This window comes from Moraxella sp. DOX410 (assembly GCF_032248735.1).
In the GTDB taxonomy this organism is placed as follows: Bacteria; Pseudomonadota; Gammaproteobacteria; order Pseudomonadales; family Moraxellaceae; genus Faucicola; species Faucicola tetraodonis.
Map to the genome: position 1 here is coordinate 631992 of NZ_CP135138.1, position 115343 is coordinate 747334.

Annotated in this window: 96 protein-coding genes, 2 tRNA genes and 3 rRNA genes (1 of these 101 only partly in view); 65 read left to right on the plus strand and 36 right to left on the minus strand. The window is 44.3% G+C overall.

Annotated features, from left to right (window positions below):
* Positions 1-23: 23 nt before the first annotated feature.
* Complete coding sequence (locus RNZ41_RS02920; RefSeq protein WP_314027535.1) at positions 24-1199, minus strand: acetate/propionate family kinase; 1176 nt, start codon at positions 1197-1199, stop codon at positions 24-26.
* A gap of 351 nt (positions 1200-1550) precedes the next feature.
* Here RNZ41_RS02920 and lptM point away from each other — a divergent pair, with 351 nt between their 5' ends.
* The 4 genes from lptM (at position 1551) to RNZ41_RS02940 (ending at position 5377) form a co-directional block, all read left to right on the plus strand.
* A complete protein-coding gene (lptM, locus tag RNZ41_RS02925; RefSeq protein WP_314027536.1) occupies positions 1551-1862 on the plus strand; it encodes an LPS translocon maturation chaperone LptM in 312 nt (103 codons plus the stop codon).
* Positions 1852-3159, plus strand: a complete 1308-nt coding sequence (gene lysA / locus RNZ41_RS02930) for a diaminopimelate decarboxylase (RefSeq protein ID WP_409950649.1) — start codon at positions 1852-1854, stop codon at positions 3157-3159. Before lptM ends, lysA begins: the two co-directional genes overlap by 11 nt.
* 226 nt (positions 3160-3385) lie before the next feature.
* Positions 3386-4318 (plus strand): diaminopimelate epimerase, encoded by a 933-nt coding sequence (gene dapF / locus RNZ41_RS02935; RefSeq protein WP_144918112.1) that lies wholly within the window; start codon positions 3386-3388, stop codon positions 4316-4318.
* A gap of 24 nt (positions 4319-4342) precedes the next feature.
* Positions 4343-5377: a tyrosine recombinase XerC gene (locus tag RNZ41_RS02940; protein WP_314027537.1), complete on the plus strand. Its 1035-nt coding sequence runs from the start codon at positions 4343-4345 to the stop codon at positions 5375-5377.
* 85 nt (positions 5378-5462) lie between these two features.
* Here the strand turns inward: RNZ41_RS02940 and RNZ41_RS02945 are convergent, their stop codons facing one another.
* Together RNZ41_RS02945 and RNZ41_RS02950 are read right to left on the minus strand one after the other, a co-directional pair.
* Entirely contained in the window at positions 5463-5921 is a 459-nt protein-coding gene (locus RNZ41_RS02945) for a cyclic nucleotide-binding domain-containing protein (RefSeq protein WP_095355929.1), read from the minus strand.
* A 17-nt stretch (positions 5922-5938) separates the two neighbouring features.
* A complete protein-coding gene (locus RNZ41_RS02950) occupies positions 5939-7000 on the minus strand; it encodes a nitrilase-related carbon-nitrogen hydrolase (protein WP_314027538.1) in 1062 nt (353 codons plus the stop codon).
* Between the two features lie 228 nt (positions 7001-7228).
* On the opposite strand from RNZ41_RS02950, the gene rpoN reads away from it, so the two are divergent.
* The gene (gene rpoN / locus RNZ41_RS02955) at positions 7229-9022 is read left to right on the plus strand and encodes an RNA polymerase factor sigma-54 (RefSeq protein WP_314027539.1); all 1794 of its coding nucleotides are present in this window, start codon (positions 7229-7231) and stop codon (positions 9020-9022) included.
* 283 nt (positions 9023-9305) lie between these two features.
* A complete protein-coding gene (locus RNZ41_RS02960) occupies positions 9306-10544 on the plus strand; it encodes a cation:proton antiporter (RefSeq protein ID WP_314027540.1) in 1239 nt (412 codons plus the stop codon).
* A gap of 56 nt (positions 10545-10600) precedes the next feature.
* On the opposite strand, the gene thiS is transcribed toward RNZ41_RS02960, so the two are convergent.
* From thiS to RNZ41_RS02980, 4 genes are all read right to left on the minus strand, one after another.
* Positions 10601-10801, minus strand: a complete 201-nt coding sequence (thiS, locus tag RNZ41_RS02965) for a sulfur carrier protein ThiS (protein WP_050324764.1) — start codon at positions 10799-10801, stop codon at positions 10601-10603.
* A gap of 47 nt (positions 10802-10848) precedes the next feature.
* A complete protein-coding gene (locus RNZ41_RS02970; RefSeq protein ID WP_314027541.1) occupies positions 10849-11217 on the minus strand; it encodes a DUF423 domain-containing protein in 369 nt (122 codons plus the stop codon).
* Between the two features lie 5 nt (positions 11218-11222).
* Positions 11223-12404: an RNA polymerase sigma factor RpoH gene (gene rpoH / locus RNZ41_RS02975; RefSeq protein WP_314027542.1), complete on the minus strand. Its 1182-nt coding sequence runs from the start codon at positions 12402-12404 to the stop codon at positions 11223-11225.
* Between the two features lie 74 nt (positions 12405-12478).
* The gene (locus RNZ41_RS02980) at positions 12479-12841 is read right to left on the minus strand and encodes a sulfurtransferase TusA family protein (protein WP_314027543.1); all 363 of its coding nucleotides are present in this window, start codon (positions 12839-12841) and stop codon (positions 12479-12481) included.
* A gap of 288 nt (positions 12842-13129) precedes the next feature.
* Here RNZ41_RS02980 and RNZ41_RS02985 point away from each other — a divergent pair, with 288 nt between their 5' ends.
* The gene (locus RNZ41_RS02985; protein WP_314027544.1) at positions 13130-14749 is read left to right on the plus strand and encodes a M48 family metalloprotease; all 1620 of its coding nucleotides are present in this window, start codon (positions 13130-13132) and stop codon (positions 14747-14749) included.
* A gap of 3 nt (positions 14750-14752) precedes the next feature.
* Here RNZ41_RS02985 and yihA read toward each other — a convergent pair whose 3' ends face one another.
* Complete coding sequence (yihA, locus tag RNZ41_RS02990; RefSeq protein WP_314027545.1) at positions 14753-15454, minus strand: ribosome biogenesis GTP-binding protein YihA/YsxC; 702 nt, start codon at positions 15452-15454, stop codon at positions 14753-14755.
* A 489-nt stretch (positions 15455-15943) separates the two neighbouring features.
* On the opposite strand from yihA, the gene RNZ41_RS02995 reads away from it, so the two are divergent.
* A complete protein-coding gene (locus RNZ41_RS02995) occupies positions 15944-16612 on the plus strand; it encodes a c-type cytochrome (RefSeq protein ID WP_314027546.1) in 669 nt (222 codons plus the stop codon).
* Between the two features lie 174 nt (positions 16613-16786).
* Here the strand turns inward: RNZ41_RS02995 and tuf are convergent, their stop codons facing one another.
* The 5 genes from tuf to RNZ41_RS03020 form a co-directional block, all read right to left on the minus strand.
* The gene (tuf, locus tag RNZ41_RS03000) at positions 16787-17977 is read right to left on the minus strand and encodes an elongation factor Tu (RefSeq protein WP_007117403.1); all 1191 of its coding nucleotides are present in this window, start codon (positions 17975-17977) and stop codon (positions 16787-16789) included.
* Positions 17978-18166: 189 nt separating this feature from the next.
* Positions 18167-20293: an elongation factor G gene (gene fusA / locus RNZ41_RS03005; RefSeq protein ID WP_096489219.1), complete on the minus strand. Its 2127-nt coding sequence runs from the start codon at positions 20291-20293 to the stop codon at positions 18167-18169.
* Between the two features lie 294 nt (positions 20294-20587).
* On the minus strand, positions 20588-21061 hold the full coding sequence (gene rpsG, locus RNZ41_RS03010; RefSeq protein ID WP_050325821.1) for a 30S ribosomal protein S7: 474 nt from the start codon (positions 21059-21061) through the stop codon (positions 20588-20590).
* A 133-nt stretch (positions 21062-21194) separates the two neighbouring features.
* On the minus strand, positions 21195-21569 hold the full coding sequence (rpsL, locus tag RNZ41_RS03015) for a 30S ribosomal protein S12 (RefSeq protein WP_007116468.1): 375 nt from the start codon (positions 21567-21569) through the stop codon (positions 21195-21197).
* A 755-nt stretch (positions 21570-22324) separates the two neighbouring features.
* On the minus strand, positions 22325-23242 hold the full coding sequence (locus RNZ41_RS03020) for an EcsC family protein (protein ID WP_312116551.1): 918 nt from the start codon (positions 23240-23242) through the stop codon (positions 22325-22327).
* Between the two features lie 302 nt (positions 23243-23544).
* Here RNZ41_RS03020 and RNZ41_RS03025 point away from each other — a divergent pair, with 302 nt between their 5' ends.
* Positions 23545-24771, plus strand: coding sequence for a beta-ketoacyl synthase N-terminal-like domain-containing protein (locus RNZ41_RS03025; RefSeq protein ID WP_314027547.1), 1227 nt, complete (start codon positions 23545-23547; stop codon positions 24769-24771).
* 105 nt (positions 24772-24876) lie between these two features.
* A complete protein-coding gene (locus RNZ41_RS03030; RefSeq protein WP_314027548.1) occupies positions 24877-26358 on the plus strand; it encodes an anthranilate synthase component I family protein in 1482 nt (493 codons plus the stop codon).
* A 2-nt stretch (positions 26359-26360) separates the two neighbouring features.
* On the opposite strand, the gene RNZ41_RS03035 is transcribed toward RNZ41_RS03030, so the two are convergent.
* A complete protein-coding gene (locus RNZ41_RS03035; protein WP_314027549.1) occupies positions 26361-26612 on the minus strand; it encodes a hypothetical protein in 252 nt (83 codons plus the stop codon).
* Between the two features lie 5 nt (positions 26613-26617).
* Complete coding sequence (hisC, locus tag RNZ41_RS03040) at positions 26618-27742, minus strand: histidinol-phosphate transaminase (RefSeq protein ID WP_314027550.1); 1125 nt, start codon at positions 27740-27742, stop codon at positions 26618-26620.
* Positions 27743-28093: 351 nt separating this feature from the next.
* Here hisC and RNZ41_RS03045 point away from each other — a divergent pair, with 351 nt between their 5' ends.
* The gene (locus RNZ41_RS03045) at positions 28094-29380 is read left to right on the plus strand and encodes an MFS transporter (RefSeq protein WP_314027551.1); all 1287 of its coding nucleotides are present in this window, start codon (positions 28094-28096) and stop codon (positions 29378-29380) included.
* A gap of 299 nt (positions 29381-29679) precedes the next feature.
* Positions 29680-30228, plus strand: coding sequence for a ferritin (locus RNZ41_RS03050; RefSeq protein ID WP_007116475.1), 549 nt, complete (start codon positions 29680-29682; stop codon positions 30226-30228).
* Between the two features lie 101 nt (positions 30229-30329).
* Here RNZ41_RS03050 and lon read toward each other — a convergent pair whose 3' ends face one another.
* The 3 genes from lon to RNZ41_RS03065 all read right to left on the minus strand — a co-directional run bounded on the left by lon (position 30330) and on the right by RNZ41_RS03065 (position 33969).
* Positions 30330-32810, minus strand: a complete 2481-nt coding sequence (gene lon, locus RNZ41_RS03055; protein WP_409950655.1) for an endopeptidase La — start codon at positions 32808-32810, stop codon at positions 30330-30332.
* Between the two features lie 291 nt (positions 32811-33101).
* Entirely contained in the window at positions 33102-33365 is a 264-nt protein-coding gene (locus tag RNZ41_RS03060) for a hypothetical protein (RefSeq protein WP_076774006.1), read from the minus strand.
* On the minus strand, positions 33352-33969 hold the full coding sequence (locus RNZ41_RS03065) for a 5-formyltetrahydrofolate cyclo-ligase (RefSeq protein ID WP_076774007.1): 618 nt from the start codon (positions 33967-33969) through the stop codon (positions 33352-33354). The genes RNZ41_RS03060 and RNZ41_RS03065 overlap by 14 nt, the downstream gene beginning before the upstream one ends.
* Before the next feature lie 472 nt (positions 33970-34441).
* Here RNZ41_RS03065 and RNZ41_RS03070 point away from each other — a divergent pair, with 472 nt between their 5' ends.
* The 29 genes from RNZ41_RS03070 to RNZ41_RS03210 all read left to right on the plus strand — a co-directional run bounded on the left by RNZ41_RS03070 (position 34442) and on the right by RNZ41_RS03210 (position 67452).
* The gene (locus RNZ41_RS03070) at positions 34442-35425 is read left to right on the plus strand and encodes an AraC family transcriptional regulator (protein ID WP_314027553.1); all 984 of its coding nucleotides are present in this window, start codon (positions 34442-34444) and stop codon (positions 35423-35425) included.
* A 218-nt stretch (positions 35426-35643) separates the two neighbouring features.
* On the plus strand, positions 35644-36540 hold the full coding sequence (locus RNZ41_RS03075) for a hypothetical protein (RefSeq protein WP_314027554.1): 897 nt from the start codon (positions 35644-35646) through the stop codon (positions 36538-36540).
* A 27-nt stretch (positions 36541-36567) separates the two neighbouring features.
* A complete protein-coding gene (gene gspF, locus RNZ41_RS03080) occupies positions 36568-37773 on the plus strand; it encodes a type II secretion system inner membrane protein GspF (RefSeq protein WP_314027555.1) in 1206 nt (401 codons plus the stop codon).
* Between the two features lie 126 nt (positions 37774-37899).
* The gene (gene gspG, locus RNZ41_RS03085; protein WP_060994583.1) at positions 37900-38349 is read left to right on the plus strand and encodes a type II secretion system major pseudopilin GspG; all 450 of its coding nucleotides are present in this window, start codon (positions 37900-37902) and stop codon (positions 38347-38349) included.
* A 165-nt stretch (positions 38350-38514) separates the two neighbouring features.
* Positions 38515-40701 (plus strand): cytochrome c biogenesis protein CcdA, encoded by a 2187-nt coding sequence (locus RNZ41_RS03090; protein ID WP_314027556.1) that lies wholly within the window; start codon positions 38515-38517, stop codon positions 40699-40701.
* A gap of 102 nt (positions 40702-40803) precedes the next feature.
* The gene (locus tag RNZ41_RS03095) at positions 40804-41397 is read left to right on the plus strand and encodes a DUF3465 domain-containing protein (RefSeq protein ID WP_314027557.1); all 594 of its coding nucleotides are present in this window, start codon (positions 40804-40806) and stop codon (positions 41395-41397) included.
* A 155-nt stretch (positions 41398-41552) separates the two neighbouring features.
* Complete coding sequence (locus RNZ41_RS03100; RefSeq protein WP_314027558.1) at positions 41553-42866, plus strand: phospholipase A; 1314 nt, start codon at positions 41553-41555, stop codon at positions 42864-42866.
* 8 nt (positions 42867-42874) lie between these two features.
* Complete coding sequence (locus RNZ41_RS03105; protein WP_314027559.1) at positions 42875-43618, plus strand: ComF family protein; 744 nt, start codon at positions 42875-42877, stop codon at positions 43616-43618.
* Positions 43619-43944: 326 nt separating this feature from the next.
* Entirely contained in the window at positions 43945-44490 is a 546-nt protein-coding gene (locus RNZ41_RS03110) for a pilus assembly FimT family protein (protein ID WP_314027560.1), read from the plus strand.
* Complete coding sequence (gene pilV, locus RNZ41_RS03115; protein ID WP_314027561.1) at positions 44487-45098, plus strand: type IV pilus modification protein PilV; 612 nt, start codon at positions 44487-44489, stop codon at positions 45096-45098. The genes RNZ41_RS03110 and pilV overlap by 4 nt, the downstream gene beginning before the upstream one ends.
* The gene (locus RNZ41_RS03120; RefSeq protein ID WP_314027562.1) at positions 45098-46012 is read left to right on the plus strand and encodes a PilW family protein; all 915 of its coding nucleotides are present in this window, start codon (positions 45098-45100) and stop codon (positions 46010-46012) included. The genes pilV and RNZ41_RS03120 overlap by 1 nt, the downstream gene beginning before the upstream one ends.
* A gap of 3 nt (positions 46013-46015) precedes the next feature.
* Complete coding sequence (locus tag RNZ41_RS03125; protein ID WP_314027563.1) at positions 46016-46894, plus strand: PilX N-terminal domain-containing pilus assembly protein; 879 nt, start codon at positions 46016-46018, stop codon at positions 46892-46894.
* A gap of 70 nt (positions 46895-46964) precedes the next feature.
* Positions 46965-50762: a pilus assembly protein gene (locus RNZ41_RS03130; protein WP_314027564.1), complete on the plus strand. Its 3798-nt coding sequence runs from the start codon at positions 46965-46967 to the stop codon at positions 50760-50762.
* An 11-nt stretch (positions 50763-50773) separates the two neighbouring features.
* Complete coding sequence (locus RNZ41_RS03135) at positions 50774-51325, plus strand: type IV pilin protein (RefSeq protein WP_314027565.1); 552 nt, start codon at positions 50774-50776, stop codon at positions 51323-51325.
* On the plus strand, positions 51325-51741 hold the full coding sequence (locus RNZ41_RS03140) for a type IV pilin protein (RefSeq protein WP_314027566.1): 417 nt from the start codon (positions 51325-51327) through the stop codon (positions 51739-51741). The genes RNZ41_RS03135 and RNZ41_RS03140 overlap by 1 nt, the downstream gene beginning before the upstream one ends.
* A gap of 377 nt (positions 51742-52118) precedes the next feature.
* On the plus strand, positions 52119-52568 hold the full coding sequence (locus RNZ41_RS03145) for a pilin (protein WP_314027567.1): 450 nt from the start codon (positions 52119-52121) through the stop codon (positions 52566-52568).
* Between the two features lie 77 nt (positions 52569-52645).
* Positions 52646-54016 carry an O-antigen ligase family protein gene (locus tag RNZ41_RS03150; protein ID WP_314027568.1) on the plus strand — a complete coding sequence of 457 codons (1371 nt, stop codon included), beginning with the start codon at positions 52646-52648 and terminating at the stop codon, positions 54014-54016.
* 129 nt (positions 54017-54145) lie between these two features.
* Positions 54146-54631, plus strand: a complete 486-nt coding sequence (locus tag RNZ41_RS03155; protein ID WP_314027569.1) for a pilin — start codon at positions 54146-54148, stop codon at positions 54629-54631.
* Positions 54632-54777: 146 nt separating this feature from the next.
* Complete coding sequence (locus RNZ41_RS03160) at positions 54778-56577, plus strand: PglL family O-oligosaccharyltransferase (protein WP_314027570.1); 1800 nt, start codon at positions 54778-54780, stop codon at positions 56575-56577.
* A complete protein-coding gene (locus RNZ41_RS03165) occupies positions 56577-57842 on the plus strand; it encodes an exopolysaccharide biosynthesis polyprenyl glycosylphosphotransferase (RefSeq protein WP_314027571.1) in 1266 nt (421 codons plus the stop codon). The genes RNZ41_RS03160 and RNZ41_RS03165 overlap by 1 nt, the downstream gene beginning before the upstream one ends.
* A 39-nt stretch (positions 57843-57881) precedes the next feature.
* Positions 57882-58880 (plus strand): UDP-N-acetylglucosamine 4,6-dehydratase (inverting), encoded by a 999-nt coding sequence (gene pseB, locus RNZ41_RS03170; protein WP_099808335.1) that lies wholly within the window; start codon positions 57882-57884, stop codon positions 58878-58880.
* An 85-nt stretch (positions 58881-58965) separates the two neighbouring features.
* The gene (gene pseC / locus RNZ41_RS03175; RefSeq protein WP_314027572.1) at positions 58966-60159 is read left to right on the plus strand and encodes a UDP-4-amino-4,6-dideoxy-N-acetyl-beta-L-altrosamine transaminase; all 1194 of its coding nucleotides are present in this window, start codon (positions 58966-58968) and stop codon (positions 60157-60159) included.
* Positions 60159-60833 carry a pseudaminic acid cytidylyltransferase gene (gene pseF / locus RNZ41_RS03180; protein ID WP_227522739.1) on the plus strand — a complete coding sequence of 225 codons (675 nt, stop codon included), beginning with the start codon at positions 60159-60161 and terminating at the stop codon, positions 60831-60833. Before pseC ends, pseF begins: the two co-directional genes overlap by 1 nt.
* Positions 60830-62512, plus strand: coding sequence for a UDP-2,4-diacetamido-2,4,6-trideoxy-beta-L-altropyranose hydrolase (gene pseG, locus RNZ41_RS03185; protein WP_099808333.1), 1683 nt, complete (start codon positions 60830-60832; stop codon positions 62510-62512). The genes pseF and pseG overlap by 4 nt, the downstream gene beginning before the upstream one ends.
* A gap of 10 nt (positions 62513-62522) precedes the next feature.
* Entirely contained in the window at positions 62523-63575 is a 1053-nt protein-coding gene (gene pseI, locus RNZ41_RS03190) for a pseudaminic acid synthase (protein ID WP_099808332.1), read from the plus strand.
* Positions 63575-64831 carry an oligosaccharide flippase family protein gene (locus tag RNZ41_RS03195; protein ID WP_099808331.1) on the plus strand — a complete coding sequence of 419 codons (1257 nt, stop codon included), beginning with the start codon at positions 63575-63577 and terminating at the stop codon, positions 64829-64831. Before pseI ends, RNZ41_RS03195 begins: the two co-directional genes overlap by 1 nt.
* Positions 64828-65817, plus strand: coding sequence for a glycosyltransferase family 52 (locus RNZ41_RS03200; protein ID WP_099808330.1), 990 nt, complete (start codon positions 64828-64830; stop codon positions 65815-65817). The genes RNZ41_RS03195 and RNZ41_RS03200 overlap by 4 nt, the downstream gene beginning before the upstream one ends.
* A gap of 4 nt (positions 65818-65821) precedes the next feature.
* Positions 65822-66646, plus strand: coding sequence for a beta-1,6-N-acetylglucosaminyltransferase (locus RNZ41_RS03205; RefSeq protein ID WP_099808329.1), 825 nt, complete (start codon positions 65822-65824; stop codon positions 66644-66646).
* Positions 66643-67452: a glycosyltransferase family 2 protein gene (locus RNZ41_RS03210; protein WP_099808328.1), complete on the plus strand. Its 810-nt coding sequence runs from the start codon at positions 66643-66645 to the stop codon at positions 67450-67452. Before RNZ41_RS03205 ends, RNZ41_RS03210 begins: the two co-directional genes overlap by 4 nt.
* A gap of 1 nt (position 67453) precedes the next feature.
* Here RNZ41_RS03210 and mnmC1 read toward each other — a convergent pair whose 3' ends face one another.
* Positions 67454-69553: an FAD-dependent 5-carboxymethylaminomethyl-2-thiouridine(34) oxidoreductase MnmC1 gene (mnmC1, locus tag RNZ41_RS03215; RefSeq protein ID WP_314027573.1), complete on the minus strand. Its 2100-nt coding sequence runs from the start codon at positions 69551-69553 to the stop codon at positions 67454-67456.
* Between the two features lie 146 nt (positions 69554-69699).
* Here mnmC1 and RNZ41_RS03220 point away from each other — a divergent pair, with 146 nt between their 5' ends.
* Positions 69700-71049 carry an APC family permease gene (locus RNZ41_RS03220; RefSeq protein ID WP_314027574.1) on the plus strand — a complete coding sequence of 450 codons (1350 nt, stop codon included), beginning with the start codon at positions 69700-69702 and terminating at the stop codon, positions 71047-71049.
* Positions 71050-71073: 24 nt separating this feature from the next.
* Here RNZ41_RS03220 and RNZ41_RS03225 read toward each other — a convergent pair whose 3' ends face one another.
* The 4 genes from RNZ41_RS03225 to RNZ41_RS03240 all read right to left on the minus strand — a co-directional run bounded on the left by RNZ41_RS03225 (position 71074) and on the right by RNZ41_RS03240 (position 73771).
* The gene (locus tag RNZ41_RS03225; RefSeq protein ID WP_314027575.1) at positions 71074-72354 is read right to left on the minus strand and encodes a TIGR03862 family flavoprotein; all 1281 of its coding nucleotides are present in this window, start codon (positions 72352-72354) and stop codon (positions 71074-71076) included.
* A gap of 44 nt (positions 72355-72398) precedes the next feature.
* Positions 72399-72827 carry an SH3 domain-containing protein gene (locus RNZ41_RS03230; protein ID WP_095356807.1) on the minus strand — a complete coding sequence of 143 codons (429 nt, stop codon included), beginning with the start codon at positions 72825-72827 and terminating at the stop codon, positions 72399-72401.
* A 65-nt stretch (positions 72828-72892) separates the two neighbouring features.
* A complete protein-coding gene (locus RNZ41_RS03235; RefSeq protein ID WP_036596952.1) occupies positions 72893-73195 on the minus strand; it encodes a YciI family protein in 303 nt (100 codons plus the stop codon).
* Between the two features lie 12 nt (positions 73196-73207).
* Complete coding sequence (locus tag RNZ41_RS03240; RefSeq protein ID WP_065253667.1) at positions 73208-73771, minus strand: inner membrane-spanning protein YciB; 564 nt, start codon at positions 73769-73771, stop codon at positions 73208-73210.
* Between the two features lie 191 nt (positions 73772-73962).
* Here RNZ41_RS03240 and RNZ41_RS03245 point away from each other — a divergent pair, with 191 nt between their 5' ends.
* On the plus strand, positions 73963-74886 hold the full coding sequence (locus RNZ41_RS03245) for a PHP domain-containing protein (RefSeq protein ID WP_060994608.1): 924 nt from the start codon (positions 73963-73965) through the stop codon (positions 74884-74886).
* 167 nt (positions 74887-75053) lie between these two features.
* On the opposite strand, the gene RNZ41_RS03250 is transcribed toward RNZ41_RS03245, so the two are convergent.
* Positions 75054-75620: a FixH family protein gene (locus RNZ41_RS03250; protein ID WP_040403153.1), complete on the minus strand. Its 567-nt coding sequence runs from the start codon at positions 75618-75620 to the stop codon at positions 75054-75056.
* A gap of 126 nt (positions 75621-75746) precedes the next feature.
* Positions 75747-77171, minus strand: a complete 1425-nt coding sequence (ccoG, locus tag RNZ41_RS03255; RefSeq protein ID WP_050325858.1) for a cytochrome c oxidase accessory protein CcoG — start codon at positions 77169-77171, stop codon at positions 75747-75749.
* A 586-nt stretch (positions 77172-77757) separates the two neighbouring features.
* Here ccoG and RNZ41_RS03260 point away from each other — a divergent pair.
* The 6 genes from RNZ41_RS03260 (at position 77758) to upp (ending at position 83827) form a co-directional block, all read left to right on the plus strand.
* Positions 77758-79289 (plus strand): 16S ribosomal RNA (locus RNZ41_RS03260).
* 136 nt (positions 79290-79425) lie between these two features.
* Positions 79426-79502: transfer RNA gene (locus RNZ41_RS03265), tRNA-Ile, on the plus strand.
* 85 nt (positions 79503-79587) lie between these two features.
* Positions 79588-79663: transfer RNA gene (locus RNZ41_RS03270), tRNA-Ala, on the plus strand.
* Positions 79664-79961: 298 nt separating this feature from the next.
* Positions 79962-82820: ribosomal RNA gene (locus RNZ41_RS03275) — 23S ribosomal RNA — on the plus strand.
* A gap of 98 nt (positions 82821-82918) precedes the next feature.
* A 5S ribosomal RNA gene (gene rrf / locus RNZ41_RS03280) occupies positions 82919-83032 on the plus strand.
* The 16S, 23S and 5S rRNA genes sit together here with 2 tRNA genes alongside, the layout of an rRNA operon.
* A 159-nt stretch (positions 83033-83191) precedes the next feature.
* The gene (gene upp / locus RNZ41_RS03285) at positions 83192-83827 is read left to right on the plus strand and encodes a uracil phosphoribosyltransferase (RefSeq protein WP_050325672.1); all 636 of its coding nucleotides are present in this window, start codon (positions 83192-83194) and stop codon (positions 83825-83827) included.
* Between the two features lie 72 nt (positions 83828-83899).
* Here upp and RNZ41_RS03290 read toward each other — a convergent pair whose 3' ends face one another.
* From RNZ41_RS03290 to RNZ41_RS03300, 3 genes are all read right to left on the minus strand, one after another.
* The gene (locus RNZ41_RS03290; RefSeq protein ID WP_060995223.1) at positions 83900-85564 is read right to left on the minus strand and encodes a vWA domain-containing protein; all 1665 of its coding nucleotides are present in this window, start codon (positions 85562-85564) and stop codon (positions 83900-83902) included.
* Positions 85565-85676: 112 nt separating this feature from the next.
* A complete protein-coding gene (locus RNZ41_RS03295; protein ID WP_065253015.1) occupies positions 85677-85889 on the minus strand; it encodes a DUF2905 family protein in 213 nt (70 codons plus the stop codon).
* 509 nt (positions 85890-86398) lie between these two features.
* Entirely contained in the window at positions 86399-88780 is a 2382-nt protein-coding gene (locus RNZ41_RS03300) for a YgiQ family radical SAM protein (RefSeq protein ID WP_065253014.1), read from the minus strand.
* Positions 88781-89052: 272 nt separating this feature from the next.
* Between RNZ41_RS03300 and RNZ41_RS03305 the strand changes: the two genes are divergently transcribed.
* The 3 genes from RNZ41_RS03305 to RNZ41_RS03315 all read left to right on the plus strand — a co-directional run bounded on the left by RNZ41_RS03305 (position 89053) and on the right by RNZ41_RS03315 (position 90966).
* A complete protein-coding gene (locus RNZ41_RS03305; RefSeq protein ID WP_314027576.1) occupies positions 89053-89490 on the plus strand; it encodes a GNAT family N-acetyltransferase in 438 nt (145 codons plus the stop codon).
* A 72-nt stretch (positions 89491-89562) separates the two neighbouring features.
* On the plus strand, positions 89563-90450 hold the full coding sequence (locus RNZ41_RS03310; protein WP_227715590.1) for a threonine/serine exporter family protein: 888 nt from the start codon (positions 89563-89565) through the stop codon (positions 90448-90450).
* A 9-nt stretch (positions 90451-90459) separates the two neighbouring features.
* Complete coding sequence (locus tag RNZ41_RS03315; protein WP_257619729.1) at positions 90460-90966, plus strand: threonine/serine exporter family protein; 507 nt, start codon at positions 90460-90462, stop codon at positions 90964-90966.
* Positions 90967-90995: 29 nt separating this feature from the next.
* Here the strand turns inward: RNZ41_RS03315 and RNZ41_RS03320 are convergent, their stop codons facing one another.
* A complete protein-coding gene (locus RNZ41_RS03320; RefSeq protein WP_062331430.1) occupies positions 90996-91463 on the minus strand; it encodes an Lrp/AsnC family transcriptional regulator in 468 nt (155 codons plus the stop codon).
* 174 nt (positions 91464-91637) lie between these two features.
* On the opposite strand from RNZ41_RS03320, the gene rarD reads away from it, so the two are divergent.
* Entirely contained in the window at positions 91638-92615 is a 978-nt protein-coding gene (rarD, locus tag RNZ41_RS03325; protein ID WP_314027577.1) for an EamA family transporter RarD, read from the plus strand.
* A gap of 100 nt (positions 92616-92715) precedes the next feature.
* Positions 92716-93294 (plus strand): BLUF domain-containing protein, encoded by a 579-nt coding sequence (locus RNZ41_RS03330; protein WP_265104047.1) that lies wholly within the window; start codon positions 92716-92718, stop codon positions 93292-93294.
* A 58-nt stretch (positions 93295-93352) separates the two neighbouring features.
* Here RNZ41_RS03330 and RNZ41_RS03335 read toward each other — a convergent pair whose 3' ends face one another.
* On the minus strand, positions 93353-93919 hold the full coding sequence (locus RNZ41_RS03335; protein WP_314027578.1) for a DNA-3-methyladenine glycosylase I: 567 nt from the start codon (positions 93917-93919) through the stop codon (positions 93353-93355).
* A gap of 89 nt (positions 93920-94008) precedes the next feature.
* Positions 94009-95358, minus strand: a complete 1350-nt coding sequence (locus tag RNZ41_RS03340) for an MFS transporter (RefSeq protein WP_409950722.1) — start codon at positions 95356-95358, stop codon at positions 94009-94011.
* A gap of 208 nt (positions 95359-95566) precedes the next feature.
* On the opposite strand from RNZ41_RS03340, the gene RNZ41_RS03345 reads away from it, so the two are divergent.
* From RNZ41_RS03345 to gorA, 4 genes are all read left to right on the plus strand, one after another.
* On the plus strand, positions 95567-95881 hold the full coding sequence (locus RNZ41_RS03345; RefSeq protein ID WP_314027579.1) for a rhodanese-like domain-containing protein: 315 nt from the start codon (positions 95567-95569) through the stop codon (positions 95879-95881).
* Entirely contained in the window at positions 95878-97170 is a 1293-nt protein-coding gene (locus RNZ41_RS03350; RefSeq protein ID WP_314027580.1) for an McrB family protein, read from the plus strand. Before RNZ41_RS03345 ends, RNZ41_RS03350 begins: the two co-directional genes overlap by 4 nt.
* On the plus strand, positions 97167-98405 hold the full coding sequence (locus tag RNZ41_RS03355; RefSeq protein ID WP_314027581.1) for a 5-methylcytosine restriction system specificity protein McrC: 1239 nt from the start codon (positions 97167-97169) through the stop codon (positions 98403-98405). The genes RNZ41_RS03350 and RNZ41_RS03355 overlap by 4 nt, the downstream gene beginning before the upstream one ends.
* Positions 98406-98538: 133 nt before the next feature.
* The gene (gene gorA, locus RNZ41_RS03360) at positions 98539-99909 is read left to right on the plus strand and encodes a glutathione-disulfide reductase (protein ID WP_314027582.1); all 1371 of its coding nucleotides are present in this window, start codon (positions 98539-98541) and stop codon (positions 99907-99909) included.
* An 80-nt stretch (positions 99910-99989) separates the two neighbouring features.
* Here the strand turns inward: gorA and RNZ41_RS03365 are convergent, their stop codons facing one another.
* The 4 genes from RNZ41_RS03365 to potA are packed head-to-tail and all read right to left on the minus strand — an operon-like array spanning position 99990 to position 104069.
* Positions 99990-101132 (minus strand): ABC transporter substrate-binding protein, encoded by a 1143-nt coding sequence (locus RNZ41_RS03365; protein WP_312539340.1) that lies wholly within the window; start codon positions 101130-101132, stop codon positions 99990-99992.
* A 10-nt stretch (positions 101133-101142) separates the two neighbouring features.
* On the minus strand, positions 101143-101946 hold the full coding sequence (gene potC / locus RNZ41_RS03370) for a spermidine/putrescine ABC transporter permease PotC (protein WP_314027583.1): 804 nt from the start codon (positions 101944-101946) through the stop codon (positions 101143-101145).
* A 10-nt stretch (positions 101947-101956) separates the two neighbouring features.
* Positions 101957-102826, minus strand: coding sequence for a spermidine/putrescine ABC transporter permease PotB (gene potB / locus RNZ41_RS03375; protein WP_065253127.1), 870 nt, complete (start codon positions 102824-102826; stop codon positions 101957-101959).
* 55 nt (positions 102827-102881) lie between these two features.
* Positions 102882-104069: a spermidine/putrescine ABC transporter ATP-binding protein PotA gene (gene potA / locus RNZ41_RS03380; protein WP_409950660.1), complete on the minus strand. Its 1188-nt coding sequence runs from the start codon at positions 104067-104069 to the stop codon at positions 102882-102884.
* Positions 104070-104419: 350 nt separating this feature from the next.
* On the opposite strand from potA, the gene RNZ41_RS03385 reads away from it, so the two are divergent.
* The 3 genes from RNZ41_RS03385 to gloA all read left to right on the plus strand — a co-directional run bounded on the left by RNZ41_RS03385 (position 104420) and on the right by gloA (position 107543).
* Entirely contained in the window at positions 104420-106051 is a 1632-nt protein-coding gene (locus tag RNZ41_RS03385) for a DUF2252 domain-containing protein (protein ID WP_314027584.1), read from the plus strand.
* Between the two features lie 120 nt (positions 106052-106171).
* Entirely contained in the window at positions 106172-106813 is a 642-nt protein-coding gene (locus RNZ41_RS03390; protein WP_062331404.1) for a carbonic anhydrase, read from the plus strand.
* A gap of 235 nt (positions 106814-107048) precedes the next feature.
* A complete protein-coding gene (gene gloA, locus RNZ41_RS03395) occupies positions 107049-107543 on the plus strand; it encodes a lactoylglutathione lyase (protein ID WP_007115888.1) in 495 nt (164 codons plus the stop codon).
* A 67-nt stretch (positions 107544-107610) separates the two neighbouring features.
* Here the strand turns inward: gloA and hemF are convergent, their stop codons facing one another.
* The gene (gene hemF, locus RNZ41_RS03400; RefSeq protein WP_239742855.1) at positions 107611-108612 is read right to left on the minus strand and encodes an oxygen-dependent coproporphyrinogen oxidase; all 1002 of its coding nucleotides are present in this window, start codon (positions 108610-108612) and stop codon (positions 107611-107613) included.
* 361 nt (positions 108613-108973) lie between these two features.
* Here hemF and RNZ41_RS03405 point away from each other — a divergent pair, with 361 nt between their 5' ends.
* The 4 genes from RNZ41_RS03405 to ligA all read left to right on the plus strand — a co-directional run.
* Positions 108974-109156, plus strand: a complete 183-nt coding sequence (locus RNZ41_RS03405) for a hypothetical protein (RefSeq protein WP_175405648.1) — start codon at positions 108974-108976, stop codon at positions 109154-109156.
* Positions 109157-109361: 205 nt separating this feature from the next.
* The gene (gene smc, locus RNZ41_RS03410; protein ID WP_314027585.1) at positions 109362-113009 is read left to right on the plus strand and encodes a chromosome segregation protein SMC; all 3648 of its coding nucleotides are present in this window, start codon (positions 109362-109364) and stop codon (positions 113007-113009) included.
* Between the two features lie 158 nt (positions 113010-113167).
* On the plus strand, positions 113168-114115 hold the full coding sequence (locus RNZ41_RS03415; protein WP_065253000.1) for a cell division protein ZipA C-terminal FtsZ-binding domain-containing protein: 948 nt from the start codon (positions 113168-113170) through the stop codon (positions 114113-114115).
* Positions 114116-114270: 155 nt separating this feature from the next.
* Positions 114271-115343, plus strand: partial view of an NAD-dependent DNA ligase LigA gene (gene ligA / locus RNZ41_RS03420; protein ID WP_314027586.1) — the 5' portion only. The gene runs 949 nt beyond the window's last position; the window shows 1073 of its 2022 coding nt (coding positions 1-1073); it begins with the start codon at positions 114271-114273; the stop codon falls past the right edge of the window.

Sequence of the window (115343 nt, forward strand, 5' to 3'; positions counted from 1 at the left end):
ATGAGGCATCAGGGTGAGAGGGTTTATAAACCTAAGACTTCTTTGGTTTCTTTGGCGATTTGGTATTCTTCATCGGTCGGAATCACCCACAATTGCAGTTGGCTGTCGGCTTGGTGGAAGCTACCTTCGGCGCCGCGCGAGAGTTCGGCATTTTTGTCAAGGTTCGCTTTGATGCCAAAATGCGGCAAGTTTTGTAAGATTTTTTGGCGAATTGAGGCGCTGTTTTCACCGATACCGCCGGTAAATACCAAGCCAGTGAAGGTCGGTAACGCACAGCTGAGTGAGGCGATATAACGAGCGGCTTTATAACAGAAAATTTCGATGGCGAGTTTGGCATCCTCGTTGCCTTCATTGGCGGCTTGCTCCACCGTGCGCATGTCGCTTGAGATACCTGAAATGCCCAGCAACCCGCTTTGTTTATTTAAAATCGTATCAATTTGGTCAAGGCTATAGCCCAAAATACGGTGTAAATGAATATGCAAACTTGGGTCAACATCACCACTGCGTGTACCCATGACCACGCCTTCCAGCGGGGTCAGACCCATGCTGGTGTCCAAGCTTTTGCCATCATACACGGCGGTTAACGAGCAACCATTACCCAAGTGCACGGTAATCCAACCATTGGCTTGGTGATGAGGGGCTAGGCTATCAGCGCGGTGGCTGACATAAGCGTGCGAGCTACCATGAAAACCATAGCGACGGATATAATGCTCATTGTACAAATCTTTTGGAATGGCATAGCGGTAGGCTTTGGCGGGCATGGTTTGGTGAAAGGCGGTATCAAACACGACCACTTGCGGCAAATCTGGGTAGATTTTTTCCACCGCCTCAATACCTAAGGCATGGGCAGGGTTGTGCAGGGGCGCCAATACTTTTAGCCGTTTGACTTCCGCCAAGACATGGTCGTTGACTTTTTCGGCATGAGAAAACTCACGTCCGCCATGCACCACACGGTGACCCACGGCAACGGGTTTGTAAGCGGCTAATAAACCTAATATTTTTTGCAGCGCCCATTGGTGATTAGCGCCTGCCAAAGAGATTTCGACTTTTTCTCCATTGAGGTCGGTGTGTTTGATACGTGCCGTATCTAAGCCCAAGTTTTCCGCAAGACCGGCAACGCGCTCGCTGCTGTCATTGCTTAATAACGCGTATTTGATTGACGAAGACCCACAATTAAGTACTAAGATCGGATTTTGCATGGCTGTTCCTTTAGACAAGATCTTGTGCATTCCTTGCATCAAGCGCCTTCCTAACTGGATTAAATTTTAAGCTATCCTTGTCTTAAGTAATTTATTGTAGATTAAAAAAATTGTATTGTGGTAATTTTTTGCCAAATTTTTGTTGTCATCATTATAGCAAAAAAGCATACCACAATAGTGATAGCGTTAACAAAAACGAAAAATTAACAAAAATCATCGATTTAACGCTCATCTTTAATAAGGTGAGAAATAAGGTGAGATAATTGCTTATAAAACGCAAAAACAGCTACAATAACCCCATCACAAATTTTATTTTTATACTTACTTTTATTCTTAAAATTAAGGGCATTCATGCAAATTTCAAAACTATCCCCAACAATCGCCGTGCTGATGGTGATGTTGGCAACCAATGTGCTGACAGGATGTGGGCAAAAAGGGGCATTGTACCTACCCAGCAGCCATAGCCAACAAGTAGTCGATGCGACCGCCAAACCCACTAGCACCACTGCGAATGCCTCTGATACCAAAGTCGATGTCAACACCCAAGACCCCAACGTCATGATTGATAATAATGCAGCCCCAGTGCCGCATTCAGCGCCTCACTCAGCGACTACGCCATCGGTGCCATCTGTGCCATCGGTTGGAGGTAAAAATGATTACTAATGATGCAGCCGCAAGTTTAGCAATCAATCCGACCGAACACGTCAAGTCAATCAATGGTCTGAGTTATGATGGCACTGCCTTGATGATGGATGGCGTCAGTCTTGCGGATATCGCAAAGACCTTCGGCACACCGACCTATGTATATAGTCAGCAGTCGATTTTGGCAGCCTATAAAGCTTATGATGATAGTTTTACTGAGATTGAGCATCAGATTTGTTATGCGGTAAAAGCCAATAGTAACCTTGCGGTATTAAACGAACTTGCCAAAGCAGGGGCAGGGTTTGATATTGTTACAGGGGGCGAGCTTGCGCGAGTTTTGGCTGCGGGCGGCGACCCCAAAAAAATCGTATTTTCAGGACTTGGCAAAACCGCTGAAGATATCCGCACTGCCCTTGAAGTAGGGATTGCTTGCTTTAATGTCGAGTCAGAAGCTGAGCTGTACCGTATCAATGCAGTGGCAGGCAAACTACAGCAGCAAGCGCCAATTTCGCTACGCGTCAATCCCAATGTCGACGCGCAAACCCATCCGTATATCTCCACAGGGCTCAAAGAAAATAAATTCGGCATTACCCATGAAGATGCGCCCCGTATCTACCAAATTGCCCATGACTTACCGCACTTAAAAGTCGTCGGTATTGATTGTCATATTGGCTCGCAGTTGACCCAAGTTCAGCCTTTTATGGATGCATTGGATAAAGTCATTGAGATGATTCACGCACTTGCCAAGCAAGGTATTGCGCTTGAGCATATTGATTTGGGGGGTGGCTTGGGTGTGCAGTATATTGACGAAGACGTTGCAAGTATTGAAGAATTTGCGCAGTTACTGTTACCAAAACTGAAAACTTTAGGCTTAACACTCTATTTAGAGCCAGGTCGTAGCATCGTTGCCAATGCAGGTGTATTGTTGACCCGCGTGGATATTTTAAAACCTACCGAACACAAAAATTTTGCCATTGTCGATGCCGCGATGAATGATTTAATTCGTCCGGCACTTTATCAGTCAGAGATGGCGGTCATCCCCACACAGTTGAACTCACCGGTTGAACCCAAAGTATGGGATATGGTCGGGGCGATTTGTGAGACGGGCGATTTTTTGGCAAAAAACCGTGTGTTAGCATTGGCTGACAATGATGTTCTAGCCATCACAGGCGCAGGGGCGTATGGGTTTGTCATGTCGAGCAATTACAATAGCCGCCCACGTGCTTGTGAAATCTTGGTCAAAGAGGGTCACGCCCATGTCATTCGCGAGCGTGAAACGGTTGAGAGCCTTTGGCAAAACGAAAAATTGGTAGATTAAATCTAAACTGTAAGGTTTGCTGGCAACGCTAAGTCTTATTTAAACCGCTGAGCCCAAAACCTTAGCCACTGAAACCAAAACCTTAGCAGCTGAACCCAAAACCTTAGCAACCGAGCCCAAATTTGCTTGACTTGCTAAGGTTTTTTTGTTCCCCAATTACCTTATAAAAAATCAGCTATCATGATAAGATAGCGTGCATAAATCAAAATAATTTTAAGGAATAACAATGTTAATTGAATTTACCAAAATGCATGGACTGGGGAATGACTTTATGGTCATTGACCTAGTCACACAGCGACTTCACTTGACCAAAGAGTTAGTAGCGTTGTTAGGGGATAGACACTTAGGCATTGGCTTTGACCAGTTGTTGATTGTTGAGCCGCCAAGCCGCCCTGATGTCGATTTTCGCTATCGTATTTTTAACAAAGATGGCAGTGAAGTGCAGCAATGCGGCAATGGCGCTAGATGTTTTGCCCGTTTTGTGCAGGCGCGCAAATTGTCATTTAAACAGCGTATTCGGGTAGAAACCGCCAGCGGTATTATTACCCTTAGCACCGATGATTATGGCTGGGTAAAAGTGGATATGGGTAAACCAAAATTTGAGCCCGATGAGATTCCTTTTACCCCCAAAACCATTACTAAAGTTCAAAACTCATACCGGCTAAATGTGGATGGTACGCCTGTGACACTCTATGTGGCAAATATGGGCAATCCCCATGCCATTATCAAAGTAGATGATGTATTGACCGCTGAGGTGGAAAAACTCGGTAAAGCGATTGAGAGCCACCCTGCATTTCCGGAGCGCGTCAATGTCGGGTTTATGCAGGTGATGAATAATCGCCATATCCGGCTACGCGTCTATGAGCGCGGCGTGGGCGAAACGCAAGCTTGTGGTACGGGCGCGTGTGCTGCGGTTGCGACTGGGGTGCGTGAAGGCTGGCTAGATGAAGGCGTGGATATTCGAGCCCAGTTGTATGGTGGCAGTTTGGCGATTCGTTGGCAAGAAGGCTATCCTGTGTATATGACCGGTCCTGCGACCTTTGTGTACGAAGGGGTGTTTAGTCCTGAGGGTTTGATGGCAGGTGCGGGGCTGAAATTTACGCCAGCACAATCAAGTGAGGAACATCGCTCAGATGAGGGACATCCTTACCATGAATAGCCCCCAACCTCGCTAACCGACACTATGCCAACTAGCCGTATCCTAAGTCAAGGCAAAAATAGTCAAGGGAAAAAGCGCAGCCGTGTAGGCAAATCAGCAAACGATGATTTGCCTACCCACTTAACGCCGCATGAGGCAGAAACTGTGCTCAATACCAATGACCAAGCTTTGGTAGATCGCTGGCTTGCTGAGCTAAGCAGTAAGCGTTATAGCGCAGCAACTATCAAAAGCTACCGCCAAGCGCTACAGCCTTTTTTGGCATATTGCTATGAGCAACATACCGCGCTTTGTCACATCACCCGTCAGCAGTTGTCAGATTTCCTAATTCGCCGATTGGATGTCGATAAAATATCCAAATCCAGTAGTCAATATGAATTAACCGTGTTGCGTCAACTTTACAAATGGTTGATTGCTCAGCAGCTGATGACATTAAATCCCACCACAACCATACGTCTTAAACGCGCCCCGAGACCCTTGCCCACGCTACTTGATATCGATGTATTATCACAGTTATTAGACCAAGCTGCGCCAGAAGATAGCCATGAAGCGCGGCTATGGATTCGCGATAAAGCCATGCTAGAATTACTGTATGGTAGTGGTTTACGCGTCGGCGAGCTAGTGGGACTTAATATGTCTGATATCGACAAATCACAGCGGCTGTTACGAGTACTGGGTAAAGGCGGAAAAACGCGCATCGTACCGATTGGCGAAAAAGCCTGGCAGGCACTCATCAACTATTTGCCGCATCGCTCGCTATGGGTGGAAGAGCAAGACCCTGCGGTATTTGTCAGTGAGCGTTATGGGACGCGTATCTCAACACGCACCGTGCAGCTACGTATCAAGCTACAGGCCAAACGTGCCGGTATCGCACAAGATTTATACCCGCATTTGCTAAGGCACTGTTTTGCCTCACATATTTTAAGTGATAGTGGTGATTTGCGTGGTGTTCAAGAACTGCTGGGACACAGTGATATCAGTACCACACAGATTTATACCCATTTGGATTTTGGGCATTTATCGCAAGTGTATGATAAAGCGCATCCCCGCTCACGACGATAGCGCACAATAATAGGCAGGTTAAGCAGTAATATTAGGCATGAAAAAAATATTAAACTTAAGTTTAGCGCCATCAGCCCTAGCCATCTTAAACATTAACCGCGCGGGTCAAATGCTCAGAAGTACGGCGAAGATTAAGGCTCAAGATAATCGCTAAGCCACGCAGCATCTCAACACCGATACGAGGATAATCTGACAAAAGTCGCTCAAAGTCAGCGCGGGACAAGGTGACAAGCGCACATAGGCTGGTGGCTTTAATGGTAGCGGAGCGAGTTAATAAATCTAACAGTGCCATTTCACCGGTACTTTCGCCCGCCCGAATTTCACCGACTTTAATTTCTGCCCCTGAAGGGCTGTATTTAATGACTGATAATTCACCAATCAGCAAAAACGCCATAAAATCGCCATGCTCGCCTTCCGTAAATAACACTTCTTGCGGACTCAACTGTTTAAAATGTAGTGAGTTTTCGACCACTTGAAACATATAAGGATCAAGACGGCTAAAGATTGGACTATTCTTTAAATATTCAAAAAGTGGATTATCCATTTTTCGCTTAAGGGTCGTTAGATATTATTTGCTATGATAGTCAATTTTTGACATTCGAGCAACGCAATATTCTGCCGAGTTATTTGCTGTGCATCCGCATCAAAGTCGGCAAAAATCACGCTCGGGGCTTGCTGTAATAGGGTTGTTTTATTGGTATTTTGCTCAGCATTTTTGTCAAGCTGTTGGTAACTATCTGACTTAGGCAGCCAGCTTGCTGCTTTGGCAGATAAAGGTAAATGCGCTAAATTGTTGGTGATATCAAAATCTCGGGTTACTGCATCGTTTGCTGCGTCGTTTGCTGCGTCGATTGCTGCGTCGATTGCTGCATTAATTTTTTGGGTCAAAACGCGCTCACCATCGCTGCTGATAAATTCGCTATGCCCCCAAGTGCTGCGTACTTTGCCAGGCGCTGAGGGATTGACGACATGGTCACCCGTCTGACCTGCGCCAATGACCATGCATTGGCTATCGAGCGCCCTTGCGGTGAGTAGCGCATGCCAATGTGCTTTCCCTGTTTGGTAGGTAAACGCCGAAGGCGCGGTGAGTATATCTGCACCTAGTTCGCGTAGTTTGACCGCAAGGGTGGGGAAACGAATATCAAAACATACCATCATGCCGACCTTGCCAAACTCGGTATCCGTCACAATGAGCTCATTACCGGCTTCGAAGGTTCTACCTTCATCATAATTGCCTGTGCTATCATTGACGGTGGCTTTGAACAAATGAATTTTGTCATAGCGCGCTAAGCAGTCGCCAGCAGGGTCAAATAATAGTGAGCTTTGCCGAAGTTTGCCGTCAGCCACAGGCGTACCGTCAGGTCGATACGGGCAGGGCAAGGTACCTGCCAGTAGATATACACCGTAGTGACGGGCAGCCTGTGCCGACCAATCTTTTAAGGCATCAAAATATTGACTGGCAAAGCCCTGTTTGCCAAAACAAAAAGCGTTTTCTGGCAAAATCACCATGCGGGTGCCGCGTTCACTGGCAATTTTAATGCCTACTTCAATAGATTGAAGATTTGCTAAGATATCGGTCTGGCTATTGAGTTCAACAATCGCAAATTTTGTCAGTTTTGTCATGGTTTGATTTCGTAAGCAAAAAATTTAGGAAAATTTGTGGGTGCTGCAGCTAAGTAAAGCTAAGCACAGTTAAGTTAAGTGCAGATAATTAATATACGGCTGAATGTCAAAAAATACTAGCATATCTTGTTGAAACAATACTAAACTAGCAACCTAGCAGAGCATAGACACACCATAGACACACCATCTAAACTAACCTCATTAGAGTAAGGCTTAAAAAAACGCGTTATGAAAATTGGTATTGGGGCAAAGCTAACGACCGGGATGACACTCACCCCGCAAATGCAGCAGGCAATTCGCTTGCTGCAATTATCGAGTCTTGAACTTGAACAAGAAGTGCAGCTTAAACTCGATAGCAACCCTATGCTTGAGCGTGAGGAAGAGTGGGAGACGTCTTATGACGACGCCGATAACCTACCCGATGGCGAAAACTATCCAGAACAAGACATGGATAAAGACTATGACTATGACTATGATGACTATCAAGTAGAAGGTGTTGAGTTGTCTGAAGTTGATTTGGATGACTATAACCGCCATGAAACTGAGGTGTTGGAAGATTATCTAGCGTCGGATGATTTTTATCCTGCTTCTGCTAGCCAAGATTATCCCCCGAACAGTGAACCCTCGGCAGTGCATGAGTATGCAAGTCATAGCCCAAGTGATAGTTACAGTGACAGTTATGGGGACAACAATAGTGACAGTTATGCAGACAGCGATTATCGCTATGATGAGGAATTTGGCTTAGACGGGATAGATAGTAGCGAGCATCTTAGCAGCCAGCAAATCGATATGCCGGTGGATGCACAGTGGGATGATATCTATAGCTATGAATCTGCGGCAGCCACTGGCATTGATAGCGAAGACAGTCAGGATGATTATAAGCTTGCCACGCAAGGAAATATTCAAGATTATGTGCGTTGGCAACTGAATTTAAGACGGCTCTCCACCATCGATATGCTGATGGCGGAGTATCTGATTGATAGCATGGACGAGCGCGGTTTTATCACGTTATCAAATGATGAGCTATTTCAAAGTTTTGATACCATGTTGTCATTTTATCAAGTTGAAAACGTGGACTTGGCGCTAGAAGACATTGAGCTTGTGGTTAAGCAAATACAAAACTGCGAGCCACTGGGCGTTGGTGCGAGAAATTTGGCAGAATGCTTGCTGATTCAGCTCAATAAATTGCCGAGTGATACCCCCTCTTGGCAAGCAGCCAAGCAAATTTTGATGCATTCAGAATTTTTTGCCAACAATAACATCAATGCCCTGCTTAAATCATCCAATCTTGACGTCTCTGAGATTCAGCCTGCGCTCGCCTTATTGCGCACATTAAACCCCAATCCTGCACTGTCTTATGAAAAATCACAACGTCAGCTAGATAATGGCATTGAAAGCTACGACATTCCTGATGTCATTGTGGTGCAGCGAGGGCAGCATTGGGAGGTCAGCTTAAATCCAGAAACCTTGCCAAAACTGCGTATTAACCAAGTGTATGCCAAACTTGTCAGTCGCAATGACAACAGCGAGCAAGGCGTCTATCTAAAAGAGCAGCTGTATGATGCGCGGCTGTTTATCCGTAGTATCGAAGAGCGTAATCAAAATCTCCTAAAAGTTGCAACCTGTATCGTCAAACGTCAGCAGGCTTTTTTTGAGCAAGGCGTCATGGCAATGCAGCCGATGGTACTTAAAGATGTGGCAGATGAAGTGGGCTTACATGAGTCAACCGTTTCTCGTATCACTACCAGCAAAACCATCGTTACCCCCAAAGGGCTATTTAGCCTGAAGTATTTCTTTTCCAGTCAAGTCAGTAGTGATGAGGGTGAGGGCGTTTCTTCGACCGCTATCAGCGCGATGATCAAGCAAATGATTGAGGCAGAAGACCCCAAAAAACCGCTATCTGATAGTAGTATTATGAAGCACCTGCAAGATAAAGGCATTGATATTGCCCGTCGTACCGTGACCAAATACCGAGAAGGTATGAACATCGGTTCTTCTACGCAGCGTAAAGTGCGGTTTTGACCGCAATGTTGTGATTAGAGGGTCAGTCAAAATCTTTTCTAGCTGAATTCTCAAATTTAACTAAGCCGTCAAATATAACTAAATTTTCAAATATAACTCAGCTTTTAAATTTAACTGAATTTTCAAATTTAACTCAACTCTTGAACTGTTAACAAATCTCTTGGTATTTTGCTAAACAGCAATGGTTGATGGCATGCCTACCTTTTTGCATAATGGATTCATAAGGGATAAACCTTTTACGCAGTAACATGGCTCTTTTAGCAACTTATCTTGGTACACAGGTATGCTTGAACACTATAATTTGATTTTACTTTTTTTAGGGTTGGCGTTTTTAATCGGGGCATTCTTTCCTATGCTACCGCGCAAGCTTTCGATATCCCTACCTATGATACAAATTACCTTTGGCGCACTGCTAGGGTATTTTTTTATGGGGCTGCCTAGAATTAATCCGCTTAATTATGGCGTTCCTATCGAGAAAGTTACAGAAGTGGTGGTGCTGATTTCGTTGGTTGGTTGTGGTATCAAACTCGATAGTCCGCTCAATTGGAAAACGTGGCAACCGACCTTAAGGCTGTTGGTGATTGTGATGCCAGTTGGTATCGCCGCGATGGCATTGATGGGACATTACATTTTTGGACTCAGTATGGCGGCGGCTATTTTGCTCGGTGCGGTGCTAGCGCCAACCGACCCTGTATTAGCGGCAAGCATCCAAGTCGGTCCACCCAATTCCGAACGACAAGAAGATGTGACCCGATTTACTCTCACCTCTGAGGCAGGTCTCAATGATGGACTGGCATTTCCGTTTGTCTATTTAGCGATAGCCATTGCTACCGCTGCGTCTCTCAATCAAGGTTTTGGTGCAGAAGATTGGCTGCATTGGTTGGGCTATGATGTGTTATGGCGAATCATTGCAGGGGTGGCGGCGGGTTACTGTGTCGGTAAGTTTTTGGCAAATTGGCTATTTACCAAGGCATACCCTGATAAAGTCGAGCAAAGTTATATGGTATTAGCTTTGATGTTACTGGCTTATAGCATCACAGAGTTTGTGCATGGTTATGGTTTTATTGCGGTATTTGTCGCCGCGTTAACCCTTCGGCGCTCAGAATGTGAACATGAATATCATGAAGGCTTGCATGATTTTGCTGAACAAATTGAAGGTTTGCTGATGTCGCTCGTGATGGTATTTTTGGGACTATTGGTGGGTCAAGCGTTAGCGAGTGATGTTACCCTTAGCTGGCAAGTGTATGTGGTATGTTTGGCGTTTATATTTTTGATACGTCCCATTGTGGGTTATTTTAGTCTAGGTAAACTGGGGATGAGTCGCAATGAACGCTGGGTAACGGCAGGACTAGGAATTCGCGGGATTGGTACATTGTATTATATTGCTTATGCGATGAATAAAGGCGTATTTACCAGTGATGAAGCGCTAAAAATTTGGGTGATTTGTGTGGTAATGATTGCGATGTCGGTTTTTTTACATGGGCTAACCGCCAACCGTTTATTAGCCATGACCAAAAATTAGTGCAACGCAAAAATAAAAAAGCGGGTAAGTTACCCGCTTTTTTTACGCTGATATGATTAGCCACCACCCACCGCTTGCACCACTTCGATGTTCATACCATCTTGCAAGGTGACATTTGCCAATTCGCTTTTTGGAATCAATTCACCATTGATTTCAACAGCAAAACGACCCTGGGTTTGCCCCATTTCATCCAATAGTAGTAAGAGATTTTGGTGTAACGTTTGTTTGATGTCACCATTTAAAGTCACTTGTGGCATTATTATGTTTCCTATTTTGTTACGCTTCCTGTTATGGTTAAATGTGGTTAAACTGATGAAGTGTGCTTAGCAACACTGATAGCAAGCCAAATCCATGCGATAATAAACAGCGTGCCGCCAATCGGGGTAATTGCCCCGAGCCAACGTGGCATCCCCAAAGCCATCAAATATAGTGAACCTGTAAAAAGCGCAATACCCAGTTGCATCACCCACGCGATAGTAGGCGATGTGAGGTTTATACGCAATAACATACCAACCATCAACAACCCAAGCGCGTGATAAAAAAAGTATTGTGTACCCGTCTGCCACCAAGCCATTTGCTCGGCTGACAAACGCGGTTTAAGACCATGTGCGGCAAACGCCCCACAGGCGACCGCCACTGCCATATTTATCGCACCAACACTTAACCAGTTCATGACGTTTAATCCAACTGCAAATGGGTATTGGCTAGCATGGCTTCTTTAATTTTATCCATGGCATTTTTTTCAATTTGGCGAACCCGTTCCGCTGATATATTGTACTCTGCCGCCAACTCGTGCAAGGTCGCTTTTTGCTCATTAAGCCAGCGCTGCTGTACGATATCCCGCGAACGATCGTCTAAGTCTTCCATCGCCTCCATCAAGGCTGAATTGTTATTTTCTTCCCAATCAGCATCTTCTACCATATCGGCTGGGTCAGCCGCATCTTCTAAAAAATACTGCGGTGCATAGCGACCTTCGTCTTCATCATCACTTTGTGCTTCAAACGATGCATCATACGAAGTCAGACGGCTTTCCATCTCTAACACTTGTTTGACGGTAACATTTAAGTCTTTGGCAATCGCTTCGGCTTCTTCGAGCGTTAACTGGTTGTTGGTTTTTTTCAGTGAGCGCAAGTTAAAAAACAGCTTGCGGTGCGCTTTGGTGGTCGCGACTTTGACGATACGCCAGTTGCGAATCACAAACTCATGGATTTCAGCTTTGATCCAATGTACGGCAAAAGACACCAAACGCACGCCTTTGTTTGGGTCAAAACGTTTCACCGCTTTCATCAAGCCGACATTGCCTTCTTGAATCAAGTCGCCTTGTGGCAAGCCATAGCCAGAGTAACTGCGCGCAATGTGAATCACAAATCGCAGATGCGACATAACCAGTAGCCGGGCTGCTTCTACATCCCCTTCGTCAGTATAGCGATGCGCAAGCTCCTGTTCTTGCTCTGCTGTCAAAATAGGAATTTGATGGACCGCGTTGATATACGCGCCTAAATTCACCCCAGGCGCAGATAACGCAGTCGGCATGGTAGGAATAAGGGCATTGGTCATGGCTTTCTTTTGACGGGGCCGCGATGCAGCTTTTCTTGGTTTTTCAGCAAACTCATCGTCATAGTCGTCATCAGCCTCGTCCACCAACTCGTCATAGTCATCATAACTATCAGGGATCTGGGCCAGGTCAATATCGTCGTCACCTAAGCTATCAAAGTCTGGCTCGTCAAATTCATCGCGTTCGTCATCGTCGATGTCATCAAAGGCAGCGTGTGGGTCGCCACCCAGCTTAGCGTCAAGCTTGGTCGATTTTTTTGCGTTGGCAGTCTTTTTTATTGTCGTTGTTTTGGTCTTTGTAGCCATGAAATAGCCTGTCAATTGTCCTTTAATTTCTGTTATTTAGTATGCCTTAAAGTCAGCTTTTTTGTAAGAGGCGTTTAGCAACTTTTGGTTATGATCGAGTGAAAGATTGTGTCTGTCGTATTTTCAGACGGTATGATTGATGTCTGCTGTACCAGTGTATATCCGGCATGCTGACAAAAAGCTGCGATGTCACGCTTGCTATTGGGGTCGGTTGCAGTCACATACACCGCATGACCCAACGCAGTCTTTTTTAGTGCCATTTTAAGTTTAAGTAGAGGCATCGGGCAGGCGAGTCCTTTGCCATCCACATAATGCTCAATTTGAGCATCGATGTTGGGATTGTTATGTGCGTCTGACTGAAACAATCCCCAATCTTGGCAAAAGGCGTCATCCGATAGTAAGGCAGGATTTAGCGTAATCTGAGAAGAATCCGTCATGGTAATAAAATTGCTACTCGAAAATTCAAAGTGTGTTAGATGGTTATTATAGGCTAAATTACAAGTGTAGACGATTGAGATAAATCAAAGTTAGCATTATATTTTTGAAAATTTAACCTTTATGCTGTACTTAGTAGTCGGTAGATTGCAGCAAGATATCATTACAAAATTTGGCTTTTTAAAGCTGCTGAAATTTGTATATTGAGCAGTATTATTTAGCATTTATCTTTTTTTAAACACCATTTTTTTAAACATCATTCTAAGCTAATTCGCTGTCAAAGGTCGCGCATGCCCATCAATCCACTTGCTAGTTATTTATCTGCTAGTTATTTATTTAGAAAAACGTCCGTAGTAGCTGTATTAAGTACCCTATCAGCGAGCGTGCTTGCTGTTGATAACTTTTCCTATCAAAGTGTGCCCGCTTTTAATCTAGTCATGATTGCAAGTGCTGAGCCTACCCAAGTCAATAGCCAATTAGCCTCTATGGACAATGGACAAGCGCTCATCGATACCGAGCAAAATCGTCAAGTCGGTGAGTGGGCGTTTCGACAAATCAACGGCAATGCAGCGCTGATAAAAGACCCTTGGTTGCAGCAATCGCTTGAACAAATTGTGTGGCAAATCAATGCGGTGGCAGGTCTCAACGCACCCATGGGGCTGGTGATTATCAATGACAAGCAAATCAATGCCTTTGCAGTACCGTCTGGGCTTATCGGCATCAATGTCGGTTTGTTGGATAAAGCTAAAAGTCTGGATGAAATAGTGAGCGTCGTCGCGCATGAGATTGCTCATGTCAGCCAGCGCCATTATCAACATCGCAATGATGAAAAAACCAAACAGCTACTGATGCAGGCAGGCGGTCTTTTGGCGGGCGTCGCAGCATCCAAAGTCGGGGATGGTGATGCCGCTGCCGCTGTCATGCTAGGCTCTCAGGCGATGTCTGCCAACGCTGCTGCTTCCTATAGCCGCGGTCAAGAGCGAGAAGCCGACCGTATTGGCATGCAAATCATGAACCAAGCGGGCTATGACGTCAATGCCATGCCCAGTTTCTTTGCCACCCTAGACCAACAAAACCCTGTCAAAAGTAACACCTTGATTCCCAGTTTTATTTTAAGCCATCCGCTCACCGCAGATAGAATCAGTGAAGCAAGGGCGCGAGTCGCAACTTACAAGCGTGATAGCCAAGCTAATATGGCATCAAACCGTTATCAATCTATTCAACAGCAGCGTGCGCAACTATTTGAACAAATCCAGTGGCGTGCTCGCTACTATGGCTATCTAGTCAACAAAGCCGATTTGGAACAAGGGGCGAAAACCAGTGAAGGTGCCAAGCTTGCGCTGATTAATTATTATCTTGATAACGGACAACCCAAAGCGGCACAAAGCTTAATGCAGGATTTTGACAAGGACATCAATACGCTCGCCAATCCGCTGGCAGTCGTGACATTTAGTCAGTTAGCGGCGCAGCAAGGCAATGTTGATGTGGCAATCGCTAAATTGCAGCAACTCGCCTCTGTGTATCCTGAGCGCACAGATGTGCCACGCTATCTGAGTGATATTTATTTAAAATATCGTCCTACTGCAGAAAGTGGTCAACAAGTATTAGCGCTGCTTCAACCCTTATCCAAGCAAAATCCCCGTGATGTCATGCTGTGGGATCGATTGCAGCAAGCCAGTCAACTACTTGCAAAACATCGTAGCGGCGATGAGCAACTGATTCATCGCATTAATACATTACGCTATCGCGCGTATGGCGAGTTATGGCGCAATGAGCTAAAAGACGCGGTGACATCACTCACCCAAGCCAAATCGTTAGCAAAGCAGCTACCTAGTAACCAATCTTTGCTGGCACTGCTGAATCAGCAAATCAACCAAGTACAAGACGCCAATCAGTTTAAACCATCTTAACAATTAGACGGCTAACGTAGGTTCATTATCCGTTGGCTCATCCTGCGCGGGTAGCGCCAACCAACTGGCAAGTTTCAGTGACAGTTCTTCGAGCCCAATTCTATCTTGGGCAGAAAATAATTGAATACTAAACGGCAATTTTAATTTATTAAGCTGATTGCGGGTTTGCTGTAGCGTGTTTTTGGCGGCACCATATTTGAGCTTATCGGCTTTGGTTAATAGCACATGAACCTCAAGCTCACCGTCTTTTGCCCAGTGTAGCATTTGCTCATCAAAGAATTTTAATGGATGGCGAATGTCGGTGAGCAGCACTAAACCGGCGAGACTTTTACGCGAAATTAGGTATTTTTCAAGCTCTGACTGCCATTCTTTTTTCATCGCCTCGGGCACGGCGGCATAGCCATACCCTGGCAAATCCACCAACCGCTGATCCAAATTGCCCATATTAAAAAAGTTAATCATTTGGGTGCGACCTGGGGTTTTGGAGGAGCGGGCTAACTGGCGCTGCTGGGTCAATGCATTAATGCAAGAGGACTTACCAGCATTTGAGCGGCCAGCAAAAGCAACTTCGCGACCCGTATCGGCAGGACACAGTTTGAAGGTAGGGGCAGACAGCATAAATTGGGTTTGATGCAACCAGCGTTTTGCCGCATCACTATCGTCAGTAATCGCAGTCGGCGCAAGGGTGTTAGTAAAATCCATCATCAGCACATAATCTTAATGTTAAAGCGCTATTGTATCAGCAAATACCCATAACCCAAAATTTTGAGCACTTGCTACCGCTGTTTTGTGAGATATTTTTTGTAGTGAAACCCGCTTGCCAACCTGCAAATGACTTTTACATGATTATCGAGTTATGGCATAATAATCAGCCATATCAATTATTCGATTATGGTTTTAATTATCACTATCACTGTAATCGACAAAACCCTCGGTGTTTTAAAATCATTTAGCTAACTTAAATGCCGTATTAGCCATATGATTAGCGTTCATTAATAGGGTAGCCTACAAATTTTGCAGACAAGCGCATGGTTGTCTTGCTATAATATTGTAACTTAGTAGATACATTCACCAGTGTTAAAGCAATAAATATATATGATGATAACTGGGTGTTGCTTTGATATTGTAAGTAATGCCTTTGTCGCTAGCTCATTGTGAGTCATAACCAACACGCTTTAGTAGGAATTGTTACCGATGAAAAAAATACTCACTGCCGCAAGCCTTTTAATTGCCAGCGTAAGCGGTTCTGCAGCTGTTACCGTACCAAAATATGACATAGCCAAAGGTAAGGTTATTGCTGAATCAGTTTGTGGTGCTTGTCATGGCGTCAATGGTGTTAGTAGTGTTCCTGCACAGCCTAACCTTGGCGGACAAAACGTTAAGTATCTCTATAAACAGCTAACCGAATTCAAATCAGGCGCGCGTGTCAATCCTATTATGTCAGCGCAAGTGGCAAAATTAAATGACCAAGACCTGGCGAATGTGGCAGGTTATTATGCAAGCCAACCACGTTGGGGGGTAGGTTATGCCAATCCTGCTTACGCTCCCGTGGCACAAAAATTGTATTATGGTGGTAATAGCACGCGCGGTGTGATTCCTTGTGCCGGCTGTCATGGTGGTAAAGCCAATGGTAACGATTTAGCCGCTTTCCCACGTATTGGGGGTCAGCATTCAGCCTATATCGCGACCCAATTAAAACTGTTCCGTGCGGCAGGTCGTGAAGACGATGTAACCGACCCATCACAAACGCGCATGAATGATGCAGCTAAAAAAGGCGATAAAGGCATGATGCAAATCGTGGCATCAAAATTATCAGATAATGATATTAAAGTATTATCTGACTATATCAGCGGTCTACACTAGTATTTAGCGGTATATCATTTAGCCAAGCTTAGCGCTTGGCTTTTTTATTGCCTAAAATGACCTAAAAGAATCGTAAATTCAAGTGGTAAATAAAATTTTGGCAAAAGGTCAGGCATAAAAAACAGGTATAAAAAAAGAGCCACCGAAGTGACTCTTTTGTATGCTTATTAACGATTAGTCGTTAACTTTAGCAACAACACCCGCACCTACAGTACGGCCACCTTCACGGATTGCAAAGCGTAAGCCTTGGTCCATTGCGATAGGGTGGATTAGCTCTACGTTCATTTCAACGTTATCGCCAGGCATTACCATTTCTGTACCTTCTGGTAATTGGATTGCGCCAGTTACGTCAGTGGTACGGAAGTAGAATTGTGGACGGTAACCATTTAGGAATGGGGTGTGACGACCACCTTCTTCTTTTGATAGTACGTATACTTCTGCGTCAAATTTGGTGTGTGGTTTGATTGAACCTGGTTTAGCCAATACTTGACCACGTTGTACGTCTTCACGTTTGGTACCACGTAGTAGTACACCACAGTTCTCGCCTGCACGACCTTCGTCTAGTAGTTTACGGAACATTTCAACGCCAGTACAGGTGGTTTTTGCGGTTGGTTTGATACCAACGATTTCAATTTCTTCACCAACTTTGATGACGCCTGATTCTACACGACCTGTTACGACTGTACCACGACCAGAGATTGAGAATACGTCTTCGATTGGCATCAAGAATGGTTTGTCAATCGCACGTTCTGGTTCTGGGATGTAGCTGTCTAGGGTGTCAAGTAGTTCTAGTACGGCTGGTTCACCGTATTTGCCTTCGCCGCCGTTTAGGGCTTCTAGGGCAGAACCTTTGATGATTGGGGTGTCATCACCAGGGAAGTCGTAGCTTGATAGTAGTTCACGTACTTCCATTTCTACGAGTTCTAGTAGTTCTTCGTCATCAACCATGTCACATTTGTTCATGAATACCATGATGTATGGTACACCTACTTGGCGTGATAGTAGGATGTGTTCACGTGTTTGTGGCATTGGACCGTCAGTGGCTGATACAACTAGGATAGCGCCGTCCATCTGTGCAGCACCGGTGATCATGTTTTTAACATAGTCAGCATGGCCAGGACAGTCTACGTGTGCGTAGTGACGTGCTTGGGTGTCATATTCAATGTGTGAGGTGTTGATGGTGATACCACGGGCTTTTTCTTCAGGGGCTGAGTCAATTGACGCGTAGTCTTTGGCTTCACCACCGTTGTGTTTTGCTGCTACGGTCGCAATCGCAGCTGTTAGGGTTGTTTTACCATGGTCAACGTGTCCAATGGTGCCTACGTTAACGTGTGGTTTAGTACGTTCAAACTTGGCCTTTGCCATAATTTAATCCTCTTTTGTTAATATTAACCTAATGCTATTAGGTCATTTACTTTATTATCAACGCTTATAGGTTATGAAAATTTGACCCATTAAATTTAACAGATCAAATTAGCTAACTTATAATTTTTTTTAGTGTCGAATAGGATAGAAGAATTTGACTGGTTTTAACAATCAAATTGCCCATCAAACTTATTCGTCATCATCTTTATGAGTGAATTTTTTGATGATTTCATCAGCAACGTTACGTGGTGTCTCAGCGTATTTTGCAAACTCCATTGAGTAGGTTGCACGACCTTGAGACATTGAACGTAATTGGGTTGCATAACCAAACATCTCAGCTAGTGGTACTTCAGCACGGATTTGTTTAACGCCGCCAAACATGTCATCCATACCTTGCACCATACCACGGCGACGGTTTAAGTCACCCATGATATCACCCATGTAGTCTTCAGGTGTTTCAACTTCTACTTTCATGACTGGCTCAAGTAGAACAGGGTTTGCATTCATAAAGCCTTTACGAAATGCCATAGAACCTGCCATTTTGAACGACAACTCATCTGAGTCAACGTCATGGTACGAACCATCATACAGTGTTGCTTTAATACCAACGACTGGATAACCTGCAAGAACACCATTTTTCATACGTTCTTGAATACCTTTGTCTACCGCACCAAAGTACTCTTTTGGTACCACACCACCAACCACTTCTTCAGCAAATTCATATTCTTTGCCGTCAGCAGTATCAAGTGGCTCAAGACGTAACCATACGTGACCGAATTTACCACGACCACCAGTTTGGCGTACGAATTTACCTTCTTGTTCAACGGTAGTGCGAATCGTTTCACGGTAAGCTACTTGTGGTGCACCCACGTTGGCTTCAACGCTAAACTCACGTTTCATACGGTCAACAAGAATTTCTAAGTGAAGCTCACCCATACCGCTGATGATAGTCTGACCAGATTCTTCATCGGTGTGAACACGGAATGAAGGGTCTTCTTTTGCCAAACGGTTAAGCGCGATTGACATTTTTTCTTGGTCAGCTTTGGTTTTTGGTTCCACTGCCAATGAAATAACAGGATCTGGGAATTCCATGCGCTCAAGCGTAATGATATTGTTTTCGTCACATAGGGTATCACCTGTGGTTACATCTTTTAGACCTACAAATGCAACGATGTCACCTGCGCGAACTTCATCCACTTCTTTTTGTGAGTTAGCGTGCATCTCAACGATACGGCCAATACGTTCACGTTTCATTTTCACTGGGTTATAAACAGAATCACCTTGTTTAGCAACACCTGAATAAACACGTACGAAAGTTAAGTTACCCACGTATTTGTCATTCATAATTTTGAACGCAAGACCAGCAAATGGTGCATCATCCGATGATTCACGAGTTGCTTCAGTTTCAGCTTTGTCATCTAACACACCTTTGATCGCATCAACGTCATTTGGTGCTGGTAAGAATTCGATAACCGCGTCAAGCATACGTTGTACGCCTTTGTTTTTAAACGCAGTACCACAAAGCATTGGTTGAATTTCGCCCGCTAAGGTACGTGCACGTAAACCTGCTACGATATCTTCACGTGATAAATCACCTTCTTCTAGGTATTTATCCATCAACTCTTCTGAAGATTCAGCAGCTGCCTCAACCATGTTGTTGCGCCATTCATCGACGATATCAACCAAGTTAGCAGGAATTTCTGCATATTCAAATTTCATACCTTGAGAAGCGACATCCCAAATGATGGCTTTCATCTCTAGAAGGTCAACAACCCCTTCAAAGGTATCTTCTGCACCGATTGGCACAACCACAGGTACTGGGTTACCACCAAGACGTTGTTTTACTTGGTCAACAACGCGGAAAAAGTTTGCCCCTGTACGGTCCATTTTGTTTACGAACGCAAGACGCGGTACTTTATATTTGTTTGCTTGACGCCATACTGTTTCTGACTGAGGCTGTACACCACCAACCGCACAGTAAACCATACATGCACCGTCAAGTACACGCATTGAACGTTCTACTTCAATGGTGAAGTCAACGTGACCGGGGGTGTCAATGATGTTAATGCGATGCTCTGGGAATTGATGACCCATACCAGACCAGAAACAAGTCGTTGCCGCTGAGGTAATAGTAATACCACGCTCTTGCTCTTGTTCCATCCAGTCCATGGTTGCAGCACCTTCATGCACTTCACCTAGCTTATGGTTTTTACCTGTATAAAACAAAATACGTTCAGTTGTTGTCGTTTTACCCGCATCAATATGTGCAGAGATACCGATATTACGGTAGCGATTCAAGGGTGTTGTACGTGCCATAGTTAATTCCTAAGGACTAAAGATTAAAATTATTCCATTATCAATAAACAGTTATGTCTTAAAATGAATAATAATTAGTTTTAACGTTTGATTGAAAGATCGACAACCAACTAGATAAAAGAAAGCCTTACTCTTGACATAAGTGCTGTATGATAAGAGCTTGCCATGACAAACGCATGACAAGCTTCTTTTTCAATATGCAATATTGGGCTGAATTTGCAAACTTCAAGTCACCCAATATTATCTATTTTATTATAAGCTAATTGCTACCTAGGTGATAGCAATCAGTATCAATTAGAAACGATAGTGTGAGAACGCTTTGTTTGCGTCAGCCATACGGTGAACTTCGTCACGTTTTTTCAGTGCATTACCTTTGCCATCAGCTGCGTCTAGCAATTCACCTGCTAAACGTAAAGCCATAGATTTTTCAGAACGTTTTGCAGCCGCATCAACTAACCAACGCATTGCTAATGCAGTACGACGGGAGGGACGTACTTCCATAGGAACTTGGTAGGTAGCACCACCCACACGGCGAGCTTTCACTTCCACCATTGGGCGAACTCTTTCTAACGTATCTTCAAAAAACTGCACAGGATCGATGCCCGAGTTTTTTTCTAAAACACGGTCTAATGCACCGTATACGATTGATTCTGCAACTGATTTTTTACCGTCAACCATCACATGGTTGATGAATTTAGCAAGTGTTTTGCTACCAAATTTAGGATCTGGTAGGATTTCACGGGCAGCGATGACACGACGTCTAGGCATGATAATTTCCTTGTGTATTCAGGGTAGTCTGGTAGCTAAGCGGTTGCTTTTCACCAGCCTTACTGCATAGTATTGTAAAACTATAATCAACTATGCAAACAATGTTAAAAAATGGGGTAAAAAACGGCTAAAATTATGCTTTAGGACGTTTTGCGCCGTATTTTGAGCGACCTTGTTTACGATCTTTTACGCCTGCACAGTCAAGTGCGCCACGAACTGTATGGTAACGAACACCTGGTAAGTCTTTTACACGACCACCACGGATAAGTACAACACTGTGCTCTTGTAGGTTGTGACCTTCACCACCGATGTAGCTTGATACTTCAAAACCTGACGTCAAACGTACACGGCATACTTTACGCATCGCTGAGTTTGGTTTTTTTGGTGTAGTAGTGTATACACGGGTACACACGCCACGGCGTTGTGGGCAAGCTTTTAATGCTGGCACTTTTGATTTTTCAGTAATGGTATTGCGACCTTTACGAATTAATTGATTTGTAGTTGCCATAAGGCACTCTCTCCCGTTTGTTGTCAAAAAATCTCTAAAAACCGCTAATAAGCTATTTTTAGGACAGCGTATTATAGAGATTTTTGTTGGTTTAATCAACTAAAAAATCACCTAAATGATGCAGGTGATGATTGTTAGAAAATTTGAGAAAACTAGGGGAAGGCAAATTATCAAAAGCCGTGCTTATCAAGCACAGGGTATCAAACACACTGTGAATCACATCACAACAGACTAAAATAAAAAAGACCAAAACTAAAAGAACCAATGCGCTAACTTTAAAAACCTTAAGAAACTTATCGGTTAAAAGTCAACGCATTGGTTCTAGCTCAGTTATTATTTATTGTTATTATTCAATGATTCCAAAAAATTCAAACTTTAATGACGGTAATTTTAAATAATTGTAATTTTACATTTCTTATTTTTTTTATAATTTTTTTAAATTAACAACGTGATGTACTGACATTTTACTTCTATTTATTGGGGTTATTATCGTTATTGGTTATTAAGCTTGTCATCCGTTGTTAAATCTATTTTGCCAAATTTAAGCGGGTTGGTCTTTTTAGATTTGGTGAATAACGTTGATATTGATGGCTAAAAATGTGACGTTGCTAAAGGGTTGTGTAAAAGTTTGTGTTACATGACTTAAATTAAAGAACCCTATAGTAACAAGCCTTAAATTAGTCAGCACTAGCTATAGCCAATAAAAAAGGCAAAAGCCAAACAGCTAGCTTTTACCTTGGTATATTAATGCAAAATTATTCTTCAGTCATATGGGTCAACTTTGGCGCGGGGGCAAATACCGACATCGCAATTTCAATCACTTCATTGATAATAATATTGTTGTAAGCCGTACCCAAGCCAACCGCAGTGAGTGGAATGACTTTATGTAAAAAACCGAAATTAAACTGCTCAATGTTGATATTAAACTGCGTCGATAGTTCTTCTAGTTTGGTTAATATCCCCATCGCTGATTGGCTGTCTTCTTCGGCAAGTACTGCCGCTCTATACTCTTCAATTGACTGGTCGGTCATCGCTTCAAATATACCCAAACCTGCGAGCAAAGTTTGCTTCTCTTGCAATTTATTGAGATCCACTTTAGCTAAAATTTCATAAGCGATGGCGATACCTTGTTGTCCCGTCAACGGACGGTTATAAATTGCACTGATTTGGAAAATCGTCCGCAAACACACCGCCAACAACCACATTGTATCTACCAAAATACCGGGTAAACCCGCCAAGTTACTAAGTCCACCCAAGGTAGCTAAAGCACGGTTTTGATCGCCAATACTACGGGCTAGGGCTTGTCGTTCACTAGCAACCAAAGTGTCTTTAAAACGCGCATCACGCGCCAAATCAAAATTCGCCCAATTTTGCGACAGTTTGCCGACTTGGGAAAAAACCGCATCCGTTGCTTTATCAAAACTTGTCTTGGGGATTAGTGAGGTGGCCATTTTGGTATAGCTGCCAAATGGGGTTTTACCAAGTAGTTTTTTTGATAGTTTGGGAATATGCTCATGAAACGCGTTTTTATCATTTGATAACGCTTGTTGAAGGCTGTCAAAATCAATATCCGCTAAGGGTTTGGTTTGTATCGTATCTTTTGCGCTCAGTTGTGCTAATTTGTGACCTAGCGCTTCAAAGACACGGCGGCTAATAGAAGTAGAGGCTGACATGAGAGTTATCCTTAAGATTATGCTTTTTTATTGGAAAATACTGTCGTAGTAAAACAGCGTAAAGAAAGTGACCGCACTTTTCAACTTTAATGCGTAAAGAGACGTTACACAATGATATCTTTTGTCGATTTAGTTGAATGTTGTGCGTGTAGCTATATTGGATTAAGACAACATAACTAACCATAGTCGTGGTCTAAGAAATATTTTGTAACATTTTTGGGGAAAAACTAGGCAGGTGAAATCCAGCGGGGTAGAATAGCGTGATATTTATCATCAATTGATTAAACCAAAAGGAATGGTATATGCAGCGCGTTGTAATCACAGGGGCAGGACTTATCTCGTGTATTGGTAATGACTTAGCCACAGTCAGCGAGTCGCTACAGCAAGGCAAATCGGGCTTGGTATTCAATCCGATTTATCAAGAAAAAGGCTTTAAAGCCTGTGTCTCAGGTAGTATTGATGACGATAACCTAGATACCTCACATATCGATCGCAAACTTAAACGCTTTTTGTCAAAAGCCAGTTTATACGCCTATCTGAGTGCGCTACAAGCAATCGAGCAAGCAGGATTGTCATTAGCAGATATTGCTCATAACACTAATATCGGCGTGGTAGCAGGTTCGGGTGGGGCATCGAGTGCCGATGTGGCGGCAGCGGTCGATGCAATGCGCGAAAAAGGCTTGCGCGGTGTCGGCGCCATGGCAGTGCCAAAAACCATGGCAAGTACGGTATCAGCGAGTGTTGCAACGGGGCTAAAGATTGGCGGGGTTAGCTACTCTATTGCATCAGCTTGTGCGACCTCAACGCATTGTGTGGGTCATGCCATGGAGCTGATTCAATTGGGTAAGCAAGCCATCGTGATTGCAGGGGGCGGCGAGCAAGAAGACTGGACACAATCTTGTATGTTTGATGGTATGGGTGCGATGAGCACACAGTACAATGACAAGCCGCAACTCGCCAGTCGCCCTTACGATGCAGATCGAGACGGCTTTGTGATTGCAGGCGGTGGTGGTATGGTCGTGGTTGAGAGCCTAGAATCTGCTAAACAACGCGGTGCGACTATTTTGGCAGAGATTGTTGGCTATGGCGCAAGCTCTGATGGTGCGGATATGGTGGCACCCAGTGGCGTAGGTGCTATCAATTGTATGAAGCAAGCGCTTAAACAAGCAGGCTTAACCACGGTTGACTATATCAACACCCATGGCACCAGTACACCGATTGGCGATATTACTGAGCTTGAAGCGATTCGCCAGGTGTTTGGAAGTGAGTTGCCACCGATTAGCTCGACCAAATCAATGACAGGTCATAGCTTGGGTGCGGTAGGGGTGCAAGAATTGATTTATTGTTTATTGATGCTCAATCAAGGCTTTATTGCGCCCAATATCAATATTGAAACCTTGGATGAGAAAGCCACAGATTTTGATATCGTCCGTGAAACGCGTCAAGTCAATTTAAACACTATAATGACCAATAGCTTTGGCTTTGGTGGTACCAATGCAAGTTTAATCATCAAAAAGTTTGTTGAATAAATACTGATGGACCGTCATAATTGATAAAAATAGGCGATGACAGTTACCCGATTGTCATCGCTTTTTTGACGCTAAATATAATCATAAAGGTAAAGCATGTACCCAATGCCAAGTTTACAACATCTTGCGCCCTCTCAACTCATCACCCTGTTACAACAGTTTAATACGACCAATAATCATGCAATCTATCCGATTTGGCTCAATAACGAGGGTCAAAATGTCATCGGTTTATTGCCAAAAACAATTTTTGAAATACATTCTCAAAATCAGCTTACCCAAAAGCAACGTCAAAATTGCTCATTCGACGATTTTGTGTACTGTGATACCGTGATTAATACTGGTGCTGATACTGCCATTAATAGGGTAGGTAAAGGTGTTGATATTGGCGAATTAACGGCTGTGCTTGAGGCTTATCAACACCATCAGCTATCATCTAAGCAGTCTGCTATCCAACATACAGCTAATGTGGGCTACCAAGATGGCTTGATGGGATTTATTAGCTACGATTTATCAGCGCATCATTTAGCAAATGCAAACCACGTTCAAGCAAGTGCAACTCACGGGGAAGCCAGTTACTTAACGCCCAATCAGCCGCAGCTATTTTTGGGACATTATGATATTTATTTGACCTTTGAAAATAATCATTGGCAACTACATGCAACCACACAAGAAGCCATTGAGCAAATAGATGTGATTCAACATTGGCTAATGCAAACGTTAACCGTTGAAAATAAGCCTGTTGTTAACCCTATAATGCTGCAGCCAATTTGGCAAACCAGCGATTATGAACACGCCTTTTACAAAGTCCAAGACTACCTAACAGCAGGCGACTGCTACCAAATTAATCTTACCCAGTGCTGGCAAGGTGAGTTATCCAATCAGCAGTTGGTGGATTATTTGCCAAGCTTGCATCAATCGACTAACGCCCCGTTTGCAGGTTATCTTGGGTTAAAAAATTTTGAACTACTAAGCTGCTCACCTGAGCTATTTTTTACCTTTGCAAAAAATGCCCAAGGTGAAAATTGCATTATTACCAAACCGATAAAAGGCACACGCCCACGCGGGCAAAATGTAGCCACTGACCAAGACAATAAAAATGAACTTGCCAGTAGCGAAAAAGACATCGCCGAAAATGTCATGATTGTCGATTTGCTGCGCAATGATTTGGGCAAATATGCCAAGACTGGGACGGTAAAAGTCCCAAAACTGTTTGATATCGAAAGTTTTAGCAATGTGCACCATATGGTGAGTACCATCACCGCCACCCTCAAAGATGACATTAGCCCTTGGAGGGTATTGTTTGAAAGTCTGCCCGCTGGCTCGATTACCGGTACACCCAAAAAGCGCGCGGTAGAAATCATCAATGAATTGGAAGCCAAACCGCGCGGTGCTTACTGTGGCACGATGGGGTATCTCAATTTTGATGGCACAGGGCAATGGAATGTACTGATTCGTACGCTACAAGCTTCAGATAATAATGTCAGTCTGTGGGCAGGCGGCGGCATCACGATTGCGTCAGACTGTGATGCAGAGTACCAAGAATGTTTTGATAAAGTAGGAAACTTACTAAAAATATTGCACCAGTAAAGTTACAACAACCTGCCATCAAGTGCGGTATTGAGTTCGCCTGCACTAATGGGCACGCTTTCGCCCTCAAATGGATTAAACACTGGCTCGATATCATAAAAGGCGATATGGGTATCCACAATCGCCAATTTTTTGCGACCCAGTTGCTGGCTAAATGCCAATAACTGTGCTTGACGAGCGAAGCGATAAGTCACCACCTCGCCTGTTTCGATATTTTGGCATTTGATAAAAAACTGAATGCTAGGGTCACTCATGACGGTCAAACCAGATTTGTTAAGGTATCTAGTAAGCGTTGGTTTTGTTCTGCCGTACCGATGGTAATACGCAAATAACTGCTAATTTTTGGTTTGTTAAAATGACGAACAATCACCCCTTGCGCCCGCAGTTTCTCAAATACCTGTATGGTTTCTCCCATTGAAGCAGGTGGTTTGGCAAACACAAAGTTGGCTTGTGAAGGTAAGACAGTAAAGCCTAATTGGGTCAAAGCTTGAGTGACATCATGGCGTAGTGCGATGACTTTTTGGTTGCAGGCAACAAAATAGTCGTTATCTTGCAAGCTGGCAACTGCGCCTGCTTGGGCAAGGCGATCTAGGGGATAGCTGTTAAAACTATTTTTATAGCGATTTAATGCTTCAATGAGTGAGTGATTGGCAAACGCCATGCCGACACGCAGCCCTGCTAATGAGCGAGACTTTGAAAAGGTTTGGGTCACCACTAGGTTATCATATTTATCAATCAAACTGACGGCAGAGGCATTGGGTGTGTCTGCAAAATCGATATACGCTTCATCAATCACAATCACCGCATTGCGATGTTCTTGTAGAAGTTTTTCAATATCCGCCAGCGGCAAAAGCACCCCAGTTGGTGCATTGGGATTGGCAATAATAATACCACTACACGGGCGGCGATAGTCATCAACATCAATGCTAAAATCGGCTTTGAGCGCAATGGTCACCAAATCCACGTGGAAAGTATCGGCATACACAGGATAAAAACTGTAACTAATATCAGGGGTTAATACCGAACGGTCTTTGACAAAAAAACAAGCAAAAATATGCGCCAAAACTTCATCAGAACCATTACCGACAAAAATTTGATTGGGGGCTACCTGATAAACTTGTGCCATCACCGCACGGAGTTCATCGGATTCTGGGGCGGGGTAGCGCTTTAAATGATCGGCTTGATTGAGCAAAACTTGTGCGATGGCTTCAGCGACTTTGGGGGAGGGTGGAAAAGGGTTTTCATTGGTATTAAGCTTACACAGATTGTCATGCTTGGGCTGTTCACCCGGTGTATAGGGCGTTAGGTTGCGAATCAAGGTACTCCACAGTCGAGTGTTAATTTCGGGTGTTGCATCTGCGTTTGAAGTAAGCGTATCCACCATGACAAATCCTTACAAGATAATCAATGTGTTAAATCAATGTGGCCAGTCAATTTGCTAAGTCAATTTACCAAACCAATGCGCCAAAGGCTGGCACAAACAATACATAGTAGCATAAATTGGTTAAAAATTTATCTACCGCAGCCCACTAATATCATAAAATTTGGGCTCAACGGTTGAGCAAGACGGATAGACAGTGAATTTTTAGCCGTTATGTGAATAAACCGTGCGCTGGCTTGACGAATATGTTAAAAGATAACCTTTTAACTCAAGCCCGTTAAACTAAGCCCGTTAAAATAAGCTTATTAAATCATCCTTGATAATAAATTACCTAGTTAAAACTTTGGAAGATGTATGAAATTCTCAGCGTCGCAATCGAGCGAGTCGAATATTCACCCTGCTGCTAACGCGTCTCAGATGCCGGTAGCGACTGCCCCGACCAAGGCATTGATTGTCACGGTAGTCATTGCCATTTTACTGCTCGCTATCAATATGCGCGCGCCCATTATTGGGTTTGGTGCGGTGGCAAAGCTGGTTCAGCAAGATTTGGGGTTAACGACCAAAACCATTGGTTTGATTGGTACGATTCCTGTCATGGCATTTGCATCGAGTTCGTTTATTGCGCCTATGTTGTCACGGCGGATTGGCTTAGAAAACACCATGATTTTGGCAACCAGTTTGCTTGCCATCGGTATTTTTGTGCGAGTGGCGCATCCGCAATTAGGGTTTTTGCTAGCGGGCACGGTGCTGCTATCGTTGGCGATTTCACTCGGCAATGTATTAATCCCTGCCGTCATCAAGAAATACACTCCCAATCAAATTGGGCTTGTGATGGGAAGCTATTCGATGTTTTTGTCGGTGTTTGCTGGCTTTGCGTCAGGCATTGCGATGTGGCTTGTTAGCTTGTCCAACTGGCAATTTGCACTGGGGGTATGGGGCTGGGTCTCTGTGGCAGCGGTAGCAGCTTGGCTAATGGTTGCTCATTTGCGGTTACGGCAAAAAATTAGCAGCCATGATGCTCAAGTCATTAATCAAGCGGTTGCCGAAGTAGGACAACCAAGCCGAAAATCAGTCTGGAAAATCCCGATGGCGTGGTGGATTAGTGCGTTTATGGGTTTGCAATCACTACTTTATTATACGCTCGCCAGTTTTTTACCCTCGTTACTCATTGATAAAGGGCTGAGCAAAGCGCAAGCAGGCAACGTGGGCATGGTGTTTCAATTGGTGGCTTTTCCTTCGATTTTACTGTTGACCAAATGGGTCTCTAGTCAGTGGAATTTACGCACGTTAGCGTTGCTTGCCGCAGTGGGAAACTTGGTAGGCGTATTTGGTTTTGGGTTTCTGCCCCTGCAAGGCTGGGTATGGGTTTGGAGTATCGCATCAGGCTTTGGATGTGGGGTGATTTTTACCTTATGTATGATGATTTTTACCTTAAAATCAAAGGATAGTCAGCAAGCCGCTGAACTTTCAGGGATGGCACAAACCGTGGGTTATAGCATCGCCATAACTGGTCCTATTGTGACAGGTTGGCTTAAAGACTTGAGTTATACTTGGACGCTATCGATGGGGTTTTTAACGGTTTTGATGGCGATTAATTGTGTGTTTAGTTGGTTGGCAACGCAAAACAAAGCGATTGAATAGCGAGGGAAAACTCAGCATAACCTTGCACGTTTTACCCGGTGTTTTTATGTTAAAGGCTTGTGTATCTTTCAGCTAAATTGAGTAAAAAATCCTGTTTATTGCCAGCTTTTTATCTATACTGTGAGCGTCATTACCAATGCAATTAACGGCAACTAGCGGCAATAGTATTGGTAATGCTCTATTTTATCTTTAACAACTATATAGCCAATCTTGGTAGCCAATCATAAGATAACGTTGTCTAGTCAAGATTAGCCATCTTATAAAATTAGCCACAAAAAAAATCATCAGAGGAAAATAATATGTCAAACGATAAACGTATTTCAGACGCAATGGAACAAGCGCTAAACAAGCAAATGATGGAAGAAGCCACACAAGCACAGGCGTATATTGCGCTAGGCAGCTGGGCGGAAGTGAACAATTACCCAGGCATTGCAGATTTTTTCTACAAGCATTCGGCTGAAGAACGTAACCATATGTTCAAATTTTTGGCCTATATCAATGAGCGTGGTGGCGAAGCTAAAATTGAAGCGATTCCTGCACCGCGTGACAACCCTGTCAGTCTTGAAACCTGTATCGAAGACGTTTGGCAACATGAGTTAGAAAATTCAAAAAAAATCTATGCACTTGTGGACCAAGCGATGGCAGAGCGCGATTGGGCAACGTTTAATTTCTTACAATGGTTTGTCAAAGAACAAATCGAAGAAGAGGCGTTAATCAATAACCTACGTGATAAATTTGCCTTGGCATCAAAAGATAAGGCAGATAACCAAAACTTCTATGAGTTGGATAAAGACATGGCATCAGCCTCGCAAGAAGGTGATTTGCCACGGGAAAAATCGGTGGAATAATTTTTGCCTGCATAAAAAAAGCTGAGAACCAATCTCAGCTTTTTTTTACTTCATTATTATTTAATTTCAGTTTTTACTTCAGTGGCAGCTTAGCTTTTTAACTAGCTTTTTAAACTAACGTCACTGGCATCAACTGGCAATTGATTGGGTTTTAACGCCACAGGCTGTGATACCAACGCCGCTTTAAATACTTCATCAATCGTTTCTACTGGCTGGATGCTTAAGCCTTGTTTGACATTGTCAGGAATATCAATCAAGTCACGCTCATTGGATTTTGGAATCAACACGTGTTTGATACCGCCACGATGCGCTGCAAGCAGTTTTTCTTTCAAGCCACCGATACGTAACACTTTGCCACGCAAAGTAACTTCGCCTGTCATCGCAATATCGGGGCGAATGGCAATACCTGTCATCGCAGAGGCTAACGCAAGCGTTAACGCAATACCGGCGGATGGACCGTCTTTGGGGGTCGCACCTTCTGGCATATGCACGTGGATATCTGTGCCTTTGAGCTTATCGTAGCTGACGCCTAAGCTATCAGCACGGGCACGGACCACCGTCATCGCCGCACGAATTGACTCTTTCATCACATCACCCAGTGAACCTGTAAAACTTAGTTCACCTTTACCTTGCACCGCAACCGCTTCAATGGTCAATAGCTCACCACCGACTTGTGTCCAAGCCAAACCTGTGACACGACCGACTTCAGGTTCTTGCTCCGCCAAGCCATAATCGAATTGGTACACACCCAAGTAATCAGCGACATTTGAACTATCGACCGTTAATTTGTGTGCCGCGGTTTTATCTTCCGCTTTGTCTTTGCCCGATGATTCAACATTTTGTTTCACCACTTTGCGGGCGATTTTGTTGATTTCACGTTCAAGGTTACGCACACCTGCTTCACGGGTATAACGCTGTACGATCGCTTTGATTGCCTCATCGGTGATATCAATTTCAGTATCACTTAAGCCATTTTGCTTGATGGCTTTTGGTACTAAGTATTTATCCGCGATGCTGATTTTTTCATCTTCGGTATAACCCGGCAGACGAATCACCTCCATACGGTCAAGTAGCGCAGGCGGAATATCCATACTATTAGCGGTACAGATAAACATCACTTGTGATAAGTCTAAATCCATATCCAAGTAGTGATCGTTAAAGCTATGATTTTGCGATGGATCTAACACTTCAAGCAGTGCTGAAGCAGGGTCACCACGAAAATCTTGCGCCATTTTATCGATTTCATCGAGTAAGAATAGCGGATTTTTTACGCCCACTTTTGAGAGTGATTGCACGATTTTACCTGGCATAGCACCGATGTAAGTACGTCGGTGTCCACGGATTTCAGCTTCATCACGCACACCGCCCAATGCCATACGGATAAACTCACGGCCTGTCGCACGGGCAATGGATTCACCCAAGGAAGTTTTACCCACCCCAGGCGGACCTACCAAGCAGAGAATCGGACCTTTTAAGGTATCCACGCGAGATTGCACTGCCAAGAACTCCAAGATACGATCTTTCACGTCTTGTAAACCATAATGGTCAGTGTCAAGCACGTCATGGGCTTTGTTAAGGTCGATTGAGACATCACTGGTTTTGTTCCAAGGGGTATCTAAAATCCACTCGACATAGTTGCGCACGACCGATGACTCAGAAGAGGCAGCTGGCATGGTTTTGAGTTTACGAAACTCATTTTCTGCTTTTTTACGCACCGCTTCTGGCAAATCGGCTTCCGCTAAACGTTTTTCTAGCTCAGCAATGTCGTCATCTTCATAATTTTCACCGCGTTCTTCATGAAGGTCAGAAAGCTCAGATTTTATCGCTTTCATTTTTTCATTTAAGAAATACTCGCGCTGGTTGTTTTCCATCTGGCGACGGACCGCTTCTTGTAATTCTTGCTCGATATTGTGCTCGGCACTTTGCTGAATCAAATAGTCTGACAATTCTTTGATATGCGCAGTCAAATCATCGACTTCCAGAAAGTTTTGTTTAATCGATAAATTGAGCGAGACACGCGTCGCAATGAAATATACCAACTCTTCAAGTTGGGTAATGCGCTCAGCCACACGAATTAACTCGCGTGAGTTACGTAGGCGATTTTCGGCATATTTGCTAAACAAAGCAACTAACGCTTCTTTGTGCGATTTTTGCGTTTTAGCGGTCATATTGACGGTGATAGGCGCTTTTTCAAAATCGGCCAGTAATACCGCTTCTTCCTCATCGGTGTCTTGAATATTGACCAATTTGGCACGGTAAAGACCTTCAATCAGCACTTTGATGCAATTTTCGTCATTTTCATGTGGCATGGTATTGACGACACGGCACACCGTACCATATTCGAATAGATTGCTGGCATCAATGTCTTCAGATAGTGAGTCTTTTTGTGCCACCACCAATACTTTATTGTCAAATTCATTTTGCGCAAGCTCGACTGCTTTGACTGAGGGCGTACGACCCACAAATAAAGCAATTTGCATTTGTGGATACACCACAACGTCACGTAAAGCTAACAATGGTAGCGTAGTGAATTCTTGCGACTCAGATGATTCTGGATTTGTCATTAAAACATCATCTTGCATATACTATGTCCCCTTAAATAACACAACAAGCAACTGACCATTTGTGAGCAAATGATGGCTTGCTGATAGACTTAAAAATATAAATGGCGTCAATGCAAAAAATTGCAAGGCTAGCGATTCAAAGGGGGAAAAAACAACGAACCGAGTGCGATAAAATGATAACAAAGTGCTAAAAATAACCACTGCAATCCTAGACTTAGCCTAATGTCGCTGTGATATTGATGTATCCTTAGCTAATTTTTTAGGCTAGTTTATATGTCTCTAATTTATGCGTGTCTAATTTATATATATCTAAAAGTCGTCCAAGTCTTCAGAATTCACTCGGGTAAAGGCATCAGCTTGGGTTAAAAGTTGCGTTAACCTAGCGGGATTCATGACACTGGCAATTTCTGAATTGCTTAATTCACCGCTTGATGGGTATAAGGGTTGATGGACTTGGCTAGTGTCGGTATGGGTATCGCTATCAATATTAATCTCAATATCAGCATCATTGTCGGTTATGGCAGGTGAGGTCATCACCACATGTTGAAACAGGGAGTTGTCATTTTTTTGCATGGGATTGTTCCACCAAATAGCGTCTAAATAACCATAGTTTACTCGGCGTGATTAAGGCATCAAGCTTGATATCCCAAGGATTGCTGTCAAGTTTTTCAACCAATTGAAAATCATAAGCCCAGCCAATTTTAAGCGGTTTGCTTTTAGCTTTGGCTAAGGTGCGGTCGTAGTAACCGCCACCCATACCCATACGATTGCCAATTTTATCTGCTGCCACTAGCGGCATAAACAATACATCAAGCGCCGCTACGTTAAGCATTTTTCCTTTCTCAGGTTGGCGCATACCTAGCGGGTGTTTGGGTAGGCGAGATTGTCGCCAAGTTTTTTGGCTAAATTGGATAAATACCAGCGGCTGATGTTTGCCAGTGACGACAGGTAAATAAATACGATAACCGCGCTGTCTCGCCCAATCCATCAGCGGTTGGGTAGGCATCTCCCCAAAGGCATCTGCAAAAATCCCGACCTTGACGTTTTTGCCAGTTAAAGCAGGATGCTGTAGTCGGTTTAAACTTCGTCGTGCTTGATAAGCCGCGCGATTACGGTGGCGCTTGGATAAGCGTAAACGTTGTTGACGTAACTGTTTACGCAAGTGATGAGCATTCATAGATTCATAGCGATGATGGAATGGTTATAGATTATAGTTAAGCCATTGATAATAAATCAAAATCAAAAAAAAGCCAAATGGCTGATTAGACTTAGTTGCTTAGCTATTTATTCACTTATTTATTCACTTATTTATTTGTTTAGACACCCAAACATCCTACCGCTAGTGTATAACCCATAACAAGTGTCTACTACCTGTTATTACCTGTTAAGCCATGCCTTTTGAAATCGTTGAAAAATAAAGCATTTTTTCGGGCGGTGATACTGGATTTTAGCAGACCTACAGACTCAAACTTAACTAGCAGCGCCTGTAAAAGATGATATGATTGCTGATAACGAGGATGGCGGTTTATGTATACGTCTTTAAATTTTTATCTCAAGTCCAATTACTAAAGTTTGGCTTGTAAGTTAGCTCGTTTGTAGTTTATGTTGCATTTTTTTAAATTGCTGTGTTAATAACTTAGGAAAAATTAATGGATGCACTCAGTATGTTGCTTGAAGATATACATTTGTATCAAACTCAGTATCACTATATACACGCCACTGGGGAGTGGTCGTTTGAGTTAGATAAAAAAGATTGTATCGTGTTTTATTTGATTACTACAGGTGGGATTAGTATTAAGGTCGATGATGTATATCGCAACGCATACGCGCGCGATGTGGTCATGGTGCCAGGCGGCAAGAAACACATTATTTGTGGTGTGGGGCAATCTGATATTCCATCAATTGACATTGCCCCGTTATTAAGCAACCAGACTGTTGAAATTATCCACTTGGGTAACCCGGTCATTCATAGCAAAGGTGATGAGCCAGCGCAAACAACCGAAATAGTCGCGATTGTGTGCCATTACGATCGAGAGATTACGCGCCCGTTACTCAGCGCTTTACCAGAAATTTTGCCAGAAAGCGAATCAAAAGATGAGCAAAAAATGATTATGCTAGATTTGGGGGTCAAATTTTTGGCATTAGAATCTGAGCAGAACCGACTTGGTAAAATGACCATTATCAATCGTATTGCCAGTATTTTGATGATTGAGTGTGTACGCAATTATATTGAGGATTTGCCCGAAGCGACAGATAATTGGCTAAAAGCGGTGAAAGACCCTTACCTTGCCAAGGCGTTGGCAGTCATGCATGATCGACCCGAGACCAATTGGACCATTCATAAGTTAGCTGAAGTCGCCGGGATGTCACGCAGTAGTTTTGCCGAGCATTTTCGTGAGGTAGTGGGTGTGCCGCCGTTAACTTATTTAACCGACTATCGACTTCGTCTTGCAGCGCGGTATTTACGGCTACAAGAAAATAGCATTAGCCGTATCAGTGAGTTAGTGGGTTATGCCTCCGATAGTACCTTTAGCCAAGCATTCAAACGCGTCTATAAAATGTCACCACGAAAATATCGCCAATCGTTTCGAACCGATAGTGTGCATTTTGCTGACAGCTTGAGCGAGGAGTAAGTCTGTAGTGGACAACCCTAATTAACCACAAAAAAGCAGGTTTGCTGCGGTTTTGTGGTTATTGCCACTTTTATAGCAAGCTTTATGTCTTAGAGCGAGTTTTATGGCAACTAAGAATGACCAGTCTATTTTCATAGCAATATCTGTTAGGTTATGTCGACAGGGGTATGATATAGTGACAAGCACTGTCCCATATTTTATCAGCTGCGATTGCCAACATGGAAACTTCAACTACCAAAGGTCAACCTGTCGAAGCACATGGCTTGCACATCAAGCCCAATCCAGAACACCCTGCGATGGACCATCGTGGTGTTAACCCAATGGATGTTACCAGTCACTACACCGCCGTGTTTCATGCCCAAGAAAACGCAGTGACCCAGTATTTTGAGCACTCCCATCCCAACCAACTGTTATTTTATATCTCCAGTAAAAAATCCCAGTTTATTGAAACTAAAAAACTGCAAGTCGCCAAATATTTAAATATGCGCGATAATGTTGGGCTGATGCAACTGCAGCATTTGTTCAATAATTTACATATCGTCGATGATTTGGTGATGTCGATTAGCCATCATTTACCGCCGCAGCGACCGATTGGTTGGCAGCTTGTCAGCCAAAACAAAAATTTAATGAACCTGCCAACCGTAGGCTTGCTGCCATCATCCGCTGAATTTCGCGGTCTTGAGCATAGTTTGGCGGCGACCGTGATTGAGTTTTTGGGGGTGGCATGCTATCACAATGACCGGGGTTATTTTGTCGGGCATATTTTAGGTTATTTATTTAGTTGTTATTATTTTGCCCATCTCGGTGTCAACTATTCAGTCACCCCATTAAAAGAGGCGGCGATTCCCAATTACCCTTACCAAGTCATCAATGTGGCAGAATTGGTGAGACTATTGCAATCACTCGATGAGTCGCTCAAAGCGCAAGTGTATCAATTAGCCATCTATTGTGCGCAAATCAGTGAATACGCCGTTGACAAACGAATCGAGAAAATGCTGATTACTGAGGTCAATAGCTTTAACAAACAAGACTTGCGCGATGAGCTATCGGTATTGGTACAATATGATTCCAATGAAAACGAGTCTTTATTTCAGCCTATTAAGCCTTTAAAATAACGCTAATTTTACCCGTTGGGAACTCAAATGCCCGCATTTCAGTACAAAGCCATGGATACCCAAGGCAAGTCACACCAAGGTATTCTTGAAGGCGATTCTGCTAGGCTAATCCGCCAACAACTGCGCGATAAAAATTTACTGCCTGTCGAAGTCTCACCTGTACAAAAAACCGATGTCAGTCGCAACCGATTGTGGCAAAAAGGGGTGGGCGCGTATGATTTGGCATTAATCACCCGCCAATTGTCGGTGTTGTTGGCAGCGTCGATACCGATTGAACAAGCGTTGCAAGCGATTGCCAAACAAAGCGAAAAACCGCATGTCAAAGCGTTGATGCATGGTGTGCGTGCCAAAGTATTGGAAGGCTATAGCCTAGCGAGCGCGTTACAAGACTCTGGTAATTTTCCAGCGATTTATATCGCCACCATTGCCGCAGGTGAGCGCTCAGGGCATTTGGATTTGATTTTAAACCAGTTAGCCGATTACACCGAAAATCGCTTTGCCATGCAAAAAAAGGTACAAGGCGCGATGGTGTATCCGATAATTTTGCTGATGATGGCAGTGGCAGTGGTGGTGGGTTTGATGAGCTTTGTCGTGCCAAAAATTGTCAAAGTGTTTGAACAATCTGAGCAAGCGCTGCCATGGATTACCCAAGTAGTGTTGGCATTGTCTAATCTCTTAACCCAATGGTGGTGGCTGATATTAGGCGGGCTAATTGGTGCGGTGTTTTTATTTGTGAAGTTTATTAAAACGGCGGCAGGCAAAGCCGCTTTTGACCAATTTGTCTTGCGGTTGCCGGTGTTTGGTAAATTATCGCGAAATCTTAACGCATCACGTTTTGCCAGTACGTTAGCGATTTTGGTACGTTCAGGGGTGCCATTGGTGGAAGCACTGGCCATCGGCGCGGCAGTCACCACCAATACCCATATCAAACATACCATCGCGCGCGCCACAGAAAAAGTCACCGAAGGCGCGAGCCTATCAAGCCAGCTTGAGCGCAGTAATTATTTTCCGCCGATGATGGTACAGATGATTAAAAGCGGCGAGAATTCAGGCGAGCTTGATGACATGCTGACGCGTGCAGCAGCGATGCAGCAAAATGAGGCCACCAATATGATTAGCACGCTATTGTCACTACTTGAGCCGCTGATGTTGGTGCTGATGGGCGTGATTGTCATGACCATTGTGATGGCAGTGATGCTCCCGATTATCAATATGAATGATTTGGCGGGCTAAACCCTAAAACCGCCAAAGAATTAATGGCTAAATAATCCGACAAAGTTAACCAAATCGGTATGCAAATTGTCAAAAAAGCCGTGTAAAATCCTAACACCTTATCAAAAAGCGCTAAAAATTTAAAAAATGGAAATTCGTATGTGTTGTGCTCATGTATCAAAAAATCGTCAAGCGGGTTTTACTTTAATTGAAGTCATGGTGGTGATTGTCATTTTGGCAATTTTGGCAGGTCTTGTGGTACCCAAAGTAGTCGGTCAAAGTGACAAAGCCCGCGTCAAAACCACCGAAACGGCTTTATCTACCACCTCAAATGCCATTGATATGTTTAAAGTGGACAATGGTCGCTATCCCACCACCCAAGAAGGGTTAGAAGCCCTAAACAAGCCACCACAAGGCGCCAAAAACTGGCCAGAGGGCGGGTATATTAAAGGCGGTTTTCCGAAAGATGGCTGGGATAATGACCTACAATACGTTATCCCAGGTACCGAAGGCAGAACCTATGATTTATTCTCACTGGGGGCTGATGGCAAAGAAGGCGGCGAAGGACAAGACGCAGACATTTTTGCTAAGTTATAACTTTCGTGTTTTCACTGGGTTAACGAAATCAGAGTCACGCACTCTGATTTTTTTTGCTAGGTTTTTGGACAGGGATTAGCTAAAATTAGTGGTCATAGTATAATTACGTGGCTTAAAACGTATAAATCTGAAACGTATAAATTTAGAACATATGAGAAGTTGTCTTTGAAAAATCTACCCCCTATGCCTACGCCCCTGTGTTGTTTTCGAACCTTGAGTCGTCATGTCTGTTTGCTTGGCACGCTACTGGCTGTCGCTAGCCTTACCATGCCAAGTGCCCAAGCGATTAGTTTGAGTGAGGTGTTTGGCGGTAATTACACTCCCAGCTTGACCGCCAAAGACAAGCCGCTACCGGTGCATGAGGCTTTTAAAGTCTATACTGAGCAAAAAGGGCAAGTAGTGACCATTCATGTGGATGTCAAAGCAGGCTATTATGCATATCGGGATAAATTAACCTTACAATTGCCTGACGGGGTAACAGCGACGCCACTACAATTTAGTGCAGCACCGACCTATGTGGATGACCCGGATTTTGGTCGGGTGCCTGTGTTTGAACACCCCTTTACTGCCACAACCACCTTGAGCGCGGATAAGGCAATCACCTCGCAACCTGCTACGGTCAAATGGCAGGGCTGTGCCAAAATAGGGCTTTGCTATCCCCCTGAAAAGACCAAATTTGTCATCACCCAATTGGCCGCTTCCACCAAAAATGGCGCAAAAAAATCAGACGCAATGACGTCAAAAACGGTGCAAGGCAAAGTCACCAATACCGTGGCGACGACCAGCGATGCTGCCCCGACAACGACTCAGCAATCTGCTAGCTTGCCCCCTGCTAAAACCGTCGATGAGACAACTAGTACACCGTCTGCCATCGATGCGCTGTCCAGTGGCACTACAGACGCAGCGGGGCAGCAAGTCGCATCGACCACAGTGACCGATGCTTCAGCCACCGATGTTTTAACTACAGCGCAGTTAACGGCATCCGCCCCTATAGCCTCCGTTACATCGTCGCAACCTGTCCAAACAACTGTCATGACTAAACCCGCGGCTTCATCGGCGGCGGTTGCAACGAGTTTGACAGCTAGCGCTAGCAATCAAGATATTTTTGGATTGACCAAGCATAGCGGTGTTGCGTTATTGCTGTTGTTTTTAGCGGGATTGGGGTTGGCTTTTACCCCTTGTGTGTTACCTATGCTGCCGATTGTAGCCAATATCGTTGCCCGTCAACATCGTCCATCCGCCAAAAAAGGGTTATTACTCACGGGCAGTTATGGCGTGGGTGTTGCCACCAGTTATGGCATTTTGGGCGCAGTGGTGGCGTTATTTGGGCAATCTTTGGGTATACTAAACTGGCTACAAAACCCTGTCATTTTGCTAATTTTTGCAGGGTTATTTATCCTGCTTGGACTGTACATGTTGGATGTCATTCGCTGGCAATTGCCGCATGCGCTGCGTGTTAAGTTCCAAAAAATCAGCCAAATTGGGGCAAATCGACTCGGTAGCTTAAGTGGTAGTTATTTGACGGGCTTGTTTTCTGCACTGGTTGTCTCCCCTTGTGTGACGGCACCCCTTGCAGGTGCGTTGGCAGGTGTGGCAGCGCTGGGTGATCCTGTGATGGGGTTTGCCGCATTGTTTTTATTGGGGCTTGGGCTATCCACACCGCTCATTTTACTGGGCGCCACCCAAGGTAATTTTATGCCAAAAGCAGGCGAGTGGATGAACTGGGTCAAAACCAGTTTTGGTTTGCTGTTATTTGGCGTCGCTTTATTGATGATAGAGCGTATATGGCTATCAAGCGGGATGCTGATGCTATGGGCGCTGTGGTTTGCTGTGATTGGCTTATGGCTGTGGCGCTGGCAGGGCAAAAAAGGTCAATTACTCACTCAAGCACTAGCATTGCTAGCAGGCATTTGGTCAGCGTGTCTGGTGATAGGCGCTGCCTCAGGTAGTCAAGATAGTTGGCAGCCGCTTAACAAGCTTGTCAATACCTCAGGGCAATCGGCATTCACGGCAACGAAGACCACCCAGACGATTAAAATCACCAAACTGTCACAGCTTGAGCCCTTGCTTACGCAATATCCAAAGCTAGTCGTCGATGTCACCGCAGAATGGTGCATCGAATGTCGTATCATGGATAAAATTTTTGCCAACCCGCCGCAAAGTTTAGCCAGCTGGCAAGTTGTCAAACTCGATGTGACTGACAATACGGCGGATAGCCAAGCAATCTATAAAAAACTAGCCGTGTTCGGTCCGCCTGTATTGTTGTTTTACCAAAACGGTCAACTGGTAGCAAGACAAAACGGTGCAGTCAAACGCTCTGATTTTGAGCAACTTTTGTCCCAATTAAATTAACTCTAAACTCAGTTAAAGAAAATTCAGTTCAAGAAAACTCAGTTCAAGAAAACTCAGTCAAATGATTCATTGACCCATTCAACCATAAAGGTTAAATAAAAATTGAACTATCACTTAGCAAAGTCTATAGCCATCCCGTTAACTTTCGGGGTGCTAATTTTTGTCACTGGGTGTTCCCATGAAGGCAATGCCGACCAACAGCCAAGGCAAAATAAAAGCCAAAACCAAAGCGGAAATAGCCAGTTAGCAAGCCCAAATTCACCGTTAGCAGGCTCAAAGTCCAATCAACAGACGGCTAAAAATTCAGCAAGTTATACTGACAAAAAACGTCAGGCAACAAATATTCAATGCAACAACGCCGTCATTAATCAAGCTTATCAAGCCAAAAATCCCAGCGTTAAACGACAGGTATTAGGGTGTGGTACGGTGATTAAAGTGCTAAAAGACGATAATGAGGGTAGCCGCCATCAAAAATTTTTGGTCAAAATTGATAACTACCCAAACATCACGGTGTTAATTGCCCATAATATTGATTTGGCACCGCGCATCGAGGGTATCGAAACCAAAAATCCCATTCGTTTTTATGGTGAATATATTTATAACGACAAAGGTGGCGTTGTACATTGGACACACCGTGACCCCGCTAGCCGTCATCAAGACGGTTGGCTTGAGTATCAAGGTCAGCAGTATCATTAGAATTACCCATACAAGCACCCATAGAAATACCAATAATTGACGAGCCAATAGTTGATTAAAACTTTACTTTACTGTTAAAAATTATTATGCATTTGTTAACTATTTTTCATCAATTTTTGCTATCATGAACGATATTTTTGTAAGAAGGTCAACCTATGTTACAACTTACGCTTTACCGTACCGCTTTATCGCTTGCTATACTAGCCACACTAACAGTTACAGCAACGGCGCAGGCAAAAACTTCAACAAAAGCTTCAACAAAAACTTCAACAAAAGCTTCAACAAAAGCTTCAACAAAACCCTCAACACAAGATTCAACAAAAACTTTAATAGAAACAACCGTTATCCCTGTCGACCAACAAACGCTGCTCACCTGTTCAAAAATCACTGAAAATATCGCGCGTTTAGCTTGTTTTGACAAGATAAGCGTTGGTAAAATCGAACCTGAAGCCAAGGCGCCCCTTGATATTGCCAAAACCTTGAAAGTGAGTATCAAAGAAGGTAAAGCAGTGCCCGTGTTAGCCGTGGATCAAACGACAACCGTCACGACCCCCATTAAAAACGAGCAAAAAAAACTGGATCATTTGGTACCCAACAAGCTTGACAAAACCATCTTAAAACAAGTGGGGGTGACTGCAACGGATGTGGAAAAATATACGCCACTGAGTGTGTTATATGACTTGGATAAAAATGATCCCAAAGGGATACTGACGATACGTCCACATTTGCCCATGTATGTCATGCCGCTTTGGTACAACGCGACGCCAAACTATGATATTCATTCACCCACCCAAGATCATGTTCGCGCATCGAAAGATTCTTTGCAGCACTTAGATAGCAAGCTGCAAATTTCAATGAAAACCAAGCTTGCCCAAGATGTGTTTGATACCAATGCCGATGTGTGGCTTGGCTATACCCAGCAGTCTTATTGGCAGGTGTACAATGGCAAAAGCTCAAGACCTTTTCGCAGTTCAGATTACCAGCCAGAGATATTTTTGACACAGCCTATCAAGGGTGATCTGCCTGGGAATGGGTCATTAAGAATGTTGGGCGCGGGGCTAGTGCATGAATCAAATGGACAGTCAGACCCGTTATCCCGTTCTTGGAATCGTATCTATGCGATGGCAGGAACAGAGTGGGGCAAACTCACCGTGATTCCAAGACTGTGGCTCATCGCCAATGAGAACAGTAAAGACTCGGATAACCCAGATATTGGGGACTACATGGGCTATGGCGATGTGCGTTGGTTGTATCCGCTCAATGACCAAAGCACGGTGGGTGGTGTGATGCGTTATAATCCAAGCACCAATAAAGGCGCTATACAGGTGGATTATGCCTATCCATTGACAGGCGGTATGAAAGCGATTTTACAAGTATTCCATGGCTATGGTGAAAACATCCAAGACTATAATCATAAGAGCACCAATGTCGGTATTGGTATCATGTTTAATGATTTTAAAGGGCTTTAACTGCGTTTATGGCAATCGTAGCCCCCTTGCCTTGGTGGCGATTGCCCTTTGCCATGGCGTTGGTATATCAAGCGAAAGTTCATCACCGTTGCCAATTATGTGGCATCAATGATTGCGCTGCACCAGGCTTTGATAACTTAGCACCGCGTCACCATGACCATTGGTTCAATCGACAGCAATTTCTTTGTCAGCCATGCCATAGCCAGTTTGCATGGTCCGCGTCATGCTTTAATTTGCAACTTAAGCAAACGTCACTGCGTGGCGTAGCCAGCGGCTACTATCAATATCCCCTAAACCAGATCATGCTTGGGTACAAAAATGGGCAGCAGTTACATCATCTGCCCGTTTTGGTTCAAGCTATCAGACAACTGCATATTCCCAAAGGTTGTCATTCCAAAAACTCTTTAATTGTTAAAGTGCCAACAAGTTTACAGCGCATTAGGCAACGCGGCTTCGATCCGCTTGCCATTTTAACCGCTTATTTAAGCTTTCACTGGCAAATCCCTGTTTATACGGGTGTGCAGCGACTCGACCGACCTCACCAGCAGGGTCTAAGCCGAGAAGAGCGTTTGGATAATATCAAAGATGCGTTTTCTCTAACAGATATGCCCCCTAGCAAAAATTTGATTTTGTTTGATGATGTGGTGACGACAGGTGCCACCCTGTCTGAATTGGCTAATCTACTCACAAATTATTACCCATCTGCCCATATTCATGCGTATTCAGTCTTACATGGTAAGGTTTTGCATTAGGTCCTGCTTGTCATTGTTTTGCGAGCAAAGTGGCACCGCCATATTGTTAAAGCTCGCAGATAGAGACGGGCAACAAGTGTGTTTTTGGAAGGATGCTTTAAAATACTAAGCTAAAAATGATTTGATAATACGTGAGCGCCCTTTCGTCCTAATTCGCTTAGCAACGATAAGTGGCTCAGGTAAACTATGGGTAGTAAGCTTTAGGTATGACAATTAACAAAAATACTGCGATAATAGGTATGTTTTTTGCTTTAATGTTAGAATGGTTTGTGCTAGTAAACATGGTATGATAGGTCGTTTATCAAGGGGTATGGGTGGGTATCGTGATGAAAGTTTTGAAAAGACAGTATCATCGTGACCGAGACCAAGGTTTTACGCTGATCGAGGTTGTCATCACCATTGCAATTATAGCTATCATTGCGGCGATGGCAGCGCCTAGTATGCAACGACAGATTCAGCAAGCCAGAATCAAAGATGGGGCAAACATCATTGAAGCTGCGCTAAAAGATGCAAGAACCCAAGCAATGATTGCTCAGCGATCTACTAGGGTAGTGCTAACCAATAGCTCATCAAGCAAAAAAATCACTGTATTGTATGTAAAAAGGTCGGCAACAGATGCTGATGAAATGCTGTCTGACTATACGCTAGACAAAAATTTGACGATTACCGCTAGCCCGAGTGCCTTAACTGCAGTTAGTTTTACCCCTTATAAAAAAGCTTATCCAGGTGACACGGGAACTAGACCTGACAACACAGACACAGATAGCTCGACTAATTTTTCAGTGTGTTATGGCGCTGGGTCTGATAAATATACCATCATGGTCGATGCAAACAGTAATATTGTCACTAGCAAAAATGGGACGTGTTCATGAATTCACAAAAAGGCATCGGCTTAATAGAAGTGCTGGTAGCGTTGATGTTGTTAGCAATCGCGGTGCTTGGATTCACTGCGATGCAGATGACCGCAGTCAAAGCCACCGATGAGAGTTTGATGCGTACCCGAGCATTAACGGTACTGCGTGGTGCAGCCGAGATGATGCGAGCGAATATAGATGGCATACCCGCATTCAAAACAGCGATTAACGGCACCGCCACTACACTCACCAACACAGATACTAGCAATGTGGCTATCACCAAAGATAGTTGTATGACAGGGGGTACGCCTGTGTCCTGTACGATTAAGCAATTGGCAGTAAAAGACGCCTTAACCGTCAAGCAATATGCCGCAGACAATGGCTTGAACGTGGGTATGGCAACTTGCCCTACCAAACGCACGACAACCACTAGCGCTAGTGGTGTTGCCACAACGATTAGTACGGTTGGACAAGACCGCCAATGCCTGATTGCCGCTTGGGGCGATACCGACCCGATTTTTTTGGATAACGCTGTTGCGTCCGATACGACTAAAGACAAACCCTGCGCTAATGAAGATGCGGTCTATAATTTTGGTGCACAATGCTTCATTATGGAGGCATACTGATGATATCAAGTTATCGTTCTACTTCAGGCTTTACTTTAATAGAGCTCATGATTTCATTGGTATTGGGGCTGCTGATTTCTGCTGCGGTGATACAAGTATACCTAACGAATACCAAAACCGCCTCAACCCAAAAAAGTGGCAGTGAGCTACAAGAGGCAAGCGTTTTTGGTTTGCAGCAGCTAGAGAGCCATTTGCGATTGGCAAATTTGGGAAATTCAGTAACCTCTATTACCGATACAACGGCGGGCGGTGGCATCGTCATTTCACCTGAAAATATTGGTTTGGAACCCACAGACACCTCCAAAAATCTTTATTTTACCCGCAATGGAGGTGATTCTAATATCACAGGGATCAATAGCGACCAGTTAACGATTCAATTTAAAAATACCACAGGTGTAAAAATTCCTGATTGTGAAAGTGCTGATATTGATCCAAAAGCTACTGTAATTGAGCGATATTTTATTAGAAGTTCAAGTACCACAGGGCAAGGGCTGTTGCTAGCTTGCGATGCGGGTAGGGTTACAGATACAGGTATTACTGGTTTGAGTGCGAACTATCAAAGCGGTGGCAGCGAGGTAATCTTAGGGGTAGACCAATTCAAAATCTTGTTGGGTATCCAAACTGACGCACCTAGTGATGCTGGGTTGATGCGCTACCTGACCGCCAGTGAGTATTTAGCATTGTCTGGTACCAAGCCGCCCATTACCGCAGTCAAAATTGGGCTAATTGTCCGAGGCAGTTCACCTGTCATCGGTAGCGATGTCGCGACCAGCTTTAAATTATTAGGCGCAACTCAGCCATTAAAATCAGGACAGCCTAAACTGGTACGTACTACCTATGAATCTACGACCTTACTTAGAAACGCCCGAGTTATCAATATTGACACCAGTACGACATTAACTGCGGGGAGTTAGCCAATGTGCAATCCAATCCTATCAATCAGCACGCAATCCGCGCTTATCCGTCCAACAAACAACGGCTATAACTTGCCATCTCATCAACGCGGCGCAGCGCTCATAGTAGTATTGTTGTTTTTGGTGCTTATCCTATTGGCAGGCGCGATAGCAGTACGTCAAAGTACCACGGATCTCAGAACTGCCACCGCTGACCAAATCAACACCTTGTTGCTACAATCAGCCGATAGTGGCAATCAAAAGTTAGAGGCGATGGTGAATGCCAATCCTAGTTCACAGGCATATAAAGATATCACGAGCGTGTCAGGGGCTATCGGGCATTTTTTACTCAATTCAGACAATGCTACCAACGAATTTATCTACTGCTATAATCCGCGTGAAAAAAAATACCTTGCCAAAAACGCTACCATCCTAAAAAAAGGCGGGGGCTACTGGAGTGGGCGTGACAGTGGCTACTGTGACTATACCAGTGCCGATAGCTACACAAGTGATAGACAAACCTCAATGACCCAGATGAATATTGCGGTCACCCCACCTGAAACCGATGCTGAACCATTTTCACAAATGGTGATTGGGAAAGAAGTAGAAAACCGCACCAGTAAAAAGTTCAAGTTCGACATTCGCGCCACTGCAGCCTTACCTGCGTATGCAGAGCCTAAGGTGGGTTTTGATAAATGCTTTGAACAAACTGCTATCCAAGACAATGTGAGTGCAGGAAAATATTCTCTCATTGAGTGTATGCGTAAAGCAAACACCCCAAGCAAGATGCTTTACGAGCAAGCGGATGTCGAGAATATGTCAAGCTCAACCAACTGTATTCCGTTTGGCAAAGGCACAGGGACATTATCGTCAAAATGTACTTTAACCTCATCAGGTAGATAAGGTTTGTTAACATAAAGATAATGTGGTGATAACGATGAAACCTAAATTTGGTGTTAAGAGGTCTAAAGCAATGAATCAATCGTATCAAGGTAAAATAACGACTTCAATCAAATATGTAGTTATTGCCATGTCGATGATGGTGGCGGTAAGTACCTCGCAGGCAGATGTCGTCAAAAAGCAAATTGGTGACCTAGAGATTTATGCCTTGCCCACGCCTGGCAATCCAAATATCATGATGATGCTTGATATCTCAGGTAGTATGAATTCATCATTGAGTGGATGTAAGAGTGGTACAACACAAACTAGAGATACAAGTTTTGTTTATACAGATGCAACTGACAGTACTAAAACTTTTACTACTACTATCTCAAATCTGCAAAGTTGTACTTCAAGCACGACCAATAAGACGATTTATAATCGAATCAATAGCCTTAAAGTGGCTTTGTTAACCTTACTTACCAACAATACAGTTAGTAATGATATTGGCTTAGGCGTTGGTATTTTTTCTTATAATGGTGATGGTAAAACTGGTATCATTCGCTATCCAATACAAAAGCTCACAATGGCAAATCGCCAGCTAATGGCAAATTATGTTGCAGGGTTAACTGCTAGGGGTGGTACACCGACACCGAGTGCGTTTGCGGAGGCAGGCGCTTATATGCTGGGCACTAAAACATCAGGAACTGGTTCAGGCTTTACGAACTCCGATAATATTACAAAAATACCCGATAGAACTAAATATCAACAAGGCGCTCAACAAACTACCTGTGCAGGTAATGGAATCTATTTATTAACAGACGGTGAGCCTAATACCAGTGTTACTGCTACACAAGCGCAAGCATTAATGAATACATCCCTAAGCACTACTGCTACAAAAGTAACTAATTGTGGGCTATTGCCAGATGGAAAGTATGGTGCTTTAGGTTGGGGCTGTATGGCGAACTATGGACAAATTTTAGCTTCAAATAGTAATGCCACTGGTATTCCTATCAAGACAGCTACGGTGGGTTTTGGTTCGGATATGGCAGGTCTAAGTACACCCACTACGATTAATGGCAAGAAAATATATAACTGCACCTCATCAACTAATAAAGATGTTCAAAACTTATGTAGACTTGGTCAAGAGTTTGGTGGTGGCGGCTATTACTATGCCGATTCACCACAGGATGTTATAGATAGCTTGACTGCGTTTATGGATGTATTAAGTGCTGATATTCGACCAGTCCCTTCAGGAACGATTGTGGTACCTGATGACCCTTATCGCGCAGATAGCCAACTTGCAGTTGCCTACTATCCGATTTTGCAAGCAGAAGTGGGTAAATCAACTGCTGTTTGGTCAGGTAACCTCAAAAAATATAACCTTAATGAAGGTACCTTATATGGTAAATCCAATTCTGCATTGTTCTCTGACATTGCGGGTAAATTAAATCCTAGTACAGAGGATTTATGGAGTGCTGTGAGCATCACCAAAGATGGTGCTGTCGCTAATGATCTAGTGACATCAGGTGGTTTTTTTAGTAATTTGAAAACCCCTGATACGGCAGTCAATAACATAAGGACGTTGTATCTAGAAGACAAACAGTCTGCAACGAATAATACACCAGTAATACGCAAATTTGGTGTTACTAGTGCAGGCAAACTCACCTTGACCAATCTGTCAGATACTAGTGGAGATGCGATTAGTGCCACTAATACCTTTAACGATACCGCTATTTACAGCCGCGATAAAATTAATTATTTGCTACAGTTTTTGGGTTTTACATTGACTGATGCGCAAAAAACCCAAGCCTTAGCGGATTTGGTACTCACTGCACCAGCGTCACCTGTCAAAGTCCTTGGAGCCACCATCCATTCAACACCAAGCATGGTGTCCTACTCAGCCGATCTTGACACCGATGGTAAAGTCAGTAATACCCGTGATGATTATGCGTTATTCGGTTCCAGTGATGGGTCACTACACATGGTAAATGCTGATGACTATACTACTACAGGCAATGGGGGAAGAGAGCAGCTTGCCTTTATCCCTAAACAAATGCTCATCAGCCAACCACAGGCGCTTATCAATGGTACGAGCACAGAGGTGGGTAAACCTTACTTTGGTGTGGACGCCCCTTGGCTAGTGAGTGCTAATTATTTTTATGACCTTGATAACAACAGAGTCACTGTAACACCTTGTCCAGCAGATACGGTTAACGACCCAAGTAATACTCGAGACTGCCGTAATACCTATGTCCGTGCTTATGGCGGACTACGGATGGGCGGAGAAGGTATGTATGGCTTAGATTTAACGGATAAAAATAATCCTAAGATGTTATTTAGAATCGATTCTGCTACGAGAGGTTTTAGCCGCATGGGACAAATTTGGGCAAAACCTACCAAGGCAAAAATTGCCACAGGCATAGACTCGACAACCAAAAAAGTCAATGCTTATAAAGATGTGTTAGTCTTTGGCGGCGGTTATGATACCTGCTATGAAGATGAAAACTATCAAGTTGGCACCACAACTTCGACCTTAAGCAATCAAAAATCACAGGCGTGTAACCGCACAACCGCTGCAGAATCTCTAGGCAACGCTGTCTATATGGTGGATGCCAAAACGGGTGCGCTTATTTGGTCAGCCACCAAAGCAGCCAATACGGTATCAGGTGCTACCAATACAACAGTCTCTACCCTCAATAATAGTATCGTAGGCGGGATTACCGTCCTTGACCGCAACAATGATGGTTATATGGATCAGTTATACTTTGCTGACATGGGCGGTCAAGTGTTCCGTGCTGATTTTACCAATGCTGGATTCATCAAACCTGTAAGCAGTGGCACAGCTGCACCTGAAACTTCATTTAGTAATACGCGCGTAGTGCGTCTGCTGCAACCTGCCTTTACTGGCACAGATATCAAATATAATCACCGTTTTTATGAGCGTCCTGCCGTCAGTTTTTACCGTGGCGATAGTAGCTTTAATAACAGCCGATTGTTCGCTGTGGTTAATGTCATCTCAGGTGACCGCAGTTCGCCGTTATCAAAATTACGTACTAGCGATGCCTATGCCGATAGACTGTATGGCATTATGGACACCGATGTCACGTTGGTAGATAGTATCTTATATGCCAGTGATTTTACCACCCGCAAAGAATCTACCGCCACAGATGCGCCTAAAGTACAAAAAGTGGTAGACTTGACCGCCAATACCACAGCCGCTAGCGACTTATTGGCGTTACCTACGGTTACCAATGATTATACTTTAGCTACCAAACAAGCGGCTATCACTTCTGTAAAAGCCAAACGTGGCTGGTATTATCCATTAACGCGCTTTGATGGCTTTGATAAGGTCAAATATACCAAAGGCGTGGGTAAGTCTGAGGTTATTGATAGTTTCTTATATACCACTGTCTACAACCCCGATATGAACTATGGCGTCACTGAATCTTGTTCTGCAAAAATCACAGGCGGCTCGGAGCGTCAATTGTACTGTCTACCTTACGGTATCTGCTTAAAAGAAACCACAAATTCAGCAGGGGCGGCTATCGATGAATATGCTGCATCTAAAAATGGCACGGCAGGTTTTGCGCGGGCAGGGCAAGGTATCCAAGAATTGACGCTAGGACCGCGTAGTTCTGCATTGTCTAATCAACGCCTATTGATTGGTACGCAAACAATTACGGATAGAGCCTCCAACCGAGTGGAGTTTGGTGATGACAGCAGTAAGCTGTTGGCGGGTGATACGGGGTCTAATAATATTGGACTTGATCGAATTAGCCAACCATTATCTGGTCTAAGTAAGACCACGGGTGATGGCTCAGCTATAGAGAATATCTACAATGATCGATATACCTTAAAGCCAAATACTTGGTATGAAGTCAATAAATAACTGAGGCAATGATGAATCGTCACAAGGGCTTTACGCTGATTGAACTGATGGTAACAGTAGCGATGGTTGCGATACTCGCCAGTATCGCTATTCCATCATATCGGCAATATGCCATTCGCAATGCCGAATCGCAAGCGCAAGCGAAAATGAAGCAGCTAGAGATTGAGCTCAATCGCTGGCGGGCGACTTCACTGACTTATAAAGGCTTTTTACCCAAAAAAATTGCTAGTGACGGTACGGTCAGTTACGGTTATGATGAAACAGATAATAAAACTATTTATGTCCCTGCCAATAGTACCAGCAGTAATTATCACTACAAAATACTGTTAGTGGATGGCGACAATACTGCCAATAGTCTGGTGCCAACGGCATCTTCGACGCTCGCTAATAGCTTGACGGCAGGTAGAGCATGGGTGATGTTTGCCACCCCTAACCCCACAAAATTTAACGATGCGCATAAAATTTTGCTCACTAGTAGTGGAACACAATGCAAAACCAAAAATAGTGACACTAGCGTTACCATCGCATCAACCAACTGTGGTACTTATTCGGAGACTTGGTAATGAAAAATCGATATCGCCAACAAGGCTTTACCCTAGTCGAGATGATGATTGTGGTGGCTATCATCGGTATATTGGCGGCGATTGCTTATCCTAGTTACCAACGCTATGTCATCAAAACCAAACGCACTGATATGATGACTGAGTTGCAAAATATCGCCTCGCAAATTGAATCGCGTAAACTGGCACAAGGCAGTTACACGAACGCAGGCACGGGATTAGATGGGAGTTTCCCTAGAAGTGGTACAGCATTATATACCATCACCCTAGCACCTACTCCCCTCACTGACCGTTGGACAATTACAGCCATACCAGTTAGTTCATCGCAGATGGCAAATGATGGTACGCTCACTCTAAACGCTCAAGGAGTCAAATGCCGAGGTAGTGCATGTGGTATGGGTCAAGAGTGGAATAACTAGCTTATTAAGCTAAGCATTGAACAATTTTTGGCAGTATGGACAATATTTAGGTTGGGTGATATAAAAAAGTGACAAAAATTGTCATATCTTTGACAATAACATACGGATAGATGAATAAATTGGGATAGTTAAAAAAATCATTTAGATAAGCCTCGATACACTAAATAATTTTTAAATTAGTCGCCAAGTAGAAGGCATATTCGTGTTGATTTGGCTGAAAAATTAAATTGGCACAAAAACTGCAGTAATTCTATTAGTAACGCAGAGTGATAGTTAGCAAAACTTTGCAAATTGACTTAATTAATTGGATGACTGGCTATATAATTAACTATATGATTAGGTTATTCATTTTATACACTCAAAAATAGGAGTTCATTATGAACGCTCAAAAAGGTTTTACCCTGATTGAATTAATGATTGTTATCGCGATTATCGGTATTTTAGCGGCGATTGCAATTCCACAATATCAAAATTACATTGCTAAATCGCAAGTAAGCCGCGCTATGGGAGAAACAGCCGCAATTAAAACTGCTGTGGAGAGCTGTTTAAATGAAGGTAAAACTGCACAGGGTGCATGTCCATTAGGGGTTACTACATCTAATATTCAAACTATAACAGTTCAAGGTGCTGCTCCTGCTACTGATGGTACTAATGGTGCTGCTTTGACTACAGGTGCTACGATTGTAGCTACTTTTGCTAATAATGCAGCTGCTACCTTAAAAGATAATAGTGCAACATTAACTTGGAAACGTGATGCTAATGGTTCATGGGCTTGTTCAACCACCGCTGATGCTAAATTTAGACCAGCTGGTTGCTCAGGTTCATAATATAACGTTAATAAGTTTATACAAGCACATCTTCGGATGTGCTTTTTTATTAAGTTATTATGCATTCGAGAAAAATAATGAAGCGTGTGAGTTGGGATTATATTTTTTTATGTTTGCCGCTTGCATTTATTAGTGGGGCATTCTTTGGCTTTAGTAGTGAATGGATGCATAACATAATTGATAGTTGGCGGTTACAAGAATGTTTAATACTGTTATTAAGCTTTATATATGGAATTCTACGTTTCAACATAATAACTATTAAAACATCAAAATGCGTACCCCTGACTATTTTCTTATTGTCGATATATACTCTTACCATCATTTACTTTTCTAAAAATAGTTTATTGGCTTTATTAGATATCTCATTAATGGGTGCATTATTATGTTATAGCTATTTCATTTACCTTTTAATGATTCAACTTCCAATACCAAAAGTAGAATTGGCAATTGCTATTGTCGCACTTAGCCCACTAGGTTGTATTATATGGTTATTGATAGGTTATTATTTATATATCTCTGCTAATGTGCCATTAGTTTGGCATGGATTATTTACTAATATTCGTTATTACGATGATGCATTATTACCTTTAATATTTTTATTATGGTATCGACCTAGTTTTCTAAAAAGATTTTCAAAAACCACAACTCTAATCGCTAGTTTTTTTCTTTTAACCTTATGGCTAGATGCTGCTCGTGCTAACTGGTTAGGGATTAGTGTTGGTTTAAGCGCTATCGTGTTATTTTATCCTAAAGGCTATCAAAAAATACTAAAACCACTTATAAGTATATTGATTAGCTTTATTTTATATCGGATTATTCAATGCTTTGATACTTCTGCTGCCCAATATACTGTTTTGCGAGAGGAAGATGGTACGCGATGGCGAATGTGGCTAAACGCTTGGCATCACTGGTTGGCTAATCCATTAATGGGGCTTGGTGGCGGGAATTTCGTTTTTGCTAAAGAAATTAACCCTTTAAAAATCGGTCATCCCCATAATCTTATTGTACAATTAGTGGTTGAATGGGGAGTGACAGGGCTGCTTATCAGCTTTTTAATTGTTTATATTGTTCGATGGATATTTAATAAACGTTCACAGCTTCCCGCAATATTATTTGCAGGTATAATAACGCTATTAGTCAACATGTTATTGTCTGGTGCTCATGTATATCCAGTTAGCCAAATGACTATGCTAATTTATTTTTGCTTTGTCATGAGTAACATACAAATAAATCTAAATAGCAGGTCTATTTATTTCCTCACAATTAATAAATTTAATGATGTTAAAGAAATAAAGATTTTAAAATGGGGATTAGGCTTTATCTTGATAATTCTCTTAATTATCTCAGATAGTTTTTTTCAATATGGAAATGATAAAGGGATGGTGAATTCTAGCCCCTCGTTAGGACCTAGATTTTGGTCAAATGCTCATTTGGTGAACATGGAATGATTTTTGTATAGATTATATGGTGTATTATCCAAAACAAGATATATAAATTATGCTCGATTTCGTCATGGTGAGGATTTAAAGTAAATTGCTGAGCAATACAATATTATATTTTAAAGGGCTTTACCCATAATGGTATATAAAAATAATACAGGATTTACTCTAGTAGAATTAATGATAGTAATTGCTATCATTGGCATTTTATCCGCTATTGCTATAGCCCAATACCAAAATTATATGGTTAAAGTACAGGCAGGTAGAATTATTGGTGAGATTGGCGAGCTTAGATTGTCAGTAGAAGACTGTCTTAATAATGGTGTTACTAATATAGGTTTGGGAGCTAACGAATGCGACCCTAGGGCATCGCCATCTAATATTATTCAAGGTAATTCTCAAGTAGGGATTGTATTGCCTGACAATACTGGTGTTGCACAAATTACAAATCCTTTAACCCAACAATCTACCATCACCGCTACTATATCTAACCAGACCTCACCAGTAATTCATGGTAAAAAAATTGTTTGGGAAAGAAATAGCAATGGTAGCTGGTACTGTAAGTCTAATATCGAGCAAAAATACCTTGGTTCAAACTGTAACTTCGATAATACTATTAACTAATTTAGTCATGATAATATGCTAAAGCTTATGAAAATAATAAAGTGTTAAATTAACTCAAAATTTTTTCTTCAATATGACTATAAGATAAGAAAAATGCTAAACTACCCCGTTTAGCATTTTTGCGTTTAAAGCCCACGAAAAACACCATGCTACTATCGACATCAAACCAAACGCTCACCCAAGATATCCGTCTATTTACCCTATTCATGGGGTTAGCAATTTTGACATACCTCATGCCTTGGCATTCGCCACTGGGGCGGGATTTTGTGGTCAATGCCACCGCATTTGGGTTTGTGAGTTTGGCAATCGCGGCTTTTTTCTGGCAAAACCCGATCACAAAGTTTAGCAAATCTGTGCTCACTTGGTTGCTGCTAGCGCTATTGATTGTATGTCAGCCATTATTCAACCATATCGCTTACCCCGATGCGCTGATATTCCCCGTGATAAGCTTGCTGGTGGTTGCCTTGACTGCTTTGATAGGGACCAATATTGAAAATAAAGCGAATTTATTAAACCGCTTGTTTATTGCAGTATATCTCATGGCAATCGTCACCTTTATGATTCAAATGATGCAGATGAGCGGCTATCAGATTGATTATAAAGGTTGGGTGATTGCCCGTGGTAACGCCAATGGCGGACGCTATGACGGCAACTTTGGGCAAGCCAATCACGCAGGCTATGCGTTTGTGCTCGCGCTGTGTGGGGTGATTTATCAACTGCAGCAGTCGTTTCAAGAAAGGTTAAATGCGCCGCAGTGGCTCATTGGTCGATACCGACAATATGCGCGATTTGGCTTGATGGTATTGTTTGTGATATTTACCATCGGGCTTGCCTTAACCCAAAGTCGGGCGGGTCTGGTGATGATGCTGGCGGTGATTCCCATTTTCTTTTTGACCCAGCCGATAGCATGGAAAAGCAAATTATCGGCTAGCGTTTTTGGTCTTGTCGTATTTGTGCTGTACTATATGGGCGCAAGTTGGATTAGTAATTATAGTAGCGCCAATCAGCTTGGGGCGGTGAGCCGTATGGCGGGCGGGCAGGGTAACCGCTCGGCGATGAGCGAACGCGCCATGATGATATTTCATGACCATGTGCTCACCGGGGTCGGCTGGAACAACTACATGGGGGCAAGCGTTGATTATGCCCAATATTTTAAATGGCCAGAGATTGCCGACCATTCGCATAATTTTGCTACCATGATTTTGGCGGAGCTAGGGGTGTTAGGCGCGCTATGCTTTGTGCCGATTGTTTGGCTACTCGTGCGGGCGATTCATTTGCGGCATAGTAGCGAAAGCGCAATTGCACTGGCGTTTGTCATCGCCAGTATCTTGTATGCCAGTGTAGAATACCCGTTATGGTATTTTCGCTATCTCGCAGTTTTTGCCTTATTTTTGGCATTGATTGATCAGCGCAACTGGCAGCTTGTGTGGCCAAGCAAACTAAGAAAAGCCATGTCTTTTATCATGCTTGGTTTGGCGATGTTATCAGGCTACTATATTTGGCAATATTTTCATCTCAATTATTTGGATTATAATCGCTTTATCAAGCACACCAATCATCTAAACCAAGACCAAGGAATTGACTACCAAAATGAGGTGTTTGGCTTTAGTGCGTATCATGACCGCATCCTTGCGATGCAAGTGCCGATTAATCGCCATCAGGCAAGCGTCAAAGAAGCCATCTTTGAAGAGGTGCTAAATACCGATTCTTCCCAGTATAATATATTAGCTTATGCACAGTTCTTAGCCTATAAAGGTGACCAGCAAGCGGCATTAAAACATATCGAAGCGGCTTGTGTCATGGTAAAAAATTTGTCGGATTGTGATAATGTGGATACTGACTTGGGTAACTTGGCCAAACAAGATCCTGCGACATTTGCAGCTTTATACCGTGAGTTTAGACAATGGCGTGATGCCAATCCTGAAAAAACAGGACTCAAACCATAATGCAGCGGGTAATTTTTTTAGTATGGCAAAATATCGCGTTCCGACTTATCGTGGGTTGGGGGGTGGTGGTGGTGTTGCCCGCCTTGCTGATGTGGCGAATGCGCTTTTTGCAGGGGCGCTGGCTGATTACTGAATTTAATAGTATGGTGTTAGCCACCTTGGGTGTCTTGCTCGTCACCCTTGGTTTGCGCAAACTCACCCAGTTTCCAGGTCAACGCTCCATCAGCTTTGTGTTGCCAACTTTATTGTTGGTGATGATGCTGTTAGGCATGGTGATTATCGTTTTTCGGTTGCCGTATTCGCTATATTACTTTGGCTTATCGGGCGTTATCGGGGTAGTGTTTTTCTTTTTATCATTTTTACTTGAGCAAAAAGCGCACCAACCTTATATGGCGTATATTCCACTGGGACATTGTCAAAACTTTGAAGCGATTTTTCAAATCCGTTGGCTGCGTCTTGAAAAACCGCATCTGGATGCCATACAATCCAAAAAAGTGCAAGCGATAGTGGCAGACCTGTCATCGCCTGCACTCGATGAAGACTGGCAGCGATTTTTAACCGAGCAAACGTTACAGGGCAGACCGGTGTATAATAATCGCCAAGTGTATGAGTCTTTGACCGGTCGTCTGCCGATTCATCATTTGTATGAAAACGAGTTGGGCTCGCTGTTGCCATCGCAGACCTATTTAAGGTTTAAACAACTGATTGATATTATAGCGATTTTATTGGTCTCACCCTTTGTATTGCTGATTGCGGTGGTCACTGTCATTGCGATACGGTTGGAAAGTCCGGGCAGGGCAATATTTGTCCAAGAGCGGGTCGGGCAAGGCGGCAAATTGTTTAAAATTTATAAATTTCGCAGTATGCGCTTTGACTCAGAAAAAAACGGGGCAAAACTGGCGCAACAAAATGACCCGCGTGTGACTAAAGTCGGTAAGTTTATTCGTAAAACCCGTATCGATGAGTTGCCGCAATTTTTGAATGTGCTCAAAGGCGATATGAGCCTGATTGGACCGAGACCCGAACAGCTGAGTTTTGTCAAAACCTTTGAAAAAACCATCCCTTTTTATAATTATCGCCATATCGTCAAACCCGGTATTTCTGGATGGGCGCAGGTCACACAAGGGTATGCCAGTGATACCGATGAGACAGCGCTTAAGGTACAGTACGATTTTTATTATATTAAACATATTTCTTTTGCATTAGATATCTTGATTGTACTCAAAACCATTCAAACCATGCTGACAGGTTTTGGGGCTAGATAAACTGCGACAAATAACTTTAGCCATAATAGGTAGTGCACTATGTTAACCAATTCAACCATTCTAGTGACCGGCGGGACAGGCTCATTTGGGCATACCTTTGTGCCGATGACGCTTGAAAAATACAATCCCAAAAAATTGATTATCCTGTCGCGTGACGAGATGAAACAGTGGGAAATGGCAAAACTGTACCAAGGCGACCCGCGGGTACGTTTTTTTATCGGTGATGTGCGTGATAAAGACCGTCTATATCGCGCGCTTGATGGGGTGGATTATGTGGTGCATGCGGCAGCAACCAAAATCGTGCCAACCGCCGAATATAATCCGTTTGAATGTGTCAAAACCAATATCAACGGGGCAATGAATTTAATTGACGCCTGTATCGATAAAGGGGTGAAAAAAGTCGTTGCCTTATCGACTGACAAAGCGTCCAGTCCAGTGAATCTGTATGGCGCGACCAAATTGGCATCGGACAAACTGTTTGTCGCAGGCAACGCCTATTCAGGTGAGCATGGCACACGCTTTTCGGTGGTACGTTATGGTAATGTCATGGGGAGTCGTGGCTCGGTGATTCCGTATTTTCTATCAATTAAAGACAGTGGCGTACTGACCATCACAGACCCGCGTATGACCCGTTTTATGATTTCGCTTGAGCAAGGTGTGGAACTGGTTTGGCATGCATTTGAAGACATGGTGGGCGGCGAAATTTATGTCAAAAAAATTCCCTCCATGACTATGCCAGATGTGGCAACTGCCGTTTCTGCCGCTGCTGAGCAAAAAATCATTGGTATTCGTCCTGGCGAGAAACTGCATGAGCAAATGATTAGTGCTGAAGATTCTTTTCATACCTACGAATATCCCGAGCATTTTAAAATCTTGCCTGCGATTAATGGCTGGGATGAAACGCCTGAGCGTATCAAAGATGGTGTTAAAGTGCCAGAAGGATTCGTGTACGCCAGTGATAATAACAGTGAATGGATGACAACTGGACAACTCCAAGAATGGATTGAAACCAACAAAGCAAAAATTGGTAAAATTTAATCGCTAACCCTTGAGCACAAACCCACTTGTTAACAAACCCACTCAATAACCCCCCCCCCTTTGGGCAAATATTATGGCAAATATTATGGCAAATCAATTTATCCCTTATGGTTGTCAGCATATCACCCAAACTGATATTGATGCGGTGGTCGCTGTGCTACAGTCTGATTTTTTGACCCAAGGTAGTCAAGTACCGGCATTTGAAGAACGCGTCGCTACCTATACGGGAGCAAAGTTTGGCGTGGCGGTGAATAGTGCGACCTCAGCACTACATATTGCTTGTTTGGCATTGGGGCTTGGTCAAGGTGAAAAGGGTAAAGATGACTGGCTGTGGACGACGCCGATTACCTTTACCGCATCCGCCAACTGTGGATTGTACTGTGGTGCTAACATTGATTTTGTGGATATTGATCCGCTAACGCTCAATATGTCTATCAACGCGTTAGCAGAAAAGTTACAGCTTGCCGATGCTGAAAACCGCTTGCCAAAAATAGTCATTCCCGTGCATTTTACCGGTGAGCCCTGTGATATGGCGGCCATTCATGCGCTATCACAGCAATATGGCTTTAAGGTGATTGAGGACGCCTCCCATGCCATTGGTGGAAAATATCACAAGCAACCAATCGGCAACTGTGAGTTTAGCGACATTACTGTGTTTAGCTTTCACCCTGTCAAAATCATTACCACCGCAGAAGGCGGACTGGCAACAACGAATGACCCCGTGTTGGCGGAAAAAATGCAGTTACTCCGTAGTCATGGTATCACCCGTGATGCCAATCTAATGACCCATGAGCCTGACGGTGGTTGGTATTATCAGCAAATTGATTTGGGCTTTAACTATCGCATGACCGAATTGCAAGGTGCATTGGGGATGAGTCAAATGAACTATTTGGATGACTTTGTCACTCGCCGTCATCAGCTTGCCAAGCGGTATGATGACTTACTCAAAGACTTACCGATTATGTTGCCTTATCGCAATCCTGCTAATTATTCGGGGTTTCATTTATATCCCATTCAACTAACAGCAGACAGTGGCAAAACGCGTAAGCAAGTGTTTGACAGTTTGCGGGCGCAAAATATCGGGGTGAATGTGCATTATATTCCAGTGCATACCCAGCCTTATTATGCCAAGTTGGGCTTTAAACAAGGCGATTTTCCCCATGCCGAAAGCTACTATGCCCAAGCGATTAGTTTGCCATTATATTATGACTTAAGCGAAGCCTCGCAAGCGCAAGTGGTGGATGCCTTAAAGATAGCGTTGGCTCAGGCATTAGCATAATGAAGGTCTGTATCATCCCTGCGCGTGGGGGGAGTAAACGCATTCCGCGCAAAAACATCAAAGATTTTTGTGGCAAACCCATGCTGGCTCGTGCCATTGAAACGGCAAAAAACAGCCAATTGTTTGAGCAGATTATCGTCTCCACTGATGATGGCGCTATTGCCGATATCGCTCGACACCATGGTGCTACTGTCAGCCGAAGACCTGCCGAGCTTGCCGATGATTACGCCACTACCGCTGCGGTGATTCGGCATGTGCTGCAGCACGTGCCAAAAGCTAGCCATATCTGCTGTCTATACCCCTGTACGCCTTTATTAAAACCGCAGTATTTAACCGACAGTTTTGAGCGCTGGCAGTCATCCAACAGTTTGTATTGTTTTCCGGTTTTAGAATTTGAATCCAATGTGTTACGCTCACTTAAGTTAAGCGATACTGGTGAAGTGTCGAGCATGTTTAGCCAACATGAGCTCACCAGAACCCAAGATTTGCCGCAGGCTTATTTTGACGCAGGTCAGTTTTATTGGGGCAGTCGTGAAGCATGGCTCTATGAGGATAAAATCCATAATCATGCCCTAGGCTATGTGTTGCCAAAATACAGTGTGGTCGATATTGATGATGATAACGATTGGCGATTTGCTGAACGCCTGTACCAAGCACAACTGGAGCGAGCATGAAGATCGTGGCCCGAGCAGATGCAAGTTTAACGATGGGTAGCGGTCATATCATGCGTTGTCTCACGCTCGCTGACCGGTTAAAACAGCAAGGGCATGATATCTCGTTTATTTGTCGTCAGCATGACGGGCATTTGGCGGATTTGATTGGGCAAAAAGGTTTTGCTGTGCATCTGTTAGCCAAAAGTGGGATTGCAGATTTTATCAAACAGCATGCCCATAGCGAGTGGCTAGGCGCCAGTGAAAGCGATGATTTTGCTGAGTGTAAACCCATCTTGCAAGCGTTAAAGCCAGATTGGCTGATTATCGACCATTATGCGATTGGCGAAAAATGGGAGCAACAAGCTAAACGACTTTTGCCAAACCTTAAAATTTTAGCCATTGACGATTTAGCCGACAGAACGCAAGACTGTGAGATTTTGCTCGACCAAAATTTTGGGCGAAAAAACGGAGATTATCAACCGCTTGTGCCAAGTGATTGCCAGCGACTACTAGGTACACGTTATACACTATTACGTGATGAGTTTGCCAGCTGGCGAACGATGAGCCTAAATAGACGTAAAAGCGTACAGCCGCCCAACAATATATTGGTCAATCTTGGCGGTGTCGATAATGATAATATCACACTCAAGATTTTGCAAAGTCTCAATACCTTTATCCACCAGTCTACGCAATCATTTAACGTGACTGTCGTCATGGGCAAAACCGCACCGCATATCGAAAGTGTACAAAGGTTTGCCAAACACACAAGTTTTGCGTGTGCGGTACTTGTCAATGTGACTAATATGGCGCAATTGATGGCAAATGCTGACCTTGCGATTGGGGCTGCAGGCAGCACCACCTGGGAGCGCTGCTGTTTGGGCTTGCCGATGGTGCTGATCGTGCTTGCCGATAACCAGCAGGTGATTGCCAAAGCGTTGGCAGATAAAAACCTGGTCAAAGTAGTAACTGACAGGGCGACATTGGATGAGCAACTGCCCCGCTTGTTGAGCGAACTGGCCGACAATTATAAAAAATTCAGCCGCCAATCTGCCAAGTTGGTCGATGGGCAAGGGGCAAAACGGGTTGCGCACTGGATTGAATTTGCGCAAAAATTTCAACATTGTCAAGTGCGACAAGCGACCCAAGCCGATAGCCAGATGATTTGGCAATGGCGTAATCACGTTGACGTACGCCGGTGGATGTTTGGGCAAGATGAAATTGCCCTTGCTGATCATGAAAAGTGGTATGGCAAACAGCTTGACCATGCCAATGTGCATTTGCTGATTTTTGAAGTCGCTGGTGAGCCAATGGGGCTAGTCAATGTTACCCAAGTGACGGTAGATAAATACCAAACGCTGCAGTTGGCAAACACCCATACGCCAAACCCTAATTCATCAAATCCTAATTCATCAAGGCAGAATGAAAAAACCGCCAGTTGGGGGTTTTATTTATCCCCTAATAGCGCAAAAGGGCAGGGGCTTGGCTTTGCGTTGGCGGTTTTGGCGATTGCACGGATTTTCAACACCACCGACATTGGTAAAATCACCGCGCAAGTGCTGGCATATAATACCGCGTCACTGGCGTTGCATCGTAAATTGGGATTTAGCGAAACAGGCGTGTTACAACAGCATTTTGGTGTGGGTGAAAAAGTGTATGATGTGGTTGAGTTTGAATTAAAATCGCAAGATTTTTTATTTTAGGGGTGTTTTTATGAATCAAAATTTTAGCATTAACCATCGCCCAATCGGTGTTGACCATGCGCCGTACATCATTGCTGAAATGTCCGCCAACCACAACGGCGACATCAATAACGCTTACCGTATCATTGACATGGCAAAGGCGTGCGGGGCTGATGCGGTCAAAATGCAAACCTACACCGCAGATACCATCACCCTCAACAGCAGCGCCGCTGACTTCCAAATTCATGGGGGACTGTGGGACGGGCGTACCTTATATGACTTGTACCAAGAAGCTTACACGCCGTGGGAATGGCATAAACCATTGTTTGATCACGCTCACAAAGTCGGTATCACCATGTTTAGCTCACCGTTTGACTTTACTGCGGTGGATTTGCTTGAGGATTTGAACGCCCCAGCGTACAAAATCGCCTCGTTTGAAGCCATTGATTTACCGCTTATCAAATATGTAGCAAGTACCGGCAAGCCAATGATTATCTCCACAGGGATGGCGGACCAAACCGAAATTGCCGAGGCGGTTGCGGCGGCTCGTGATGGCGGCTGCAAACAGCTTGCGTTATTGCACTGCGTGAGTGGTTACCCAGCTCCCGCACAGGACTATAACCTGCGTACCATTGTCGATATGCAGCGCTGTTTTGGCGTGCCGATTGGCTTATCCGACCATACGCTTGACAACACCACCGCTGTGACAAGCGTGGCATTGGGGGCATGTATTATTGAAAAACACGTCACTCTAGACCGAAATGGCGGCGGGGCGGATGACAGCTTTTCACTGGAAAAAGACGAACTCACCGCGCTCTGCCGTGACAGTAAAATTGCTTGGCAGTCGCTCGGACAAGTCGATTATGGGCGAAAATCAAGCGAAATCGGCAATGTGCAATTTCGCCGTTCACTGTATTTTGTCAAAGACATGACGGCAGGGGATGTGATTGATGAAAGCTGTATCCGTAGCGTTCGCCCTGGCTTTGGGCTTGCCCCGAAGTTTTATGATGAATTGATGGGCAAAAAAGTGCTAACGGATATCCACGCCAATACCGCCACCTCGTGGGATGTCCTTGAAAGGTAATGTTAAATAAAATCAAACGTTTAACACACTCTGCTTTGCTCAAAGACAGCCTGATTTATGTGGTGGGCGAGATGACCGCCAAAGCCGTGCCGTTTTTGCTATTGCCCTATTTGACACATGTATTGGGAACGACGGGCTTTGGTGATTTGTCTTATTATTTATCGCTCACGGCATTTATTGTAATCGCCATGAGTCTGTCGCAAAATGGTGCTTTGACCCGTTATTTTTATGTGTATGGCAGGCATGGGCTGGGCAATATTTTATTGGCAGGCGGGCTATATAGCGCGGGCGTGCTGCTAATTGGCACAGCGATTAGCTGGCTGTTACATAGCGAATTGCTTTTTTACTGCTTTTTTACTGCCTTTTTACAAACCTTGATTCAAAACCAACTGGCACTGCGGCAATGCCAAAAGCGCCCGTTTAGCTATCTGACCATCCAATTGGGCTTAGCCTTGGGCAATTTACTATGGACGGTGCTGATTTTTCAGTTTTTTGCTGGCGATACCACCGATAAAGTTGCCCAGCGTCTGATTGCGATTATCTTGGCGCATGGGTTTACTTTTGTGGCAGCGTTGGCGTGGGCAAAATACCAATTTGCTATCAACTTTCGCTTTACCCCAAAACGGCTCAAACTGGGACTGGGCTATATTTTAACCCTAGGCTTGCCGCTGCTGTTACATGGGTTAAGCTATACCATCAAAGGGCAACTTGACCGAGTGTTGATTCACCAGCGGTTTAGCAGTCATGAGCTAGGCGTATACTCGGCAGGAGTGCAAGTCGCTAGTAGCTTGACCATTGTGATTATGGCGGTCAATTCTGCGCTGGTGCCTCACTTATATGAACGGCTAAAATCGCAGCGCATGACAGTGGTGCAATTGCATCGATTGTTTTGGCTGAGTTTGATGGTGCCTGTTATGTTGACTGCCATGGCTTGGGCGATGCCATCGTCATTGATGGCGTGGCTATTGGGGACAGATTTTGCCCAAAGCCAGTATTATGTGGTGATGTTTGTACTGGCGTTTTCGCTGATAATTCCGTATTTATTGTTGGTGAATTTTTTGTTTTATCATGCCAAAAGTGCCCAAATCTCACTGTGTTCCGTCATCTCAACGGTGGTGTATTTGCTTGCCTTGTGGGTGTTAAGTGGCGTATCACTGGCGGTGGTGCCGTATGCGACTATTATTAGTGGCGTGGTGATTTTGCCGCTGTTATATTATTATACGCTGCAGGTGGAAAAGGTCAAAAAAACGCCATGAATCTCATTATTTGTATCACCCCCTTGCAAGTGTTGATTGCCAAGCAAATTATTAAGCAACACAGTACCCCCTTTATTGGGCTTTATTTGCCGTATGGCGACAGTCCTAAACACCGTCGTTATTTTGCCCAATTACAAAAAATTTGCCAAAAATCCGCCTTTATCGAACTGAACAATAAAACCTGGGGCGAGCGTTTTGCCACCCTAAACCGCATCAAAACCACACTTAACACGCTTGATATTTGGCAAAAACCTATCAAAAACGTCTATCTTGCCAGTATTGACGTGTTGTTTTTGCAATACGTTGTTTCTAAAGTAAAATTCCAACAGCTGTATACCTTTGATGATGGCACTGCCAATATTTTCCCCAATTCTAGCTATTTTCAACCGTTACCAAAATCCTTGCCACTACAACTGTTTAAACACGCCGTGGGCATTACTTATCCCAGTATCCCTAGTATTTTGGCTATATCCAAAAAACATTTCACCATTTTTCCCCAGGAAAAAAATATCATTGATACTACCGAACCTGTTTATTTGTTTGATAAAGTAGACCATCAGCCAGATGAAAACTTGCCGGTAAAACGGCTGTTATTGGGGCAAGCCCTCGACAATTTTATCGGTGACAAAGCTTATGCTGATATTGTAGAAACAATGGTCAAGGTATTTCACCTTGACGCATTTTGTCCACACCCGCGAGAAAACTTGGATTTTAGCCATCTTTTGCCGGTGATTGATAGCGAGAAAATCATTGAAGATTATCTAAGCGAGGCATTGCAACAAAACCCTCAGCAACGCTTTGAAATTTATACCTTTATCAGCACTGCCGTGTTCTCGCTCAAAGAATTTCCCCGCACCCAAGTGTTTATGGTGTATACCCAAGCGCTGTGGGATAAATTCCCTGATGCATATCAGTTTCTTGGCAGTCGTGGTTTTACCCTCGTCAATCTAGATGACGCAGATAATCTAAATGCGTTCAAAGGGTAATCATATGAAAAAACACGCTTTACTTATCCAAGCCCATCAAGATATGAGTTATTTTATTAAGCTGGCGAAAATTCAGCCCAATGTCAATTTTTATGTGCATATGGATGCGAAATCCGATTATTTTCCTGACGCTGAGACTGCACAGCTAGCCAATGTATTTTTGCTCAAAGATAGAATAACGGTACGTTGGGGCGGGTTTAGCCAAATTGAAGCGACATTAAAATTGTTTGAAACGGCGTTTACCAATAAGGACAATGCTTATTTTCACCTGGTAAGCGGTGAAGATGTGGTGTTACAACCATTTGAAGTGATAGAAAAACAGTGGCAACAGCGGTTTGATTTTCAGGCGATGATGACCTGCGAGATGGCACCACGTTATGCCTATCGCTTTATTATGGACAGTCCCCATGCCGACAGCAATTGGCAACGGCAATTGACGGGCAAAATCATCACCAAACTGCAACAAGGCGTGGCAAAAATAAAAACTTATCACTCACCCATTTATTTTGGCTCACAATGGTTTTCAGTGACGCGTGAAGACTGGGAGAAAATTGTGCCTTTTATCGATGAATACAGTGATTTTTTCCGTCACAAACTGGTGCCCGATGAGCATTTTTTTCAAACCCTAATTACTGAAAAATTAACCAATCAAATTCGCTTAAGCAATGATAACCGCCGACAAATTATTTTTGACAAAAATGTAAATAATGGCAATAGTCCGATTTATTTGGATTTATTAAAGCTGGAGCGGGCGAAATTTGATGGTTATTGGTTTGCCCGTAAAGTAAAAAAGGATGTGGCATTGACTTGGCTGGGTGAGTTAACATGAAATTTTCTGTACTGATGTCCCTATACGACAAAGAAAACCCCGAATTTCTAGCCGAATGTCTAGCCAGCCTGGTCAATCAAACACGCCAAGCCGATGAGATTGTGTTGGTTTTTGATGGTCCAATCAATTTGGCATTGCAAAAAGTGGTACAAGAGTTTAAGCCGCAACTACCGTTAACGATTATCCCTTTAACAAACAACGTCGGACTTGGACAAGCCTTGAATACAGGTCTAAACGCTTGTCAACATGACTGGGTCATGCGCATGGATACGGATGATATCTGTGTGGCTAACCGCTTTGAGCAGCAAATCAACTTTATCCAAAGTCATCCCGAAATTGACGTGTTGGGCGGGCAAATCATTGAATTTGAAAAGCAGCTGTCACAGGGGAAAAAATCTCGAACGGTACCAACCTCACACGAGGCGATTTTTGTCTCCGCCAAGTCGCGCAATCCCATCAACCACATGACGGTTGCCTTCAAAAAATCAGCGGTGCAAGCGGTCGGTGGCTATCGGCATGCGCCGCTGTTTGAAGATTATGATTTGTGGGTGCGGTTGTTGGTCGCTGGCTATCAGTTTGCCAATTTGCCAGAGGTGTTGGTGTATGCACGGGCAGGGGATGCGATGTATGAACGGCGCGGGGGCTTGGCGTATGCCCGATACGAGTGGGCTATTCAGCAAAGCTTTTATCAACAAGGGTTTTTGCCTATTGCGCAATTGCTTAAAAACCTCGCCATTCGCTTACCGGTGCGATTATTGCCAAATAGTTTACGTAGTTTGGTTTATCAAAAACTTTTAAGAAAATAACTTAGCGCCGAATGACCTTGCGATTGGGACTTAAGTTTTTTACCATCTTTTCAGGCAATGGCAAAACTTCCCCACACATCAGTCCCGCCAGCAACTCACTACAAATCGGCGCATAAGCATAGCCTTTTGACCCCAATGCCGAAAAGCTCCAGACTCGGCTGTTGCTTTCATAACCCGCTTGCCACACCTGCCCAACTAGGGGTAGATAATCCACGGTTTGGCTGCGGATACTAGCGCGACCCTGCCAATGGGGTAGGTTTTTTTCGACGGTAAATATATCGGTGTTATTGACCAAATCGGGCACCGCATCCGCCAAATCTGCCACATTCATCGTATGGTCAGTGATGGCTGGCGTGGTATCCAAGGTATCCCTAACAAAACTTGCCCCAAGCATGACATGGCATTTACTGTTTTCGTTAAAACTGGCGTAATAACTGCCATACTTCAGCGGCAGTTTTGGCAACTGTGCTTTATCATGCTCACCGACAGCAAACCACGTCACTTGCCCACGGCTGTGATTAAAGCGTTTGATGGTGGGTAAAAAATCGCAGGTGTCTAAAGCCATGCACAAAATCACATGGTCAAAAAACTGCTGACGCTCAGTGAATGTTAATAGCACTTGGTCGCAATCTTGCTGAAAATAGGCTTGCTGAAAATAGGTTAACTCCTCGGTTTGAAAGCTAATATTAGGGTGGCATAAAACAGCTTGGGCAAAGTTTGCGGTAGTGATTAATCCCGCATTGGGCAAAAATATTGCTTGCCCAACCTCATAACCGACCTTTGCTTTGGCTTGTTCAGCGGTCAATAAACGGGCAAATTCAATGGGAAAATCTTTGACTTCATCAAGTTGTAAGCGATTGTGTGAGAGTAAATCCAAACAGCCGGTGGTTTGTAGGATGTTAATACCGGTTTGTGCGGTCAAATAAGGATAAAATCGACAGCTTGCCAAGTAGCCAATCGCATGTAGATTGGTTTCAAGGCGTTTTAGGCTGGTAAGTTTTGGCGCAAGAAAACCGCGGATGTTGCCCGATGCGCCTGCCAACGGCTCATCTTTATCAAAAATGGTGACCTTGTGTCCACGGGCGGCTAAGGCATACGCACTGCTTAACCCCGCCACCCCGGCGCCAATCACCGCCACAGACAGCGGTTTTGTAATAGCAGAAAAATTGGGTAGTTCAAAGCCTTTAACGTTATTGGCTTTTCGACGCTGACGACGTCGGCATTCAAACGTGTCAGTAAAGGGTAGGGTGACAAAGAATGGTTTAATTTTTTTGTTATAGCGAAAATAAACCTCGCAAAAACTGGCGGATGTTAACTTAGGTTGAAAGCTTGCGGTGAGCATTTCTCGCTTTTTGCCAAAGCCTTTACGTTTGGCTAGGGTAAAACCGTGATGTTTTAGCCCCTGTTTGACTGCGCTTGCCACACTAAATGTCGCCAAAGTCGTGTAAGGTTTGGATAATCTTGCAATTTGAGCAAATAAACTTTCTGACCAAAGCTCTTGGTTACAGCTCGGCGCAAACCCATCAAGCAGCCACGCATCGACTTTGCCTTGCCCAGTCACTTGCGACAAACAGTTTGTCGCATCGCCAAGCCATAAATCAATTGTCAATCGTTCATCAAACCAGTTCAAACGATGGCAGCCAGCCAGTGGCGGTGGATAGTTGTCAATGAGCTGTTGTGATAACCCAGCAAGCTCTGTCCACACGCTCAGCGCTTGTTCAAGGTCAGTTTTGCGTAGGGGAAATTTTTCGGTGGTAATGATATGTAAATGGCTGTGATTGTCAGGTCTGATTTGTTGCCACAGTTGCCAAATAGCCAAGATATTAAGCCCTGTGCCAAAACCAATTTCACCGATGACAAATCGTTCAAAGTTCCGCAAATTAGCGAGGCGAGTGGTTAAGTTGTTGCCATCAATAAAAACATAGCGAGATTCTGCCAAGCCGTCCATTTTAGAAAAATAAACATCGCCAAATTCGCTAGAGAGGGGGACAGTCACGCCGTTATCGTCTAGCTGCCAGTGCAGTTTGGCGGTTTGAATGGTTGGTGTTGGGGCGCTGCTTTTGCTTGAGCTTGTGACAGGAGGTTGGCTAGATTGTGACATCAGTGACCCATAATAAATAACTAAAAGTTAGTGCTAAGTAAAATATTACTAATACAAGGCTTGAAAACAGCGATTAGGGGGTATAGCATAACTGATTTTTTATCGTTGCAACATGGCGTGCAGCTTTTTTTGGGTGTGGTAACAACATGAATCAATCAACTAACGGGCGTTATAACTTAATCACCGCATTGGCAATGATTGTGGGGATTGTGATTGGCTCAGGGATATTTTTTAAGGCAGACAATGTTTTAAAATATACCAATGGCAATGTGGCATTGGGCGTGGGGGTTTTTGTATTGGCGGCGGTGGCGATTATGTTTGGTTCGTTATCGATTGCTGAGCTGGCAAAACGTACCGATGCGCATGGCGGCTTGATTGGCTATGCCGATGAATTTGTCAGTCCACATTTTTCTACCATGATTGGCTGGTTTCAATTGTTTTTGTATTACCCGACGCTTGGCGTGGTGGTGACGTGGGTGGTAGGTATTTACACCGCCCTGTTATTTGGGGTAAAAGAGGCATCGCTTGAATTACAAATGGGCATCGGGCTTACGTGGTTTGTCATTTGTTATCTGTTTAATGTGATGGCAGCGGTGTTTGCAGGGCGTTTCCAAGTCTTTGCCACTGTCGTTAAATTAATTCCGTTATTTGTGCTAGGGGTGATGGCGTTTGTATATGGTGACCCTGTGGCTGCGTTAACTCATCCAAGTGAATCTGCGCGTCAAGCGACCCAGTCTTTGGCATGGCTCGGCGCCATCGGTCCGATTGCGTTTTCGTTTGATGGCTGGGTGGTCTCTACCAGTATTTCAGGGGAAATCAAACATGCCAAACGTAATTTACCCATTGCCTTAGTCGTCGCGCCTATGTTGATTTTATTGGGCTATTTGCTGTACTTTGTTGGACTCACCTCGTATCTAGGCGCCGAGCAAGTGATGGCATTGGGTGATGAAAGCGTCTATGTGGTGGCAACCCAATTATTTGGCGAAACCGCTGCCAAGGCCTTTTTGGTATTTGTGGTGATTTCGGTGATGGGTACGGTGAATGGCTTGGTATTAGGGCTGATTCGTCTGCCCCATTCTTTAGCGCTCAAATCATTGATTCCGTTTAGCGCGCAATTGCGTCAGGTCTCGCCCAATTATCAGCTATCGGTTGGTTCAGCGCTGCTAGGTTTTGTCTTATCTATGTTTTGGGCAGCTGTGCATTATGCGGTAATGAAAAGTCAGCTGCTTGGCGATATGGATATTTCAGAAATCGCGATTGTGGTGAGTTACTTGCTGTATTTAGTATTTTACTTTGCGGTGTTTCGATTATGGCAACAAGGTCATATCAAAAGTATGTTATTGGGTGTGATATCGCCGATTTTGGCGGCATTGGGCTCGCTGATGGTAGTGTTCGGAGGGATGCAAAATCCGCTGTTTTTGCCTGTCTGCTTACCGATTTGTGCGCTTGTCCTCCTGCTTGCCTACTTTTACAGTCGCTATCTACACAGTCGATAAATACATTACGCCAAGTGCTTTATATCAAGTGCATTGCATCAATTTTTTGGATAACGCTAAAAACTGCGCCACGCCTTGTCCGGCGGCTCGACCCGTGGCAAAACAAGCCGTTAGCAGATAGCCACCCGTTGGCGCATCCCAATCAAGCATCTCGCCACAGCAAAATACATAAGGATTGGATTTTAGCGCAAAATCCTCGGTTAATGCTGTGCGTTTTACCCCGCCGCCACAGCTAATCGCCTCTTCAATCGGTCGAAAGTTATCGAATTCTACCGTTAACTGTTTGATTGCCTTTGTCATTTTATCGGCATCATGCCAGTGCGTTTTTGCGACGATTTCTCTGAGTAAGGCGATTTTGACCGGATCAAGTCCTGCCTTTCGCCAAAGGTTAGCTAGCGATTGTTTTTTGGGGGTTTTTAAACTACTCAATAATTTTTCGTCAGACATATCAGGTAGCAAATCAAGTTGTAGTGATACTTTGCCCGTATGATTTAATTGCTCACGCATGGCGCGATTGAGCCGGTATATCAGCCCGCTTTCCATGCCATACTGGGTGAGAATAATGTCGCCAAAACCCTGCTCAATTTTGCCATCGGGCAATGTCACCTGGGCTTTCACGCGTTTTAATGCTTTGCCAAAATCGCGGTGCAAATGCGCTGACCAAGGCTGCGACAGTGGGCGACAGATACCGACATTGCTGGCATAAAACGGCGTCAATTCTGTGTCGCTGAGCCATGCCTGCCACTTGCCATCACTGCCGAGCCGCGACCATGACATCGCGCCCGTTGCCAACACAATCGCATCAAAGCTTTGGCTAACAGTCAGATTACCGCTTTCATGCGCTACCGAAAAAGTTGCTTGCTTGCCGTCAATGTCGTCACAGCTATGCCGATAAAAAAACGTTATGCCGTCCTGCTGCAGCGCTTGCAACCACGCCCGCAGCAGTGGCGAGGCTTTCATCATGGTAGGAAAGATGCGACCTGTCGAGCCAACAAAAGATTCAATCCCTAAGCGGGTCATAAAATCACGGATATGTGTAGCATTAAAATCTTGAATATGCGGTGTTAGCCAATCGTCGGGCTGATAACGTGTGACAAAGGTATCAACGGGCTCAGCGTGCGAGATATTGAGTCCAGATTTACCGGCCATCAACAGTTTGCGGGCAGGGGATGGTTTTTGTTCAAATACTTGGATTGTGACATCAAACTGGCGCAGATAATCTGCCGCCATCAGGCCAGCAGGACCTGCACCAATGATGGCGACGGTGGGCTTTTTTGGGAGGTCGGCTTGGTTATTTGGCATCATGGCAAGTCAATGTTAGGCTTATAATAGTAGGCTTGTAAAGTCGACTACCAACGACCTTTACGCCCTGCGACCAGCCAGCCCAGTGCGATACCAAGTATCCCACTGAGCAGTGCAGTGACCGCACCGTAGATAAAAATCTGTCCACTGCGCTCATTGACAAGCACTTTGACCTGCGTATTTAAACTATCGACTTGGTTTTGTAATTCAGCATTTTTTGCCAAGAGTTGTTGGTTGGCGTTGGACAACTGGCTGTCAGTGGGCTGGTTGAGCTGGGCAAGGGTAGGTTGTTTGGGGTTTTGCATCGGTGAGGTGCTACTGGCAACGCTCGAGGCAATCTCTGGCTGTTTGGCGAGTGGTTGTCCTGTTTTTGGGTCAGTGACGATAACTTGCGGTGCTGCATGGGTCAGGCTCGTTACCTGTAATACCGTCAATAACACTGCGCCGTTTGCCAACCTGCCCACCAATTTTTTCATGCTTACCACCTATCACCACCCAGACTTTGCCAATTATGTACTGCAAACAACTGTTAAACCCAACATTAACTCACTGATTTAGGAAAAACTTGGATAAAAGGTTTGATATCCACATGACTATACACACCATTTAATAAGTAAGGCTCTTCACTTGCCCAAGCTTGCACGGCTTCATCGCTGTCAAAATCCACGACCAATACACTGCCACTCATTTCAGGCTCTCCATGCGCAATGGGCGTAGGGCCTGCGATGATTAGACGGTGCTGTTCATCTAACTGCGTAAGACGCTCAAGATGAGCCGGGCGAAACTGTTTGCGTAGCTCAAGGCTATCAGGGACGTCATGACCGATAATAATATAAAGTGCCATCCATATTCTCCTTTAGTTTTTTCCTTTATCATTGGTTTGTTGCTGTATATCTGGATTTAGATGGTTTTTTAAGAACATAAATTGCCCGATTAAAAACACCAACATCACCGGTATCCATCCCCAGCTTTTAAAATTAATCCAGGTATCGTTGTTGGTAAAAAACGCAAAATAATATTGCAAACCTGCCATCAGTAAGAAATACCCTGCCCAAGCGAGGGTGAGTTTATTCCAGCCCGATTGGGTCAATCGAAACACATTTTTCATTGCCAGTTCTAATAGCGGTTTACCTATCGCGACACTGATAATGAGGGCAACTGCAAATACGCTATTGATGACGGTTGATTTCCATTTTAAAAACGCTTCGTCATGGAAAATTAAGCTTAACCCACAAAATCCCACGGTTAAAATCAGCGTCACCCACTGCTGTTTATTGAGCTTGCCTTTTTGCCGGGCAAAATGCACAACATATACCACCAGTGTCGTAATCAATAACGCCGCCGCACCTGCCAATACCCCTTGCTGTTTGGAAAAGTAAAAAAATGCCAGTAAAGGTAGCAAATCCAATAAACCGCTCATAGTCATCTCTAACAAAAATCTTAGCCGCTAGTTTACACGGATATGCTAAAATCGAAAAGTAACTTTGCGATTTTCCTTGCTTCATCCACCACGTGCACTTGTGAGCGAGCTAGCGCAGAGTTAACCCCTCTTTGTCTTAACCTCTTTTTGTCCTATTGTTGGCAACCAGCTTTTGTAATTAAGGCGTATTTGTGAATTCTTTAAATCTCGATATTTTGTCTAGCAGTCCTATTTATACCCAACTTCCGATTGATATGCATTGTCACAGTACCCGCTCAGATGGCACTTTTAGCCCAAGCGAAGTGGTGCAAAAAGCGCATGAAAAAGGGGTGAAAGTATTATCCTTAAGCGACCATGATACGGTACTTGGTATTCTTGAGGCGCGCCAAACCGCTGAAAGTCTTGGTATGACGCTGATTCACGGTGTTGAAATCAGCTGTCGTCATCGTGTCATGGGCGGCTACTCCAAAAAACCTGCCCAAAATGAAAAAGTGATTCATGTGCTGGGGTACGGTTTTAGTAATATCGAAACAATGCATGACAAACTCGCTGCCATCCAAGCCAATCGAGAAACGCGCGGCTATGCGATGTGCGAGCGTGTGGCAAGTACCTTTAAACGCCCGATGGATGAGATTTGGCAGGCGGTGTTAGTGCAAGCCAAAGGTAATCCGCAAGCGGTCGGTCGTACTCACATCGCCAAAGTGATGGCGGATCAAGGCTTGGTGAGTGATGTGCAAAAAGCCTTTACCGGCTATTTGGCTGACCATAAACCTTGCTACGTGGCACTCGATGGCTTATCGCTAAAAGATTGCATCAATTTGATTCATGAGTGTGGTGGCAAAGCGTCTTTGGCTCATGCGACCCGTTATAATTTAACCGCCAACAAAGTGCGTAAACTGATTGCAGATTTTGCCAGTAGCGGTGGCGATGCAGTGGAATTGCCCGCCAGTAATGAACCGACTTCAACCCGCCATATGGTCGATAGAGTGATTAAAGAGCATGAGTTAAAGGTGTCTATCGGTAGTGATTTTCATGGCAGCACCATGCCGTGGCGCGTGCTTGGCGGTGTGCCAAAATTGCACGAAGGGCAAGTGGGGATTTGGGAGAGTTGTTAAAAATTTACCCTCAGTTACCATTTTTTTAACTAACAAGCAGGGGCTTCTAAATATCCAGCAAGATTTTTTAGCATTTTACTGATGAGGATATTTATGAAAGGTACAAGGAAGCCAAGTAGCTGTAACCTAGTACCTGTAACCCAGTACCTCTAATTAGTTGACTGAAACTAAGATTTTTTATCAAACGCAGTTAGTGGCTTAAAGGCAATCGACTTCGCCATCGGCAATTCCTCAATCGCACGCAGCCGCCAGCTATTGGCTGGGTCATGCACCACAATATAGTATTTGCCTTTAGACGGATCTAGCTGCACATTGCCCGCATAACTGCCATCACTTAACCGTTTGACAATAATGTCACGGTCTTTTTGCTTTTGGGTGGCATGGGAAATCTCCACTGCCAATTGCTCAGGTGCTTTAAACTTGTCACTAGCGGGCGCCTCAAGTTTAAAATTGACTGCCTGATGACTAATCAGCATTTGACCGGTTAGCCCCAAATCATGCGCCAGTTTGTCTTTGGACACATCCGCATATAAGGTCTTACCATCCATGTACCAGTCATCACGCACGGTGGAGTCTTGGATTCTCACCGAGTAAAACACGAACCAGATACAGGCGACTACCACAAATAGCGGCAAACCAATAACAAAAATCCAAACCATATAATTTTTATACCAAAGTTTGGATATCGACTGATTAGAAGTTGATGAAGCAGGAGAATTTGTTGGTGTTGCCATAGACCACTCAGCAGATAACAATCAAAAAGCTAGTATAGCAGAAAAACCCATGCCCCAATAACGTGCGCCAATAATTTGGCACAAAAAAAGCCGATCATCAAAATCGGCTTTTTTAGGTAATCAAACTTATTTATCGGTAGTAAACACGTTATCTTTTACCGCTTTGTATTTACCGCCATCATCCACGCTCACCACTTGCATTTGGATGGGGATATTGCTTTGGGTAATCACTTTTGGATCGCCCAGTACACTGACAGGGAAGTCATAACTTTCGCCTGCTTCTAATGGAATGGTTTTAAAGCGGCTATCAAGTTTTAAGCCAGGTTGTGGTGTCAATGTCACCGCATAATCATGGTCTTGCTGAGTTTTATTGGTGATTTTGATAATGTAGTTATTTTCTACCAAACCTTGCGCATTGATTGACGACAACTGATTACGGTCACGGCGAATATCAATCTGCAGCGGTACACGGCTGGTTAAAAAATAAACCCCCGTACCAATCAACAACGTAATCACCGCCAAATAAGCAAAAAACCGGGGACGCAAAATTTTACTTGGCTCATTCTCTACCAATTGGCGTTCGGTACTATACCGAATCAAACCGCGTGGTTTATTGACTTTATCCATGATGTCATTACACGCATCGACACAGGCCGCGCACTGAATACATTCAACTTGCAAACCATCACGAATATCGATACCCGTCGGACACACTTGCACACACATCAGACAGTTGATACAGTCACCTAAATTCTCATCTTCACCGCCTCTTTTACGCGCGCCACGTGGCTCACCACGTTTATAGTCATAGGTTACAATTAACGTATCTTTATCGAACATCACACTTTGGAAGCGGCCATAGGGACAAATATGGGTACAAAAGTGCTCACGCATATAGCCTGCATTGGCAAATGTCGCAAAGGTAAAAATAAGTACCGAAACCCAAGTTAGCGGCGTCCAATCTGGCACAGGAATAACGCCAAACCATTGCCAACTATGATAAAGATAATCAGTCCCAACGGCATAACTACTAAACGTCAATGCAGTCACTAACGCCATGATAAACCAAATCAGATACACCAAGCCGCGTTTCATGATTTTTTCGCCATTCCAAGGCGCTTTATCTAACTTAAACTGCTTATTACGATCGCCGATGATAAGCTTCTCAGTATACTGATACATATGCGTCCAAATCGTCTGTGGACACGCATAGCCACACCACACACGACCGGCATAAACGGTCACCATAAACAATAAAAAGGCAGCAACCATAAAGAAAAACGCAAAAATAAAAACGTCTTGGGGTAAAAAAGTTAGCCCAAATAGCACAATCTTAGAACCCGAGAAATCGAACCATATTGCTTGGTGTCCGCCATAGCGAATCCATGGCAACACCAAAAACAACAACAATAAAAAATACATACTGACAACGCGGATGTTTTGATAAAAACCCGTCACAAAACGGGGGTGTACGCGTTTTTTAGTGGCATCTACTTGGTGGACAGGGAGTCTAAAATCATTACCAGCAGGGGAAGGAGGTTGTACAGACATTGTTTGCCCTCACATATTTTCTGACATGAACATAAAAAAAATGAAAGACGACAACCGCAAAACCACCGAACATCGCCTAACAAAAAATTGCTTAAACAATATATTCAATTATATATCAAATGGCAGTAAATACCCACAAAATAAAGGGAGTTATCAACAACTGCAAAATAAATGAAAAAACTTTTCCCATTGGTATTGACAGGTAAAAAGAAAAGCGTATAATACGCACTCACTGGCAGCGACTACAGCCACAAACTGTAGTAAAAACAACAACTTAAATTAATATAGATATAAGTTGAGCGGTCATAAAAAATTAAAGAAAAAAGTTATTGACAACACAAAATAAGCTGTTAAAATAGCGACCTTCTTAACGACATCAGCCGATGATGTTGTGAACTAAATAACAACGAACACAAGAACAACTTGTGTGGATTTTCACTTAGGGCGATAAAATTAAGACTTTAATTAATTGTATTGTCAGAGTGAAGATACTCGTAAGTTTATTTGAGCAAAGACAGTATAAATAATTGAGTCAACAAATTAAATCTATTGACATCGCATAGCGATGACAATAGATAGAAAGATTAAACTGAAGAGTTTGATCATGGCTCAGATTGAACGCTGGCGGCAGGCTTAACACATGCAAGTCGAACGATGATTATCTAGCTTGCTAGATATGATTAGTGGCGGACGGGTGAGTAACATTTAGGAATCTGCCTAGTAGTGGGGGATAGCTCGGGGAAACTCGAATTAATACCGCATACGACCTACGGGTGAAAGGGGGCGCAAGCTCTTGCTATTAGATGAGCCTAAATCAGATTAGCTAGTTGGTGGGGTAAAGGCCCACCAAGGCGACGATCTGTAACTGGTCTGAGAGGATGATCAGTCACACCGGAACTGAGACACGGTCCGGACTCCTACGGGAGGCAGCAGTGGGGAATATTGGACAATGGGGGCAACCCTGATCCAGCCATGCCGCGTGTGTGAAGAAGGCCTTTTGGTTGTAAAGCACTTTAAGCAGGGAGGAGAGGCTAATGGTTAATACCCATTAGATTAGACGTTACCTGCAGAATAAGCACCGGCTAACTCTGTGCCAGCAGCCGCGGTAATACAGAGGGTGCGAGCGTTAATCGGAATTACTGGGCGTAAAGCGAGTGTAGGTGGCTCATTAAGTCACATGTGAAATCCCCGGGCTTAACCTGGGAACTGCATGTGATACTGGTGGTGCTAGAATATGTGAGAGGGAAGTAGAATTCCAGGTGTAGCGGTGAAATGCGTAGAGATCTGGAGGAATACCGATGGCGAAGGCAGCTTCCTGGCATAATATTGACACTGAGATTCGAAAGCGTGGGTAGCAAACAGGATTAGATACCCTGGTAGTCCACGCCGTAAACGATGTCTACTAGCCGTTGGGGTCCTTGAGACTTTAGTGGCGCAGTTAACGCGATAAGTAGACCGCCTGGGGAGTACGGCCGCAAGGTTAAAACTCAAATGAATTGACGGGGGCCCGCACAAGCGGTGGAGCATGTGGTTTAATTCGATGCAACGCGAAGAACCTTACCTGGTCTTGACATAGTGAGAATCCTGCAGAGATGCGGGAGTGCCTTCGGGAATTCACATACAGGTGCTGCATGGCTGTCGTCAGCTCGTGTCGTGAGATGTTGGGTTAAGTCCCGCAACGAGCGCAACCCTTTTCCTTATTTGCCAGCGGGTTAAGCCGGGAACTTTAAGGATACTGCCAGTGACAAACTGGAGGAAGGCGGGGACGACGTCAAGTCATCATGGCCCTTACGACCAGGGCTACACACGTGCTACAATGGTAGGTACAGAGGGTTGCTACACAGCGATGTGATGCTAATCTCAAAAAGCCTATCGTAGTCCGGATTGGAGTCTGCAACTCGACTCCATGAAGTCGGAATCGCTAGTAATCGCAGATCAGAATGCTGCGGTGAATACGTTCCCGGGCCTTGTACACACCGCCCGTCACACCATGGGAGTCTATTGCACCAGAAGTAGGTAGCCTAACGTAAGAGGGCGCTTACCACGGTGTGGTCGATGACTGGGGTGAAGTCGTAACAAGGTAGCCGTAGGGGAACCTGCGGCTGGATCACCTCCTTAACTAAAGCACTAAGTGAGAATTCACAGCAAGTTGTTCTTGTGTATAAATAAGCTAATTCGAGGGTTACGGCTTCAGAATTTACTTCGTAAATTCTCTTGCACTCGGGCAAAGCGATGCTTTGCTAATCCTCGTTCAGGGTCTATAGCTCAGTTGGTTAGAGCACTGCCTTGATAAGGCAGGGGTCATAAGTTCAAGTCTTATTAGACCCACCATTTAACCAGAGGTTAAATGCTTTAGAATTTACTTCGTAAATTCTCTTGCGCTCGGGCAAAGCGATGCTTTGCTGATCCTTGCTCAGGGGCCATAGCTCAGTTGGTAGAGCGCCTGCCTTGCACGCAGGAGGTCAGGAGTTCGACTCTCCTTGGCTCCACCATAATTAGCTTAATGTTATAAAGCAGACAGAGTAATTTAGTAAGTATTAAGAGATTACTTCAATCTGTTTTATCAGAAATCACGACCTGACGAGGGTCTGATAATTCAATAACAACATAGAGAAATGAGTCTGGGTTAATTATCAAGTTCCAACGAAGATAATTAACCTTAGTAATCAGCCAATCAGACCCAAAGAAATGATTGGAATAACTGATTACTTAAAAGTAAAGAGAACTGAATCAAGCGTAAACATAGGTGAAGATCGTTACCATTACCTATACGACCCTTTAGGGTTGTATAGTCAAGTAATGAAGTGCACATGGTGGATGCCTTGGCAGTCAGAGGCGATGAAAGACGTGACAGCCTGCGAAAAGCGTCGGGGAGGCGGCAATATCCTGTGATCCGGCGATATCTGAATGGGGAAACCCACTTGTCATAAGACAGGTATCGTAAATTTATTTACGAGGCAAACCGGGAGAAGTGAAACATCTCAGTAACCCGAGGAAAAGACATCAATAGAGATTCCCCTAGTAGCGGCGAGCGAACGGGGAGGAGCCGACTGATTATAATTTAGAGGAATGACTTGGAAAGGTCAATCGTAGAGGGTGATAATCCCGTACTCGAAAGGTTATAAGAAGCATATTAAGTAGGGCGGAACACGAGAAATTCTGTCTGAAGATGGGGGGACCATCCTCCAAGGCTAAATACTCCTGACTGACCGATAGTGAACCAGTACCGTGAGGGAAAGGCGAAAAGAACCCCTGTGAGGGGAGTGAAATAGAACCTGAAACCGTGTGCATACAAGCAGTCGGAGCGGACATGTTCCGTGACGGCGTACCTTTTGTATAATGGGTCAGCGACTTATATTCTGTAGCAAGGTTAACCGAATAGGGGAGCCGTAGGGAAACCGAGTCTTAATAGGGCGTCTAGTTGCAGGGTATAGACCCGAAACCGAGTGATCTATCCATGAGCAGGTTGAAAGTGACGTAACAGTTACCGGAGGACCGAACCCACTGTCGTTGAAAAGCCAGGGGATGACTTGTGGATAGGGGTGAAAGGCTAATCAAACTCGGTGATAGCTGGTTCTCCCCGAAAGCTATTTAGGTAGCGCCTCGGACGAACACCATTGGGGGTAGAGCACTGTTTCGGCTAGGGGGTCATCCCGACTTACCAAACCGATGCAAACTCCGAATACCGATGAGTGATATCCGGGAGACAGACGGCGGGTGCTAACGTCCGTCGTCAAGAGGGAAACAACCCAGACCGCCAGCTAAGGCCCCAAATTCCTAGTTAAGTGGGAAACGATGTGGGAAGGCACAGACAGCTAGGAGGTTGGCTTAGAAGCAGCCACCCTTTAAAGAAAGCGTAATAGCTCACTAGTCGAGTCGGCCTGCGCGGAAGATGTAACGGGGCTCAAACTAGGAGCCGAAGCTGCGGATTTAATTGTTTCAATTAAGTGGTAGGGGAGCATTGTGTAAGCCTGTGAAGGTGTGTTGTAAAGCATGCTGGAGGTATCACAAGAGCGAATGCTGACGTGAGTAACGACAAAACGGGTGAAAAGCCCGTTCGCCGGAAGACCAAGGGTTCCAGTCCAACGTTAATCGGGGCTGGGTGAGTCGACCCCTAAGGCGAGGCCGAAAGGCGTAGTCGATGGGAAATCGGTTAATATTCCGATACTTGTTTATGATGCGATGGAGGGACGGAGAAGGTTATGCCAGCTTGGCGATGGTTGTCCAAGTGGAAGGATGTAGTTAGGTTTAGTAGGCAAATCCGCTAGACTATTAATGAGATCTGATAGCAAGCTGTACTTGTACAGCGAAGTGGCAAATACCCTGCTTCCAGGAAAAGCTTCTAAGCGATAGTCATAAAGAAATCGTACCCGAAACCGACACAGGTGGTCAGGTAGAGAATACCAAGGCGCTTGAGAGAACTCTGCTGAAGGAACTAGGCAAAATGGTACCGTAACTTCGGGAGAAGGTACGCTGCCGATGGTGAGTAGACATGCTCTACAAAGCTATTGGCAGTCGCAGATACCAGGCCGCTGCAACTGTTTATTAAAAACACAGCACTCTGCAAACACGAAAGTGGACGTATAGGGTGTGATGCCTGCCCGGTGCTGGAAGGTTAATTGATGGGGTTAGCGTAAGCGAAGCTCTTGATCGAAGCCCCAGTAAACGGCGGCCGTAACTATAACGGTCCTAAGGTAGCGAAATTCCTTGTCGGGTAAGTTCCGACCTGCACGAATGGCATAATGATGGCGGCGCTGTCTCCAGCAGAGACTCAGTGAAATCGAAATCGCAGTGAAGATGCTGTGTACCCGCGGCTAGACGGAAAGACCCCGTGAACCTTTACTACAGCTTTACATTGAACTTTGACCTTACCTGTGTAGGATAGGTGGGAGGCTTTGAAGCAGGCACGCCAGTGTCTGTGGAGCCATCCTTGAAATACCACCCTGGTAATGTTGGGGTTCTAACTCAAGCTTAACAGAGCTGAGGACAATGTATGGTGGGTAGTTTGACTGGGGCGGTCTCCTCCTAAAGAGTAACGGAGGAGTACGAAGGTGCGCTCAGAACGGTCGGAAATCGTTCGAAGAGTATAAAGGCAAAAGCGCGCTTAACTGCGAGACCCACAAGTCGAGCAGATACGAAAGTAGGTCTTAGTGATCCGGTGGTTCTGTATGGAAGGGCCATCGCTCAACGGATAAAAGGTACTCTGGGGATAACAGGCTGATACCGCCCAAGAGTTCATATCGACGGCGGTGTTTGGCACCTCGATGTCGGCTCATCTCATCCTGGGGCTGAAGCAGGTCCCAAGGGTATGGCTGTTCGCCATTTAAAGAGGTACGCGAGCTGGGTTTAGAACGTCGTGAGACAGTTCGGTCCCTATCTACCGTGGGCGTTGGAAATTTGAGAGGATCTGCTCCTAGTACGAGAGGACCAGAGTGGACGAACCTCTGGTGTTTCGGTTGTGACGCCAGTCGCATTGCCGAGTAGCTATGTTCGGATGGGATAACCGCTGAAAGCATCTAAGCGGGAAGCCCACCTTAAGATTAGATTTCCCTAAAGAGCCGTTGTAGACTACGACGTTGATAGGTTGGGTGTGGAAGCATAGTGATATGTGTAGCTAACCAATACTAATTGCTCGTTTGGCTTGACTATACAACGCCTAAATGGCTTTGTAGGTAATAACGATTATCACCTCGCTTGATATAGCTCATACTTTACTTATAAAATAACTCATTCCTCTATCCCCCTTTGCTGACGATAATAGCTTGGAGGTCCCACCTGATCCCTTCCCGAACTCAGAAGTGAAACTCCAATGCGCCAATGGTAGTGTGGTTCGCCCATGTGAGAGTAGGTCATCGTCAGCTCCCTATTCCAAACCACCCTCTTTATTCGTTTAAAGGGGGTGTTTTTTTGCTTCGTGGGTTCCCCTGAAGGACTCAGAAAAGAAAATTAATGTTTTTATCGCAGACTTTGGGTAAAATAGGCGAAAATTTTTGGTGTGAAATTTAAAAGCGAGTGTTACCATGCAAATTACCATTATTGACCATCCCTTAGTTAAGCATAAATTATCCTTGATGCGCGAGGCAGATAGTAGCACTTATAAATTTCGTACCTTGACTAAAGAACTTGCCCGTTTGATGGCGTATGAAGCAAGTCGTGATTTTCCCATAGAAACAATCAGTATTCAGGGCTGGGAAGGCAACCAAATTGAGGGCATTCAAATCAAAGGTAAAACCGTCACTGTCGTACCTATCTTGCGTGCAGGGTTGGGAATGCTTGATGGGGTGTTAGACCTTATTCCTACTGCAAAAATCTCGATGGTTGGACTGCAACGTGATGAGGATACCCTTGAGCCTGTACCTTTTTTTGAAAAGTTGGTCAAAGATATTGATGAGCGTCCTGCGTTGATTTTAGATCCTATGCTTGCGACGGGCGGTAGTATGGTAGCAACGATTGATATGATGAAAAAACACGGTTGTAAAAATATTAAAGCCTTGGTATTAGTGGCAACGCCTGAAGGAGTGAAAGCGGTAAATGATGCCCATCCCGATGTGAAGATTTTTACCGCAGCACTCGATAGTCATCTTAATGAACAAGGGTATATTATCCCAGGGCTTGGGGATGCAGGGGATAAAATTTTTGGCACAAAACAGCACTGATGGGCAAAATAGTAAAAGCAGTAAAAAAGCTAGATGATTTATCTAGCTTTTTTATTGACAGTTGTATAGTGGCTATTTTTTGGTGGGTTGTAAGCTATCGGCTAAGTCGATAAGCTTGATAAATTCGCGGCGAATACCTTGTGGGTCGTCGCCGATATTGGCTTGGGCGAGTCGCTTGCTGTCATTTAGTTGCCAATTACCGAGGTATTTGCTTTGCTTGAGGGTTTCACCAAAACTTGCCACACTTAGCGCAAATGCCAGCTCGCTGCTCGGCTGTTGGGTCTGATTGCTAATTGGCAGGGTCAAAAGCGTTGATGTGTTGCTATTTGGGGCTTTATAGCGCAGTTTTAAAAACCCCAGCTCAGTATTTTTGCCGGTGTGATTGATAGGGTAAGCTTGGTAGCGGCTATCGTCTAGCCAACCTTGCTGCCCGACAGGGGTAATTTCAAACAGCGCAACCACAGATTTGCCTGCACCTAGCTCACCTGCGTCTACTTTATCGTTGTTAAAATCTTCTTTTTCAAGGACACGATTTTCATAACCAATTAAGCGCCATTCTTTAACCGTCTGGGGATTGAATTCCACTTGGACTTTGACGTCTTTTGCTACGGTATTAAAGGTTGCTGACATTTCGTCTACCAAGGCTTTTTTGGCCTCAGATAGGCTATCAATGTAGCTATAGTTACCGTTGCCGTTATCCGCGACTTGTTCCATCATGTGGTCGTTTAAATTGCCTTCACCAAAGCCAAACGTGGAAAGTGATACACCGCTATCACGCTCACGGCGGATAATATCTAGCATTTCATCGACGTCCGATACACCGACATTAAAATCCCCATCGGTCATCATCAAAATGCGGTTGATGCCGTCTTTTTTATAGTGGATTTTTGCTTGTTGATAAGCCAACTTTATCGCTGCTTCGCCATTGGTCGAGCCACTGGCATCTAGGCTATCAATTGCGGCTAATATTTTGTCGGTGTCACTGCCTTTAGTGGCAGGAAGCGTCACTTGGGTATGACCTGCATAGGTCACGATACTGATAGTATCTTGCGACCTCAATTGTTTGGTAAGCATTTTTAGCGAAGATTTGACCAGTGGTAATTTATCGTTGTCTGACATCGAGCCTGACACATCTACCAAAAATACCAAGTTGGCAGGCGGTAACGCGCTTTGTTTGGTGATGGTAGGGTCATCCGCTTTAATAGCCACTTTGATGATACGATTGGTAGCACGCCAAGGTGCGGCAACTGTTTCCGTGCTTACTAAAAAAGGGGCGTTGGCAAGGCGCTTGGCTTGTGAAAAATCATAGTTAAAATAGTTGATAAGCTCTTCAATACGCACCGCGTCAGTGGGCGGTAATTGCCCGTTGTTGAGAAAACGGCGCACATTGGCGTAGCTGCCCGTGTCGGTATCGATACTAAAGGTGGCAACGGCATCAGTGGCGGTTTGGTGAATGGGGTTGACTGCAAGGTGCTGATATTTTTCGCTATTATCCTGTGGTGTCGGCATCGGCATGATGGGTGAGTAGCGGGCGATCTTGCTCATTGATGCCGCTTCCATCATCATGGTAGGCGCAGCAACTACGGGCGTTGGTTGAGCAATAACGGTTGGTTGGGCAATAACAGGTGTGGCAGGGCTCGTATCACGGCTGTTTGACGGTGAGGGGCTACACGCCGTCAATAAGCTTTGGGCGATGACGAGGCTCAGTAGTGTTGGCTTAAAAATGTCGCGCTGCATGACTAACTCCTTTTCAATCGTGACTGGCGTAATCACAGTTTACGACATTTTTTGATGAAAAAGCAGTTTTTTGCGATAAAACCCGCTAGACAGAACTGTGGTTAGCGCGGGGTCAGCGGTTAAATAGGTTAAGAATAATAGTGAGAATGATACTCACGATAATCATGATGACGATGGGAAAATGAAAACTAAAGCCGCCGCCTTCAGAGCGGTAATTGACATCCCCTGGCATACGACCAAACCAGCTAAAGGCGTTTGGGAAAAACAAATGCACCAAGCCAATCACCAAAAATAAAATACCTAAACCAATGAGAATTTTTGCCATATTGAAAGCCTTTTATTTTTATAATGGTTTGTATTTTAGTGATTTTTTAACGTTTTTAGTGCTGTGTTTAGTTGTTAAGATGTAAGCTTGATGTAAAAATAAAAATTTAAATTTTATTGAGAATATTTTATCAAAAAGAAAGGCTATCACATAACGTTTGAGGCTTCGAGTATTTATTCGGAGCAATACATTGGAGTTTTAGACAGAAGGTGAATATAACGCAGCCATCAGGCATGAGAATGATTTAATCCATTCAGCCTATAGGTTATTTCTAGCTAATTATTTTGCATTTAACGATTACGGTATTCGAAGAAAACACCAAAATTAAATTGGGTGTTTTTAGAAATCATCAAAGTCCAAACCAAGTTAAAGGTGCTAAACACTCTCTTTTTAATCATGCAAAAAACATAAAATTGCTATCAACCTTTAGACGTTCATTAAAATTGAAACAATTTAAAAATAAATAAGACGGCTTGTAGAAATGCGCTACAAGCCATGAATGACATAAACTATTTTGTTTTCCGCGGCGGTAAGCCTGTATGTTGGGTTTGGAAATTACCCTTTTTCGGATTCGGTTTTTTCCCAAAACTGGTCGGTGTTGGTTTTTTACCCGATTTTTTCGCAGTACTATCTTTATTCGTACGTTTGACCGAATCACCAGCTGCTGAGCTGTTTTTCTTTCTCGCCGACTGGTAAACGTCTTCACCTTCCAGTTTTGGATTATAAGGCGGTATCAAACACTGACTGCCATGCCCAATCAAATCCTCACGCCCCAATTCTTTGAGCGATTGACGCAGCAGTGCCCAATTTTTGGGGTCGTGGTAACGTAGATACGCTTTGTGAAGTTTACGCTGTTTACCCGATTTGACGATTTCCACCCCTTCGCTGTCACGGGTGACTTTATGTAGCGGGTCTTTGGCAGTATGGTACATGGTAGTAGCAGTTGCCATTGGGCTTGGGTAAAAGGCTTGCACTTGGTCGGCACGAAAGCCATTGCGCTTGAGCCAAATCGCCAAGTTCATCATGTCCGTGTCGGTGGTGCCAGGGTGCGCAGCAATAAAATACGGAATCAAATATTGCTCTTTACCTGCTTCACGGCTGTATTTGTCAAACATCTGCTTGAAAGTATCGTACGTCCCCATACCCGGTTTCATCATTTTAGAGAGTACATTGGTTTCGGAATGTTCGGGGGCGATTTTGAGATAACCGCCGACATGGTGGGTGACCAATTCTTTGACATATTCGGGGTCTTTGACCGCCAAATCATAGCGCAAGCCTGACGCAATCAGGATTTTTTTCACCCCTTTGATGTCACGAGCTTTACGGTACAGTTGGGTGAGATGACTGTGGTCGGTGAGTAAGTTGTCGCAGATATCGGGATACACGCAGGACGGTTTTCGGCAGTTTTTCTCAATGGCATCGTCTTTGCAATGCAGACGGTACATATTGGCAGTCGGTCCGCCAAGGTCAGAAATTACCCCGGTAAATGACGGCTCGGTGTCGCGGATTTTTTTGATTTCGCCCAAGATAGATTCTTCTGAGCGGTTTTGGATAATGCGTCCCTCATGTTCGGTAATCGAGCAGAAGGTACAGCCGCCAAAACAGCCGCGCATGATATTGACTGATAATTTAATCATGTCGTAGGCAGGAATTCTTGCATTGCCGTAGCTAGGATGGGGCAAACGCGCATACGGCAAATCAAAGATATAATCCATCTCTTCCATGGTAAGTGGAATGGGCGGCGGATTGAGCCATACATCAATGTCGCCATGTCGCTGCACCAAGGCGCGGGCGTTATGCGGATTGGTTTCTAGGTGCAAAATACGGTTGGCATGGGCGTAAAGTACCGGGTCGGATTTGACTTGCTCAAAGTCGGGCAAGCGAATCACGGTTTTGTCACGGGGCGGCAACGGGCGTTTGTGTTTTAAGGCGTTTTTATTGGGGTCTTTGAGGTTAACCACTTGGATGTCTTGGCTTTCAGCGACCTTATCAGCATTGAGGACTTTGTGCTCGACTTTATCCGCCACAAACCCTTTGTATTGACTCTCAAGGGTTTTTTCTTGTTCGATATGACAGTCGCCCACATCTTCCATCATCACATACGGATTGATAATCGGGTCAACACGCCCAACGGTGTCGACGTCGTTACTGGCGATTTCTATCATATCGCGTTGCCAGTGTTTTTTGGTTTGTGTTGACAGATACGCGGTGCCACGCACTTTGGCAAGGTCTTCAAAACGATAACCTTTGGCAAGTGCATGTACAACATCGACAATCGCCCGCTCGGCATTGCCATATAGCAAAATATCAGCGCGGCTATCCATCAAAATGCTACGGCGCACTTTATCTGACCAATAATCATAATGGGCGATACGGCGCAGCGAGCCTTCAATCCCGCCCAAAATAATGGGCACATCGGGATAGGCTTCACGGCAGCGCTGGCTATATACTACAGCCGCACGGTCGGGGCGTTTGTCGGGGGCATTGTCTGGCGAGTAGGCATCATCACTGCGAATGCGTCTATCGGCGGTGTAGCGGTTAATCATGCTGTCCATATTGCCTGCGGTGACGCCCCACGCGATGGTCGGTTTGCCGAGTGTCATAAAAGCGTCTTTGCTCGTCCAGTCTGGCTGGGCGATGATACCGACGCGAAAGCCTTGCGACTCTAACAGCCTGCCGATGATTGCCATACCAAAGCTTGGGTGATCGACGTAGGCATCGCCTGAGACGATAATGACATCACAGGCATCCCAACCAAGGGCATCCATTTCGGCTCGGCTCATCGGCAAAAATGGCGCAGGCTCAAAGCAGCTTGCCCAGTGTTTATCATAGTCAAATAGGGCTTTGGTGCCTTGTTTAAAGGCTTTGTTAGCAATAGTTTCGGCGGACATAGGCTTGGATATTAAATAAAATGAATATGGCTCATTTTATCATGAATCAATTTTGCGATGGGGGTTTATAGGGCGAAATAACAAAAAAACCTGATTAAATTAGTCGGAATTTTATTGGCTATTAGACAAATTTTTTTGCAAGTAATTACATTATAATAAGCGTTGAAAATTTTTTACTTGCCATAAACTATTTAATCACGATGACTTTAGGCTATAATTTTATTGGTAGTATTTTTTTTGTTGGCAACAGCTAAATATAAGGATAATTGATAATGCAAATCTTACCACTAACTGCACAGGATAAAACTAACTGGCAAGCCTTGTGGCAGGGCTATTTAGAATTTTATCAAACAGATCTACCCCGAGCGACTACGGAAAATACTTGGCAAAAAATCATTGACGAAACATCACCCATTTTTGGTTTCGGGGCATTTGTGGATGATAAGCTTATCGGCTTTGCACATGTTGTATTGCATCCTAATACTTGGAATACCACAGACTGTTGCTATCTTGAGGATTTGTTCGTCAAAGAAAATGGGCGTGGTAAAGGTGTGGGAAGAATGCTGATCAAATATGTCTATCAATTTGCTAAAGATAAAAACTGTAATCGGGTCTATTGGGTCACTCAAGAAGGCAACGTTTCCGCTCGCCGTCTGTACGACCATATGGCTAAAAAGACGGATTTTGTGCAGTATCGGCATACTTTATAAATAAGATTTTTTATAACTGCCCCAAAACTTTGGTGGTAAACTATAGCTTTCTTGACTTTTTTGTAGCGCGTTATGAGTGATACCTTTGCTGATGCCCTAGAAGCGCTTGATCCGCTAACACCTGAGCCTGCCAAGCTTTCGCCCCCGACAGAGCCTAAGCCTAGACGGCGGTTGCCGTATATGGCGTATGAACACCAGCAGCAAATCACCCGTCTGTGTGTGCGCTGTGGGCTGCTACTCATGCAATATGGGGCAGAATCGGCAACGGTAACAGATTTGTGCCGCCGATTGGGGTTAGCGTTGGGGTTGGCTAGCGTGGAGTGTGGGATTGCCTATAATGGCTTGACCATCACCACAATTTATAATAACCGCTGTATTACCACCCTGCGCGCCTCAACCACCCATGCCATCAATGTCAATATCATTGTGCAAATTCAGCGAATTGTACTGGATTTGGAAAGTATGCCGGTGACGAGTACCCTAGAGCATGCGACTTATCGATTTGATGAGATTGATCGCGGCACTTATCCTGCCAAGATGGTCGCGCCGATGGTCGGTGTGGCGTGTGCCTGCTTTGCGTATTTGGCAGGGGGCGATATACTGGTGTGTTTGGTGACTTTTATTGCTAGTATGATGGGGTATTCGCTGCGGCTATGGCTGAGTAACCGCAACTTTAACCCCTTTATATCCGCGCTCATAGCGGCGTGTTTTGGCTCCATCTTCGCCAGTACCGCGCTGTTATTGGGGATTGGTAACGACCCGCATATTGCCATGGCGTCAAGTGTGCTTTGGTTGGTTCCCAGTTTTCCTTTGATAAATTCGTTGTCGGATATGCTCAAAGGTTATATGAACATCGGTATCGGGCGCTTTATGTTTGTAATTATCTTGACGTTATCGAGCTGTATCGGCATCGTGTTGTCATTGCTACTATTAAATATCAGTCACTGGGGGGTGGGTTGATGAAAGCGTTTGATAAAATTTTATTGCCAATATTGGGTAGGGCGAAAAATGGCGATTGATGCGATTGCCTTGATACGCGCAGCAACTTTTGCTTGCTTGATGACGCTTGGCTGGACACTGCTTGTCAATGTACCGCGCCGCTATATTTGGCAATGCTTATTGTTGACGGTGCTGGGTTACGGACTTAGAGAACTCTTAAAACAACTGTCAGTCAATTTGATACTAGCGACATTTGTGGCAGCGGGTATTTCATCATTTGTGGCAATTTATTTGGCAAAAAAATATTTACTCACCCCAAAGATGATTTTGGTGCCTGCCATGCTGTGTATGATGCCGGGGATTACCGCGTACAAAGCCATGATTAGCTTTGTACAGCTAGGCTACTATGGCTACAATCCACAAGTATTTACCCAAATGATGGATTTTAGCTTCAATGCGATATTTGTGACCGCTGCGTTGGTGTTTGGCATTTCGTTGCCGACGTCATTTTGGTATCGCACTAAGCCCATTGTTTGAGCCCATTGTCTGATGGCGCATTAATCTAACTAATCTAACTGGATTTTAGTGCCTACCTTGGAGAAGTTCATCACAAATTGACTTTTAAAGCGTCGGACATTGTTTTCATAAGTTAAATTATCACGGGTAAAACGGTGATATTCCGCCATATTTTTGGCATGTACCAATAGTAAAAAGTCATAATCCCCTGAGATTTCATAACAACTCATCACGTTGGGCAATCGGTTCATCAAGCGCTCAAAGCCATGCTGCAGCGCGGTATTTTGTTTTTCCATTTCAATCAGCACAAACGCGCTTAAATCAAAGCCCAATTCGGTGGGGTTGACAATCACTACTTGGCGAGTAATCACCCCCGTCTCTGTCATCATTTGGATACGGCGCTGACAGGTCGCTACCGATGCATGCACTTTTTCGGCGATGTTCTTAAGCGGTAGGGTCGCATCTTCTTGCAACAAGTTTAAAATACGTTTATCGATATCATCGATTTCATGAATCATAGCCATGTCCTTCTAAAAATATAAAATAAGACAAATTGAGAAAAATATAGCAAATTTATCTTATATTAATATTAAATTATCACAAATTGGGGGATTTTGAAATAATTTACCAAAGATAATTGTTATACTGCTTGGCAATTTAACCGCAAAAGCAAAAATATAACAAGGTCAATTATGTCAGTCTCCAGCGCTTTATCACCATCCTCTATCGTTGTCCAGCCCAAGGCAACACCTTCTCAGCCTGCTACCGCTGCCAAAAAGTTACGTTTTGGGGTGGTGTTGGCATTGATTTCTAATGTGTTGTTTGGCGTGCTATATCTGTATAGTCACTGGCTTGCGCCGTTGTCAGGCACGCAAGTTTTTTTGTGGCGCATGGTGGCGATGTGGTTTGGGTTGGTGGGGCTGTTGGCCGTGACGCAAAGTTTTGGGCAACTCAAAGCATTTTTGATGGGATTAAACAAACAACAATGGGTTTTATTGCTGTTGCCGACACCGATTTTGGCAAGTCAGCTATGGCTGTTTATGTGGGCGCCTATCAATGGACAGGCGGTCAATACCGCAATGGGGTATTTTTTGCTTCCCTTGATGATGGTACTGATGGGCTGTGTGGTGTTTAAAGAAACCTTAAATCGATTGCAGTGGGCGGCGATTATCGTTGCGGCAGCAGGGGTGGGATTGCAATTTTGGCTCGCGGGGAGTGTATCGTGGGTCACTGCATGGGTGTGTTTGACTTATCCGATTTATTATGGACTGCGCCGCTGGCAAGGGGTACCTGCGCTGTTGGGGCTGTTCGTTGATTTGTCAGTGATTGCACCGATTGCCCTAGGTTTTTTATTATGGCAAAACAGCAGTATATCGATAGTCACTGGGTCAATGACAATGGGGCTGCTATTGATTGGACTGGGTATGATTAGTGCGCTTGCCATGCAGACCAACCTCAAAGCCAGTCAGGTGTTGCCGATGAACACCTTTGGTATGCTCAGTTATCTTGAACCTGCGCTGATGTTTTTATTGTCCATTTTTGTGCTGCATGAAGCTGTCAATGGTACCATGATTGCCAGTTTTGCTTTAATTTGGGTAGGGGTATTGCTGATGATCGTAAATGCAATACGAGTGTCCAAAAAAAGCCACTCAACCGCTATTTGTGACTAGGTAAGCTAATATTCTTGATTTAATGGATGGCTAAGTATGTAATAAATTGTTAAAATTGCGCTGAACAAAAATTGTAAAACCATAAAGACTGAGGTGCTGCTTGGGGCAAATTCATTATCTAACTTATGTGAGCCGTATGACGTTGAAAGCTGGCGTAACCCCTAGAACGCTGTCTGATATCATGACGGTGGCACAGCGTGAGAACCTTGCCCATCAGATTACAGGTTTTTTGTGTTTTGGTAATGGTTATTTTTTTCAATACATTGAAGGCGAAAAATCAGCGATTGAGCAATTATTTGGTAACATTCAGCGTGATGGGCGCAACCGCGATGTCACGCTCAAGTCTAAAGGGGTAATCGAACAACGGCTGTTTCAAGATTGGCAAATGTTGATGGTCAATATCAATAACCCAGAAACGCATGAAGATGTTATCAATGCGTTCTTACCTGTATTGCCAGCTGGGTCAACAGCGGCAGCGGCTGATAAGTTTGTTGAGGTCATGCGGTCACAATATCATCGCCGTAGCTTAGTGGATTTTCAAAGCTATTCTCTCAAAAATGTCAGTCATTATGGCATCAGTCTGCGCGGATTGCTCAAAGTGCATCAGCATTTTTTATTGGTTCAAAGCATTTTATTGGTATTGATTTTGATTAGTTTTAGCCTATTTTGGGGTCTGTAGTATCGAGAAATCTGTAGCATCGAGCAATATATTATCCGCTGTTGACTATTGAACCCGCTTACCGAAAATCACACGCCGCTACATGGTCATTCACCATGCCGACTGCTTGCATAAACGCATAGCAAATCGTCGAGCCCACAAATTTAAACCCGTCTTTTTTAAGCACTTTTGACATGTTATCTGAATATTGCGTGTTGGTGGGGATATCAGCAAAGGTTTTTGGGTGATTATCCTGCGGTATTTTTGCCACGCCGCTGGGCGACAAGTCCCAAAGATAATCGCTAAAAGCTTGCGTTTGGGTGATTTTTAGATAGCATTTGGCATTGTTGATAATGGCTTTAATTTTACCGCGGTGACGAATAATGCCCGCATCGGTCATGAGACTATCGACCATGTCATCATCAAACTGCGCGATCATTGCAGGGTCAAAATCAGCAAATACTTGGTAATAACGCTCGCGTTTTTTGAGTATGGTAATCCAGCTGAGTCCCGCTTGCATGCCTTCTAAACACAGCATGGCAAATAGATGACGGTCATCATAACTGGGCTTTCCCCATTCATTGTCGTGGTAAGCTTGATAAAGTGGGTCTATGCCGCACCATTCACAGCGTTTTTTCGGTTTCATTGTTTTTCTCATAGCATTCAAAGTTTTATTATATATAGATAAAGCAAAAAAAACGCCAGCATTTGCCAGCGTTTTTTAGGTATCAGTGTTTAGTCCATCAAATCGATATTTTTGGTTTCTTTAATTGAGAGTAACGCGATGAGAGAAATCAAACCATTAATAACGATATATATAGCCACACCTTTCATGCCATATTGCTCATTGATTTTGATGGCATAAATCGCAGGAATCGATGCACCCACAATCGCCGCTAGATTGTAAGCCAGTGACGCACCTGAATACCGTACTTCGGTGGGGAACAGCTCTGGTAATAGCGCTGCCATTGGACCAAATGACATACCCATACATGCCATGCCCAAAATGAGGAAAATAAATACCGTGGTTGGTGTGCCATTGCTGAGCAGCATTGGCATAAAGCAGGCAAACACCATGCATAATATAGTCACGCCAATCAGCCATTTTCTACGACCGATTTTATCCGCGCCAATCCCTGAGATACTGGTAAAAATACCAAACACAATCGCAGCCACCAATAAAAAGCCAGTAAAGGTATTTGGGGCAATACCTAACCCTGTTGGGAAACCAAAAGAAGATAATTTTGCCGGGCTTTTTGAATAGGCTTGTACGAAGGCGGTCATGATATAAAAAATCACATAAGTCATTGCCATCAAGAATGTGCCTTGCACCATCGGACGCCAATATTGGGTAATGACTTTTGACACAGGGGCGTTAACTTTTTTGCCTTCGGCTTCAGCGGTAAGGAATACATGGCTTTCATGCAGGCTTAAACGTACCCAAAGACCCACACCCACAAGCACGATTGAAATAAGAAACGGGATGCGCCATGCCCACTCGACCAAGGCATCTTTTCCTAAAAAATAACTGAGTAAAAAGAACACTAAATTAGCTAAAAACAACCCAATCGGCGCGCCTAACTGCGGGAAAGTACCATACCAAGCACGTTTGCCTTCTGGCGCATTTTCGGTGGCGACCAAGGCAGCACCGCCCCATTCACCGCCAAGCCCAATCCCTTGACCCACACGAAGTAAACATAACAATAATGGGGCAATGACGCCTACTTGGGCATAAGTTGGTAGCAAACCAATCGCTACGGTTGATAAACCCATCGTGAGCAGAGAGGCCACCAAGGTTTTTTTACGACCGAGTTTATCACCAAAGTGACCAAATAATGCTGAACCGAAAGGGCGGGCGATAAATGCCAATGCCAACGTCGAAAGCGAGTAAAGCATCGCCGCTTTTTCATCGGTTTTATCAAAAAACTGGGTATTAAAAATCAATACCGCCGCAGCGGCATAAATGTAATAATCATAAAACTCAATAGCCGTACCAATCATGGATGCCACGGCGACCTTTTTTGGGTCATTGCGTAGCGCGATATGCTGATGATCAGGGTGCGCGGTTGAAGCCGTCGTCATGATGTCATCCCTCCTTAGATAATAAAAGTTTAAGTGAAAGTTAAGATACATAAAATATTGGAATGAATTATAAATCATAATTTGTCAAAAACTTGATAAAAATAGTTAAGGTGAAGCAAAAATTTGGTTATTAATCGCTGATTTGATAAATTTGGTCAGCTTATCCATAATAAGCCATCACAAAATACACGTTAAAAATTAAGAGGTAATTATGATTCGTGAACTAGCCATTACCGAATTTTCTGCCACCGCAAACGATACCGTTTGGGATGTGCGGGATAGTAAAGCATTTGCGCAAGGACATATTGAGTGTGCCAAAAACCAACCCTTGGATACGCTGACGGCAGAGTTATTAGCAACCACGGATGGCACTATCTATGTGCTATGCGGTGGCGGCAGCAAAGCCACTAAAGCTGTCGCTTTGCTCAATGAGATTGACCCACATCGGGACATCGTCCATTTGACGGGTGGTACGCGTGCGGCAACAGCGGCAGGTATGACCATCGTGAGTGATAATCTGTCATGAGTGAGCCAGCAAAAAATATTATCTATACGGGCGTAGCAGGGACAGGCAAGACCCACCGACTGCAACAAATCGCCAAACGCTATACCGAGCTATTGCCAGTCGCCAATGCCGATGATTTGCTACAAGCTTTGCTTAAGCCACTAAGCTGGCGAGAGGTGATTTGTTTAGTATTTTTAGATGAAAGAAAAAAGGGAAAGTCATTACTTAAAGTTGCTGAAATTACTAACAACTTATTCTTTGTTACTAAGCTAAAAATTAACCAACGCGAAAAGGCAATTGCTAATACGGCATGGTCAACGCTACAGCAATTTAGTCCTGCAGATTCCAAAAATGTATTGGTAAAAAATAAATCAAGCCAATCGTATTTTGATAAAGACGATAGCAGTAATTGGTTTTTATTAGCAGACAGTTTGCCGTTATTAGCAGACTTGCAAAACAAACTCGATGATTACCAAGCGGCGATTCACAGCCAGTTTCAGCCCAACTATTTACAGCCAAAGCTAGAACGCTTTAGTTTTGTCAGTTTTCATCAGGCGTATGGGTATGAAGAATTTGTCGAAGGCATTCGCCCCCACATCGCGGACAATGGGCAGATGAGCTATCGCGTTGAGTCAGGGGCTTTTCTTAGACTGTGTCAACAAGCCAAACATGACCCTAGTCACCGTTATGCCATGTTGATTGATGAAATCAACCGCGCCAATGTCGCCCGCGTGTTTGGGGAATTGATGAGTTTGATTGAACCGAGTAAACGCGCAGGACAGACAGATAGCCTGTCGGTAAATTTGGCGTATTCGCGTCAGCCGTTTAGTGTGCCTAGCAATGTCGATATCTACGCCACCATGAACAGCCAAGATCATTCATTGGCGCCGCTCGATATGGCATTTCGCCGCCGTTTTGAATTTATTGAATGTCGACCACAGCCACAGTTATTGGGTAAAGTCATGGCAAATGGAATTGAGATTGATTTAGCCAAATTGTTGACCGTATTGAATGAAAGAATCTCGCAGAATTTGGCAAAAGACAGCCAGTTAGGGCATAGTTTTTTGTGGGGTATTGATTCGCTGCAAGCGTTAAGCGCTGCGTTTAGCCAATCCATCATCCCACAAGTAGCGCAAGCCTGCCAGCACCATGGACAAATCTTGCAAGCAGTCTTTGGGCAACGCTTTATTAGGCTGATTGATAACAAAAAAGCAACTGGATTTATGGCGCAGCAAGCGAGTTTTGACATCCATACCCCGGCGCTTGATGACCCAAATAGCTATCTTGCCATCTATCAAAGTGCCCAATGAAAGCCATCATCACGTTTGAACATAGTTACCTGACAGCGGCAGATTTTGACGATGGGCAAGATTTTGACTGGCTTATCGAGCAAAATTTTGACGTGTTTCGCATTGAGCGTAAACAGCAGCAGTGGCAACTCAAAGTGCGCCACTATATCGGTGTGATTGGGTTGCCCAGTGGCGAACAAGTGGAGATTTTGCCAAAACTTGCACAAAGCCAAATCACCCATGCCGATGAAGTTGCCCAAACCCGTCAATGGGTACAACAGATGCTGACAGCAGTGTGGCAAGCCTTATTGCCCAAGTCGTTACCCAATCTAGCCAATCAACTACTCATCAATCCTCCAGCCCCCAATCCTCCACCAATCAATCATTCGCTATCGCTTAGCGAGTGGCTGCAAGCGTATTTTTGGCAGGGATTTGCGCAGTACGTGCCCAATCAGCAATATCAGCAATTTGAGCAAAATCAGCCCTATCTGCAGGGTAAATTACTGGTCAAAGAGCAATTGCAGCATAACTGCCACCAGCCGCATAAGTTTTATCATCAGACTGAAAATTTTGTGATGGATACCGCTGGCAATCGCTTGGTAAAAACCACCATCGAGCGGGTGATTGGCAGCATGGCTAGCAGCCCATTGTCGAGCCCATTACCGCCGCAGTGGCAGGCAGTGGCTACAGTTGCCAAAGACTTATACGACACCTTATTGTCTCAAGCGCTGCAAGAATTGACGGCGTTGCCCAGTCTGACTGCCGAGCGTAATTATACTTTTATCAGCTTTTGTTATGCGCTGCTAACGCTACAACAAGCCAGTAGCCAAGGGCAGTTTTTGAGCCCAACTTGGCTGGTGAATATGCCATTTGCCTTTGAAAAATGGGTCGGCAGGAAAATCCAACAACAATTTGCAGCGCAGAATTTTGAGCTAGTTGAGCAAAAAAGACAGCCATTGACCGTGCAGCAAGGGTTAACCATCAAACCGGATATTTGGCTAAAGTCTGCCGATAAACTCATTATCGCCGATGTAAAATGGAAAAAAACGGCTACTTTTAACGACATAAGCTTGGCAGACATGTACCAACTACTTACCTACGCCAGTGAGTTTGATGCCGATGAAGCTTGGCTGATTGTCCCAACGCTAAGCACACAATTGAAGGCACAGCAGATTGAATTTTGCCAACCCAAAAAAACCCGATTTTATCTGATGCCTTTTGCGGTGACGCAAGGGTGTTTAAACCTTTTTCATTAAAATTATTCAAAAAAGCGCTGATTTGTTTTATTTTATCAATCACAAAGGTGAGAATTAACAACTTTTCTAACCACCAAAACTTGGTAAAATAACCGTATATAATTTTGAAGATAACCAAAAAACAGGAAGAATTATGAGCAAACATTATGATTATATCGCTATTGGTGGTGGGTCAGGGGGCATTGCATCCATCAACCGTGCTGCCAGCTATGGTAAAAAATGTGCCTTGATTGAAGCCAAGCAGCTAGGCGGTACTTGCGTCAATGTGGGCTGTGTGCCCAAAAAAGTGATGTGGTATGGCGCCAATATGGCAGCGGCGATCCATCATTATGCGCCTGACTATGGCTTTGATTTGGATGTTAAACAATTTGACTTTGCCAAATTGGTACAAAGTCGCCAAGCTTATATCACCCGCATTCATCAGTCGTACAACAATGGCCTCAAAAATAACCAAGTCGATGTGATTCATGGTTTTGCCAAATTTGCCGACCAACATACGGTTGAGGTGTATAAAAATGACGGCACAATAGAGACCATTACCGCTGACCATATTTTGCTTGCGATGGGCGGTCGACCTGTTCGCCCAGCCATTGAAGGGGCAGAGTTGGGTATTGACTCGGATGGTTTTTTTGACTTGACCGAGTTGCCACCGCGGGTAGCGATTGTCGGCTCAGGCTATATCGGTGTTGAGATTGCAGGGGTGATGAATGCATTGGGCTCAAAAACCCATCTGATTGTGCGTAGCAAGCGGGTGCTCAAAAACTTCGATGCCGACATTGTCACCACGCTCACCCATATCATGCACGATGATGGCATTGAATTTCATTATGGATTGCTGCCACAACAAGTACGCAAAAACCAAGATGGCTCATTGAGCATTGAATTGTCAAACAATGAGACCTTGACGGTGGATTGTTTGATTTGGGCAACGGGTCGCGCACCTGCAACCGATACCACCAATCTTGATAAAGCGGGCGTTGAACTCAATGAGCAAGGCTTTGTTAAAGTCGATGCCTATCAAAATACCAATGTCGAAGGTATCTATGCCGTCGGCGACATCATCGAACATGGTATTCAATTGACCCCAGTGGCGGTGGCAGCAGGTCGTCGATTATCTGAGCGCTTGTTTAACAACAAACCCAATGAGCATTTGGACTATAACCTAGTGCCGAGCGTGATTTTTAGCCATCCACCGATTGGTACTGTGGGGCTGAGTGAAGAAGAGGCGGTCAAAGGCTATGGCATCAATGCGGTGAAAGTCTATAAATCCAGTTTTACCCCGATGTATAGTGCAGTGACCAAGCACCGTGAGCCGTGTCACATGAAGCTGATTTGTGTGGGTGAGGAAGAAAAAGTGGTGGGCTTGCATGGTGTAGGTTTTGGCGTCGATGAGATGATTCAAGGTTTTGCCGTTGCTATCAAAATGGGCGCAACCAAACGTGACTTTGATGACACGGTGGCGATTCATCCGACTGGCTCAGAAGAGTTTGTCACCATGCGCTAAGCAGATTTTTAGGGTAAAAAAGCGGACTTAATCATAAGCCCGCTTTTTTTATAGTTTTTTAATGACCGCTTATTGAAAAATTACATATCCACTTTGAGCCTATCCCAATACTGCTGATATAGCGCCATGATCTCATCGCCTACGTCTTCACGAAACATGGCATGTTTTAGCAAATCAGCTGGCGGATACACAATCGGATTGTTGGCAAGCTCAGGTGGCATTTCTTTTTTCGCTGCTTCATTGGGCGAGCCGTAGCCGATTTCTTCGCTAATCATGGCAGCGTATTTGGGTCGCAAGATAAAATCGATAAACTTATGGGCGTTGTCGTTGTTTTTGGCATTTTTGGGGATGACCATGTTATCCATCCACATAATAGCGCCTTCTTTTGGATACACAAAGTCCAGCTCTGGCATCCCTTGGTCTTGCGCCATGATGACTTCACCGTTCCAAGCCAAGCCCAAGTAAGTTTCCCCTTCCATAAACGGCATGCGTGGTGCATCTGAGTTAAAGGTACGCACATTGGGCATCAGCTTGGTGAGTTTTTCATACGCTTGTTTGATGGCTTCAGGATTTTTGGTGCTGCCGTTATAGCCAAGGGTCAATAGACTCATGGTAAACACGTCACGGATGTCATTCATTAGCATCACGCGCCCTTCGTACTCTGGCTTCCATAAGTCATTCCAGCTGCTCAAGCTTGCTTTAGCAATGCGTTTGGTATTGACTGCAATGCCTGATGAGCCCCACAGATAGGGAATACTAAACTTGTTTTCAGGGTCAAAAGGGGCATTGATAAAGGTTTTGCCGAGGTTGCCAAAATTGGTTAATTTGGCATGGTTGAGCGGCTCAAGCATCCCTTCTTTACGCATTTTATCGACAAAATCCGTCCCTGGAAATGCCACATCATACTCACCACTGCCATTCATCAGTTTGAGCTTGGCATACATGGCTTCGTTAGAATCAAAGGTGCTATAAATAACGTCGATACCTGTCTCTGCGGTAAAATCTTTAAGCACTTGGTCAGAGATATACTCCGTCCAGTTATAGACATTGACAACCTTGCCACCTTGACTGGTAGTAGGCGCAGACGCGGCAGTGCTAGTCGCGGTTTCGCTCGCTTTTTGACAACCCGTTAGATTACTTGCCAGCCCCCCTGTTAAAACAGCACCGCCAACACCCAACCCATATCCTAAAAAACGTCTTCTATTGAGCATCCGAGATATCATATAAGTCTCCTTAACGTTTTTGGGTCGATGGTAGATTCATCGACTTTTTGGCCAGTAATAACTGCGAGATAATCAGACCCAGTAGCGAGATTACGAGTAAGATTGTACCAACGGCATTGACTTCAGGTTTTACCCCGACACGCACCATCGAATAAATCTGTAATGGTAAAATCTCAAAATCAGGCCCTGTATTGAACGTCGATACCACCACATCATCAAGTGATAGGGTAAAGGCAAGCACCCAGCCCGCCAAAATCGCAGGCAAAATAATCGGTACAAGCACGGTACGAATCATGGTAAATTCATTGGCGCCCAAATCACGCGCCGCTTCCAATACGCGGGTGTCGAGGCTAGATAGACGCGCAGTCACCGTAATCACCACAAAGGGCAGACAAAAGGTAATGTGCGCAATTAGCAACGTCACAAAACCCAGCTGTATCCCCACAATCAAAAATAACGCCAATAGCGAAATCGCCAACACAATCTCAGGCGACATCATCAGTACAAATAGCAAGCTTTGTAGTATCGATTTACCTTTGAAGTCATAACGCTGTAACGCTAACGCCGTCAAACCGCCAATCGCAGTAGAAATCGTCGCAGCCACTACCGCCAATATGACCGAGTTGATGGCAGCTTGTACCATTGCGGCATTACTAAATAACTCGCTGTACCAATGGGTACTAAAACCGCCCCATTGATAGCCGACTTTTGAGGCATTAAACGAGAAAATCACCATCACCGCAATCGGCGAGAACATCAGCAGATATACGATGGTCAAATACAGGCGAGACAGCCATTTTATAGTATTAGACATAGCATCCCCCTTATGCCACTTCATTGTAGTCAGTTTTGCCAATACGTTTGCTGCTGGCTCGATACGCGATAATCAGCAATGCCATGGCAAGCGTCAATAGCACGGACGCCGCGGCGCCAAATGGCCAGTCACGGGCATCCAAAAACTGTGATTTGATGATATTACCCACCAGCAAGTTGCGCGAACCGCCCAAGATATCCGCCACATAAAACATGCCCATGGCAGGCAACAGTACCAGCAATACCCCTGAAATAATCCCTGGTGTAGTGAGCGGCAAAATCACGTGCCAAAAGGTTTGTAGCTTGTTAGCGCCCAAATCTTTGGATGCCAAAATATAATCGTCACGCAAATCCACAAATACCGCATACAGGGGCAGTACCATAAACGGAAACAGCAAATACACCAAACCGCCAATCACCGCTTTTTGGGTATATAAAATTTGCAGTGGCTCGTTGATAAGCCCAAGGTTAATCAGCATGGTGCTGAGCAGACCATTGGCCGCCATAATGAGTTTCACCGCATACAGACGTACCAATGAGTTGGTCCAAAACGGAATCACTAGCAATAACATCAATAATGACTGCCATTTTTTATCCGCTTTACTGACCAAGTAGGCAAATGGATAACCGAGCAGCAAACAGATAATCGTCGTCATCCCTGCCATCGACAGCGAATGCAAAAACACTTTTAAATAAAGCGGATCAATCAATCGAATATAGTTGCCCATGGTGACCGGCAGTGTTAAAAACTTATCTTCATCACGGGTCAAAAAACTGGCGGCTATCACCAAGATATTGGGAATTAGGGCAAAAATAATCAACCATGCCCAAATCACAAACAGGGTCGCACGCTGAAAGCCGCGCCCGCCTTGCTTTGTCATAACAGGGGCAGGCGCGGTAGCAGCCGAAACGCTAGAGGTCGAAGGTGAAGTAGTATTATTCATCTGGCAAAATCCACTCCCAACCATCGACCCAGTCAATACGCACTTCTTGACCCAGCTTATAGTTAAAATTTGGATCGTCTTCGTTAAAATACTCTGACGTTTTGACGATATTACCGTTTTTTAATCGAATCACAGAATCTAGGGTACTGCCTTTATAAGCACTGTCTACCACGTTGCCAATTAAGCCTTCATGGCCTTCATGGGTGTAGTACACGCGGATATCTTCAGGACGCAGCAGTAAGTTGACATTTTGACCGACTTGCACGTCAAATTTTGGACGGGGCAATTCACGAATCGGATGAAAACCGTCATTTTGCTCGACCACTTCCACTTTGATGGTGGCTGGGTTGACCTCTAGCACTCTACCTTTAAACAAATTAGTTTCGCCAATAAAGCTTGCGGTAAATAAATTGGCAGGCGATTCATAGATGCCAATGGGCGTATCAATTTGCTGGAATACGCCGTTTTTCATGACAGCAATCCGGTCAGACATCGATAAGGCTTCTTGTTGGTCGTGGGTCACGAACACAAAGGTAATACCCAATTCACGCTGCAAGCGTTTGAGTTCTGATTGCATTTGCTCACGTAGTTTGGCATCGAGCGCTGATAGAGGTTCATCAAGTAGCAGCATTTTTGGGCGATTCACCACGGCACGGGCGATGGCGATACGCTGCTGCTGACCCCCCGACAAATCTTGCGGACGACGATTGATGGTATGGTCAAGTTGTACCATTGCCAGCGCTTCACGCACCCGCCGGTCGATTTCGGTTTTGGGCACGCCTTTAAGTTTTAGTCCATAAGCAATATTGTCGTACACATTCATGTGCGGAAACAGGGCATATTGCTGAAACACCGTATTAATCGGACGTTTTTCCGCAGGTAAGCCTGCAATATCAACCCCTTCTAACTGCAAACTACCGGCATTGGGCAGCTCAAATCCGCCAATCAAGCGTAGTAGGGTAGTTTTGCCACAGCCAGAAGGACCCAGCAGCGTCAAAAACTCCCCGTCATAAATATCTAGATTGATATTTTGCAAAATTTGGGTGTCGCCATAAGATTTGGATAAATGACGGATTTGTAGTAGTACAGGTTTTTGGTTGGTCGGCTGGGCGCTATCAGGCATAGCTGATGGTGCGTTTAGGGTGGTTTGTGGCGTTGATGCGGACGTTGATGCAGACATAGGCACAATCTCACGGCAAGGCTAAAATAGCGGGCTAAAATGGCATATTTATGATAGGGTCAAAGCGCAATCAGCATGACAACATAAATACAGAGTTTTTCGATAGTTTCACCTGTGAAAATACAGTTAAAAGTTGCGTTCAGTATAACGGCTAAAATTAAAAAATGTTACTGAAAATTCACCTGCTATTCATAAAATTTTAGTGGCTAATTTTAGTCGATAATAAGGGGTTGATTTGGCACAAATAAGCAACGTAACTTTTTACCAAAGTCATTAAAATAGCAAGCTTGAACGACTTTTATGTGATGATAATTTAGCCAGTGACCGATTGAACATTTAAGAGACAATATATGCCTAGCAGAAAAAAGCCTCAAGACCCAACGACTCAAACAGCCACTCAAACAACAAATGCCCAAACAACAACCACTCAAACAGGCGCAAACAATACGGCTTCTCAAACCACGGCTAACAAAATACCCGCAAAAAAACCAGCCGCTAAAGAAACAGCCACCAAAAAAACAGCAACACACGCAACAGCCGCGCTGCCCATCGCTATTGCTTTACCAAAATCCTTACAGCATGCTCAGTGTGTGGATTTGACGCGCCATCGCTACCAAGGCAAACTACTAACCCAAGCAGATAGTATTGCACTTGGCAAACAGCAGCGTAAGGCGTACCCATTAAAAACCTTGGCTGCCATCAGCCAACGTCCGACTGCCATCGACGCGCTCAGTCTTTATCATTGGTCGAATCAAGGTCGGTTGACAGCGTTACTACCCATACGAGCCAAGCGCATGAGTGTATCGCCGTTTACTTTTTTTCGCGGGATGCCCGCTTTGATGCTGTTTGACCAAGCATGGCAGGGGCAACATTCTGGGTTATTTCAGCAGATTTGCGGCGATTGTCATGTCAGTAATTTTGGTGGTTATGCCAGTCCTGAACGCAATTTATTATTTGGCATCAATGATTTTGATGAAACCATCGTTGCACCATTTGAATGGGATTTGCAGCGACTGGTCGCCAGTATTTTAATCGCCAGTCAAAGTTTTAAGTATGTAGAATCGGTGGGCTATAAGGCGATAGAAAAACTGCTGACCAGTTACCTTGATGGATTAGAAGCGCATTGTAGCTTGTCACCGCTACAAGTGTGGTATGAAAAAATCGACGCCCATAAAATATTGGCAAATACCGAAGACGTGACTGTTTGTAAACGCCGTCATGCCGATTTTGAAAAAGCCAAAAAAAATGATGCGGTAAAAATGCTGCCAAAATTGACTGAGCGTGATACTGTCACAGGGTTACGCGCGTTTAAAACGGATGGTGAGTTGCAGCGACCGCCACGCCGGGGACAGCCGTTTTTTGGCGGTAGCCACGCTTTTTTTGACGCTTATCGAGATACCCTAAAGTCAGATAGACAGGTGTTGTTTGACCGGTATGATTTTACCGATGTGGCACTCAAAGTAGTTGGGGTGGGGAGTGTCGGTACTGTGTGTGCGGTGGCATTATTCCAAGATGCCGACCATGAGCCGCTGATATTGCAAATGAAGCAAGCCAAAGCGTCTATCTTGACACCCTTACTGGCAAAACAATTTAGCCATCAAGGCAAGCGCGTGGTGGAAGGGCAACAATTGATGCAGGCATCGAGTGATATTTTCTTGGGCTATGCATCGCTTGATAACTTTGAGATGGATTTTTATGTCAGGCAGCTGCGGGATATGAAGTATTCCGCGTCTCTTGAGAGCATGACGGCTGCCCATTTTTACGAATATATTGAAAGCTGTGGCCATGCCTTGGCGCATGCGCATACCAAAGCGGGCAATGCCGATACGCTTATGGGCTATCTGGGCAATGGCAGTGAATTCATCCCTGTCATGCAAGCCTATGCCGAGCAAACTGCCGCTCGCAATGCCCAAGATTATGCGCAATTTATGAACCAAATAGCTGATGGGCATATTGCTGTGGCAGGCGATGAGGTATTATAGTAGCTATACAACCGTCTTGAAAAAAATTTTGAGTTTTAAAAAGTTTAAAATGATAAAAAATATCGCGTTTTATATCATCATACAGTTCGTTATTGTCCCTAGGTGAAAGGAGAAAACCAAATGCCAAACAGTCACTTACCGCGTCCCGAAACTGCCGAGCAAGCGCTCGAGATGCTCAAACAAGGCAACGCACGATTCGTAGAGAATGTGCAAAACCCCCAATCAACCTTGCTAGCGTCTAATGCGCTCACCCATGTGCATGAACCGTTTGCGATTATTTTGGGTTGTTCTGATGCGCGCGTGCCTGCTGAGATTGTCTTTGATCAAGGTTTGGGTGATTTATTCGTCATTCGTGTAGCAGGTAACGTAGTCGCGCCGTCTCAGATTGGCTCGGTTGAGTTTGCCGCTGAGAAATTCGGTACCAAGTTAGTCGTGGTGTTGGGTCATTCACATTGCGGCGCGGTGACGGCTTGTGTGGAGACACTGATTAATCCTGATCAGCAGTTTTCCCCCAATTTACGTTCGATTGTTGACCGTATCCGTCCCAGTGTGTACAACTTGCATGAAATTTATACCGCCAATGGACAAGACATTGACGAGCAAGAGTTGATTAATCGCGGGATTAAAGCCAACGTGCGTATGTCAGTCACCCAGCTCAAACACGGCTCTCGTATTCTTGAAGATGCGGTTAATAATGGTAGCTTAATTATTGTTGGGGCGGTGTATGATTTGGACACCGGTAAAGTGACATTTATTGAGTAGCAAATATTGCATAGAGAATAGTAAATAGCCAATTGAGCAGCTTACCTAAGTGCAATGTTATGTAATATTATTAGCCATGATGTTATGAGAAATGACGGCTATATTTTTACCCAAAAGTTAATTAAAATTAAACAGTATTGAATTTTTGGCAAACTGTCGTTATTAATGACGTTTAGTCAACGTCTTTTTCTTTTAAGGTTTTTTCTTTTAGAGGCATATTACAATAAGGATCACTATGTCAAACTTGTCCGCTACCAATGGGTTTATCTTTAATCACACCATGCTTAGGGTGAAAGACCCGCAAGTGTCTTTGGCTTTTTATCAAGATGTATTAGGCATGACGCTACTACAAACCAAACGCTATCCACAAGCGGAATTTGATTTGTATTTTTTGGCAAAGCTTACCGATGAACAGGTGGCAAATTTGCCGACCGATACTGCCGCGCTAGCAGCATTTACCTTTAGTCAGCCAGGGGTGCTAGAATTGACCCATAATTATGGCACGGAGTCTGATGCAGAGTTTCACTATCACAGTGGCAACAGCGAACCACAAGGATTTGGGCATATTTGTTTTGCCGTGCCAAATCTGCAAGAAGCGGTTGCTTGGTTTGAGCAACATCAAGTCACCTTCAAAAAACGCCCTGAAGAAGGCGCGATGAAAGATATTGCCTTCATCTTGGATCCAGATGGATACTGGATAGAAATCGTACAACCAAACTTAATGGGTTAATCGCCCATTAAAAAAAGGGCAATTGTGATTGCCCTTTTTTATTGTGTTTTATTAAGATTGTGTCTTATTAAGCCTTGAGGTTCAACCAATCTCTGGGTTTTAGATAAAAATCCGTGAGTTCAAATTCAGGCGTTCCTGCGATAGGCTCATAACGATATTCCCAGCCCGTGAGCGGCGGCAGACTGACCAAAATCGACTCAATGCGCCCGTTTGATTGCAAGCCAAACAAAGTGCCGCGGTCATACACCAGATTGTATTCGACATAGCGACCGCGACGGTACAACTGAAAATTACGCTGCGGCTCGGTATAGCGCGTGTGTTTGCGTTTCTCAAAAATTGGGATAATACCTTCAAGATAGCCATTGCCTACCGCCTGCATAAAGGCAAAGCACTTATCAAAATCCCAACCCATGCTAAGGGTGTTCAAATCATCATAAAACAAGCCGCCGATGCCACGTTGTTCGTTACGATGCTTTAAATAAAAATACTCATCGCACCAAGCCTTAAACTTGGGATAAACGTCACTCCCAAACGGCGCGCACAAATCATAACACACTTGGTGCCAATGCACGCAGTCTTCCATCACAGGATAAAACGGCGTCAAATCAAAGCCACCACCAAACCACCAAATCGGCTCGTAGCCTTCTTTTTCGGCGATAAACATGCGCACGTTGGCATGACTGGTTGGCACGTTGGGATTGGTCGGATGAATCACCAGCGAGACACCGAGTGCTTGCGCTTGGCGACCGGCAAGTTCAGGGTGGCGAGCGGTGGCAGTGGCTGGCAGATGGTTGATAACAATGTGGCTAAACATCACCCCGCCTTTTTCGATCACTTTGCCGCCTTGAAGTACATTGGAGCGACCACCGCCCAAATTTTGATGAGTGCCTTGTTCCGCGGGTCTTTCCCAAACATCGGCGACAAATTTGGCATTGCTGGCACCTTCAGCATATAGATTAAAGCCGCCAGTGGCTTCTTGGTGTTCTAGCGCTTGGCAAATACGATCTTGTAAATCAAGTAAATAAGCGCGAACGGCTTGAACATTGTGTGAGGAGAGCAGCATAGACATAAGCAATAGTTCTTTTAAAAATTTTTAGCGATTAAATTTTAATGGTTAATTTTTAATAATCATTGTAGCACACAATCGCATGGGTAAAATTTAGTGTATTGGGCGTATTGACTGATGATACGCATAAATATTTACATAAAACCCTTAAAAAAATCGTCACAGCCGCTATCCAAACGGTCAGAAAACTCATAAAATGCCATGACGTCTTGATAACATGATTGATAAAATTAAGTTGAGATTTTATAAGCTGATTAATCTAGTGATACTGATTGACCTAGTGATATAGTTATTGGGATCATATAGTTATCAGACTATCAAGTTATCAGATGGATGATTACATTAACCGTTTTTGGAGAAAACTATGAATAAATTATTAATCGCATTAGTAACGGTCATCAGCCTTGTGGGTTGTGGTAAAAAAGAAGAAGCCAAAACTGAAACCACCACCACGACGACAACGACCACCACAACAGCGTCTGCACCCGATAATACAGCAACTGCAACGGCAAATATAGCGACTGCTACTGCGTCACCGGCAAAATAATATTAACCAATAGCCTGATTGATAAAACTGCTAATCCACTTAGCGGTTTTTTTATGCTTTTTTTATGCCATGGCAGATTAATCAGCTTAAGGGTTTAGTAAGTTTAGCCTGATTTCTGTGTACCCAGTCAGCATAGATTTAATGAATAATCGCTAAAATTTTGCTAAAATAAGCGCCTTTTTTTTGATACCTACACTCTAGCAACATGCGGTTAAAACAGCTCAAACTGGCAGGCTTTAAATCCTTTGCCAATCCTACAACGTTTCATTTCCCCAAAACCATCACCGCGATTGTCGGGCCCAACGGCTGCGGCAAATCCAATGTGATTGATGCCATCCGCTGGGTGCTGGGCGAATCCTCCGCCAAGCAGCTCCGCGGCGGCGCGATGAGTGATGTCATTTTTGCAGGCACGCAAGACAAGTCCGCCAAAAGCTTGGCAAGCGTAGAATTGGTATTTGAACATACCCGCGGCGAAGATGGTAGCAGCGGCATCCACCACGCGCTCAATCTGTATCAAGAATTATCGGTGCGTCGGCAAATCAATAAAGAAGGCAAATCCGATTACTTTATCAATGGCACCAAAGTACGTCGCCGCGATGTGGTCGATATTTTTTTGGGCACAGGTCTTGGCGCGCGCTCGTATGCGGTGATTGAGCAGGGTATGATAGGGCGTATCATTGATGCCAATGCGTTGCAGCTACGAGAGTTTATTGAAGAGGCATCGGGCGTGTCGCGCTACCAAAGCCGGCGTGATGACACCCAAAAACAGCTCGATACCGCAAGCGATAATTTAGCGCGGCTGCATGATATGGTCAGCGAACTGACCAGCCAACAAAAACGCCTAGAAAAACAAGCCAAAACGGCACAACAAGCCCAGCAATGGCAACAAGCGCAGCAAGCGATCAGTGAGCAACTACTCATTGATGACTATGGGCGGGCATGGCAAAAACAGCAAACCCTCGCGGCAGATTTTCAAGCGATCAGTGAGCGTGTGGATGCTCAGCAAATATTTATTGAAGGATTAATCGAGCAGCAGCAACTTGCCCAGCAGGCTCTGACTGAGCAACAGCAGACTCTACAAACCCAGCAAAATCTTGCTAAGGATTATTGGCAGCAGCAGCATGAAACGCAAAGTCTACTGAAACAAGCTGAACAAGCCGTTGCCAATGACCAACAACGCCTAAATGTCCTCAATGTTGAGCTGGGGCGTTTTGCAGCGTATCAACAAGAGTTGCAAGCACAAAAACAGCAAGCACAAATGCGTATTGAAGGCTTACCTGCAAAGCTTGAACAGCTCACCGCACAGTTGCGCCAATTGCGTGAGGAACAAGATGATTGCAAACAGCAGCGTGAGAAAATTGCGAAAAATATAGTGGCGTTAAATAAGCAAAAGCAAGACGTAGAAAAAAATCTTGCCGTCAGTGAAAATGCCCTCAAACACCATGCCAGCCAACAACAGCGCCAACAACAACGCCAAAGCGAACATGACAAAGCCGTATTGGCATGGCAGACTGCTAACGCCACATTTGATCAGCAATTTGCAGCGTTTGAGAATAACGAACTAGACACGCAAATGACGAGACTCAGTGATGAGATTGAACGTCTTGAAGCCAATATCATCGCCCGTCAAGAATCTATCGCTGACCAAGCCGATGAAGTTGACAGCTTAACCCGTCAGCATCGCCAAGCTGAGCAGCAGTATCAAACGTGGCAAACCGAGCAAGCGACACTACAAAATTTGCTAGCCCAACAAGAAACTGCCCTTGACCATGTTATCCGCCAGTCGCCCAATCAAGAACACACTAGCAGTTTGCCAAAACTTATCAGTCAACTGCAATTGACCGAAACAGGTAAGGGGTATGCCAGTGTTTTTGATACCCTAGTTACGGTATTTGCCAAATGGTCTATCGCGGCTGACCAAGATTCTGCCCAAATCATCCATGACCATGCAGTGTTTATTGATAATCAATCAGCTTTACATCACACCTCGAAAAATCAGCCAGCGAACAGTCAGCTAATAGAAGGTTGTTTGCCACTGTCTGCTTTGATTGCGGCGCCCAATCTGGCTGTTTTTCAGCAGGTTTGGATCAGTGCGACGCTACTTGACTGGGCAGATGTGCAGGATAAAGGGCTGCTCGATAACTTACCAACGGGCGATTGGTTGCTGGTGCAGACATCAGCGCAACAACTAATACTTTGTAATCATCAGCTGCTAATTAACCTAAGCCATTTGTTGCAAGCTGAGGGTCAGCAGGTTATCAGTTTTAGCCAGCAGTTGATGAATGAAGCCCGTATTGAAGAGCTCGATGAACACTTGGCGCAGCAACAACCGCAACTGCAGCGTCTAGCCGATCGCTTGCAACAGGCGAAGGTTAGTCTGCAAGAATGGCAAGCGCAAGACCGAACTGCGCGTAATCAACTGCTAAGCCTAACCCAGCAACAACAGCAATGCCAGCAACAAAAACTACAACAGCAGTATCACTATCAATCCGCACTCGATAAACTTACGCAAGATAAAAAACGCCTCGACAGTGATAGCGAGCGTCTACAACAAGAGGGGCTAGGTTTTGCGGAAAAACTGCAGCAAGAGCAACAGCGGGTTTATGAGCTAAGCAACACGCTTTCGCATTTACAACCGCAATTACAGCAGCAAATCAGCGAACGCCAGTCACTCGATGAACGCTTAAACCAGTTTACCAGTCAGCAGCGCGAGCTAGAACAACAACAAAATCGCATCACCCAAACACTGGCAACGGGACAATTGCAAATCACCGCAAGTGAGCAGCAACTTGTCAAAGCTTGCCAAGACCAAGCAAGATTCACCAGCGAGCAGCAGCTGCTGAGTCATAAAATTAGCGAGCAACAGGCACGCTTGCCACAGCTACAACAGCAACTCACGTTGGACTCGACGCAACTGCAAACCGCCAATGACAGCGTTACGCAATTGACAATCACCTTGAAAACCATGGAAACCGAGCTACATCAAGCGCAATTGGGTGTGCAAGAGTCTCAGCAGCAGTTAAGCCAACTACAACAGCAATATCACACCACCGACACCGCATTGGCACTAGCCAAGCAAAACGTCGCATTGATTGGTGAGCAATTGACTAGTCGCAAAATTGCCGTGCCAAAAACTGACAACATTGATTTACTGGGTAGCAGCAAACGCGAGCAACTACAACAACAACTCGATCAGTTAGCATCACAGGTGGTTAATCTTGGGGCAGTCAATCATGCCGCAGTAGCCGAGCTCGGTGAAGTGAACAGCCGCTTGGCGCCCCTTGCTGAGCAAATCTCGGATTTGACCGCAAGCATTGACAAATTGCAACTTGCTATCCAGCAGATTGACAGTCAGACCAAACAGCTTTTTATGGCTATGTTGACCCAAGTCAATATCGAGCTTAACAAGCTATTCACCCAAGTGTTTGGCGGCGGGCAAGCGCAGCTGGTGTTATCAGACCATACCAATGACAAAGATGGCAGCGGCAAAGGCTGGCAGTCAGGGCTAGAGCTTATGGCGCAGCCGAAAGGCAAAAAGAATAGCCGGCTAGCGCTGTTATCGGGCGGGGAGAAGACCTTAACGGCGCTAAGTTTAATCTTTGCTATTTTTAAACAGCAGCCTGCGCCATTTTGTGTGCTCGATGAAGTCGATGCGCCGCTCGATGATGCCAATGTCGCGCGCTTTACCCGCTTAATTGAGCAGCTTGCCAAAGACGTGCAGTTTGTTTTTATCAGTCATAACAAACTTGCCATGCAAATTGCCGATGAGCTCAAAGGTGTGACCATGCCAACGGCGGGGGTGTCCAAGCTGGTCAGTGTGGATATGAGGGAGGTGGAAGCTTATTTGGCATAAGCGATTTTCACCTGTCAAATACGCAAAAAGTCAAGCCTCGTCACGGTTTTTTCTAGCTGATTTTATGAAGTCATGATAGTATAACGGCAAAAATACCGATGTAAAAATTTTTACACTACAAACAGGGTCGTTATCGTCTTTCTCAAAGGTCGTTGTTTATGTCTATCACTCAGCTTATTCTTATCATTCTTGCGGTTGTTGCTATCGTTTGGGGTATTTACACGCTACTAAAATCCATTCGTCAAAAAAACCAAGATGTATTAGCGACTGACGCGATTGAACATGATAAAGATGGTCTACCTATTATTCCACGCCATCAGCGCCCTGAGCCCGAAGAAAGCCAGTTATTTAAAGCAGAAATTACATCCAACAATCCTAAAGGCGAAGTAAAGCTAAGCGCTGACGATACCGAGTTGCACCTAGACAACTATCCAGCCAGTGGCGGTTTTGCCAATGCTAATGTCACTAAATCTGCCAATGACAAATTATTGGCAGAAACCAATACATTTGTGGAAAACGAAAACGACGCTTTTAGCATGCTTGCCAATGCCACAGAGACTATCAGCCCTGTTGTGCATACTTTCGATGAAAATCAGCTAAAAAATGACAGCTTTACCGATAACAGCCCAATTTTGGACACCCATATCCAAGCGCAAATTGACGAAGAACAAAACAGCCCACTCAACAACGCGATTCAAAATATCAACATCAGTATTTTTCCTAATCAGCAGTTTGTCGACATTAAAGGCGATTATCTGTTAGAGCTGATTGACAAGTATGGCTTGAAGTTTGGTGCGATGAACATGTTCCATCGCTACGAAAACAAAGACGGGACAGGCTTATTGTGGTTTAGTCTGATGATGATTGATAATGAAGGTATTTCACCTTTCGATCTCAATCGACTACCGACGCAAACCATGAAAGGCTTGGTATTATTTTTATCATTACCACACCCACGCCCTGTTCAAGGCTTTGATAGCATGATGAGTATTGCAGGATTGCTTGCCAATGACCTAAATGCCACGGTATATGACGATACAGGCGAGCCAATTAACAAAGAAAACACCCAAGCCATGCGCGAGCTTGCCATTAATTTTGGTCGATAGATTTTATTAAAATGAAACAAGGTACTCCTCGTGAGTACCTTTTTTTATGGTTAAAAGTTTAATTGTTTTGACTGACTTGATGACTGAAAAAATTGACCAAGTAAACCATCACTTTGTTGTAAAATATCCGTTATCTTTTTTAAATCATAATCATTATGAATACAGCCGCTATTACTGCGCAAATGCGCAAACTCATTACACAGCTAAAACAACATAACCACGCTTATTATGTTCTAGATAATCCGCTGTTGGAAGATAGCGAATACGACCAACTTCGCCAAGAACTGGTGGCACTAGAAACCGCCCATCCTGAATTGGTACAAAGCGATAGCCCTACCAACCAAGTAGGTGACAAGCCGTTGCCGTTTTTTACCCAAGTCACCCACCAAATACCCATGCTGTCACTGGGTAATTTATTTACTTTTGATGATTTACAGAACTTTATGCGACGGGTCAATGATCGTTTGGCAGACAATCAGCAAAACCCCGAATATGAAGTCGAGCTCAAACTTGACGGGCTTGCGGTTTCACTGTTGTACCAAAACGGGCAATTTATCCAAGCGGTCACGCGCGGCGATGGTCAAACGGGCGAAGATATTACCCAAAATGTGCGTACTATTCGAAATCTACCGCTGCAGTTGCCGATTGATATACCGCGCTTAGAAGTGCGCGGCGAAGTACTCATGCCCAAAGCAGGGTTTGCAAGGCTCAACCGTGATGCCCAAGCAAAAGGGGAGAAAACCTTTGCCAATCCGCGTAACGCTGCCGCAGGAAGTTTGCGCCAGCTTGATCCCAATATCGCCAAAAGTCGTCCGCTGGCGTTTTATGCCTATTCCGTCAATCAAGGCTTGCCCGCTGAGATTACCACCCAATCCGATGCGCTTTTTTGGCTAAAAGCGTTGGGCTTTAGCATTAGCGATATCAAAATCGTGCAAACAGCCGCGCAACTACAAGCGTATTATCTATCGGTGATTGAAAAACGCAGTCGCTTACCCTTTGAAATTGATGGCACGGTGATTAAGGTCAATAGTTTAGCCTTGCAAGAGCAATTAGGCTTTTTAAGCCGTGAGCCACGTTGGGCAACTGCGTATAAATTCCCTGCCGAAACTGTCATGACCCGCTTAAATGCGATTGAATGGCAAGTAGGGCGCACAGGTCAGTTGACGCCCGTGGGCAAGCTTGAACCTGTCAATGTCGGTGGCGTCACGGTGAGCAATGTGACCCTGCA

What these genes read in the sequence shown, in the direction of transcription:
- RNZ41_RS02920 (WP_314027535.1), bottom strand. Translation starts at nt 1,199, where the DNA reads ATGCAAAATCCGATCTTAGTACTTAATTGTGGGTCTTCGTCAATCAAA.
- lptM (WP_314027536.1), top strand. Translation starts at nt 1,551, where the DNA reads ATGCAAATTTCAAAACTATCCCCAACAATCGCCGTGCTGATGGTGATG.
- lysA (WP_409950649.1), top strand. Translation starts at nt 1,852, where the DNA reads ATGATTACTAATGATGCAGCCGCAAGTTTAGCAATCAATCCGACCGAA.
- dapF (WP_144918112.1), top strand. Translation starts at nt 3,386, where the DNA reads ATGTTAATTGAATTTACCAAAATGCATGGACTGGGGAATGACTTTATG.
- RNZ41_RS02940 (WP_314027537.1), top strand. Translation starts at nt 4,343, where the DNA reads ATGCCAACTAGCCGTATCCTAAGTCAAGGCAAAAATAGTCAAGGGAAA.
- RNZ41_RS02945 (WP_095355929.1), bottom strand. Translation starts at nt 5,921, where the DNA reads ATGGATAATCCACTTTTTGAATATTTAAAGAATAGTCCAATCTTTAGC.
- RNZ41_RS02950 (WP_314027538.1), bottom strand. Translation starts at nt 7,000, where the DNA reads ATGACAAAACTGACAAAATTTGCGATTGTTGAACTCAATAGCCAGACC.
- rpoN (WP_314027539.1), top strand. Translation starts at nt 7,229, where the DNA reads ATGAAAATTGGTATTGGGGCAAAGCTAACGACCGGGATGACACTCACC.
- RNZ41_RS02960 (WP_314027540.1), top strand. Translation starts at nt 9,306, where the DNA reads ATGCTTGAACACTATAATTTGATTTTACTTTTTTTAGGGTTGGCGTTT.
- thiS (WP_050324764.1), bottom strand. Translation starts at nt 10,801, where the DNA reads ATGCCACAAGTGACTTTAAATGGTGACATCAAACAAACGTTACACCAA.
- RNZ41_RS02970 (WP_314027541.1), bottom strand. Translation starts at nt 11,217, where the DNA reads ATGAACTGGTTAAGTGTTGGTGCGATAAATATGGCAGTGGCGGTCGCC.
- rpoH (WP_314027542.1), bottom strand. Translation starts at nt 12,404, where the DNA reads ATGGCTACAAAGACCAAAACAACGACAATAAAAAAGACTGCCAACGCA.
- RNZ41_RS02980 (WP_314027543.1), bottom strand. Translation starts at nt 12,841, where the DNA reads ATGACGGATTCTTCTCAGATTACGCTAAATCCTGCCTTACTATCGGAT.
- RNZ41_RS02985 (WP_314027544.1), top strand. Translation starts at nt 13,130, where the DNA reads ATGCCCATCAATCCACTTGCTAGTTATTTATCTGCTAGTTATTTATTT.
- yihA (WP_314027545.1), bottom strand. Translation starts at nt 15,454, where the DNA reads ATGATGGATTTTACTAACACCCTTGCGCCGACTGCGATTACTGACGAT.
- RNZ41_RS02995 (WP_314027546.1), top strand. Translation starts at nt 15,944, where the DNA reads ATGAAAAAAATACTCACTGCCGCAAGCCTTTTAATTGCCAGCGTAAGC.
- tuf (WP_007117403.1), bottom strand. Translation starts at nt 17,977, where the DNA reads ATGGCAAAGGCCAAGTTTGAACGTACTAAACCACACGTTAACGTAGGC.
- fusA (WP_096489219.1), bottom strand. Translation starts at nt 20,293, where the DNA reads ATGGCACGTACAACACCCTTGAATCGCTACCGTAATATCGGTATCTCT.
- rpsG (WP_050325821.1), bottom strand. Translation starts at nt 21,061, where the DNA reads ATGCCTAGACGTCGTGTCATCGCTGCCCGTGAAATCCTACCAGATCCT.
- rpsL (WP_007116468.1), bottom strand. Translation starts at nt 21,569, where the DNA reads ATGGCAACTACAAATCAATTAATTCGTAAAGGTCGCAATACCATTACT.
- RNZ41_RS03020 (WP_312116551.1), bottom strand. Translation starts at nt 23,242, where the DNA reads ATGTCAGCCTCTACTTCTATTAGCCGCCGTGTCTTTGAAGCGCTAGGT.
- RNZ41_RS03025 (WP_314027547.1), top strand. Translation starts at nt 23,545, where the DNA reads ATGCAGCGCGTTGTAATCACAGGGGCAGGACTTATCTCGTGTATTGGT.
- RNZ41_RS03030 (WP_314027548.1), top strand. Translation starts at nt 24,877, where the DNA reads ATGCCAAGTTTACAACATCTTGCGCCCTCTCAACTCATCACCCTGTTA.
- RNZ41_RS03035 (WP_314027549.1), bottom strand. Translation starts at nt 26,612, where the DNA reads ATGAGTGACCCTAGCATTCAGTTTTTTATCAAATGCCAAAATATCGAA.
- hisC (WP_314027550.1), bottom strand. Translation starts at nt 27,742, where the DNA reads ATGGTGGATACGCTTACTTCAAACGCAGATGCAACACCCGAAATTAAC.
- RNZ41_RS03045 (WP_314027551.1), top strand. Translation starts at nt 28,094, where the DNA reads ATGAAATTCTCAGCGTCGCAATCGAGCGAGTCGAATATTCACCCTGCT.
- RNZ41_RS03050 (WP_007116475.1), top strand. Translation starts at nt 29,680, where the DNA reads ATGTCAAACGATAAACGTATTTCAGACGCAATGGAACAAGCGCTAAAC.
- lon (WP_409950655.1), bottom strand. Translation starts at nt 32,810, where the DNA reads ATGCAAGATGATGTTTTAATGACAAATCCAGAATCATCTGAGTCGCAA.
- RNZ41_RS03060 (WP_076774006.1), bottom strand. Translation starts at nt 33,365, where the DNA reads ATGCAAAAAAATGACAACTCCCTGTTTCAACATGTGGTGATGACCTCA.
- RNZ41_RS03065 (WP_076774007.1), bottom strand. Translation starts at nt 33,969, where the DNA reads ATGAATGCTCATCACTTGCGTAAACAGTTACGTCAACAACGTTTACGC.
- RNZ41_RS03070 (WP_314027553.1), top strand. Translation starts at nt 34,442, where the DNA reads ATGGATGCACTCAGTATGTTGCTTGAAGATATACATTTGTATCAAACT.
- RNZ41_RS03075 (WP_314027554.1), top strand. Translation starts at nt 35,644, where the DNA reads ATGGAAACTTCAACTACCAAAGGTCAACCTGTCGAAGCACATGGCTTG.
- gspF (WP_314027555.1), top strand. Translation starts at nt 36,568, where the DNA reads ATGCCCGCATTTCAGTACAAAGCCATGGATACCCAAGGCAAGTCACAC.
- gspG (WP_060994583.1), top strand. Translation starts at nt 37,900, where the DNA reads ATGGAAATTCGTATGTGTTGTGCTCATGTATCAAAAAATCGTCAAGCG.
- RNZ41_RS03100 (WP_314027558.1), top strand. Translation starts at nt 41,553, where the DNA reads ATGTTACAACTTACGCTTTACCGTACCGCTTTATCGCTTGCTATACTA.
- RNZ41_RS03105 (WP_314027559.1), top strand. Translation starts at nt 42,875, where the DNA reads ATGGCAATCGTAGCCCCCTTGCCTTGGTGGCGATTGCCCTTTGCCATG.
- RNZ41_RS03110 (WP_314027560.1), top strand. Translation starts at nt 43,945, where the DNA reads ATGAAAGTTTTGAAAAGACAGTATCATCGTGACCGAGACCAAGGTTTT.
- pilV (WP_314027561.1), top strand. Translation starts at nt 44,487, where the DNA reads ATGAATTCACAAAAAGGCATCGGCTTAATAGAAGTGCTGGTAGCGTTG.
- RNZ41_RS03120 (WP_314027562.1), top strand. Translation starts at nt 45,098, where the DNA reads ATGATATCAAGTTATCGTTCTACTTCAGGCTTTACTTTAATAGAGCTC.
- RNZ41_RS03125 (WP_314027563.1), top strand. Translation starts at nt 46,016, where the DNA reads ATGTGCAATCCAATCCTATCAATCAGCACGCAATCCGCGCTTATCCGT.
- RNZ41_RS03130 (WP_314027564.1), top strand. Translation starts at nt 46,965, where the DNA reads ATGAATCAATCGTATCAAGGTAAAATAACGACTTCAATCAAATATGTA.
- RNZ41_RS03135 (WP_314027565.1), top strand. Translation starts at nt 50,774, where the DNA reads ATGAATCGTCACAAGGGCTTTACGCTGATTGAACTGATGGTAACAGTA.
- RNZ41_RS03140 (WP_314027566.1), top strand. Translation starts at nt 51,325, where the DNA reads ATGAAAAATCGATATCGCCAACAAGGCTTTACCCTAGTCGAGATGATG.
- RNZ41_RS03145 (WP_314027567.1), top strand. Translation starts at nt 52,119, where the DNA reads ATGAACGCTCAAAAAGGTTTTACCCTGATTGAATTAATGATTGTTATC.
- RNZ41_RS03150 (WP_314027568.1), top strand. Translation starts at nt 52,646, where the DNA reads ATGAAGCGTGTGAGTTGGGATTATATTTTTTTATGTTTGCCGCTTGCA.
- RNZ41_RS03155 (WP_314027569.1), top strand. Translation starts at nt 54,146, where the DNA reads ATGGTATATAAAAATAATACAGGATTTACTCTAGTAGAATTAATGATA.
- RNZ41_RS03160 (WP_314027570.1), top strand. Translation starts at nt 54,778, where the DNA reads ATGCTACTATCGACATCAAACCAAACGCTCACCCAAGATATCCGTCTA.
- RNZ41_RS03165 (WP_314027571.1), top strand. Translation starts at nt 56,577, where the DNA reads ATGCAGCGGGTAATTTTTTTAGTATGGCAAAATATCGCGTTCCGACTT.
- pseB (WP_099808335.1), top strand. Translation starts at nt 57,882, where the DNA reads ATGTTAACCAATTCAACCATTCTAGTGACCGGCGGGACAGGCTCATTT.
- pseC (WP_314027572.1), top strand. Translation starts at nt 58,966, where the DNA reads ATGGCAAATCAATTTATCCCTTATGGTTGTCAGCATATCACCCAAACT.
- pseF (WP_227522739.1), top strand. Translation starts at nt 60,159, where the DNA reads ATGAAGGTCTGTATCATCCCTGCGCGTGGGGGGAGTAAACGCATTCCG.
- pseG (WP_099808333.1), top strand. Translation starts at nt 60,830, where the DNA reads ATGAAGATCGTGGCCCGAGCAGATGCAAGTTTAACGATGGGTAGCGGT.
- pseI (WP_099808332.1), top strand. Translation starts at nt 62,523, where the DNA reads ATGAATCAAAATTTTAGCATTAACCATCGCCCAATCGGTGTTGACCAT.
- RNZ41_RS03195 (WP_099808331.1), top strand. Translation starts at nt 63,575, where the DNA reads ATGTTAAATAAAATCAAACGTTTAACACACTCTGCTTTGCTCAAAGAC.
- RNZ41_RS03200 (WP_099808330.1), top strand. Translation starts at nt 64,828, where the DNA reads ATGAATCTCATTATTTGTATCACCCCCTTGCAAGTGTTGATTGCCAAG.
- RNZ41_RS03205 (WP_099808329.1), top strand. Translation starts at nt 65,822, where the DNA reads ATGAAAAAACACGCTTTACTTATCCAAGCCCATCAAGATATGAGTTAT.
- RNZ41_RS03210 (WP_099808328.1), top strand. Translation starts at nt 66,643, where the DNA reads ATGAAATTTTCTGTACTGATGTCCCTATACGACAAAGAAAACCCCGAA.
- mnmC1 (WP_314027573.1), bottom strand. Translation starts at nt 69,553, where the DNA reads ATGTCACAATCTAGCCAACCTCCTGTCACAAGCTCAAGCAAAAGCAGC.
- RNZ41_RS03220 (WP_314027574.1), top strand. Translation starts at nt 69,700, where the DNA reads ATGAATCAATCAACTAACGGGCGTTATAACTTAATCACCGCATTGGCA.
- RNZ41_RS03225 (WP_314027575.1), bottom strand. Translation starts at nt 72,354, where the DNA reads ATGATGCCAAATAACCAAGCCGACCTCCCAAAAAAGCCCACCGTCGCC.
- RNZ41_RS03230 (WP_095356807.1), bottom strand. Translation starts at nt 72,827, where the DNA reads ATGAAAAAATTGGTGGGCAGGTTGGCAAACGGCGCAGTGTTATTGACG.
- RNZ41_RS03235 (WP_036596952.1), bottom strand. Translation starts at nt 73,195, where the DNA reads ATGGCACTTTATATTATTATCGGTCATGACGTCCCTGATAGCCTTGAG.
- RNZ41_RS03240 (WP_065253667.1), bottom strand. Translation starts at nt 73,771, where the DNA reads ATGAGCGGTTTATTGGATTTGCTACCTTTACTGGCATTTTTTTACTTT.
- RNZ41_RS03250 (WP_040403153.1), bottom strand. Translation starts at nt 75,620, where the DNA reads ATGGCAACACCAACAAATTCTCCTGCTTCATCAACTTCTAATCAGTCG.
- ccoG (WP_050325858.1), bottom strand. Translation starts at nt 77,171, where the DNA reads ATGTCTGTACAACCTCCTTCCCCTGCTGGTAATGATTTTAGACTCCCT.
- upp (WP_050325672.1), top strand. Translation starts at nt 83,192, where the DNA reads ATGCAAATTACCATTATTGACCATCCCTTAGTTAAGCATAAATTATCC.
- RNZ41_RS03290 (WP_060995223.1), bottom strand. Translation starts at nt 85,564, where the DNA reads ATGCAGCGCGACATTTTTAAGCCAACACTACTGAGCCTCGTCATCGCC.
- RNZ41_RS03295 (WP_065253015.1), bottom strand. Translation starts at nt 85,889, where the DNA reads ATGGCAAAAATTCTCATTGGTTTAGGTATTTTATTTTTGGTGATTGGC.
- RNZ41_RS03300 (WP_065253014.1), bottom strand. Translation starts at nt 88,780, where the DNA reads ATGTCCGCCGAAACTATTGCTAACAAAGCCTTTAAACAAGGCACCAAA.
- RNZ41_RS03305 (WP_314027576.1), top strand. Translation starts at nt 89,053, where the DNA reads ATGCAAATCTTACCACTAACTGCACAGGATAAAACTAACTGGCAAGCC.
- RNZ41_RS03310 (WP_227715590.1), top strand. Translation starts at nt 89,563, where the DNA reads ATGAGTGATACCTTTGCTGATGCCCTAGAAGCGCTTGATCCGCTAACA.
- RNZ41_RS03320 (WP_062331430.1), bottom strand. Translation starts at nt 91,463, where the DNA reads ATGATTCATGAAATCGATGATATCGATAAACGTATTTTAAACTTGTTG.
- rarD (WP_314027577.1), top strand. Translation starts at nt 91,638, where the DNA reads ATGTCAGTCTCCAGCGCTTTATCACCATCCTCTATCGTTGTCCAGCCC.
- RNZ41_RS03335 (WP_314027578.1), bottom strand. Translation starts at nt 93,919, where the DNA reads ATGAAACCGAAAAAACGCTGTGAATGGTGCGGCATAGACCCACTTTAT.
- RNZ41_RS03345 (WP_314027579.1), top strand. Translation starts at nt 95,567, where the DNA reads ATGATTCGTGAACTAGCCATTACCGAATTTTCTGCCACCGCAAACGAT.
- RNZ41_RS03350 (WP_314027580.1), top strand. Translation starts at nt 95,878, where the DNA reads ATGAGTGAGCCAGCAAAAAATATTATCTATACGGGCGTAGCAGGGACA.
- RNZ41_RS03355 (WP_314027581.1), top strand. Translation starts at nt 97,167, where the DNA reads ATGAAAGCCATCATCACGTTTGAACATAGTTACCTGACAGCGGCAGAT.
- gorA (WP_314027582.1), top strand. Translation starts at nt 98,539, where the DNA reads ATGAGCAAACATTATGATTATATCGCTATTGGTGGTGGGTCAGGGGGC.
- RNZ41_RS03365 (WP_312539340.1), bottom strand. Translation starts at nt 101,132, where the DNA reads ATGATATCTCGGATGCTCAATAGAAGACGTTTTTTAGGATATGGGTTG.
- potC (WP_314027583.1), bottom strand. Translation starts at nt 101,946, where the DNA reads ATGTCTAATACTATAAAATGGCTGTCTCGCCTGTATTTGACCATCGTA.
- potB (WP_065253127.1), bottom strand. Translation starts at nt 102,826, where the DNA reads ATGACAAAGCAAGGCGGGCGCGGCTTTCAGCGTGCGACCCTGTTTGTG.
- potA (WP_409950660.1), bottom strand. Translation starts at nt 104,069, where the DNA reads ATGTCTGCATCAACGTCCGCATCAACGCCACAAACCACCCTAAACGCA.
- RNZ41_RS03385 (WP_314027584.1), top strand. Translation starts at nt 104,420, where the DNA reads ATGCCTAGCAGAAAAAAGCCTCAAGACCCAACGACTCAAACAGCCACT.
- RNZ41_RS03390 (WP_062331404.1), top strand. Translation starts at nt 106,172, where the DNA reads ATGCCAAACAGTCACTTACCGCGTCCCGAAACTGCCGAGCAAGCGCTC.
- gloA (WP_007115888.1), top strand. Translation starts at nt 107,049, where the DNA reads ATGTCAAACTTGTCCGCTACCAATGGGTTTATCTTTAATCACACCATG.
- hemF (WP_239742855.1), bottom strand. Translation starts at nt 108,612, where the DNA reads ATGTCTATGCTGCTCTCCTCACACAATGTTCAAGCCGTTCGCGCTTAT.
- RNZ41_RS03405 (WP_175405648.1), top strand. Translation starts at nt 108,974, where the DNA reads ATGAATAAATTATTAATCGCATTAGTAACGGTCATCAGCCTTGTGGGT.
- smc (WP_314027585.1), top strand. Translation starts at nt 109,362, where the DNA reads ATGCGGTTAAAACAGCTCAAACTGGCAGGCTTTAAATCCTTTGCCAAT.
- RNZ41_RS03415 (WP_065253000.1), top strand. Translation starts at nt 113,168, where the DNA reads ATGTCTATCACTCAGCTTATTCTTATCATTCTTGCGGTTGTTGCTATC.